Annotated in this window: 103 protein-coding genes (2 of these 103 cut by a window edge); 28 read left to right on the forward strand and 75 right to left on the reverse strand. The window is 68.1% G+C overall.

Going from position 1 to position 115,343, the window contains the following annotated elements; genetic code table 11:
* The 6 genes in view from H7J86_RS21780 to H7J86_RS21805 are tightly spaced (at most 26 nt apart) and all read right to left on the reverse strand, a layout consistent with a single transcriptional unit that may run on beyond the window.
* Window positions 1-89: the start of a non-ribosomal peptide synthetase gene (locus tag H7J86_RS21780; RefSeq protein ID WP_267293900.1), read on the reverse strand. The gene continues 4,213 nt to the left of window position 1, outside the view; the window shows 89 of its 4,302 coding nt (coding positions 1-89); its start codon is at window positions 87-89; the stop codon falls past the left edge of the window.
* A gap of 26 nt (window positions 90-115) precedes the next feature.
* Window positions 116-5,518 (reverse strand): non-ribosomal peptide synthetase, encoded by a 5,403-nt coding sequence (locus tag H7J86_RS21785; RefSeq protein WP_372517316.1) that lies wholly within the window; start codon window positions 5,516-5,518, stop codon window positions 116-118.
* On the reverse strand, window positions 5,515-8,421 hold the full coding sequence (gene mbtD / locus H7J86_RS21790) for a mycobactin polyketide synthase MbtD (protein ID WP_267293430.1): 2,907 nt from the start codon (window positions 8,419-8,421) through the stop codon (window positions 5,515-5,517). Before mbtD ends, H7J86_RS21785 begins: the two co-directional genes overlap by 4 nt.
* Window positions 8,408-9,745, reverse strand: a complete 1,338-nt coding sequence (locus H7J86_RS21795; protein WP_267293432.1) for a beta-ketoacyl [acyl carrier protein] synthase domain-containing protein — start codon at window positions 9,743-9,745, stop codon at window positions 8,408-8,410. The genes mbtD and H7J86_RS21795 overlap by 14 nt, the downstream gene beginning before the upstream one ends.
* The gene (locus H7J86_RS21800; protein ID WP_267293434.1) at window positions 9,735-10,469 is read right to left on the reverse strand and encodes a thioesterase II family protein; all 735 of its coding nucleotides are present in this window, start codon (window positions 10,467-10,469) and stop codon (window positions 9,735-9,737) included. The genes H7J86_RS21795 and H7J86_RS21800 overlap by 11 nt, the downstream gene beginning before the upstream one ends.
* Complete coding sequence (locus H7J86_RS21805) at window positions 10,466-13,942, reverse strand: non-ribosomal peptide synthetase (protein ID WP_308204863.1); 3,477 nt, start codon at window positions 13,940-13,942, stop codon at window positions 10,466-10,468. The genes H7J86_RS21800 and H7J86_RS21805 overlap by 4 nt, the downstream gene beginning before the upstream one ends.
* A gap of 117 nt (window positions 13,943-14,059) precedes the next feature.
* On the opposite strand from H7J86_RS21805, the gene H7J86_RS21810 reads away from it, so the two are divergent.
* Window positions 14,060-15,706 (forward strand): (2,3-dihydroxybenzoyl)adenylate synthase, encoded by a 1,647-nt coding sequence (locus H7J86_RS21810; RefSeq protein ID WP_187096210.1) that lies wholly within the window; start codon window positions 14,060-14,062, stop codon window positions 15,704-15,706.
* On the opposite strand, the gene H7J86_RS21815 is transcribed toward H7J86_RS21810, so the two are convergent.
* The 4 genes from H7J86_RS21815 to hemW form a co-directional block, all read right to left on the reverse strand.
* The gene (locus tag H7J86_RS21815) at window positions 15,703-16,956 is read right to left on the reverse strand and encodes a salicylate synthase (RefSeq protein ID WP_443677661.1); all 1,254 of its coding nucleotides are present in this window, start codon (window positions 16,954-16,956) and stop codon (window positions 15,703-15,705) included. The two genes, H7J86_RS21810 and H7J86_RS21815, sit on opposite strands and share 4 nt — an antisense overlap.
* A gap of 172 nt (window positions 16,957-17,128) precedes the next feature.
* Window positions 17,129-18,886: an ABC transporter ATP-binding protein gene (locus H7J86_RS21820; protein ID WP_267293439.1), complete on the reverse strand. Its 1,758-nt coding sequence runs from the start codon at window positions 18,884-18,886 to the stop codon at window positions 17,129-17,131.
* Complete coding sequence (locus H7J86_RS21825; RefSeq protein ID WP_267293904.1) at window positions 18,883-20,724, reverse strand: ABC transporter ATP-binding protein; 1,842 nt, start codon at window positions 20,722-20,724, stop codon at window positions 18,883-18,885. Before H7J86_RS21825 ends, H7J86_RS21820 begins: the two co-directional genes overlap by 4 nt.
* A 101-nt stretch (window positions 20,725-20,825) precedes the next feature.
* Entirely contained in the window at window positions 20,826-21,956 is a 1,131-nt protein-coding gene (gene hemW / locus H7J86_RS21830) for a radical SAM family heme chaperone HemW (protein ID WP_267293441.1), read from the reverse strand.
* A gap of 83 nt (window positions 21,957-22,039) precedes the next feature.
* Between hemW and H7J86_RS33635 the strand changes: the two genes are divergently transcribed.
* The 6 genes from H7J86_RS33635 (at window position 22,040) to H7J86_RS21855 (ending at window position 26,992) form a co-directional block, all read left to right on the forward strand.
* The gene (locus tag H7J86_RS33635) at window positions 22,040-22,144 is read left to right on the forward strand and encodes an Ms4527A family Cys-rich leader peptide (RefSeq protein WP_372517317.1); all 105 of its coding nucleotides are present in this window, start codon (window positions 22,040-22,042) and stop codon (window positions 22,142-22,144) included.
* A gap of 114 nt (window positions 22,145-22,258) precedes the next feature.
* A complete protein-coding gene (locus tag H7J86_RS21835) occupies window positions 22,259-23,926 on the forward strand; it encodes a nitrite/sulfite reductase (protein WP_267293443.1) in 1,668 nt (555 codons plus the stop codon).
* Window positions 23,927-23,928: 2 nt separating this feature from the next.
* Window positions 23,929-24,639 (forward strand): phosphoadenylyl-sulfate reductase, encoded by a 711-nt coding sequence (locus tag H7J86_RS21840; RefSeq protein WP_235683343.1) that lies wholly within the window; start codon window positions 23,929-23,931, stop codon window positions 24,637-24,639.
* Window positions 24,640-24,650: 11 nt separating this feature from the next.
* Window positions 24,651-25,352, forward strand: coding sequence for a sirohydrochlorin chelatase (locus tag H7J86_RS21845; RefSeq protein WP_187096216.1), 702 nt, complete (start codon window positions 24,651-24,653; stop codon window positions 25,350-25,352).
* Window positions 25,353-25,414: 62 nt separating this feature from the next.
* The gene (locus H7J86_RS21850; RefSeq protein WP_187096217.1) at window positions 25,415-26,059 is read left to right on the forward strand and encodes a TetR/AcrR family transcriptional regulator; all 645 of its coding nucleotides are present in this window, start codon (window positions 25,415-25,417) and stop codon (window positions 26,057-26,059) included.
* Between the two features lie 3 nt (window positions 26,060-26,062).
* Window positions 26,063-26,992, forward strand: coding sequence for a sterol desaturase family protein (locus tag H7J86_RS21855; protein WP_267293445.1), 930 nt, complete (start codon window positions 26,063-26,065; stop codon window positions 26,990-26,992).
* A gap of 48 nt (window positions 26,993-27,040) precedes the next feature.
* Here the strand turns inward: H7J86_RS21855 and H7J86_RS21860 are convergent, their stop codons facing one another.
* The 5 genes from H7J86_RS21860 to H7J86_RS21880 all read right to left on the reverse strand — a co-directional run bounded on the left by H7J86_RS21860 (window position 27,041) and on the right by H7J86_RS21880 (window position 31,367).
* Complete coding sequence (locus H7J86_RS21860; protein WP_090353496.1) at window positions 27,041-28,090, reverse strand: sulfate/molybdate ABC transporter ATP-binding protein; 1,050 nt, start codon at window positions 28,088-28,090, stop codon at window positions 27,041-27,043.
* Between the two features lie 19 nt (window positions 28,091-28,109).
* The gene (gene cysW / locus H7J86_RS21865; RefSeq protein ID WP_090353495.1) at window positions 28,110-28,922 is read right to left on the reverse strand and encodes a sulfate ABC transporter permease subunit CysW; all 813 of its coding nucleotides are present in this window, start codon (window positions 28,920-28,922) and stop codon (window positions 28,110-28,112) included.
* Window positions 28,919-29,782 carry a sulfate ABC transporter permease subunit CysT gene (gene cysT, locus H7J86_RS21870; RefSeq protein WP_090353493.1) on the reverse strand — a complete coding sequence of 288 codons (864 nt, stop codon included), beginning with the start codon at window positions 29,780-29,782 and terminating at the stop codon, window positions 28,919-28,921. The genes cysW and cysT overlap by 4 nt, the downstream gene beginning before the upstream one ends.
* Window positions 29,779-30,813 carry a sulfate ABC transporter substrate-binding protein gene (locus tag H7J86_RS21875; protein ID WP_090353491.1) on the reverse strand — a complete coding sequence of 345 codons (1,035 nt, stop codon included), beginning with the start codon at window positions 30,811-30,813 and terminating at the stop codon, window positions 29,779-29,781. Before H7J86_RS21875 ends, cysT begins: the two co-directional genes overlap by 4 nt.
* 359 nt (window positions 30,814-31,172) lie before the next feature.
* Window positions 31,173-31,367, reverse strand: a complete 195-nt coding sequence (locus tag H7J86_RS21880; RefSeq protein ID WP_267293447.1) for a hypothetical protein — start codon at window positions 31,365-31,367, stop codon at window positions 31,173-31,175.
* A 29-nt stretch (window positions 31,368-31,396) separates the two neighbouring features.
* Here H7J86_RS21880 and H7J86_RS21885 point away from each other — a divergent pair, with 29 nt between their 5' ends.
* Together H7J86_RS21885 and H7J86_RS21890 are read left to right on the forward strand one after the other, a co-directional pair.
* The gene (locus H7J86_RS21885) at window positions 31,397-32,614 is read left to right on the forward strand and encodes an FAD-dependent oxidoreductase (protein ID WP_267293449.1); all 1,218 of its coding nucleotides are present in this window, start codon (window positions 31,397-31,399) and stop codon (window positions 32,612-32,614) included.
* A 67-nt stretch (window positions 32,615-32,681) separates the two neighbouring features.
* Window positions 32,682-34,664 carry a glycoside hydrolase family 15 protein gene (locus tag H7J86_RS21890; RefSeq protein WP_235632650.1) on the forward strand — a complete coding sequence of 661 codons (1,983 nt, stop codon included), beginning with the start codon at window positions 32,682-32,684 and terminating at the stop codon, window positions 34,662-34,664.
* A 4-nt stretch (window positions 34,665-34,668) separates the two neighbouring features.
* Here the strand turns inward: H7J86_RS21890 and H7J86_RS21895 are convergent, their stop codons facing one another.
* Window positions 34,669-35,919: a thioester domain-containing protein gene (locus tag H7J86_RS21895; RefSeq protein WP_267293451.1), complete on the reverse strand. Its 1,251-nt coding sequence runs from the start codon at window positions 35,917-35,919 to the stop codon at window positions 34,669-34,671.
* 310 nt (window positions 35,920-36,229) lie between these two features.
* On the opposite strand from H7J86_RS21895, the gene H7J86_RS21900 reads away from it, so the two are divergent.
* Both H7J86_RS21900 and H7J86_RS21905 read left to right on the forward strand, forming a co-directional pair.
* Window positions 36,230-37,153 (forward strand): family 2A encapsulin nanocompartment shell protein, encoded by a 924-nt coding sequence (locus tag H7J86_RS21900; RefSeq protein ID WP_090353484.1) that lies wholly within the window; start codon window positions 36,230-36,232, stop codon window positions 37,151-37,153.
* The gene (locus H7J86_RS21905) at window positions 37,140-38,981 is read left to right on the forward strand and encodes a family 2A encapsulin nanocompartment cargo protein cysteine desulfurase (protein ID WP_267293454.1); all 1,842 of its coding nucleotides are present in this window, start codon (window positions 37,140-37,142) and stop codon (window positions 38,979-38,981) included. Before H7J86_RS21900 ends, H7J86_RS21905 begins: the two co-directional genes overlap by 14 nt.
* Window positions 38,982-39,009: 28 nt before the next feature.
* Here H7J86_RS21905 and H7J86_RS21910 read toward each other — a convergent pair whose 3' ends face one another.
* Window positions 39,010-39,552 carry a class I SAM-dependent methyltransferase gene (locus H7J86_RS21910; protein ID WP_267293456.1) on the reverse strand — a complete coding sequence of 181 codons (543 nt, stop codon included), beginning with the start codon at window positions 39,550-39,552 and terminating at the stop codon, window positions 39,010-39,012.
* A 60-nt stretch (window positions 39,553-39,612) separates the two neighbouring features.
* Here H7J86_RS21910 and H7J86_RS21915 point away from each other — a divergent pair, with 60 nt between their 5' ends.
* On the forward strand, window positions 39,613-40,554 hold the full coding sequence (locus tag H7J86_RS21915) for a zinc-binding dehydrogenase (RefSeq protein WP_308204865.1): 942 nt from the start codon (window positions 39,613-39,615) through the stop codon (window positions 40,552-40,554).
* Here the strand turns inward: H7J86_RS21915 and H7J86_RS21920 are convergent.
* The 7 genes from H7J86_RS21920 to lepA form a co-directional block, all read right to left on the reverse strand.
* A complete protein-coding gene (locus H7J86_RS21920) occupies window positions 40,551-41,771 on the reverse strand; it encodes an acyl-CoA dehydrogenase family protein (protein ID WP_267293458.1) in 1,221 nt (406 codons plus the stop codon). The genes H7J86_RS21915 and H7J86_RS21920 overlap by 4 nt on opposite strands.
* Window positions 41,768-42,766: a GNAT family N-acetyltransferase gene (locus H7J86_RS21925; RefSeq protein WP_267293460.1), complete on the reverse strand. Its 999-nt coding sequence runs from the start codon at window positions 42,764-42,766 to the stop codon at window positions 41,768-41,770. The genes H7J86_RS21920 and H7J86_RS21925 overlap by 4 nt, the downstream gene beginning before the upstream one ends.
* The gene (locus H7J86_RS21930) at window positions 42,763-44,277 is read right to left on the reverse strand and encodes an APC family permease (protein WP_090353459.1); all 1,515 of its coding nucleotides are present in this window, start codon (window positions 44,275-44,277) and stop codon (window positions 42,763-42,765) included. The genes H7J86_RS21925 and H7J86_RS21930 overlap by 4 nt, the downstream gene beginning before the upstream one ends.
* Window positions 44,278-44,387: 110 nt before the next feature.
* On the reverse strand, window positions 44,388-45,779 hold the full coding sequence (locus H7J86_RS21935; protein WP_267293462.1) for an NtaA/DmoA family FMN-dependent monooxygenase: 1,392 nt from the start codon (window positions 45,777-45,779) through the stop codon (window positions 44,388-44,390).
* Complete coding sequence (locus H7J86_RS21940) at window positions 45,776-47,071, reverse strand: NtaA/DmoA family FMN-dependent monooxygenase (protein ID WP_187096228.1); 1,296 nt, start codon at window positions 47,069-47,071, stop codon at window positions 45,776-45,778. The genes H7J86_RS21935 and H7J86_RS21940 overlap by 4 nt, the downstream gene beginning before the upstream one ends.
* Before the next feature lie 146 nt (window positions 47,072-47,217).
* On the reverse strand, window positions 47,218-47,868 hold the full coding sequence (locus tag H7J86_RS21945) for a sensor domain-containing protein (RefSeq protein WP_187096229.1): 651 nt from the start codon (window positions 47,866-47,868) through the stop codon (window positions 47,218-47,220).
* Window positions 47,869-47,959: 91 nt separating this feature from the next.
* Window positions 47,960-49,867, reverse strand: a complete 1,908-nt coding sequence (gene lepA / locus H7J86_RS21950) for a translation elongation factor 4 (RefSeq protein WP_090353453.1) — start codon at window positions 49,865-49,867, stop codon at window positions 47,960-47,962.
* Between the two features lie 23 nt (window positions 49,868-49,890).
* Between lepA and H7J86_RS21955 the strand changes: the two genes are divergently transcribed.
* Entirely contained in the window at window positions 49,891-50,475 is a 585-nt protein-coding gene (locus tag H7J86_RS21955; protein WP_170847060.1) for a type II toxin-antitoxin system PemK/MazF family toxin, read from the forward strand.
* A gap of 53 nt (window positions 50,476-50,528) precedes the next feature.
* The gene (locus H7J86_RS21960; RefSeq protein ID WP_267293464.1) at window positions 50,529-50,675 is read left to right on the forward strand and encodes a hypothetical protein; all 147 of its coding nucleotides are present in this window, start codon (window positions 50,529-50,531) and stop codon (window positions 50,673-50,675) included.
* Here H7J86_RS21960 and H7J86_RS21965 read toward each other — a convergent pair.
* The 11 genes from H7J86_RS21965 to H7J86_RS22015 form a co-directional block, all read right to left on the reverse strand.
* Window positions 50,648-51,439 (reverse strand): ABC transporter ATP-binding protein, encoded by a 792-nt coding sequence (locus tag H7J86_RS21965; RefSeq protein WP_187096231.1) that lies wholly within the window; start codon window positions 51,437-51,439, stop codon window positions 50,648-50,650. The genes H7J86_RS21960 and H7J86_RS21965 overlap by 28 nt on opposite strands.
* Window positions 51,436-52,425 (reverse strand): FecCD family ABC transporter permease, encoded by a 990-nt coding sequence (locus tag H7J86_RS21970; protein WP_372517327.1) that lies wholly within the window; start codon window positions 52,423-52,425, stop codon window positions 51,436-51,438. The genes H7J86_RS21965 and H7J86_RS21970 overlap by 4 nt, the downstream gene beginning before the upstream one ends.
* Before the next feature lie 32 nt (window positions 52,426-52,457).
* Window positions 52,458-53,465, reverse strand: coding sequence for an ABC transporter substrate-binding protein (locus H7J86_RS21975; RefSeq protein ID WP_267293468.1), 1,008 nt, complete (start codon window positions 53,463-53,465; stop codon window positions 52,458-52,460).
* On the reverse strand, window positions 53,462-54,472 hold the full coding sequence (locus H7J86_RS21980; RefSeq protein WP_276065686.1) for an ABC transporter substrate-binding protein: 1,011 nt from the start codon (window positions 54,470-54,472) through the stop codon (window positions 53,462-53,464). Before H7J86_RS21980 ends, H7J86_RS21975 begins: the two co-directional genes overlap by 4 nt.
* A 209-nt stretch (window positions 54,473-54,681) precedes the next feature.
* Complete coding sequence (locus H7J86_RS21985; RefSeq protein WP_235632646.1) at window positions 54,682-55,287, reverse strand: GNAT family N-acetyltransferase; 606 nt, start codon at window positions 55,285-55,287, stop codon at window positions 54,682-54,684.
* A gap of 13 nt (window positions 55,288-55,300) precedes the next feature.
* On the reverse strand, window positions 55,301-55,729 hold the full coding sequence (locus tag H7J86_RS21990) for a CBS domain-containing protein (protein WP_090353445.1): 429 nt from the start codon (window positions 55,727-55,729) through the stop codon (window positions 55,301-55,303).
* A gap of 79 nt (window positions 55,730-55,808) precedes the next feature.
* Window positions 55,809-56,567 carry a TetR/AcrR family transcriptional regulator gene (locus H7J86_RS21995; protein ID WP_090353443.1) on the reverse strand — a complete coding sequence of 253 codons (759 nt, stop codon included), beginning with the start codon at window positions 56,565-56,567 and terminating at the stop codon, window positions 55,809-55,811.
* A gap of 14 nt (window positions 56,568-56,581) precedes the next feature.
* Entirely contained in the window at window positions 56,582-57,328 is a 747-nt protein-coding gene (locus tag H7J86_RS22000) for a creatininase family protein (RefSeq protein ID WP_267293910.1), read from the reverse strand.
* Window positions 57,329-57,330: 2 nt separating this feature from the next.
* Complete coding sequence (gene glnT, locus H7J86_RS22005; protein WP_090353440.1) at window positions 57,331-58,704, reverse strand: type III glutamate--ammonia ligase; 1,374 nt, start codon at window positions 58,702-58,704, stop codon at window positions 57,331-57,333.
* A gap of 11 nt (window positions 58,705-58,715) precedes the next feature.
* Complete coding sequence (locus H7J86_RS22010) at window positions 58,716-59,879, reverse strand: aromatic ring-hydroxylating oxygenase subunit alpha (RefSeq protein ID WP_090353439.1); 1,164 nt, start codon at window positions 59,877-59,879, stop codon at window positions 58,716-58,718.
* Window positions 59,880-59,898: 19 nt separating this feature from the next.
* A complete protein-coding gene (locus tag H7J86_RS22015) occupies window positions 59,899-61,299 on the reverse strand; it encodes a purine-cytosine permease family protein (protein WP_267293472.1) in 1,401 nt (466 codons plus the stop codon).
* A gap of 257 nt (window positions 61,300-61,556) precedes the next feature.
* Here H7J86_RS22015 and H7J86_RS22020 point away from each other — a divergent pair, with 257 nt between their 5' ends.
* On the forward strand, window positions 61,557-62,411 hold the full coding sequence (locus tag H7J86_RS22020; RefSeq protein WP_267293474.1) for a ribonuclease Z: 855 nt from the start codon (window positions 61,557-61,559) through the stop codon (window positions 62,409-62,411).
* 19 nt (window positions 62,412-62,430) lie between these two features.
* On the opposite strand, the gene H7J86_RS22025 is transcribed toward H7J86_RS22020, so the two are convergent.
* The 3 genes from H7J86_RS22025 to H7J86_RS22035 are packed head-to-tail and all read right to left on the reverse strand — an operon-like array spanning window position 62,431 to window position 65,794.
* Complete coding sequence (locus tag H7J86_RS22025) at window positions 62,431-63,270, reverse strand: transglutaminase family protein (RefSeq protein WP_090353435.1); 840 nt, start codon at window positions 63,268-63,270, stop codon at window positions 62,431-62,433.
* Window positions 63,270-64,247 carry an alpha-E domain-containing protein gene (locus tag H7J86_RS22030; protein ID WP_090353434.1) on the reverse strand — a complete coding sequence of 326 codons (978 nt, stop codon included), beginning with the start codon at window positions 64,245-64,247 and terminating at the stop codon, window positions 63,270-63,272. Before H7J86_RS22030 ends, H7J86_RS22025 begins: the two co-directional genes overlap by 1 nt.
* Entirely contained in the window at window positions 64,247-65,794 is a 1,548-nt protein-coding gene (locus tag H7J86_RS22035) for a circularly permuted type 2 ATP-grasp protein (protein ID WP_170847088.1), read from the reverse strand. The genes H7J86_RS22030 and H7J86_RS22035 overlap by 1 nt, the downstream gene beginning before the upstream one ends.
* A gap of 296 nt (window positions 65,795-66,090) precedes the next feature.
* Here H7J86_RS22035 and rpsT point away from each other — a divergent pair, with 296 nt between their 5' ends.
* Entirely contained in the window at window positions 66,091-66,351 is a 261-nt protein-coding gene (gene rpsT, locus H7J86_RS22040) for a 30S ribosomal protein S20 (RefSeq protein ID WP_090353432.1), read from the forward strand.
* A 71-nt stretch (window positions 66,352-66,422) separates the two neighbouring features.
* On the opposite strand, the gene holA is transcribed toward rpsT, so the two are convergent.
* From holA to H7J86_RS22090, 10 genes are all read right to left on the reverse strand, one after another.
* Complete coding sequence (holA, locus tag H7J86_RS22045) at window positions 66,423-67,388, reverse strand: DNA polymerase III subunit delta (RefSeq protein WP_090353430.1); 966 nt, start codon at window positions 67,386-67,388, stop codon at window positions 66,423-66,425.
* Window positions 67,389-67,400: 12 nt separating this feature from the next.
* Window positions 67,401-68,933 carry a ComEC/Rec2 family competence protein gene (locus tag H7J86_RS22050; protein ID WP_267293477.1) on the reverse strand — a complete coding sequence of 511 codons (1,533 nt, stop codon included), beginning with the start codon at window positions 68,931-68,933 and terminating at the stop codon, window positions 67,401-67,403.
* The gene (locus tag H7J86_RS22055) at window positions 68,930-69,721 is read right to left on the reverse strand and encodes a ComEA family DNA-binding protein (RefSeq protein ID WP_267293479.1); all 792 of its coding nucleotides are present in this window, start codon (window positions 69,719-69,721) and stop codon (window positions 68,930-68,932) included. The genes H7J86_RS22050 and H7J86_RS22055 overlap by 4 nt, the downstream gene beginning before the upstream one ends.
* Window positions 69,722-69,815: 94 nt before the next feature.
* Window positions 69,816-70,217 (reverse strand): DUF6841 family protein, encoded by a 402-nt coding sequence (locus H7J86_RS22060; RefSeq protein WP_139169825.1) that lies wholly within the window; start codon window positions 70,215-70,217, stop codon window positions 69,816-69,818.
* A 9-nt stretch (window positions 70,218-70,226) separates the two neighbouring features.
* A complete protein-coding gene (locus H7J86_RS22065) occupies window positions 70,227-70,670 on the reverse strand; it encodes a RidA family protein (RefSeq protein ID WP_187096249.1) in 444 nt (147 codons plus the stop codon).
* Window positions 70,667-71,698, reverse strand: a complete 1,032-nt coding sequence (locus tag H7J86_RS22070) for an acetamidase/formamidase family protein (RefSeq protein WP_187096250.1) — start codon at window positions 71,696-71,698, stop codon at window positions 70,667-70,669. The genes H7J86_RS22065 and H7J86_RS22070 overlap by 4 nt, the downstream gene beginning before the upstream one ends.
* A gap of 81 nt (window positions 71,699-71,779) precedes the next feature.
* Window positions 71,780-72,607, reverse strand: a complete 828-nt coding sequence (locus H7J86_RS22075) for an SDR family NAD(P)-dependent oxidoreductase (RefSeq protein WP_090353423.1) — start codon at window positions 72,605-72,607, stop codon at window positions 71,780-71,782.
* 5 nt (window positions 72,608-72,612) lie between these two features.
* Window positions 72,613-73,176 (reverse strand): 2,4'-dihydroxyacetophenone dioxygenase family protein, encoded by a 564-nt coding sequence (locus H7J86_RS22080; RefSeq protein ID WP_090353421.1) that lies wholly within the window; start codon window positions 73,174-73,176, stop codon window positions 72,613-72,615.
* Complete coding sequence (locus tag H7J86_RS22085; protein WP_267293481.1) at window positions 73,173-74,033, reverse strand: alpha/beta fold hydrolase; 861 nt, start codon at window positions 74,031-74,033, stop codon at window positions 73,173-73,175. The genes H7J86_RS22080 and H7J86_RS22085 overlap by 4 nt, the downstream gene beginning before the upstream one ends.
* A 13-nt stretch (window positions 74,034-74,046) precedes the next feature.
* Window positions 74,047-74,445 (reverse strand): DUF1330 domain-containing protein, encoded by a 399-nt coding sequence (locus tag H7J86_RS22090; protein WP_267293483.1) that lies wholly within the window; start codon window positions 74,443-74,445, stop codon window positions 74,047-74,049.
* A 180-nt stretch (window positions 74,446-74,625) separates the two neighbouring features.
* Between H7J86_RS22090 and H7J86_RS22095 the strand changes: the two genes are divergently transcribed.
* On the forward strand, window positions 74,626-75,891 hold the full coding sequence (locus H7J86_RS22095; protein WP_267293485.1) for a PucR family transcriptional regulator: 1,266 nt from the start codon (window positions 74,626-74,628) through the stop codon (window positions 75,889-75,891).
* A gap of 151 nt (window positions 75,892-76,042) precedes the next feature.
* The gene (locus H7J86_RS22100; RefSeq protein WP_267293912.1) at window positions 76,043-77,410 is read left to right on the forward strand and encodes a serine hydrolase domain-containing protein; all 1,368 of its coding nucleotides are present in this window, start codon (window positions 76,043-76,045) and stop codon (window positions 77,408-77,410) included.
* Here H7J86_RS22100 and H7J86_RS22105 read toward each other — a convergent pair.
* Window positions 77,407-78,054 carry an NlpC/P60 family protein gene (locus H7J86_RS22105; protein WP_235632645.1) on the reverse strand — a complete coding sequence of 216 codons (648 nt, stop codon included), beginning with the start codon at window positions 78,052-78,054 and terminating at the stop codon, window positions 77,407-77,409. The genes H7J86_RS22100 and H7J86_RS22105 overlap by 4 nt on opposite strands.
* Window positions 78,055-78,362: 308 nt before the next feature.
* On the opposite strand from H7J86_RS22105, the gene H7J86_RS22110 reads away from it, so the two are divergent.
* Window positions 78,363-79,265 carry a tyrosine-protein phosphatase gene (locus H7J86_RS22110; RefSeq protein WP_267293487.1) on the forward strand — a complete coding sequence of 301 codons (903 nt, stop codon included), beginning with the start codon at window positions 78,363-78,365 and terminating at the stop codon, window positions 79,263-79,265.
* A gap of 65 nt (window positions 79,266-79,330) precedes the next feature.
* On the opposite strand, the gene H7J86_RS22115 is transcribed toward H7J86_RS22110, so the two are convergent.
* Both H7J86_RS22115 and H7J86_RS22120 read right to left on the reverse strand, forming a co-directional pair.
* A complete protein-coding gene (locus tag H7J86_RS22115) occupies window positions 79,331-80,023 on the reverse strand; it encodes an SDR family NAD(P)-dependent oxidoreductase (protein ID WP_090353412.1) in 693 nt (230 codons plus the stop codon).
* A gap of 108 nt (window positions 80,024-80,131) precedes the next feature.
* Window positions 80,132-80,350: an aldo/keto reductase gene (locus tag H7J86_RS22120; protein WP_267293489.1), complete on the reverse strand. Its 219-nt coding sequence runs from the start codon at window positions 80,348-80,350 to the stop codon at window positions 80,132-80,134.
* Between H7J86_RS22120 and H7J86_RS22125 the strand changes: the two genes are divergently transcribed.
* The 4 genes from H7J86_RS22125 to H7J86_RS22140 all read left to right on the forward strand — a co-directional run bounded on the left by H7J86_RS22125 (window position 80,337) and on the right by H7J86_RS22140 (window position 84,073).
* Window positions 80,337-80,534, forward strand: coding sequence for a hypothetical protein (locus H7J86_RS22125; RefSeq protein WP_267293491.1), 198 nt, complete (start codon window positions 80,337-80,339; stop codon window positions 80,532-80,534). The genes H7J86_RS22120 and H7J86_RS22125 overlap by 14 nt on opposite strands.
* Before the next feature lie 93 nt (window positions 80,535-80,627).
* Window positions 80,628-81,668: an NAD(P)H-dependent amine dehydrogenase family protein gene (locus H7J86_RS22130; protein WP_267293493.1), complete on the forward strand. Its 1,041-nt coding sequence runs from the start codon at window positions 80,628-80,630 to the stop codon at window positions 81,666-81,668.
* A 10-nt stretch (window positions 81,669-81,678) separates the two neighbouring features.
* The gene (locus H7J86_RS22135; protein ID WP_267293495.1) at window positions 81,679-83,220 is read left to right on the forward strand and encodes an FAD-binding protein; all 1,542 of its coding nucleotides are present in this window, start codon (window positions 81,679-81,681) and stop codon (window positions 83,218-83,220) included.
* Window positions 83,221-83,269: 49 nt separating this feature from the next.
* Window positions 83,270-84,073 carry an SDR family NAD(P)-dependent oxidoreductase gene (locus H7J86_RS22140; RefSeq protein ID WP_267293497.1) on the forward strand — a complete coding sequence of 268 codons (804 nt, stop codon included), beginning with the start codon at window positions 83,270-83,272 and terminating at the stop codon, window positions 84,071-84,073.
* 12 nt (window positions 84,074-84,085) lie between these two features.
* On the opposite strand, the gene H7J86_RS22145 is transcribed toward H7J86_RS22140, so the two are convergent.
* The 8 genes from H7J86_RS22145 to H7J86_RS22180 all read right to left on the reverse strand — a co-directional run bounded on the left by H7J86_RS22145 (window position 84,086) and on the right by H7J86_RS22180 (window position 91,112).
* Window positions 84,086-84,922 carry a DegV family protein gene (locus H7J86_RS22145; RefSeq protein ID WP_090353403.1) on the reverse strand — a complete coding sequence of 279 codons (837 nt, stop codon included), beginning with the start codon at window positions 84,920-84,922 and terminating at the stop codon, window positions 84,086-84,088.
* Complete coding sequence (gene octT / locus H7J86_RS22150) at window positions 84,919-85,731, reverse strand: diglucosylglycerate octanoyltransferase (RefSeq protein WP_090353401.1); 813 nt, start codon at window positions 85,729-85,731, stop codon at window positions 84,919-84,921. Before octT ends, H7J86_RS22145 begins: the two co-directional genes overlap by 4 nt.
* Window positions 85,721-86,377 carry a glucosyl-3-phosphoglycerate phosphatase gene (gene gpgP, locus H7J86_RS22155; RefSeq protein ID WP_267293499.1) on the reverse strand — a complete coding sequence of 219 codons (657 nt, stop codon included), beginning with the start codon at window positions 86,375-86,377 and terminating at the stop codon, window positions 85,721-85,723. The genes octT and gpgP overlap by 11 nt, the downstream gene beginning before the upstream one ends.
* Complete coding sequence (gene rsfS, locus H7J86_RS22160; protein ID WP_090353398.1) at window positions 86,374-86,751, reverse strand: ribosome silencing factor; 378 nt, start codon at window positions 86,749-86,751, stop codon at window positions 86,374-86,376. Before rsfS ends, gpgP begins: the two co-directional genes overlap by 4 nt.
* Entirely contained in the window at window positions 86,748-87,377 is a 630-nt protein-coding gene (gene nadD, locus H7J86_RS22165; RefSeq protein WP_167161834.1) for a nicotinate-nucleotide adenylyltransferase, read from the reverse strand. The genes rsfS and nadD overlap by 4 nt, the downstream gene beginning before the upstream one ends.
* Window positions 87,378-87,487: 110 nt before the next feature.
* Window positions 87,488-88,939 carry a vWA domain-containing protein gene (locus H7J86_RS22170; RefSeq protein ID WP_090353395.1) on the reverse strand — a complete coding sequence of 484 codons (1,452 nt, stop codon included), beginning with the start codon at window positions 88,937-88,939 and terminating at the stop codon, window positions 87,488-87,490.
* 13 nt (window positions 88,940-88,952) lie between these two features.
* Window positions 88,953-89,837: an AAA family ATPase gene (locus H7J86_RS22175; protein ID WP_090353394.1), complete on the reverse strand. Its 885-nt coding sequence runs from the start codon at window positions 89,835-89,837 to the stop codon at window positions 88,953-88,955.
* 18 nt (window positions 89,838-89,855) lie between these two features.
* Window positions 89,856-91,112 carry a glutamate-5-semialdehyde dehydrogenase gene (locus H7J86_RS22180; protein ID WP_187096262.1) on the reverse strand — a complete coding sequence of 419 codons (1,257 nt, stop codon included), beginning with the start codon at window positions 91,110-91,112 and terminating at the stop codon, window positions 89,856-89,858.
* Window positions 91,113-91,257: 145 nt separating this feature from the next.
* Here H7J86_RS22180 and H7J86_RS22185 point away from each other — a divergent pair, with 145 nt between their 5' ends.
* Genes H7J86_RS22185 through H7J86_RS22195 form a run of 3 tightly spaced genes read left to right on the forward strand, consistent with a single transcriptional unit; the run spans window position 91,258 to window position 94,194 of the window.
* Window positions 91,258-92,109: a ribokinase gene (locus H7J86_RS22185; RefSeq protein WP_267293501.1), complete on the forward strand. Its 852-nt coding sequence runs from the start codon at window positions 91,258-91,260 to the stop codon at window positions 92,107-92,109.
* Window positions 92,110-92,157: 48 nt separating this feature from the next.
* Window positions 92,158-92,970 carry an enoyl-CoA hydratase/isomerase family protein gene (locus H7J86_RS22190; RefSeq protein WP_090353391.1) on the forward strand — a complete coding sequence of 271 codons (813 nt, stop codon included), beginning with the start codon at window positions 92,158-92,160 and terminating at the stop codon, window positions 92,968-92,970.
* Window positions 92,971-93,030: 60 nt separating this feature from the next.
* Window positions 93,031-94,194: a DUF2306 domain-containing protein gene (locus tag H7J86_RS22195; protein ID WP_187096264.1), complete on the forward strand. Its 1,164-nt coding sequence runs from the start codon at window positions 93,031-93,033 to the stop codon at window positions 94,192-94,194.
* 20 nt (window positions 94,195-94,214) lie between these two features.
* Here the strand turns inward: H7J86_RS22195 and H7J86_RS22200 are convergent, their stop codons facing one another.
* Window positions 94,215-96,254, reverse strand: a complete 2,040-nt coding sequence (locus H7J86_RS22200) for an NAD(+) synthase (RefSeq protein ID WP_090353388.1) — start codon at window positions 96,252-96,254, stop codon at window positions 94,215-94,217.
* Window positions 96,255-96,281: 27 nt separating this feature from the next.
* On the opposite strand from H7J86_RS22200, the gene H7J86_RS22205 reads away from it, so the two are divergent.
* The gene (locus tag H7J86_RS22205) at window positions 96,282-97,118 is read left to right on the forward strand and encodes an SIR2 family NAD-dependent protein deacylase (RefSeq protein WP_267293503.1); all 837 of its coding nucleotides are present in this window, start codon (window positions 96,282-96,284) and stop codon (window positions 97,116-97,118) included.
* Here H7J86_RS22205 and H7J86_RS22210 read toward each other — a convergent pair.
* Window positions 97,115-98,386 carry a cytochrome P450 gene (locus H7J86_RS22210; protein ID WP_267293504.1) on the reverse strand — a complete coding sequence of 424 codons (1,272 nt, stop codon included), beginning with the start codon at window positions 98,384-98,386 and terminating at the stop codon, window positions 97,115-97,117. The genes H7J86_RS22205 and H7J86_RS22210 overlap by 4 nt on opposite strands.
* 67 nt (window positions 98,387-98,453) lie before the next feature.
* Here H7J86_RS22210 and H7J86_RS22215 point away from each other — a divergent pair, with 67 nt between their 5' ends.
* On the forward strand, window positions 98,454-99,086 hold the full coding sequence (locus tag H7J86_RS22215; RefSeq protein ID WP_267293506.1) for a TetR/AcrR family transcriptional regulator: 633 nt from the start codon (window positions 98,454-98,456) through the stop codon (window positions 99,084-99,086).
* Window position 99,087: 1 nt separating this feature from the next.
* Here H7J86_RS22215 and H7J86_RS22220 read toward each other — a convergent pair whose 3' ends face one another.
* From H7J86_RS22220 to H7J86_RS22285, 14 genes are all read right to left on the reverse strand, one after another.
* Window positions 99,088-100,371: a protoporphyrinogen/coproporphyrinogen oxidase gene (locus H7J86_RS22220; protein ID WP_267293508.1), complete on the reverse strand. Its 1,284-nt coding sequence runs from the start codon at window positions 100,369-100,371 to the stop codon at window positions 99,088-99,090.
* Window positions 100,372-100,420: 49 nt separating this feature from the next.
* Window positions 100,421-101,044 (reverse strand): PIG-L deacetylase family protein, encoded by a 624-nt coding sequence (locus tag H7J86_RS22225; protein ID WP_090353383.1) that lies wholly within the window; start codon window positions 101,042-101,044, stop codon window positions 100,421-100,423.
* A gap of 181 nt (window positions 101,045-101,225) precedes the next feature.
* Window positions 101,226-102,398 carry a glutamate 5-kinase gene (proB, locus tag H7J86_RS22230; RefSeq protein WP_267293510.1) on the reverse strand — a complete coding sequence of 391 codons (1,173 nt, stop codon included), beginning with the start codon at window positions 102,396-102,398 and terminating at the stop codon, window positions 101,226-101,228.
* Window positions 102,395-103,834 (reverse strand): GTPase ObgE, encoded by a 1,440-nt coding sequence (gene obgE / locus H7J86_RS22235; protein ID WP_090353379.1) that lies wholly within the window; start codon window positions 103,832-103,834, stop codon window positions 102,395-102,397. The genes proB and obgE overlap by 4 nt, the downstream gene beginning before the upstream one ends.
* A 99-nt stretch (window positions 103,835-103,933) precedes the next feature.
* Window positions 103,934-104,200, reverse strand: a complete 267-nt coding sequence (gene rpmA, locus H7J86_RS22240; RefSeq protein WP_090353378.1) for a 50S ribosomal protein L27 — start codon at window positions 104,198-104,200, stop codon at window positions 103,934-103,936.
* Between the two features lie 14 nt (window positions 104,201-104,214).
* Window positions 104,215-104,538: a 50S ribosomal protein L21 gene (gene rplU / locus H7J86_RS22245; RefSeq protein ID WP_090353376.1), complete on the reverse strand. Its 324-nt coding sequence runs from the start codon at window positions 104,536-104,538 to the stop codon at window positions 104,215-104,217.
* A gap of 144 nt (window positions 104,539-104,682) precedes the next feature.
* The gene (gene rne / locus H7J86_RS22250) at window positions 104,683-107,688 is read right to left on the reverse strand and encodes a ribonuclease E (protein ID WP_267293512.1); all 3,006 of its coding nucleotides are present in this window, start codon (window positions 107,686-107,688) and stop codon (window positions 104,683-104,685) included.
* 295 nt (window positions 107,689-107,983) lie between these two features.
* Window positions 107,984-108,403 (reverse strand): nucleoside-diphosphate kinase, encoded by a 420-nt coding sequence (gene ndk / locus H7J86_RS22255; RefSeq protein WP_090353372.1) that lies wholly within the window; start codon window positions 108,401-108,403, stop codon window positions 107,984-107,986.
* 45 nt (window positions 108,404-108,448) lie between these two features.
* The gene (locus H7J86_RS22260) at window positions 108,449-109,108 is read right to left on the reverse strand and encodes an SRPBCC family protein (RefSeq protein WP_267293514.1); all 660 of its coding nucleotides are present in this window, start codon (window positions 109,106-109,108) and stop codon (window positions 108,449-108,451) included.
* Entirely contained in the window at window positions 109,105-109,494 is a 390-nt protein-coding gene (locus H7J86_RS22265; RefSeq protein ID WP_267293516.1) for a DUF4233 domain-containing protein, read from the reverse strand. Before H7J86_RS22265 ends, H7J86_RS22260 begins: the two co-directional genes overlap by 4 nt.
* Complete coding sequence (folC, locus tag H7J86_RS22270) at window positions 109,491-110,897, reverse strand: bifunctional tetrahydrofolate synthase/dihydrofolate synthase (RefSeq protein WP_267293518.1); 1,407 nt, start codon at window positions 110,895-110,897, stop codon at window positions 109,491-109,493. The genes H7J86_RS22265 and folC overlap by 4 nt, the downstream gene beginning before the upstream one ends.
* The gene (locus H7J86_RS22275; RefSeq protein ID WP_267293520.1) at window positions 110,894-113,530 is read right to left on the reverse strand and encodes a valine--tRNA ligase; all 2,637 of its coding nucleotides are present in this window, start codon (window positions 113,528-113,530) and stop codon (window positions 110,894-110,896) included. The genes folC and H7J86_RS22275 overlap by 4 nt, the downstream gene beginning before the upstream one ends.
* 123 nt (window positions 113,531-113,653) lie before the next feature.
* Entirely contained in the window at window positions 113,654-114,217 is a 564-nt protein-coding gene (locus H7J86_RS22280; RefSeq protein ID WP_267293522.1) for a DUF937 domain-containing protein, read from the reverse strand.
* A gap of 94 nt (window positions 114,218-114,311) precedes the next feature.
* On the reverse strand, window positions 114,312-115,343 hold the 3' portion of the coding sequence (locus H7J86_RS22285) for a saccharopine dehydrogenase family protein (protein ID WP_267293524.1). 222 nt of this gene lie beyond the right edge of the window; 1,032 of the gene's 1,254 nt are visible here — the last part of the coding sequence; its start codon lies beyond the right edge, outside the window; its stop codon occupies window positions 114,312-114,314.

Below are 115,343 nucleotides of genomic sequence, written 5' to 3' on the forward strand. Positions count from 1 at the left end.
GCGGCCATCGCGATGAAGTACGGATCGGCTCCGCCGTCGGTCAGACCGGCCAGCGAGTACAGCCCCTGCTGCAGCGGGCTGAGGGCCATCACATCCAGGATGGCCGGTGCGTCGGTCACGGTCCCTGCCACCCCGCTGTGAGCTCGGCCAGTTCGTCGGCGGACAGGCCGGACGCGGCCATCGGCGCGTGATGGGTGTCCTGCGCACGAACCTGCCCGGCCTTGGCATCGAGGGCCGCGGCCAGTTCGGCGAGCACCGGATGCTCGAACACCATCCGCGCCGTCAGCGCCATCCCGTTGTCGCGGGCGCGGGCGGCCAGCTGCACGGCGAGGATGCTGTCACCGCCGAGGGTGAAGAAGTCGTCGTGCCTGCCGAACTCCTCGACACCCAGCAGCGCGGTGAGCAGCGCGGCCAGCGTGCGTTCGGTATCGGTGGCGGCCGGCTCGAACGGGCCCGACGCGGTCAGCACGGGACGCGGCAGGGTCGCGCCGTCGAGGGTGTCGAGCACCGTGATCCGCAGTCCCGCCAGCTCTTCGGGCAGTGCGGCGCGGACGGTGTCGGCGAACGCCACGGTGTCGGCCTGCGGGTCTGCCGGCACCACATAGCCGGCCAGCACCGATCCCGCGCGGGTGGTCCAGTTTCGGGTCAGCGCCGCGGCCACCCCGTCGATCGCTTCCAGCGCCGCCTGTACCCGGTGGTCACCTCGCTCGACGTACTCCAGCGTGCCGTCCTCGGTCCAACGCGCCCGGTCTCCGGTGCGGTAGAGCCGGGTGCCCGGTGCGAACGGGTTCACCGGATACCGGAATTGCGCTGCAGGCGCGGCATTTCGCTGCGCCTCGTCGATGGCGCCGCCGGCGTGGTACACGTCGCCGATCACCCCGACGCCGACGGGGGCGAGCCAGTCGTCGAGCACGAACACCTGGTCCGCCCCCGCGGTCTGGGGCAGCCCGACCTCCGGCGTCGCGGCGGCACTCCACTGGGCGACGGCCTCGGAGCCCCCGATCGCGATATCGCGCAGGGTGTGGTCGGGATGGTGGGCGAACGCGTCGATGACCCGCAGCAGCCAGTCGACCAGCCGCTGCGCGGTGACGGGCTGGTACAGCTCGGTACGGTAGATGACGGTGCCCTGGTAGCCGTTGCTCGCGGTGGCGAAGAAGTTCAGCGACAGGTCGGCGTGGGCGACATCGAAGGTGGGCTCCAGTGCGGTGAAACGGGTCTCCCAGTGCTGATCCCCCGAATCGCTTGAGTCGATCACCCGGTCGGCCGGCAGCTCCTCGCGCACGTGCACGACGACACCGAACAGCGGGTTGCGCGACAGCGAACGCACCGGGCTCACCGCGTCGACCACCCGGTCGAACGGTAGGTCCTGGTGGGCGTAGGCGCCCAGGGCCATCTCGCGGGTCTGCCGCAGCACGTCGCGCACCGTCGGGTTGCCCGACAGGTCGTTACGCAGCACGACGATGTTGATGAAGAACCCGATGAGCTGATCCAACTCGGGTTCGGTGCGGCCGGCCACCGGGGTGCCCAGCGGGATGTCGGTGCCCACCCCTGCCTTGTGCAGGGCGACGGCGACGGCGGCCTGCAGCAGCATGAACTCGGTGATGCCGAGTTCGCGGGTCAGCTCGGCCAGCCGAATCCGGGTGTCCTCGTCGATGGTGAAGCTCAACGCCTCACCCTCGCCGGTCGGTACCGGCGGGCGCGGGAAGTCCGGGCGCAGCCCGTTCTCCTCGGGCAGCCCGGCGAGCTGGTCCACCCAGTAATCACGTTGTGCGGCAAGCTCGTCACCGGCCAGCAGCTCGGCCTGCCACGCCGCGTAGTCGGCGTACTGCACCGGCAGGGGCTCGAATTCCGGTGCGGCCCCGCCACGGCGGGCGCGGTAGGCGGTCAGCACATCGGTGAACAGCACCCCGGCCGACCAGTGGTCGGCGGCGATGTGATGCACCACCAGGGACAGCACGTGATATTCGGGCGTGCTCAGCACGGCAGCCCGGATGGGCCAGTCGTGTTCCAGGTCGAAGCAGTAGCGGCGCTCGGAATCGAGTTCGCGCTGCAGCCACTGTTCGTCCTCGCCGCGGGCGCGGCGCACCGGCACCGGCGCACTCGGGTTCACGACCTGGTATGGCGCGCCGTCGATCTCGCGGTAGGTGGTGCGCAGGATCTCGTGCCGGCCGACGACGTCACCGATCGCGGCGACGAACGCTTCGACGTCGCTGGGCCCGGTCAGCCGTGCGGCGAACGGAATGTTGTTGACCGGGTTGGGGCCGTCGATGCGGAACTGGAACCACTGGCGCAGCTGCGCAGCGGACATCTGCAGCGGTCCGTCGCGCTCGATCGGCACCATGGCCGGGCGGTCACTGCCCTCTCCGGTGGCGCGCACGGTGTCGATGTGGGCGGCCAGGCCGGCGACGGTGGCCAGCTCGAAGACCTGCTGCACGCCGATGTCGACACGGCACCGCGACCGTACGGCGGCCACCAGTTTGGTGGCCAACAGCGAATGCCCACCCAGGTCGAAGAACGAGTCATCGGCGCCGACGGACTCGCGGCCCAGCAGTTCGGCGAACAGGCCGGCGATGACGCGTTCGGTATCCGTGCCCGGCTCGCGGTACTGCACGCCCGCCGAGATCTCGGGTTCGGGCAACGCCTTCCGGTCGATCTTGCCGTGCGCGGTGATCGGGATCTCGCCGATCTCGACATAGGCGGCCGGGATCATGTACTCCGGTAGCGCCGCGGCCACCCGCGCGCGGATCCGGTCGATCTGCACCGCCTCGGTCTCTTGCGCCGGTGTCACATACGCGACCAGGCTGCGGCCCAGGGTCGGCAGATCGCTCATCACCACGACGGCCTGACCGACCGACGGATCCACCGAGACGGCAGCGGCCACCTCGCCGAGTTCGATGCGGAAGCCGCGGATCTTGACCTGTTCGTCGGCGCGGCCGACGAATTCGATATCGCCGTCGGCGTTGCGGCGGGCCAGGTCGCCGGACCGGTACATCCGACCGCCGGGGTTGAACGGGTCGGCGACGAAGCGTTCGGCGGTCAGGCCGTGCCTGCGGTGGTAACCGTGTGCGACATGCGTGCCGCCGATGTAGATCTCGCCGATCACGCCGACCGGGACCGGCTGCAGCGCGTCGTCGAGCAGATGGATGGTGGTGTTGATCTTGGGTGTGCCGATCGGCACGATCCGGGCGCCCTGTTTGCCCTCCACCTTGAAACGGGTGCAGTTGAGCACCGTCTCGGTGGGGCCGTAAAAGTTGTGCAGCAGGGCATCGAAGGTGGCGTGGAACTTGTCGGCGACCTCCCCGGGCAGCGCCTCGCCGCCGATGGGCACCCGCTGCAGGCTGCGCCATTCACTGACACCGGGCAGCGACAGGAACAGCCCCAGCAAGGACGGGACGAAGTGCATCGAGGTGATGCCCTCGTCGCGCAGCAGCGCGGTGAGATACCCGATATCGCTGAGGCCACCGGGTTTCGGGATGACCAGGCGCGCCCCGGCGGCGAGCATGCCGAACAGTTCACCGATCGATACGTCGAAACCCTGGGAGGCCACCTGCAGCAGCCGGTCCGCCTCGGAGACCTGGTATTCGGCACCGAACCAGACGAAGTACTCGGCGATGGGCCGGTGCGGCACCGGCACGCCCTTGGGCAGACCGGTCGAGCCCGACGTGTAGATCAGGTAGGCGGTGTTGTCGGGCAGCAGCGGGCGGACCCGGTCGTCGTCGGTCGGGTCGTCGGCGCGATAGGCCTGCAGGTCGGTGACCGGTTCGCGGATCACGACTTTCGGATCCGAATCGGACAGGATGTAGGTCAGCCGGTCCTCGGGGTAGCCGGGGTCGATCGGCAGGTACACCGCACCCGCCTTGACGATGCCCAGCGCGGTCATCACCAGCTCGGGTGATTTCTCCAGCAGCACGGCCACCCGGTCCTCGGTACCGACACCTTGGGCGATCAGCCAGTGCGCGATCCGGTTGGCCTCCGCGTTCAGCTCGCGGTAGCTGTAGTGGCGGCCCTCGTAGACGACGGCGGTGGCATCGGGAGTGCGGGCGACCTGATCGCCGACGAGTGCGGTCAATGTGGTTGCGGCAGTGTCGAACTGCTCGCCGTGGGAGACGGCGTGCAGCCAGGCTTCGTCGTCGGCGGAGAACAACATGAGGCGCTGCAGTGCCACGTCGGGCTGGTCCAGCGCGTTGTCCAGCAGGACGGCGAAGTGGGCGAGCATATTCGCGGCGAGGTCGGCATCGATGATCTCGGTGAGGTACTCGGCCTCGATGGTGACGCCGTCGGCGTTCCACTCGACCATGAAGCCCAAGGGCAGCTGGCTGACGTGGCTGCGCAGCTCGGCACGGGCGCAGGTGATGCCGGCGGCCCGGAAGCCGCCGCCGTCGGGTTCGCGGAAGCCGAAGCTGACCCGTGTCATCCGCTCGGCGCCGTGGCGCCGGTCCGGGTTGAGTTCGGCGACCACCCGATCGAGGTTGATCCGCTGGTGGGCGAACGCCGCCACCGCGGTGTCCCGGGTGGCGGTGACGAGGTCGCGGAAGCCCTGGGTGCCCTTCGGACGCAGCCGCATCGCGACGGTGTTGCCGTAGTAGCCGATCGCATCGTCGGTACCGCGGTTGACGACCGGGCTGGCGACCAGGAAGTCATCGGTGTGCGTGTAGCGGTGGATGAGTGCGCCGAACGCGGCCAGCAGCACCATGTAGGGGGTGGCGCCGGTCTCGCGGGCCAGTGCCGTCACCTTCGCCACGGTGCCGGCGGGCAGAGCCGACGTGATGAGCTGCGAGCGGAATCCGGTCGGCACGGCCGATCCGGACGGGCCCGGCAGTTCCAGGGGCTCGGGCGGGTCCGCCAACACCGCACGCCAATGCGCCAGGTCTTCGGCGGTGGTGTCGGCGGCCGGCACGGGCGTACGCGGCGTGGGGCCGAGGTCGGCGCCTGTGTAGGCGCGGGTCAGGTCGTCGAAGAACACCCGCCACGAACCGTCGTCCCAGGCGATGTGATGGGCCACCAGCAGCATGACGAACTCGTCGGCACCGAGGCGCACCAACGTGATCCGCAGCGGCGAGTCGGCAGCGAGATCGAACGGGGCGCCGAATTCCCGCTGTGCCAGCACCTCCAGCCGCAGCGCGCGGGCCCGTTCGGATTTGTCGGACACGTCGTGGAAGGCCCAGCCGGGCCGCAGGTCGTCGTGCAGCACCGGCTGCGGCGTCCCGGTCTCGTCGGCGGTATAGGTGGTGCGCAGGATCGGGTGCCGGCGGCCCACGGCATCGACGGCGCCGTGCAGGCGCTCGGGATCCAGCGCACCGGTGAGCCGGTAGGAGACGCAGACGTTGAGCAGCACGCCGGTGGGGTCCACGTTGTGCACGAACCACATGCGCAGCTGTCCGTCGGACAACCCGGCCGGCGGTGCGGCGTCGACGGCTTCTGCCGAGGCCAGCCCGCGTTCGGCGAGCTTGCGCCGCATCAGCTCCAGACGGGCGTCCCGGCCGGCGGCGGTGGTGGTGGCATCTGCGATATCAGTCACGCGTGGGTGCTTTCTTTGTCAGTCTTCTCGAGGTGCTCGATCAGCTCGGCTCCGGTGATACCGCCGAGGATCTTGGCCAGCGGCACCTTGTGCCCGGTGGCCGCGGTGAGCTTCTTGCGGAGGTCCAGGGCCAGCAGGGAATCCACGCCCAGGTCCAGGAGGGACTCGGCCAGATCCAGGGATGCGGTGTCGCCCACCTTCAGCACCGCTGCGAGCGCACTGCGAACGGCACCGGCGGGCTCTCCTGGCGCGCCGGCCACGGGGACCTCCGGGATGGCGGCCGTGGCGGCAGGTTCGTCCGCGTCGCCGAGGAAGGTGCGCAACCGGTCCCGGTCGGCGGTGAACACCAGCGGGTCACCTGCCCAGTCCCGGAGACAGACCTCGGCGGCCCGGTCCGGGCACATCGGTTGCAGGCCCGACCGCTGCACCCGGGCGCTCTCGGACTCGTCGATGATCCCGTTGCCGGGCCACAGTCCCCAGCGCACGGCCGTGCACCGGCGGCCCTGTGCCCGGTGCTGGGCGGCCGCCACGTCGAGCAGCCGGTTGGCGGCGGCGTACGCGATGTGCCCGATGCCGCCCCACATCCCGGATACCGAGGAACACAACAGGATTCGAGCATCCGACCGCAGGGGCCAGGTCGCGGCGAGACGGTCGAATCCGTTGACCTTCGCCGACATGGTATCCGCGAACGCCGCCCCGCTGAGCCGGCCGTGTTCGGCGATGGTGGCCGAGCCCGCGGCGTGGATCACCAAGGATGCTGCGGTCGAGCCCGTTTCGACGATCGCGGCGGCCAGGGTGGCCGGGTCGGTGATGTCACAGCGGGGCGCGATCACCTCTGCGTCCAGCTCGGCGAGGTGCGCGGGATCGACCCCGCCGCGGCTCAGCAGCACGATCCGGCGCGCGCCCTGCGCGGCGAGACGGCGGGCCAGGTGCAGCCCGACGACCCCGCTGCCACCGGTGATGACCACTTCGTCCAGCACCCCGGAATCCGCGGTCCACGCCGGTGTGTCGAGCTGCTCGTCGCGGGTGGTGCGCCGGTAGACCGCGCCGTCCCGGATGGCGAATTCGCCTGTCGATCCTGCGAGTACGGCCACCGCGGCCGCATCCAGCGTGCGCGCTTGCAGATCGAGATGCCCGAACCGGTGCTCGGGGAATTCCAGTCCCAGGCTGCGGTGCATGGCGCCGAGCGCGGCCTGTGCGGGCAGGGGTGCCGGGTCGGTGGGCCGCACCTGCTCCCCGCCCACGGTGACCAGCCAGACGTCGCGATCGGTATCGCCGGGCGTATCGGCGTAGCCCAGCAGACCGGACTCGATCTGTGCGGCCAGCGCCTCGGCGGCGGTGACCACGTCCGGGCTGTCCAGGGCGGGGGCGACCACGATGAGCAGGTCGGCGTCTGCGGGGGCCACCACGTCGAACCGGTCCGCCACGGCCGCACCGAGACCGCTGCCGAGGTCGATCACCGCGGCCCGCCGGGTGCCGGCGGAGACGGCAGGGAGGTGCGGCTGCCAGTGTTCGACGGCCACGCTGATCCCCGCCACGGGCGGCAGGGGTGCCGGCGCGGCCCAGAGGTGTTGGGACCGCATCGGGGCGAACGGGAAGTTCCGTAGTGGTGCGGGTGCCGCGTCGATGAGGTCGGCCCAGCGGTAGCCCGGGTCGGTGACGGCCACCGCGGCGATATTGGCGGCCAGCCGATCGGCGATCGGTTCGTCGCGGCACCCGGAGCCGACGGCGAGCACCTCGGCCGGCTCGACAGCTCCGTCCTCGTCATCGAGCGTATCCCCGAGCGCGTACAGCAGCGCCGGATGGGCGGAGAGTTCGACGAAGACGCGGGCGCCGTGCTCGACGGCGGCCGCGACGGCGCGGTCGAAGCGAACGGTGCTGCGCAGGTTGGTGTACCAGTAGTCGGCGAAGTCGGTACCGGCCGCGACCGCCGAGGCGGTGGCCGATCCGATGAACCGCACGGGTGACTCGGTGAACTCGCCTGCGGGTAACAGTGATTCGAGCTCGGTGCGCAGCGGGTCGAGTTTGGTGGTGTGCGCGGGGAACCACATCTCGATCTCGCGGGCGAAGACGCCGCGGTCTGCGGTGGCACGCACCAGCGCGGCGATCGTCTCGGTGTCCCCGGACACCGCGACCGAGGATCTCGAGTTGACGACCGACACCTCGGCCCAACCGTGGACGCCGGCGATGGCCTCGTGCGCCGCGTCCGGGCCGAGCCCGAGGACCGCGACCCGGTACGGCCCGGTCAGTCCGTCCAGCAGGGTGGCGCGGGCCGCGACGATACCGACGGCTTCGGTGAGGGTGATGGTGCCGGCGATGTAGGCCGCGCCGATCTCGCCGAGACTGTGCCCGACGGTGATATCGGGCAGCACTCCGCACGACCGCCACACCCGGGCCAATGCCACCCCGTGCACGAACTGCGCGCCCTGGATCTGCACCTGGGTGAAATCGTTGGTCGGCACACCGGGTTCGGCCATCAGGTAGTCCAGTGGGGATGCGTGCCCGGCGGCAGTGAACACCGCGGCGCAGCGGTCGACCTCGGCGCGGTACTCGGGCAGACGGTCGTAGGCCTCGCTCCCCATCGACGGCCACTGGCTGCCCTGACCGGGGAAGACGAAGGCGATACGGCTCGCCGATCGTGACGAGCCCACCGCCAGCGGGTGCTCCTCCCCCGCGGCGACGGCACGCAGCGCGTCTTTCAGCTCGCCGAGTGCAGCGGCCCGGATCACCACCCGGTGCTTGCGTATCCGGCGGGTGCGCAGTGTCGCCGCGGCCACCGCGGAGACGTCGGTGTGGGTGGGCCGGCGCTCCAGGTAGTGCAGGATCGCGGCGGCGTCCTGCGCGATCAGGTCCTCGGCGTGCGCGGTCAGCAGCACGGGCACGCGTCCGTCAGGCAGGTACATCACGGGTCTCCCCGGCGTCCGGGACGGCCACGATGACGTGGGTGTTGGTCCCGCTCATACCGAACGCCGACACCGCACCGACCCGTTCGCCGCGCTTGGCGGGCCAGTGCGTCAGTTTGGTGGCCAACCGCAGACCTTGGGACTCCCAGTCGATTTCCCGGCTGGGCTCGTCGGCGTGCAGGCTGGCCGGCACCGAGCCGTGCTCGGCCGAGATGATCACCTTGGCCAGTCCGAGCGCCCCGGCGGCCGCCTGGCTGTGACCGAGGTTGGATTTGACCGACCCGAGCAGTGCACCGGCGCCAGGCGCGGTGGCGCCATAGGTCTGCGCCAACGCCTGTAGTTCGGTGCGGTCACCGAGGCGGGTGGCGGTGCCGTGGCCTTCGATCATGCCGACGTCTTCGGGGGTCACCCCGGCCGCGGCGAGGGCGCGTCGGAACAACTTCTGCTGGGCGGTGCCGCTGGGCGCGGTGAGTCCGACGGTGCGGCCGTCGGAGTTGACGGCGGTGGCGCGCACCTCCGCCAGTACCTGCCTGCCGTCGCGGATCGCGGCGGATTTGTTCTGCAAAAGGAATATCGCCGCGCCTTCGGCCCACACCGTGCCGCTCGCGTGGGCACTGTAGGGCCGGCAGTGCCCGTCGTCGGACAGTGCGTGTTGTTTGGAGAATTCGACGAAGTAGCCCGGGGTGCCCATCACGCAGACCCCGCCGGCCAGGGCCATATCGCAATCGCCGGCGCGCAGGGCCGCCACGGCGGTGTGGAAGGCGGCCAGGGCCGACGAGCAGGAGGTGTCGACGGTCAGCGCCGGACCGGCCAGGTCGAGGGTGTAGGCGATCCGCCCGGAGATCACCCCCAGTGACGTTCCGGTGATGAGATGGCCACTGTGCGAGGAGAATTCGGACAGTGCAGGTCCGTACTCGAGCGCCGAAGCGCCGAGGTAACAACCCACGTCGTGGCCGGCGAGATCGTCGGGGTTGATCCCGGCGTCTTCGATCGCACGCCAGGCCAGTCGCAGCGCGACGCGTTGCTGCGGGTCCATCGCCACGGCTTCGCGCGGTGAGATGCCGAAGAAGGCCGGGTCGAAACTGCCTGCGCCGGCGAGAAACCCGCCGAGATCGTGGATGGTTTTGAACCCGTCGCGCCGGGACCCGTCCAGAAGTTCGGAGATCGCCCAGTCGCGGTCGGTGGGAAAGTGCCCCAGCGCTTCCCGCTGCTCGGCCAGCAGATCCCAGAAGCCCTCGGCGGTGTCCACACCACCCGGAGCCTCGACCGCCATTCCGACGATCACCACCGGGTCGGCGGGATCGGGAGGTGAATCAGAGCTCATTGATCAGCTCCGCCACATCCGCGGTGTGCTCGTTGAGGTAGAAATGCCCGCCGTCGAAGATCGAGCAGGTGAAGGCGCCGGTGGTGTGAGACTTCCAGCGGCGCAACATGTTCTCGCTGATCCGATGGTCCCGGTTGCCACCGAGGGTGTGAATGTCCGCACCGATGCGCACCTCGTCGGCGCAGCTGTACCGGTTGAACGCCGCATAGTCGGCGCGTACCGCCATGAGCAGCAGCTCCACGAAATCCTCGTCCTCGAGCAGCTGCGGGTCGGTGCCGCCGAGGTCGACCATCTCGGCGATGATCTCCGCTTGCGCCATCGGCAGCGAAGGAGAGGCCGCGACTGCCGACGGCGCCTCGCTGGCCGAGACCCACAACGCGCTCACCTGCACCCCGCACTGCTGGGCCACCCTGGCGAATTCGAAGGCCACCACCGCACCCATGCAATGCCCGAACAGCCGCAGCGGTGCGAGCCGGTCCCAGCTGCCGCCGTCGAAAAGGTCCGCGGCGAGCTCGGCCACGGTGGCCGGTGCCGGATGGGTGAGCCGGTCACCGCGCTGCGGGTACTGCATGACGTAGGCGTCGGCACCGGCCTCGGCCAGCGCGGTGCCCATGGTGCGGTAGGCCAGCGCGGCACCCCCGGCGTGCGGGAACACCAGAACGGGCGCCCCTGGTGCCGAGTATCGCTTGACCCACGGCGCGAACGTGAGATCCGCGGCGGTCACGAGGTTGCGGCAGCGTCGAGGGCGTTCACCACATCCGCGTCGTCCATGTCCGCCACCTCCAGGTAGAGCTCGGCGACCTGGTCGAGCCGGTCACTGCCGGCCTCCCGGCCGGCCAGCCGTGCTGCCAGCGCTTCGACGGTGCGGGTGGCGAAGATGTCGGGCACCATCACCGTCGGGGTGTCCAGCCAGTCCCTGATCCGCGCGACGGCGGTGGTGGCCAGCACCGAATCCCCACCGAGGGCGAAGAAGTCGTCGTCGACACCGAGGTCAGGGGCGCCGAGCAGGTCCCCGATGATGGCCGCCAGTGCCCGCTGCACGGGCGTGGACGGCATTCGGCGGTCCGCGTCGGGCCCGTCGCCGAACACCTCGGTCAGCGTGCGGGCCACGGCCCGCCGGTCGGTCTTACCGGCGAGGGTGAACGGAATACGGTCGATCAGCTCGATGTGACGCGGGATCATGTGCGGCGGAACGAGTTCGGCGACAGCCTCGGTGATCTGGCGCACGTCGATCCCGGAATCCTCGGTGCTCACCAGCGCGGCCAGCACGTCGTGGTGGCGGGCACCGGCCGCGGGCACGATACCGGCGACCGCGGCGCGCACCCCGGGGATCCGCTGCAGCGCCGCCTCCACATCACCGAGTTCGATGCGGTAGCCGCTGATCTTCACCCGGTGATCGGCGCGGCCGACGAACTCCAGGGTGCCGTCGGGCCAGTAGCGCGCCAGGTCCCCGGTGCGGTACCAGCGCCGGCCGTCATGCTCGACGAAGCGTTCCGCGGTCAGCTCCGGCATGCCGCGGTACCCGGTCGCGATACCGCGCCCGCCGATCCACAGCTCGCCGGGCACCCAGTCCGGGCAGTCGGCGCCGAACGAATTCACCACGCGGGCAGCATTGTTGGTGAACGGCACGCCATAGGGCAACGCCGCCCAGTGCGCGGGCAGGTCCGCCGCGGCCTCGTGGATGGTGGCGTGGATCGCGGTCTCGGTGGCTCCGCCCAGTCCCGCCACCCGGACACCGGGGGCCAGGGCCTGCAACCGGCGCACCATGGCGGTGCGTACCCAGTCCCCGCCGGTCAGGACGACCCTGACCGAGGAAAGCCGGTGCTCGCCCACCTCGACGAGCATCTCCAGGCTGCCGGGCAGGAAGTTCAGCACGGTCACCCGATGCTCGTGGATCAACCGGGCCCAGGTGTCGGGGTTACGGCGATCATCCTCGTCGATGGCGACGATCGCGCCGCCGGTGGCCAGGGTGGCGAACACGTCGAGCACCGACAGATCGCACTCCAGTGTCATCAGCGCCAGACAGCGGTCGTCCGGGCCGATCTCGAAGTGCCCGTAGAGGAATTCGGCGGTATTCATCGCCGCGTCGTGGGTGACCTCGACGCCCTTGGGTTCGCCGGTCGAGCCGGAGGTGAACAGCACGTAGGCCAGCTCATGCGGGTCGGTGAGCACCGGGGTGAAGTCCGGGACACGCCGGCCGACCCGCAATGCCTCGGCGATGGTCAGGGCGGGCAGCCAGCTGGGCTCCTGATCACCGCACACCAAGGCCATCCGCACACCGCCGGCGCGCAGGATGCGTTCGGCCCGTTCGGCCGGCTGGTCCGCGCCGATGGGCAGATAGATCGCGCCGGCGGCCAGGATGCCGAGCAGCGCGGTGATCTGGTCGGCGCCTTTGGGGCCGAGCACGGCGACGGTGTCGCCCGGCGTGATCCCCGCGGTGTGCAGGGCGGCGGCGACGGCGAGCACCTGCTCGCGCAACTCGGAGTAGGTCAGCTCGCCGGCCGAGCCGATGACGGCGGTCGCATCCGGGCGGGCGGCTGCCGAGGCGAAGAAACCGGCGTGCAGCGGCTGCCCACCGGGATCGGCGGTGGTGGCGCCCCGCCGGTCACGCACCGCACGCTGCTCGTCGGTGATCATCGGGGCGCGCCCGGTCTCCCAGGCGGTGTCCTCGGCGGCCAGCCGCAGCAGTTCGGCGATGTGCCGGTCGAACATCGCGTCGATCACCCCGGCCGGGAAGGCGTCCTCCCGGACGTCCCAGTTCACCAGGACACCACCGTCGAATTCGGTGACCTGAGCGTCGAGCAGCACCTGCGGTCCCTGCGAGTTGATCCACACCGGTGTGCCGAACGTGTCGGTGACCTCGGCGGCGAACAGTTCCCCCAGCCCGAGCGCGCTGGTGTACACCACCGGGGCCAGCACCTGGGTGCCGCGGTGCCGGCTGAGGTCGCGCAGAACGGACAGGCCCGGGTAGGCGGCGTGCGCGGCCGCGTGGCGGAACACGTCCTGAACCGCGCGAGCGCGGGCGGTGGCGGTGGCGGCACCGGTCAGGTCGATGTCCAGCAGCAGCGACGAGGTGAAATCGCCGACCAGTGAATCCACGTCGGGGTGGTGCTGTTCGCGGCCGAACATCGGGACGTTGAGCAGGAAGCGCGGTTCGGCCGACCAGCCGGCCAGCGCATCGGAGAACGAGGCGGCCAGGGCCATCGCCGGCGTGACGCCGCGGCGGCGGGCGGCCCCGAAGAGGGCGTCGCGGGTCTGCGGGTCCAGCCAACGATGGCGGCGCGTGGTGTGGCGCGGGTCGGCCTGCTCTGCCGCCGGGACCAGCGGCAGGCGCGGCGGATCGGGCAACTCCGGGATCCGCTCGGCCCACCACTGCCGGTCGGCTTCGGCGACCGGCTGCTGCGCCGCGGCGAGCCGGTACTGCCGGTAGGTGTAGCCGAGCGGGGAGAGATCGGCGCCGTGGTAGAGCCGGGTCAGATCGGCCATCAGGGTGCGGTAGCTCATCGCGTCGGCGGCCTGCATGTCCAGATCCACGTGCAGGCGGCAACGGCCGCCGGGTAGCAGGGTCAGCGCGAGTTCGAAGACCCCGTGCTCGAGCTGCTGGTGCGATTTGGCGCGCCGGATGTCCGCCAGCCGAACCTGCACCTCGGCCTCGTCGGCGGTGCGCAGGTCGACCAGGCCCACCGGAAAGGGCTGCGGCACTTCACCGATGCGCTGGGTGCCATCGGGCAGGAAGTGGACACGCAGCATCGGATGACGCTCCGCGAGCTTGGTGGCCGCACCGCGCAGCTGATCGTAATTCACTGCTGCACCGTCGAATTCGACGTAGAGGTGACCGGCGACGCCGCCGAGTTGCTGATCGTCCTCCCTGCCGATCCACATGGCGTGCTGCATGGAGGCCAGCGGGAACGGTTCACCGGCGTGCGAATCATCCTGGACCTCAGGCTGTTCGGCTTTCGCTGCGATATCGCCGCCGCCCAGCAGTTCCGCCCAGGCCCGCACCGAAGGCTCTGCAGCCAGGGACGCGAAATCGATGTCCAGGCCCTTTTTCCGCCATCTTCCGGCGAGTGACATCATCCGGATCGAGTCCAGGCCCTGGCTGACGAGATCGAGATCGGGGTCGATATCGCCTGCGGTGATACCGAGCAGATCGGCGACCTCTTGCCGGATGGTTTCTGACCTAGCCGAGGCATTCACAGCAACACTCACCACGCCTCCCAACGCCGTCCAATCGCTAAGCACAGGCTGCCCTAATTTTGAGAAGGCTACCCTATATTCGGACTACCGAACACGCCTACCCCGAAGGGCAGACCCGTGACCCTGACCACGCCGCAACCGGCGGAATCCGCAGCACAGACCGCCCTCCAGGCCGGTTTCGTCCCGTTCCCGGCCGACCGCGCGGCGCACTACCGAGAGACCGGTCTGTGGACCGGCCGGACCCTCGGCGAGATCCTGCGCACCGCGGCACAGACCTGGCCCGGAAATATCGCCGTCGCCGACGCGCACTCCTCGCACACCTTCGCCGATCTGGACGCGCGGGCCGACCGGGCGGCCGCCGGCTTCGCCGCGCTGGGTATCGCGCCCGGTGACCGGGTACTTCTGCAACTGCCGAACTCGTCGCATTTCGCCGTCGCCCTCTTCGGGTTGCTGCGAGCAGGTGCCGTCCCGGTGATGTGCCTGCCCGGACACCGGCTGGCCGAACTGACCCACTTCGCGTCCGTCAGCGGCGCCGTCGCGCTCGTCATCGCCGACAGCGCAGCCGGATTCGACTACCGCGCGATGGCCGAAGAACTCGTCGCCGCGCACCCGGCAGTGCGCCACGTCGTCGTGCACGGCGACCCGGGTCCGTTCCTGCCGTGGTCGGTCCTCGATTCGGATGCACCCCCGCCGGTCGTGCGGCCGGCGACCGACTCCCCCGCGCTGCTGCTGGTATCGGGCGGCACCACCGGCGCGCCCAAGCTGATCCCGCGCACCCACGAGGACTACGTCTACAACGTCACCGCGAGCGCGCAGCTGTGCGCGCTGACCCCGTCGGACGTCTATCTGGTGGTATTGCCTGCCGCACACAACTTTCCGCTGGCCTGTCCCGGTCTGCTGGGTGCCCTGAGCTCGGGTGCGACCACGGTGTTCACCACTGACCCGTCCCCGGAGGCCGCGTTCGCCGTGATCGACCGGCACCGGGTCACCGTCACCGCGCTGGTCCCCGCCCTGGCCAAACTGTGGGCGCAGGCCTGCGAGTGGGAGCCGCAGGCCCCCAAGGGGCTGCGGCTGCTGCAGGTCGGTGGCGCGAAACTGGCCTCCGACGACGCCGCCGCCGTGCGCTCGGCGTTGACGCCGGGTCTGCAGCAGGTCTTCGGCATGGCGGAGGGACTACTCAATTACACCCGACTCGGTGACGCTGCGGATCTGCTCGACCACACCCAGGGCCGTCCGCTGTCCGAATACGACGAACTGCGGATCGTCGACGAGGCCGGACATGAGGTGGAGCACGGCGCAGAAGGTGAGCTGCTGGTCCGCGGGCCGTACACCATCAACGGGTATTTCAATGCCCCGCAGGACAATGCGCGGTCGTTCAGCCCGGACGGCTTCTACCGCAGCGGAGATCGGGTCAGGCGGTACGCGAACGGCTATCTGGAGGTCACCGGTCGCGTCAAAGACGTCATCACCAGGGGCGGCGAAACGGTGGCGGCCCTGGACCTGGAGGAGCATCTGATCACCCATCCCGCGATCTGGGCGGCCGCCGCGGTGCCTCTACCCGACGAGTTCCTCGGGGAGAAGATCTGCGCCGTGGTGGTGTTCAGCGGCCCCCCGGTGAGCCTGGCCGACCTCAACGCCCACCTGGACGGCCGCGGGGTGGCCGCGCACTCGCGGCCGGACACCCTGGTCGCGTGGGAGTCGCTGCCGACCACGGCGGTCGGCAAGACCGACAAGAAGGCGATCGTCGCGCGGCTGACCCGTTAGTCGCGGGGCACCAGATACGGCGCCAGCGTGGTGAGCTTCTCGCAGGTCTCCTCGAACTCCCGGTCCGGGTTGGACGCCGCGATGATGCCGGCGCCGGCGCGCAACCAGGTCACGCCGTCCTGTTCGTAGACCGCGCGCAGGGTCAGCGCCGCATCCATCTCGCCACCGGCGGTGAACATCACCACCGCCCCCGAGTACAGACCGCGCGGGGTCTGGTCCAGCCGCAGGATGGCATCGACGCTCTCCGCCTTGGGGATACCCGATGCCGTCACCGCCGGGAACAGCGCCGCTAGCGCGTCCATCCGGTCCAGCGACGAGCTCAGCCGGCCACCGACCGTCGAGCCCAGATGCTGCACACTGCCGCGTTCCCGGATCGTCATGAAGTCGTAGACCATCGCGGTGCCCGGTTCGGCCACCTCGGCGATCTCCTGCATCGAGGTGCGCACCGAGATGGCGTGCTCGACGATCTCCTTGGAATCGGACTCCAGCTCGTCGCGGGCGGCGCGGTCCTCGTCGGCGCCCCGGCCCAGCGCGCGGGTACCGGCCAGCGGCTCGGTCAGCACGGTGCCGTCCTCGTGCACCGCGGCAACCAGTTCGGGACTGTAGCCCAGCGCGCGAATTCCGCCGAACCGCAACAGGAATGACCTGACCGGGGTGTTGTGACGCCGACCCACCCGGTAGGTGGCCGGGAAGTCCAGGGCGAACGGCACATCGAATCGCCGGGACAGGATCACCTTCTGGTAGCGACCGGAGACGATCTCCTCGATCGCCGCGGCGACGCGCCGGCGGTAGTGCGCGGTGTCGGCATCGACGTCGAGCGGTCGCGCGGCCGGCGTCGGCGCCAGGCCACGGGCGAGCAGACGGTCGATCGCGGCCGCATAGCCGGTGTCGCCGTCGACCACGGTGACCTCGGTATCGGTGACGATGACTTGACTGCCGGGCAGGAACAGCCGGGCCAGCGGCGTCCCCGCGGGGAGCCGGTCGGCCAGATCGAAGCGGTACGCCCCGAATTCGAAGGCGACCCAACCGAACAGCCGCTGCCCCTCCAGCAGCAGCCGGTCCACCGCCTCGCCGAGGACCATTTCGGGGCGCCCCGTCCAGGACTGCCGCGTCACCACACCGTCGGTGATGAGCCGGAGTTCATCGGAGTCCAGTTCGATGGACGTCCGTACGTCACTCGCCAGAATCCACTGGCCGCGCTGTTCGTAGACGAGGTACTCGTGGCCGGAGTCTTCGGACATCCGGGCCAACTCGGCCACCACGTCGGCAGGAGTGATGCCCGACGGCAACGTCAGCGGAAGCACCACAACGTTTTCCGCTCTGGTCTCCACGGTCACCTTTGCTTCACCTCGGTCCTCAACGTAAGCACCAGGTAAATTTAGCCTAACCTAGCTTATCGGTGGCGGGGTACGTGAATGTGAGTTAGCCGACCCCCATCGACCACCCGGACGCGGCGACCCGCTGCGCCCAGAAGTCCGCGTATTGGCCGCCGCGCGCCATCAACTCGGCGTGCGACCCGGTGTCTGCCACCTCGCCGGTGCCCGAGAGCACGACGATGTTGTCCGCGGCGGTGACGGTGGACAGTTTGTGCGCGATGACGATCACCGTGCTGCGCTGCGCCAGGGTCCGGATCGATTCGGCCACATGCCGCTCGTTCTCCGGGTCCAGCGCGCTGGTCGCCTCGTCGAACAACACGATCGGGGCGTCTTTGAGCAGCGCACGTGCAATCGAAACCCGTTGCCGTTCACCACCGGACAGCGCCGAACCGCCTTCGCCGACCCGGGTCTGCCAGCCGTCGGGCAGCCGTTGCAGCACCGAGGCCAGCCCGGCGGTCTCCGCCGCAGCCGCGATCTCGGCGTCGGTGGCCCCCGGCCTGCCGATCCGGACGTTCTCCCAGAGCGTGTCGTCGAACAGGTAGACGTCCTGGAACACCAGGGACAACTGCGCCATCAGATCGGTGGTCCGCTGATCACGGACATCGACGCCGCCCACCCGCACGGTGCCGGTGTCGGTGTCGTAGAACCGGGCGATCAGCCGGGTCAGCGTCGTCTTACCGGAACCGGACGGGCCGACCAGCGCCGTCATGGTGCCCGGTTCGGCGACGAAGCTGATATCGGTGGCCACTACCCGGCCAACTCCCCCGGTCGCTTCGCTCCGGCCCGGATAGCTGAATGCGACGCGGTCCAGCTCGACTCGACCCGGGACCGAAACCGACTGAGGGGACTGAGGTTCCGGTAAGGCGGGAGTGTCGAGGATATCGGTGATCCGGTCCAGTTCGGTGCGTGCCATGCGCATCGCCGAGCCGTATTCGGCCAGTGCGGCCAGCGGGGAGGCGAACCGGGCGGCCAGGCCCAGGATCGCCACCGCGGTGAGCGGATCCAGCTCGCCACGAACCGCCAGCCACGCGCCCGCCCCGATGAGCGCCGAGAACACCGCCTGCACGGCCACCCCGTTGAGCATCAGGCCCGCCACCGACCGCCACAGCGCCCGTCGTCCGACCCGGTGCTGCGCGTCCAGCGCCGCACTGAGCGGCGTGAAGTCCGACCCGGTACGACCGAACGCCCGCAGCACCGGCTGGCAGCGGGCGAACTCCACCACCCGGGTGTTCACCTCGACCTCGGCATCGTGGTTGAGCATCTCGGCCCCGGCGATCAGCCGGGCCGCCAGCGCACCGCAGGCCATCAGGATCAGCCCGCCCACCAGGGCCACCGCGGCGATCCGCCAGTCGAACAACGCCAGACCGATCACCACGGTCGCCGCGCTCACCGTGTTGAGCACGATCGGCGTGATCAGATGTGCGCCGCTGGTTCCCACGAATGTCGTTCCCTTGACCGCGATCTGGGAGACCGAACCGACGGTGTCACGGCTGAACCAGCCCAGCGGCAGGGTCACCATGTGGTCGCCGAGCCTGCGGTGCAGCAGCCTCATGGTGGCCAGCGCCATCCGCATCGCCCGGGACGACTGCACGTACTGGGCCACTGCCGCGGCCACCACCACGGCGGCCAGCACCGCAAGCCACCGCTCGGCATCGGCGTAGCGCCCGTCGAACAAGGCCTGCGAGATGGGCACCAACAGCACCATCGCGACACCGTGCAGCACGCCGTAGGCGCCCACCCACGCGAGATAGCTGAACATCAGGCCGCGCCGCGGCCCGAGAATGCGCAGGAAGCCGCGAATCATCGTGCGCCCTCCATGTTCTGCTCGGGCGCGCGAAGCAACGGGACAGGTTCAGGGTTGCCATCGCTGTACACCTGCCACATCGCGGCGTACCGACCGCCGCGGGCGAGCAGCTCGTCATGCCGGCCCTGTTCGACGACGCGGCCGGCATCGAGGACGACGATGTTGTCCGCGCCGACGATCGAGCCCAGCCGGTGGGCGATCACCAGGACCGTGCGGCCGGCGATCAGCCGCGACAGCGCCGCCTGGATCTGCGCCTCGGAGTCCGGATCCGCCGAGGCCGTCGCCTCGTCGAGCACCAGCACCGGGGTGTCGGCCAGCAGGGCACGGGCGATGCTGACCCGCTGCGCCTCCCCGCCGGAGAAGTGTGCGTCCTCGCCCACCACCGAGTCGTAACCCCGGGGCAGCGCCAGGATCCGGTCGTGCACATGGGCGGCCTCGGCCGCCTGATAGACCTCCTCGTTGGTGGCGCCGGGACGGCCCAACCGGATGTTGTCGGCCACGCTGACCCCGAGCAGCTGCACGTCCTGCAGCACGAAGCCGACGTGCCGGTACAGCACGGCGGGATCGATCTCACGCACATCGACACCGCCGACGCGGACGGTGCCCGCGGTCGCGTCGTGGAACCGCGGTACCAGGGTGGCCAGGGTGGACTTGCCGCTGCCCGAGGCGCCGACCAGCGCGGTCATGGTGGCGGGCTCCAGTGTCAGATCCACCTCGTGCAGCACCGTGCTCGTTCCGTCATAGCTGAAGCTGACGCCGTCGAAATCAACCGAGTTACCCTGCGGCAGTTGCGGATTGGAGGAAACCTTCAACTTCGGCTGATCGAGCAGCCGGACCAGCCGGCCGGCGGCGGCCTGGGCCTGTTTGCGGATACCGGCGGAGTAGCCGACGGCCAGCACCGCGGCGGGAATGGTCATCGCCACCAGTGTCGAGCCGAGCACGTCGATCGGCGCGACCCAGCCACTGCGCACCAACCAGTACCCGCCGGCCAGGTTGACCAGCAGCACCGTGGGCGCCTCGATGAAGATCGACGACGCCGCCTTGACCCGGACCATGGGGCCCATCCACTCGGCGAATCCGTCGTTGAATTCCTCGGCCGCATCGGCGAACCGCTGGTGCGCCCGACCCGTCTCCCCGAACGTCTTGACCACGGCGACACCGGCGATGAACTCGACGATGGTGGCGCTGATCCGCGCGACGCCCGCGTTCATCCGCTCCATCTGCACCCGGACATCGCGACCCAGCCACAGGTAGACCAACAGATAGACCGGTGCGGTGCCGATGGCCAGCAGCCCCAGCCGCCAGTCCAGCGAGAAGCAGTAGGCCAGCCCGAATGCCGGGGTGGCCAGCGCCCCGGTGTTCTCCACCGCCGCGTGCGCGACCAGGAAGTGCAGTTCCCCGACGTCCTGCTGGACGGCCTTGCGGACCTCGCCCGAGGAGGTGCCGTTGAACCAGCCCAGCGGCAACCGGCCCAAGGTGTCCACGATGCGCCGGCGCAGGGAGCGCTGCAGGTCACCGTCGGCGAGATGGGTGAGTGTCAGGGCGGTGCCGCTGGCCCAGGTCCGGACGAGCAGGGCGCCGATCACGACGGCGACGATGGTCCAGATCCGCGAGGTGTCCGCCGCGTTGCCGGCCACCAGGGTGCGGCCGATCTCGACGATGCCGATGAACGGCACGACGGTGGCGGCCGAGGCGATCAGGGTCAGCACCTGGGCGACGCGGGTGCGCCCGGTCACCGGCGCGAGCAGCGCCTTGAGCGCCAGCGCGTCGGCGCGGGCCGCCTGCCGCGCGGCGAGTCGGGTGTACGTCGCGGTCACCCGGGGCGGCTGCGGTGGCATCGTTCCGGCGCCGTCGAGCACCGGCTGCAGTGTGGTCATCCACGCTCCATAGGTAAGGGTTGCCTAACACCCTAACCTGACCGCGATCGGTACCCGACCGCTCAGTCCAGCAGCGTGCGCACCACGGCGTCGGCCAGCAGCCGACCCGGGTCGGTGAGGACCAGCCGGTCGGCGGCACGGACCACCAGCCCGTCCCCGATGGCCACCTCGGCGCGGTGGCGTTCGTCCGGGGACAGCACCGCGACCGGCAGACCGCTGCGCAGGCGCAGGCGCAGCATCACGTCCTCGGTGTGCCGCGCCGCCTCGTCGAGATCCTCCGAATCGGCGACGGGCAGCCGGTGTTCAGTCAGCGCCTGCGCATAAGCGTTGGGGTGCTTGATATTCCACCACCGCGTCGAGCCGACGAAACCGTGCGCGCCCGGGCCTGCACCCCACCACTCGCCGCCATCCCAGTAGCCCAGATTGTGCCGGCACTCCCCGCCCGGCGCGCTCCAGTTGGACACCTCGTACCACTGCAGCCCGGCGGCCGACAGCTGCGTGTCGAGCAGCTCGTAGCGCTCGGCCAGGACGTCGTTGTCCGGGGCGGGCAACTCGCCGCGGCGTACCCGCCGGGCCAGCGCGGTGCCCTCCTCCACGACCAGCGCATAGGCCGAGACATGGTCGACCCCGGCGGACAGCGCCACCTCCACCGAGCGGCGCAGGTCGTCGTCGGTCTCCCCCGGCGTGCCGTAGATCAGATCGAGATTCACGTGCTCGAACCCCTCGGCCCGCGCCTCCACGGCCGCGGCGGGCGCCCGGCCGGCCGAGTGCACCCGGTCCAGCACCGCCAGCACGTGCGGGGCTGCCGACTGCATGCCCAGCGAGATCCGGGTGTAGCCGGCGGCCCGCAGCCGGGCGAACAGCGCCGGCGAACTGGATTCCGGGTTGGCCTCGGTGGTCACCTCGGCGCCGGGCGCCAGCGTGAAATGCTCCCGGACGGCGTCGAGCACCGCGGCCAGACCGCCGGCACCGAGCATGGTGGGTGTGCCGCCGCCCACGAACACGGTGTCCACCGGGCGCGGTCCGACCTGCTGCGCCGCCAGTTCGAGCTCGATTCGTACCGCCGCCAGCCAGCCCTGCGGGTTCGACCCGCCCAGCTCGGCGGGGGTGTAGGTGTTGAAATCGCAGTATCCGCAGCGGCTCGCGCAGAACGGCACGTGGATGTAGATGCCGAACGGCCCGGGCTGTGTCACCTCACCAGTGTCCCAGAACGGGTTTTGCGCACCGTGATCGCAAATCTGGCCCGGTTAGGGCTGATGGCGCGGGTCGTGGCAGAATGTCGGGCGTGACCGCCGCCCGCAACAGCACCACCGGAATCGCTCTGGTGGCACGGCGGCATGTCGACTTCAAGCGCACCTGTAGCTGTTGCTGTCTGCCTTGAGGCTGTAGACCTGTCCACCTGTACCCCCAGCTGGCCGACGGATCTGCGCCGCCGGACAGCCACCGGTGGTCACGCGCTATCCCTCCGCCGGCTCCTCCACTAAGGAGCCCGTTCATGACGACTGCGAAGCCGGTGAAGCGACCGCGCGGCGAAGGCCAGTGGGCGCTCGGTTACCGCGAACCGCTGAACGCCAACGAACAAGCCAAGAAGGACGACAACCCGCTCAACGTGCGGGCGCGGATCGAGAACATCTACGCCCCCGGCGGCTTCGAGAGCATCGACAAGGGTGACCTGCGCGGCCGTTTCCGCTGGTGGGGCCTCTACACCCAGCGCAAGCCCGGGTTCGACGGGACCTGGACCGGCGATGAGAACACCGACATGCTCGAGGACTCGTACTTCATGCTGCGGGTCCGCAGCGACGGCGGCGCGCTGACCGCCGCCGCACTGCGCGCCCTCGGTGGCATCTCCACCGAATTCGCCAGGGACACCGCCGACATCTCCGACCGCGAGAACATCCAGTACCACTGGATCGAGGTCGAGAACATGCCGGAGATCTGGCGGCGTCTGGATGCGGTCGGCCTGCAGACCACCGAGGCGTGCGGCGACTGCCCGCGCGTGGTGCTCGGTTCGCCGTTGGCCGGCGAGTCCCTCGACGAGGTCATCGACGGCACCCCGGCCATCCATGAGATCGTCAAGCGCTATATCGGCAAGCCGGAGTACTCCAACCTGCCGCGCAAGTTCAAGACCGCGATCTCCGGCCTGCAGGACGTGGTGCACGAGGTCAACGACGTCGCGTTCATCGGCGTCAACCATCCCGAACACGGCCCCGGCTTCGACCTGTGGGTCGGCGGTGGGCTGTCGACCAATCCGATGTTGGCCCAGCGCCTCGGGGTGTGGGTGCCGTTGGACGAGGTGCCCGATGTCTGGGAGGGCGTGGTCAGCGTCTTCCGCGATTACGGCTACCGCCGCCTGCGGGCCAAGGCCCGGCTGAAGTTCCTGGTCAAGGACTGGGGTGTGGAAAAGTTCAGGGAAGTTCTCGAGCAGGAATACCTCAAGCGCCCGCTGCTCGACGGGCCCGCCCCCGAGCCGGTGACCCGCCCCATCGACCACGTCGGAGTCCAGCGCCTCAAGAACGGCCTCAATGCCGTCGGCGTCGCCCCCGTCGCGGGCCGCGTCTCGGGCACCATCCTGACCAAGGTCGCCGACCTGGCCGAGTCGGTCGGTTCGGACCGGATCCGCTTCACGCCGTACCAGAAGCTGATCATCCTCGACGTCCCCGACGACAAACTCGACGAACTGCGGGCCGGCCTGGACGCCCTCGGGCTGCCCTCGACCCCGTCACACTGGCGGCGGAACCTGATGGCCTGCACCGGCATCGAGTTCTGCAAGCTGTCCTTCGCCGAGACCCGGGTCCGGGCCCAGAGCCTGGTGCCGGATCTGGAGCAGCGCCTCGAGGACATCAACGCCGAGCTGGACGTCCCGATCACGGTCAACATCAACGGCTGCCCCAACTCGTGCGCCCGCATCCAGATCGCCGATATCGGGTTCAAGGGACAGATGGTCGACGACGGGAACGGACCCGAGGAAGGCTTCCAGGTGCATCTGGGCGGCAGCCTGGGTCTGGACAGCGGTTTCGGGCGCAAACTGCGCCAGCACAAGGTGCTGTCCTCCGAACTCGGCGAGTACATCGAACGTGTCGCGCGCAACTTCGTGAAACAACGCGAGCCCGGTGAGCGTTTCGCCCAGTGGGCGGTACGAGCCGACGAAGCGGATTTGAGGTAGGCATGGGCAACGACGCGCAGATGACGGCGGAGAACCTGCGAGGGATCGCCGAACGCGGCGCCCGAGAACTCGAGGGCGCGGGCGCGATGGACCTGCTGCGCTGGACCGATCGGAATTTCCGCGGTGACTACATCGTGGCGTCCAATATGCAGGACGCGGTGCTCATCGCGCTGGCCGCCAAGGTGCGCCCCGGCGTCGACGTGATGTTTCTCGACACGGGTTACCACTTCGTGGAGACCATCGGGACCCGCGACGCCGTCGAGGCGGTCTACGACGTCAAGGTGCACAATGTCACCCCCGAACGCACCGTAGCCGAGCAGGACGCCCTGCTGGGCAAGGACCTGTTCTCCCGCGACCCCGGTGAATGCTGCCGGCTCCGCAAGGTCGAGCCGCTCAGCAAGGCGCTGAAAGGATTCTCGGCATGGGTGACGGGTATCCGCCGCGTCGAGGCGCCGACACGTGCGAACGCGCCACTGATCAGCTTTGACGAGGCCTTTGGCCTCGTGAAGATCAACCCGCTCGCGGCGTGGACCGACGACGAGATGCAGAACTACATCGACGACCAAGGCATCCTGGTCAATCCCCTTGTCTTCGAAGGGTATCCGTCGATCGGGTGCGCGCCGTGCACCAGCAAGCCCGTCGAGGGCGCCGACCCGCGCAGCGGTCGCTGGGCCGGGCAGGCCAAGACCGAATGTGGTCTGCACGCCTCCTGAAGAGGACTTAGGTGAGCATCCTCGTCCTGACCGCCCACGGTAGCGCCGACCCGCGCTCCGCGGCGACGACGCACGCGGTGGCCGACACCATTCGCCGGATCCGGCCCGGTATCGATGTCAGACCTGCGTTCTGCGAACAGAATTCACCCAGTCTGACCGACGTGCTGCGCACGGCCGGCGACGGCGCGGTGGTCACCCCGCTGCTCCTCGCGGACGCCTACCATGCGCGCCAGGACATCCCCGCGATGATCGCCGAGTCCGGGGTCGCCGCCCGCCAGGCCGATGTCCTCGGCGAGGACGACCAGCTGGTGGCGGTGCTCCGGCGACGGATCGCCGAAGTAGGCGTGTCCCGGCTCGACGGCGTCGGGGTCATGGTCACGGCGGTGGGTTCTTCACGCGCTGAAGCGAATTCGCGCACCGAGACGGTTGCCGAACAGTTGGTGGCCCACACCCGGTGGACGGCGGCCACCGCATTCGCAGCCGGACCGCACCCGAACCTGGCCGAGATCGCCGGCCGGCTGCGGGCTCGCGGTGCCACCCGGCTCGTCATCGCACCGTGGTTCTTGGCCCACGGCCGGATCACCGACCGGGTGGCGGCATTCGCCGCCGCACGGGGCATCCCGATGGCGTCGCCGCTCGGGCCGCACCGGCTGGTCGCCGACACGGTGCTGGACCGCTTCGACGCCGCCTGCAGCACCCGCGCCGCGGCCTGACCCGACCGCGCATTCCGCTCTCAGATAGTGGCGCAAATTCGAATAATGGCTACTATCTGAATATGACCTCCGATGCCACACCGCGCCGGCTCACCCGGGCCGAGAGCAGAGAACGTACCCGCAGGCAGCTGCTCGAGGCCGCCGCCGACATCTTCGCGCGGCGCGGATACGCCGCAGCGTCGGTCGAGGAGATCGCCGAGTCGGCGGGGTTCTCCGTCGGTGCGGTCTACTCCAACTTCGCGAACAAGGATGAGCTGTTTGCCGCGCTGATGACCGACCGCGCCGTCAACCATATGGACGAAGTCGCCGATATCTTCGATTCCGCCGAGGCCTTGTCGCAGGATCCCCTGCAGGGCTTGGGCCGCATGCTCATCGCGATTGCCGACAAAGACCTGCACGTGGCGGTGTTGAAGACCGAATTCTGGCTGCACGCGGTGCGCAACCCGGAATTGATGCGCATCGAGGCCGACGCCTCGGCACGCACCCTGACTGCGGTTCGCGAGATCCTCACCGGTGTGCTGGACCGCAATGACGTCGACCAGAGCGTGGTGTCGGTCGACGATTTCGCGACCGTGACGCTGGCGTTGTTCGGTGGATTGATCCGGCAGCGCCGTACCGACCCCAGCCGGGTCTCCGATGACATGTTCGGCCAGGCCATCCGATGGCTGATCGCCGGCATGCCCAAGAACTCCGACCGGAGGCAGTGACTCGTGGAATGGATCGGAAACATCGGGCTCTACGCGATCCCGGCCTTCTTGTTCCTGCTCGGTGTCGAGCTGGCCGGCGACCGACTTGAGCGTCGACGGGAACACGGTGCGGACCCGAAAACCCCACCGCGACAACGGGTCGGGTTCTCACTGCGCGACACACTGACCAGTCTGTCGGTATACGGACTCGGCCGGATCGCGCGGTTGGTCGAGCATTTCATCACCTTGCCGATCGTGGTACTCACCGCGGCGCTGGCGCCGATCAGTCTGTCCGCTTCGCAGTGGTGGGTCTGGGTGCTGGCCATCGTCGGTGCCGACCTCGCCTACTACGCCGAACACCGCATGCACCATCGCATTCGACTGTTCTGGACGGCGCACAGCGTGCACCACTCCAGTCAGCATTTCAACGTCTCCACCGCCGTGCGGCTGCCGTGGCTGATCCCCGGACGATTCATGACATCCGCGGTCTACATCCCGATGGCGCTGGCCGGCATTCCCGTCTGGCTGATTTTCCTGAGTCAGGCGATCGTTCTGCTCTATCAGTACCCGTTGCACACCGAGCTGATCGACAAACTGCCCGCAGCGGTCGAGTACGTGTTCAACACCCCGTCGCACCATCGCGTGCACCACGGCGCCAACAATCCCTACCTGGACAAGAACTACGGGGGCATCCTGATCATCTGGGACCGGCTGTTTCGCAGCTACGCCGAAGAAACCGAGCAGGTCCGTTACGGATTGACCAAGAACATCGACACCTTCAACCCGGTCAAGGTGAACTTCCACGAGTTCACGTCGATGGTGGCCGACATCTGGCGGGCCCGGACGTGGCGAGGGCGCCTCGGTTATCTGCTGGCGCCGCCGGGCTGGACCGAACCGCAGGACGCCCCGTCCAGCCGGGATCGGCTCCGGCCGCAGGAGACGATGGCCCGATAACGCACGACTGCCCGACCCCACCGGGATCGGGCAGTTCGGAGCCGAGGTTCACACCCCCGACAGCGCCACTGACTGTGGGGTGTCGCCCGCCAGATTCGGCACGCGGGTAGCCCGCACGTACACGGTGTCACCCTGCTTGAGACCCAGCGCCTCCGCGTCCCCACGGGTGATCTGCGCGGTGAACGGCGTGTTGTCGGTCGCGCTGGTCAGCTCGACCCGCACCTCGAAGCCCAGCACCACGATCCGGTCGATGACCGCCCGGATCACCCCGGTGGCGGCGACATTCGGGTCATCACTGGCGATGGCCAGCTCCGGATTGCGTCCCACCCGGATGTCATGCGGGCGCACCAATGAACCGTTGACCGAGGACACCGCCCCGAGGAAGGACATCACGAATCCGTTGGCCGGTTCGTCGTAGACCTCGGTGGGCGAGCCGACCTGCTCGATGCGGCCCTTGTTGAGCACGGCGATCCGGTCGGCCACGTCCAGTGCCTCGGCCTGGTCGTGGGTCACCAGCACCGTGGTGACATGGACTTCGTCGTGCAGCCGGCGCAACCAGGCCCGCAGATCCTCGCGCACCTTCGCGTCCAGTGCACCGAAGGGCTCGTCGAGCAACAGCACCTGCGGATCCACCGCGAGCGCGCGGGCCAGGGCCATCCGCTGGCGCTGACCGCCGGAGAGCTGATTCGGGTATCGGGTCTGGAAGCCGGCCAGACCGACCACCTCCAGCAGGTTGTCGACCTTGTCCTTGATCTCGGCCTTCGGCCGCTTGCGGATCTTGAGGCCGAACGCCACGTTGTCCCGCACCGTGAGGTGTTTGAACGCGGCGTAGTGCTGGAACACGAAGCCGATGCCACGCCGCTGCGGCGGCACACCGGTGACATCTTCGCCCTTGATGGTGATGGCGCCGCTGTCCGGAACGTCGAGGCCGGCGATCGCCCTCAGCAGCGTGGACTTACCCGAACCGCTGGGTCCCAACAGGGCGGTCAGCGACCCGTCCGGGACGACGAAATCGATGTTGTCGAGGGCGACGAAGTCGCCATAGCGCTTGTTGGCGCCCTTGACGGTGATGGCGTTTGTTGTCTCTTTGGAAGTCACTGTGCCTCTCCTAGGGGCCCTATTTTGCCGCCCGGGCACGCCGGGCGTCGAGAATCACCTGAACGACGAGCACGATGACTGCGACGGTCATCAAGAGAGTCGAGACCGCATAGGCGCCGTACTCCTGGCCGCGGCTGTATCGATCGGCCACCAGCAGGGTCAGGGTCTGCGAGGTCCCCGGCAGATTGGACGACACCATGATCACGGCGCCGAACTCGCCGAGGGTGCGCGCAATGGTGAGCACGATGCCGTAAGTCAGACCCCACCGGATGGACGGCAGGGTGATCCGCCAGAACGTCTGCCACCACTGCGAGCCCAGGGTCGAGGCCGCCTCTTCCTGGTCGGTGCCCAGTTCGTGCAGCACCGGTTCGACCTCACGGATGACGAACGGAACGGTGACGAAGATGCTGGCGAGCACGATACCGGGCAGACCGAAGATGATCTTGAAGCCGAGGTTGTTCTCGACGAAACCGAGCAGGCCGGCACTGCCCCACAGCAGGATCAGGGCCACGCCGACCACGACCGGTGATACCGCGAAAGGCAGATCGATCACCGCCTGCAACGCGCTCTTGCCCCGGAATCTGTTGCGGGCCAACACCAGTGCGGTGGGCACCCCGAACAGCACGTTGAGCGGTACCACGATCGCCACCACCAACAGCGACAGCTGCAGAGCGGAGATGGCGGCCGGGGTGGTGATCGAGGCGATGAACGTGCCGATCCCCGGCTCGAACGTACGCCACAGAATCAGCCCCACCGGGACGATCACCAGGACGGTGACGTAGGCCAGCGCCAAGAATCGGACGAGGTAGCGCACTGGGGACGACAGCGTCATTTCGCCAGTTCCTCACGCTTGGCCGCCCGGGACCCCACCGCCCGCAGGATGAACAGTACGACGAACGAAACCAGCAGCAGCACAATGGAGATCGCTGCCGCACCGGTGCGGTCGTCATTCTCGATCAGGGTGCGAATCCACTGCGAGGACACCTCGGTCTCCCCGGGCACCGCACCACCGATGAGCACCACCGAGCCGAATTCGCCGATGGCACGGGAGAAGGCCAGTCCCGCCCCGGACAGCAAGGACGGCAGCAGTGCGGGCAGGATGATCCTGGTCAGGATGATGAAGCTGTTGGCGCCCAGCGAGGCCGCCGCCTCCTCGACCTCGCGGTCCAGTTCGAGCAGCACGGGTTGCACCGAGCGCACCACGAAGGGCAGTGTGACGAACAGCAGCGCCACCCCGACACCCCACTTGGTGTGCTGCAGGTGCAAATCCACCGGGCTGTTGGGACCGTAGAGCGCCAGCATCACCAGGCTGGCGACGATGGTCGGCAAGGCGAACGGCAGGTCGATGACGGCATCGACCAGGCGCTTGCCGGGGAAGGTGTCGCGGGTCAGTGTCCAGGCCACCAGCAGGCCGAACACCAGGTTCACCAGCGTGACGCCGATCGAGATCGTCACGGTCACCTTGAACGATTCCAGCGCCGCATTGGACGTCACGGCCTGCCAGAACGCGGTCCATCCGCCTCCGGCGGATTGCCAGAGGATGGCCGCCAACGGGAGCAGCACGATCACGGACAGCCAGATCGAGGCGGCCCCCACCCGCAACGAGGTGGTGCCGAACTGCCGGGCCCTCGGGTCCCGAGGCGCCCCGGGAGCCGAAGCTCCCGGAGCGCCGTCAGTGACAGCAGAGGTCATCCGGTGGCCTGCTTGTAGATCTTGGTGATGCTGCCGTTGTCCTTGTCGAACAGCGCCGGGTCGACGTCCTTCCAACCGCCCAGGTCCGCGATCGTCCACAGCTTCTCCGGGGTCGGGAAGTCCTTGGCGAAGTCGGCGGCCACGGCGGGGTCGACAGGGCGGAAGCCCGCCTCGGCCCACAGCTTCTGGCCGTCGGCGGTGTAGAGGAAGTTCTTCAGTGCGGTGGCCTGCTGCAGATGGGCGCTGGTGCTCACCACGGCGACCGGGTTCTCGATCTTGAAGGTCTGCGGCGGGTTGACGTGCTCGACATCCTTACCCTGCCGCTCGACGTTGATCGCTTCGTTCTCATAGCTGATCAGCACGTCACCGGTGCCCTGCAGGAATACATCGGTGGCTTCGCGACCGGAGCCCGGGCGGGTCTTGACGTGCTCGGTGACCAGCTTGTTGACGAAGTCCAGGCCTGCGGCGGAGTCCTTGCCGCCGTTGCTCTTGGCGGCGTACGGGGCCAGCAGGTTCCATTTGGCCGAACCCGAGCTCAGCGGGCTGGGGGTGACGACCTCGATACCCGGCTTGAGCAGATCGTCCCAATCCTTGATTCCCTTGGGGTTGCCCTTGCGGACGACCAGCGACACCACCGATCCGAACGGGATGCCCTTGGTGGCGTCGGCGTTCCAGTCCTTGGCCACCTTGTCGGCCTTCACCAGACGGGTGACGTCGGGCTCCACGGAGAAGTTCACGATATCGGCCGGCTTACCGTCGACCACACCGCGCGACTGGTCACCGGAGGCCCCGTAGGACGTCGTCACGGCGACGCCCTTGCCCTCGGGGGTGGCAGCGAACGCCGGGATGATCTTGCTCCAGCCGGGCTCCGGCACCGCGTAAGCCACCAGGGTCAGCGTGGTGTCGGCCTTCGCGCCTCCGGTGTCACCGGCCACGTCGCTGGATCCCCCACCGCCGCACGCGGCAAGCAGGGTCGCCGACACGGCCAGCGCTGCAGCCGCACTCCAGCGCGACTTGATTCTCTCGGACATTAACGGCCTTTCCTTCGATTCTGACGGGATGGGGCGGAGATGAGCCCGTCACGACGGAGGAGATGGCCGGGGAACGATGGCTGGATGACAGCCACAACCGACGCCAAACCGCGAGACGGGTTGGGGTCAGCGACAACAGTGCACAGTGATGCCAGCGCAAAGATCAACGGCAGACAGAGCCAGGACATGGCTCGTCATGCTGCCGGACACTGCGTGCATGGCGCGAAGCCTAACAGAATCGACTCAGTCCGCTATACGGGTGTGTCCCACACCGCATTAACGGGTGAAGTACCAGGTCACGAGGACGAGCGCGATCAGAATGAGCAGGATTAGGGTGACGCGTGACCGGGGCATCTGGTTCATCGCGAATCCTCGTCCTCATGGTTGGCCCGGCTCAGCAGTTTGATGCCGTTACCCAGGGCACCGTCGAGCACCACCGCGATGCCATAGGCCAGCGCCAGCACCACGGGCATCACCACCGCGGTCTGCGCGACGAAGCCCAGGCCGGACAGCCACAGTTCGACGCCGTCCCACCAGCTGAGGATCCCACCCATGCGGTTCACAGTAGTGCCACGATGAGGCCATGCCGACAACCCCCGATGCCACCGGATGCCTGATCGCCGGCGGCGGCCCGGCCGGAATGATGCTGGGCCTGCTGCTGGCCCGGGCCGGCGTGGACGTCACCGTCATGGAGAAGCACGCCGACTTCCTCCGCGACTTCCGCGGTGACACGGTGCACGCGAGTACCTTGCGCGACCTGGACGAACTGGGTCTGGGGCCCGCGTTCGCGGACGTGCCGCACCGGCTGATCGACACGATCAGCATGTCCGTGCAGGACACCCCGGTGGACATCGACCTGCGGCATCTTCCGGGCCGGCACCAGCACATCGCGCTGGTGCCGCAGTGGGATTTCCTGGAATTGCTGGCCGCGGCGGCCGAGCGGGAGCCGTCGTTCAGGCTGTTGCGCAGCACCGAAGTGTTGGGTCCGTTGCGGTCCGGTGGTGCGGTGGTCGGGGTGCGCTACCGCGACGCCGACGGCGAGCACGAGATGCGCGCCGATCTGACGGTCGCCTGCGACGGTCGCGGATCGACACTGCGGGACGGAATGGGCTTGGTGCCCAAGAGCTTTGGGGCGCCGATGGATGTCTGGTGGTTCCGGCTGCCCCGCACCGAGGGAGATCCGCACGGTCTGGCCGGGGTGCTCGGTGCCGGGCACGCGATGATCGTCATCGATCGCGGTGACTACTACCAGTGCGCCTACATCATCCCGAAGGGCAGCGATGCCCGGCTGCGCGCCGAGGGCATCGAGGCCCTGCACCGCGGTGTGGTGGACCTGGTGCCCTGGCTCGGCGACCGGATCGGCACCCTCACCGATTTCGATGACGTCAAATTGCTCGACGTCCAGCTCAACCGGCTGCGGCGCTGGTACACCGACGGGCTGCTGCTGATCGGCGATGCGGCCCACGCGATGTCCCCGGTCGGCGGTGTCGGCATCAACTTGGCGGTGGCCGATGCCGTGGCGGCGGGGCGCATTCTGGCCGATCCGTTACGGGCCGGCCGGGTGAGCACGCGGGATCTCGCCAGGGTGCAGGCCAGACGCTGGGTGCCGACCGCGTTGATCCAGGGTGTGCAGCGTGCCATCCATGCCAAGGTGATCGCAGCTTCCGTGCAGGGTGCGGCCACGACGGTACCGGCTCCGGTCCGGATGTTCACCCGGATCCCGTTGCTGCGCAAGATCGCCGGGTACGGCGTGGCCATCGGGCCACTTCCGGAACACATCCCGGCGTTCGCCAGGCGATGACCCGGCAGAACGCCCGGTAGCTGCTACCGGTGGACGGCGGACCGCTCGGCAGTCGATGATGTCGGGCATGGTCCTGGAACACACCGATCACGAGGCGCCGCTCTCCGTCACCGCCCCCGTCCCGTACGCGAGTGCGAGCGGGACGTTACGGAACCCGTTCCCGCCGATCGCGGACTACGCGTTCCTGTCCGATTGCGAGAACACCTGCCTGATCTCCGCCGCCGGTTCGGTGGAATGGCTGTGCGTGCCGCGCCCGGACTCCCCCAGCGTGTTCGGCGCCATCCTGGATCGCAGCGCCGGGCATTTCCGGCTGGCCCCCTACGGCGTCACCGTCCCCTCGGCGCGGCGCTACCTGCCCGGCTCCCTGATCATGGAAACCACCTGGCAGACCCATACCGGCTGGATGATCGTGCGTGATGCCCTGGTGATGGGCCCCTGGCACGACATCGACACCCGCTCCCGGACCCACCGGCGCACCCCGATGGACTGGGATGCCGAACACATCCTGCTGCGCACCGTGCGCTGCGTGTCCGGCGTCGTCGAATTGGTGATGAACTGCGAACCGTCCTTCGACTACGGCCGTCAGTCCGCCACCTGGGAGTACTCGGCGGCCGCCTACGGCGAAGCGATCGCCCGCTCGCACAAGGACCCGGAGGCGCACCCCACCCTGCGGCTGACCACCAACCTGCGGATCGGTCTGGAGGGCCACGAGGCGCGCGCCCGCACCCGGCTGACCGAAGGGGACAACGTCTTCGTCGCGTTGTCGTGGTCCAAGCATCCGGCACCGCAGACCTTCGAAGAGGCCTCGGAGAAGATGTGGAAGACCAGCGAGTCCTGGCGGCAGTGGATCAACATCGGCGACTTCCCCGATCACCCCTGGCGGTCGTACCTGCAGCGCTCGGCGTTGACGCTGAAGGGGTTGACCTATTCGCCCACCGGCGCCCTGCTGGCTGCTCCCACCACCTCGTTACCCGAAACCCCGCAGGGCGAACGCAACTGGGACTACCGCTACTCCTGGATCCGGGACTCCACCTTCGCCCTGTGGGGCCTGTACACCCTGGGTCTGGATCGCGAGGCCGATGACTTCTTCTCCTTCATCGCCGATGTCTCCGGCGCCAACAATGGCGAACACCACCCACTTCAGGTGATGTACGGCGTCGGCGGGGAACGCAGCCTCGTCGAGGACGAGCTGCACCATCTGTCCGGGTACGACAACGCCCGCCCGGTGCGCATCGGCAACGGCGCTTACAACCAGATGCAGCACGACATCTGGGGCACCATGCTCGATTCGGTGTACCTGCACGCAAAGTCCCGCGAGCAGATCCCCGAGGCGCTGTGGCCCGTCCTCAAGCAACAGGTCGAGGAAGCCATCAAGCACTGGAAGGAACCGGACCGCGGAATCTGGGAGGTCCGCGGCGAACCGCAGCACTTCACCTCCAGCAAGATCATGTGCTGGGTGGCCTTGGACCGCGGCTCCAAACTCGCCGAGCTGCAGGGCGAGAAGTCCTATGCGCAGCAGTGGCGCGTCGTCGCCGAGGAGATCAAGGCCGACATCCTGGCCCACGGCGTGGACTCGCGCGGGGTGCTCACGCAGCGCTACGGCGACGATGCGCTGGACGCCTCGCTGCTGCTGGCCGTGCTGACCCGTTTCCTGCCGTCCGACGATCCGCGGATCCGGGCCACCGTGCTGGCCATCGCCGATGAACTCACCGACGAGGGCCTGGTGCTGCGCTACCGCGTCGAGGAGACCGACGACGGGCTGTCCGGTGAGGAGGGCACCTTCACCATCTGTTCGTTCTGGCTGGTGTCGGCCCTGGTGGAGATCGGTGAGGTGAGCCGCGCCAAGCATCTGTGCGAGCGGCTGCTGTCCTTCGCCAGCCCCCTGCACCTCTACGCCGAGGAGATCGAACCCCGCACCGGGCGCCACCTGGGCAACTTCCCGCAGGCGTTCACCCACCTCGCTTTGATCAACGCGGTCGTCCACGTGATCCGTGCCGAGGAGGAAGCCGACAGCACCGGGGTGTTCCAGCCGGCCAACGCACCGGGATGAGCGGCTAGAAGGTGATCTCGAAGTCGATCACCGTCGGCGTCGGCACAGCCAGCGCGACAGGTGTCAGCCGGTGGTCGTCATAGGCGACCCCGGTGATGACCCGGCCGCCGAATCCATTGGATGCTGCGGGCACGCTGGCGGTCACCACGATCTGGCGGCTCTGACCGGCGGGACGTAGGTAGATCTCGCGGCCGGGCGCCACCGGACCTTCGATCGGGGCTCCATCGCGCTCGACCAACGTGCCGCCGATGGCTGACAGGGCCGCCGTATCGGTGGCGTCGAATCGGAACGGACCGAGAATCCGGTCGGCGTCGATGACGGCACGGTCCGCGGTGAGTCGCGGCACCACCGTCAGCCGCCGGGCGGTGTCGGCACCGGCCAACAGGTAGTCGTACAGCGCGACGACGCGGTCGGCGTTGCGGTAGTTGCCGGATCCGTGCAGCGAGAAGGTCACGTCGTCGATGTCGACGGAGACGGTCCGGTCGGCGATCACCTGTAACCGGTAGAAGCGATAGCCGCGGTGCCGGCGTCCCGGGCGGGTTTCCGAGGTCGTCGCACCCACACCGAGGGTGGTCCGATGCCGGCCAGCGCCCGCGGCCACGTTCAATTCCGAGCCGGCGACGTCACGCCACCGATGGCCGTCCACCGATTTCTGCAGCACCAGCGAGGCTGCCCCATCTGCGCCGAGTTCGACTGTGTAGCCGCCCAATTGGGGCTCACCTTCGAATTCGAAGGTCATCGACTCCGGCTCGCTGAGGACATTGACGGGGACGTTGAGTGGTCGATTGTCCAGCTTCAGACCATTGGTGAAATGCCAGATCGCCGCCTGCGTGGCCGCAATCGCCTCGTGCTCGGCCAGGTGCGAACCGCCCAGCAAGTAGCCGGCCGCACGCAACCGACGGCTGAGCTCCACGGTGCCCAGCGTCGGGAACGAGTTGCGGATGATCCAATCCACCTCGGCTTCGACGGCCCGCGCCGACACATTGGGCACGGCGGACCAGTTGGCCGGCCGATAACGCGAAGGGACAGTCGGGGCCACCCCCATGAAGTCCAGCGAGTACGCGTCGATATTGGGGTTGAGCCTGATCAGGTCGGTGCGCGCGGTGGTCCCGTCGGAGAACACGATGGTGTCGACCGTTGGCGAGAAGGTGCCGCCGCGGTAGCGGGTCATCCGGGCGATCTCGGGGTCGCGGCGAACGACACGGCGCACCGCGACGGCGGTACGGGTTACGGCAAGCAGAGGTAGAGCAGACATCGAACGTTGCTTTCTGGTGGCTGTGAGAACGCGTATCCACACACCGCCAGAGATGGGCGGGCAGACACGCAGGGGGCCGGCGTCAGAAAATCAACAACAACAACACTGCACGACGACGGGGCACGCGAAAGCGCGGCGCATCCGGGCGTCGTGAGACATGGGCCCCACGATACGGCATACGCGCGAGAAAACCACCCCTGCCGAGTGCTGGGTACTTTCCCTCTCGTTGCGTCCTAACCATGTGACGGCGTCCGATAGGCCGTATCGTGGCCGCCGCATCACACAACAGAACCCCGTCGGAGGTAGCACCATGACGTCTGCCCAGAACGAGTCGCAGGCTCTCGGCGATCTCGCCGCCCGGCAGCTTGCGAACGCGACCAAGACAGTTCCCCAGCTGTCGACCATCACCCCCCGTTTCCTGCTGCACCTGTTGTCCTGGGTGCCGGTGGAGGCGGGCATCTACCGGGTCAATCGGGTCGTCAATCCCGACCGCGTCGCGATTCACGCCGACGAGGGCACCGGCAGCGACGATCCGCTGCCCGAGACCTATGTCGATTACGAGACGAGCCCGCGCGAGTACACGCTGCGCTCCATCTCGACGCTGCTCGATGTGCACACCCGGGTGTCGGACCTGTATTCCAGCCCGCACGACCAGGTCGCCCAGCAGCTGCGGCTGACGATCGAGACCATCAAGGAACGCCAGGAGTACGAACTGGTCAACAACCCGGAGTACGGCCTGCTGTCGCAGGTCACCCCGGAGCAGACCATCTCCACCCGGCGCGGCACGCCCACTCCTGATGATCTGGATTCGCTGATCACCAAGGTCTGGAAGACGCCCGCGTTCTTCCTCACCAATCCGCTCGGGGTGGCCGCGTTCGGTCGGGAAGCGACCCGCCGCGGAGTGCCGCCACCAGTGGTGAGCCTGTTCGGCGCGCAGTTCATCACGTGGCGCGGTATCCCGATCGTGCCCAGTGACAAGGTGCCGGTCGAGGATTCCAAGACCAAGTTCATCCTGGTCCGCACCGGCGAGGAGCGCCAGGGTGTGGTCGGGCTGTTCCAGCCGGGCCTGGTCGGCGAGCAGGCGCCGGGTCTGTCGGTGCGGTTCACCGGTATCAACCGGTCGGCGATCGCGTCGTATCTGGTCACCCTGTACTCGTCGTTGGCGGTGCTCACCGACGATGCGCTCGCGGTACTGGACGACGTCGCAGTGGACCAGTTCCATGAGTACAAGTGAATACCGATCCCTTGATGCCGAAGGCGAGCTGCCGATAAGCGAAGCCGAGCTGTCGGCACTGGCCACCCAGTTGTTCGCGACGAGCATCCGGCCCGGTCCGGACAGTCCACCCGCGGCCACCCAGGTGGCCCCTCGAGGGGTGGCACCGGATGTCACGACGGCGACGTCGGCGGGCTCTACCGCCGCCGGCGCCGCCCATCCGGGCACCCCGGCCGAGTTCGTCTCGGTGCCCGAGGTGAACGTTCCGGCCCCGACGTCGCCCGGGCCGGAAGGGATTCCGCCAGGCGCCGCGCCGGTGGCGCCACGTGGTGGCGCGGCCAGCCCGGTGGTGCCGTTCAGCGGGCTGGAGGCGTTCGCGGTGCCGGATCTGTCTGCGCTGCTTCGCTCGCCCCTGACGGGTCTGGTGCCGACGGCACCCGGTGTGCCGGCTGCCCCGCCGTCGGCTCCCCCGGCGCCCCGCGGTAACGCGCCGGTCTGGCCAGGTGCGGTGCCGGACGTGCCCGATCTCGGCTGGACCGGATCGGCACCGGCGTCTCGGGATGCGGAAAGCTACTATTTCCTGAAACCGCCAGCGCCCGAACCGGTTCCGTTGATCCGCGACGACCACGAGATCTTCGATGTCAACGCGATCCGCGCCGACTTCCCGATCCTGCGCGAAACCGTCAACGGCAAACCGCTGATCTGGTTCGACAACGCGGCGACCACTCAGAAGCCGCAGTCGGTGATCGACCGGCTGGCCTACTTCTACGCGCACGAGAACTCCAACATCCATCGTGCGGCGCACGAGTTGGCGGCCCGGGCGACCGATGCGTACGAGGATGCCCGCGAAGCGGTGCGCCGGTTCATCGGGGCACCGCGGTCCGAGCAGATCATCTTCGTGCGCGGTACCACCGAGGCGATCAACCTGGTGGCCTATTCGTGGGGCGGCAAACATCTGGGCCCCGGCGACGAGATCGTCATCACCCACCTTGAGCACCACGCCAATATTGTTCCCTGGCAGCTCATTTCGCAGCGGACCGGTGCGGTGCTGAAGGTGGCCCCGGTGGACGACGCGGGCAACCTGCTGCTGGGCGAGTTCGAGAAGCTGCTGGGACCGAAGACCAAGCTGGTCGCGGCCACGCATGTCTCGAACGCACTGGGCACGGTGACCCCGGTGGACAAGATCGTCGAACTCGGGCATCGCTACGGCGCGCGGGTGCTCATCGACGGTGCACAGTCCATCCCGCACGTCCCGATCGACGTGCAGTCCCTCGGCGCGGACTTCTTCGTGTTCTCCGGGCACAAGATCTTCGGCCCCACCGGGATCGGCGTGCTCTACGGCACCGAGGACGCGCTCGCGGAAACCCCACCCTGGCAGGGTGGTGGCAACATGATCGCCGACGTCACGCTGGATCGCGCTATCTACCAAGGCATCCCGAACAAGTTCGAGGCCGGTACCGGCAATATCGCCGACGCGGTGGGTCTCGGCGAGGCGATCCGGTACGTGGAGCGAATCGGCATCGAGCGCATCGCCGCCTATGAGCACGCGCTGCTGGACTACGCCACCCCGCGACTGGCCGACATCCCAGGGGTGCGTCTGGTCGGCACGGCCGAAGAGAAGGCCAGCGTGCTGTCCTTCGTGCTGGCAGGGCACGAGCCATTGGAGGTCGGGAAGGCATTGAACTCCGAAGGCATCGCGGTGCGGGCAGGTCATCACTGCGCACAACCAATCCTGCGCAGGCTCGGCCTGGAAGCCACCGTGCGTCCATCCTTCGCGTTCTACAACACCTTCGACGAGATCGACGTGTTCCTGCGCGCGGTGCGCCGGATCGCGGAAGGCTCCGCTTAGCCTCGCGAGCCGACGCACGCCACCGAGGTCACCGCGCGCGGGCGAGCAACCAAGCCTGCCCGTCGCCCTCCCCCGCCGCGACGGTCTCCAACTCGGCGAAGGCGTCGCTCAGCTCACCGGCGACGGCCCGGAACGGCCCCGGCGACCCACCGACCTCGCTGAGCACACAGATGGCCAGCAGCCCACCGGGTCTGAGCCGTTCGCTCATCGCCGAGTACCTCCGCGGATCCCGAAAGCGGTGACACAGCAGGACATCCACGGGTGGCCCGGGAGGCAGGCCGTCATCGAGGTCGGCGACCTCGAATCGGCAGTTGTCCGCCACGCCTGCGGTATTCGCGAGCGCACGGGCCCGTTCGACCGCAACACCCGAGACGTCGACACCGAGCACGTCGAGTCCGCGGCGCGCGAGCCAGACCGCGGCCGAACCCTGGCCGCACGCAAGGTCCAAGGCTCTGCCCGCGGCGGGGAACGCCGACTCGTGCGCGGCGAACACCACGGGCAGCCCGGCTTCAGATGCAGGCTCCCGGTCGGCGTATGCCGCGTCCCAGCGGCTGCGGTCCTGCGTGCTCACAGCCGCCACCCTAGGAGACTGCCGGGAATAGCGGTGTCCATGTGGTTGTTGCGCGAGAGCATGCGCGCCATCGTCTACGACCCGCAAGCCCCTGCCAAAGTCCGTTTCGGCGAGACCGCCGAACCCGCGCCGGGTGACAGTCAGGCCGTGATCCAGGTGCACGCCATTGCGCTGAACTTCGGGGAACTGCACTTCATCGACCACATGCGTAAGCCTGGCGAGGTACCGGGGTGGGACAGTGCCGGCGAGGTGGTGCGAGCCGCCGCCGACGGCACCGGGCCCCAGCTCGGCGCCCGCGTGGTCGGTTTCGGCGGCGAAGCCGGCTGGGCCGAACGCCGCGCGGTGGACACTTCGAATCTGGCCGAGCTGCCCGAGTTCGTGGAGTTCGAGGAGGCCGCGGCCCTTCCGGTCGCCGGAGTGACGGCCTTGCAGGCGGTGCGGGCGCTCGGTCCGGTGGTCGGACGTCGGGTCCTCATCACCGGGGCATCCGGCGGCGTGGGGCGGTTCGCCGTCCAACTGACGGCGAGAGCCGGCGCCCACGTGGTCGCCGCCGTCGGCAGCCCGGCCCGGGGCGAGGGCCTGACCGAACTGGGTGCCGCCGAGGTGGTCGTCGGCTTGGACGGGGTGACCGAACCGGTGTTCGGCGTGCTCGACAACGTGGGCGGCGGGCTGCTGGCGCAGGCCTTCACGCTGGTCTCCGACGGCGGTTCGGTGCAGTCGATCGGGATGGCGTCCAACGAACCCACCACCATCGACTTCGAAGCGCACCGCCGGCTCGGGAAACGGAAACGGCTGGAGCCCTTCACCGTTCGCGCACCGTTCGATGCGGACCTGCGGTATCTGCTGGAGTTGCTCGCCGACGGCGAACTCGATCCGCAGATCGGGCTACGCGACTCCTGGGACAATATCGCCGACGCGGCGCAAGCCCTGTTGAACCGGCAGGTCCCCGGCAAGGCCGTGCTGCGGGTCGGCCAGTCGGGATCCTCGGCGAACCCGAGCTAGTTGCCCTGTCCCCCGCGCCCGAGCGCGGCGAGATTGGACACCGGGTCCTTCCCGTTGATCAGGTAGTCGCCCAGGATGCGTGCCTTGTAGACCCTCGGGTTGTGCGAGGCCAGGGTGCGGGCATTGCGCCAGTGGCGGTCCAGCCCACGCTGCTCGGACACCCCCGACGCACCGAGAGCGTCGAACACCGTCGTGGTGGCGCGCAGCGCGGCGGCGATGATCACCAGCTGTGCCTGGGTCACCGCGACCTCGGCAGCGATCAGGCGCCGTTTGGCGTCCTCGGCGGTGGCGTCGATGCGGTCCAGCGCCGTCCCTGCCCGGGCCAGGGCGGACTCGGCCGCGAACGCGTCGGCCGACACCTCACCGATGACCGCCAGCAGTTGCGCGTCGTCCGAAGGCACCTCGGTGAGTCCCTGCGGATAGTTGCGCTTGCGGCCGGTGAGCGCCGCCGACCCGTCCCGCAGTGCCGCCCTGGTGATTCCGGTCAGCACCGACAACATCGCCGTCTGATAGAAGTGCCCCTGGTAGGCAAACCGGTCGGCAGCAGGGAACACATCGCCGCGTTCGGCCCGCACCTCCTCGTAGCGAGCCGTGCCGCTGGCCGTGGTGCGCTGACCGAACCCGTCCCAGTCGTCGATCAGGGTGACACCGGGATCCGCGGCCCGCACCAGCGCGGTCAGCAGCTCACCGTCGTCGCCGCGGCCGAGCACATCGAGCCATTCGGCGTAGAGGCTGCCGGTGGCATAGAACTTCGCGCCCGTCACCAGGTAGTGGTCGTCCTCGACGGACACCGTGGTGACCAGGTTGGCCAGCGTGACGTTGTTGGCCTCGGTCCAGCCGCCGCCGACGAACTGACCGTCCCGCAACCGTTGGATCCAGACGTCATTGGTATCCGACACCGGGGCGTTCAGCCGGTCTTCGACGAATGCCAGGTGGTTACGCCAGATGTGCGCGACATTGGCATCGGCCTCGCCGAGGTCGGCCAACAGCAGGAACACCTGCTGCAGCGACGCCCCGAAACCGCCACGGGCCACCGGAATCCGCAACGTGCCGAAGCCTGCCTCGTTGAGCAGCCGTACCTGTTCGTGTGGGAAGGTGCGCGTGCGTTCACGTTCCAGATTCGCCTCGGCGATCTTCTGGAAGGCCGGGGCGAACTGAGCTTGCAGTTCGTCGAGATCTGCCGTGGGTGTCTGCAGATATGTTGCGGCGGAGCTCATCTGGTAGGCCCTTCGGAATCGATGCGGTAAGCGGATTGGCGCTCGACGGCGACATAACCCAGCCGTTGGTAGAGCAGATGCGCCCTGCTCGCGTTGTTGATATCGGTGCCCAGTGACGCGATGGTGAACCCGCGCCGCAGCGCCGCCAGCCAGACTTTGCGCAGCAGGAATTCGCCGATCCCCGCCTTGCGTTGGTCTCGGCGCACGCCGATGTAGTCGGTGTGCGCACTCCGCTCCTCCACCGCGCTCGGGGTCAGATAGCTGTACGTGGAGCCGAGCACATAGCCCACCACCGCGCCCTCGGCGTCGATCACCGCATTGCTGAAATCCGGTGTGAAAGAACGGCTCTGGATATGGTGTGCGAAGATCTCCGGCGTCTTGGACATATTGCCGAAATGTTCCAGGAAAGTGTCGTATTGGAGCCGGCGCACCTGTTCCTCCAGGCCGCGGTCGATGACCTCCGACCAGCTCAAGTAGGTGAATCCGGGGAGCGTCAGTGCCTGCAACGTCTCGATCTTCTCCTGGTCGAGCGGCTTGCGCGTTCGGATGAACCGGCCTTCCTCCGTGGCACCGTGGCGGATCAGGGCATCGACTGCGACCTGCTGCTCCGCGCCGATGAAGCTGCGCAGAAAGGCGCCCGGGATGGTCGCCGACTCACGAGTGAACCGCGCGATGGTGGCGTCCACGGCGTCGTCGATCACGGATGCGGGCGTGGCGGGGTCGAAGACGAACTCGGCCAGGATCTCTGGTTGCAGCCCGTGCGGTTGGTGCAGCACGGCGTAGCCGCGGACCCGTTGCGATTCGTCACGCACCGCGATCGCCCCGCCGGGGAAGGCGCCCCCGAGTTGTTCGGCGATATCACGCGAGTCCGCCGCGAACTTCCGCCCCGCGATACCCGCGGTGGTGGCCAGGAAGTCGGCGATCGGTGGGTGGTCGAGTGCCGTCACGGGTGCGGCGGTCCAGCTGCCGACGGCGCGTTCGTGCACGAGCGTCACGGCGTCACCGTTTCCTTGTTCCCGGACGAAGGGTGATCCAGGACGTCGAGAATGCCCTCGTCGACCAACCGCTGCTGCTCTGCCTCGGACAGGGTCTGGATGGTGCCGACGCGACGCGCCACGTCGGGGTTGGTGCGCTTGAGGTACCAGTACCAGATCAGGCCGGCCAGCAGGATGCCCGCGAAGATCAGCGGCAGGATGTTGAACGGGAACTCCGGCACCGGGTAGAAGTTGCTGAAGAAGACGTAGCCGAGCGCCAGCGTCGCAGCAGCGGACACGGTGAATCGCAGCGGGGTCAGTGCCTTGATCTTGTACAGCCAGATCGGCGTGGCGATCACGACCAGCAGATAGCTGGTCAGGAAGCCCCAGTTGGCGACGTACCCGCCGTACACCTCGAACACCACGCGACCGGCCGAGCTGACGGTGGCCACCGTCGAGAAGATGAGGCCCAACACCCCGATGAACGCGATACCCACCCACGGTGTCTTGTACTTGGCGTGCACCTTCGTCAGCGCTGACGGCAGCGCACCTTCGTGAGCGAAGGTGAACAACGATCGCGCGGCGGCGGTGGTGACCGCGGTGACGAACACGATGAAGGCGACTGCCACCGCGCCGCTGACCACGTAATTGGCCCAGGACACCCCGGTCGAATCAGCGAGCTGCGGCAGGATCGCCTTGTCCCCGTCGATGGAGCCGAAGAACAGGATCTGCGGGTACGTGGCGACGATGTAGAGCACGCCGAGCAGCAGCACCACCCGCAGCAGCGAGCGCGCGATGCTGCGGTGCGCATCTTTTGCTTCCGCCCCGAGCGAGGCGACACTCTCGAACCCGGCGTAGGAGCCGACCGCGGACACTGCGGCGATGAACGTGGCGCTGTTGCCCAGGTGCGACGGGTTCCACTGCTCCCAGTCGATGCGGAAACCGTAGGCGACATAGGCCGCGACGATGATCACCAGGATCGACGCGATGGCGATGAGTTCAAAGACCAGTTCGTACTTGGCGGCAATGGAGACCCCGCGGAACGGCAGGTAGGTGGCCACGCCGACGATGACGACGACCAGCAGCAGTCGGAACCACGTTGCCTGCGAACCCAATCCGATGGACTCCAGGAACGAGTCCAGGTAGACCACACCACCCAGGGTGCCGGTGGTGGCGAAACCGATGTAGCCGACCAGCAAGCTGAAACCGGCCGCGTAGGCGAAGCCGGGACCCAGCCCGTTGCCGGTGTAGGTGCCCAGCGAGCCGGATGACACGGTGCGCTTGGCCTGGAAGCTGATGGTGGCTGCAATCAGGGCGGTGATCACCAACCCCACGATCACCGCCCAGGCCGCTCCGGTGCCGGCGGCGAGGAAGAGCGAAAACGGCACCGAGGCGACCGCGACACTGGGGGCGGCCGCGGCCAACCCTTGCGCGAAGACGCCCCAGAATCCCAGCGCGTCCCGTTCCAGCCCATGCCCTTCCGCGGAGGACAGGGCGCGACCGCCCAGCTCCACACGAGTCGGTGTCGACATGATGCCCGCCTTCCTACCCTGAGCGTCACGTAATCTGTTGACGCACAGTCATTTAACGAAGTGTTGATGTGGATGTCACGATGCCGCAGGATTCGCTGCGGCATCAGTGATCAAATCGACGGGATTTTTTGCCGCCGGAACGCGGTACCCGGATGATCGGTCGGCAACAGTGCGGATTCTGTGCCGAAAATGCGCTGCCGCAACGTGACTGCCTCGCCCGCACCACCGGCCTCACGCGCACGTCCACGCCGGCGCAGCTCGGGGATCAGGTACTCCACGACGTCGGCGAAGCTACCCGGAGTGACGTGGTAGACGATGTTGAAACCGTCGACCCCGGTGCGTTCGGCGTACCGTTCGAGCGCGTCGGCCACGGTCGGCCCCGATCCGACGAACAGCTCGCCACCGAAACCTCCCAGCCCGCCGACGTAATCCCGCAGCGTGATGCGCTGGCGGGCATCGGGATCGGCCACCGCGGCGAGAATGGACCGGCTGGCGTCGGTATCGAACTGTTCGATCGGCCGGTCCACGCCGTACTCGGACCAGTCGACACCGGACAGCGCCGACAGCAGTACCAGGCCCGCCTCCAGGTCGTGAAAGCGGGACAGGTCGGTGACCTTCGCCTGGGCCGCCGCGTCCGTGCTGTCCACCACGATCTCGACCGAGGTGAGGAACTTGATGGCATCGGGCCGCCGACCGTAGCCCGCCGCGCGACGACGGATATCGTCGATGTTGGCCCGCAACACGTCGGGCCGGGGATCGCTGGCAAACACCAGTTCGGCGTTACGGGCGGCGAATTCCCTTCCGGCGGGCGAAGTCCCGGCCTGGAACAGCACCGGGGTGCGCTGCGGGGACGGCTCGACCAGATGGGCACCCGGCACACTGAAGTAGGGGCCCTCGTGCCGGATCGGGTGCACCTTGGTGGCATCGGTGTAGACGCCGCGTGCGCGGTCCCGGAGCACCGCCCCGGGTTCCCACGAGCCCTCCCACAGTTTGTAGGTGACCTCCAGGAATTCACCGGCGATGGCGTAGCGCTCGTCGTGCGGGATCTGACGGTCCCGGCCGATGATGTTGCGGGCGGCGCTGTCCAGCAGCGAGGTGACGATGTTCCAGCCGATCCGGCCACCGGTGAGGTGGTCGAGCGTGCTGAACTTGCGGGCGAGCAGATACGGACTCTCGTAGGTGGTGGACACCGTGATACCGAACCCAAGATGTTCGGTGGCCGCGGCCATGGCCGATACCGCCAGGAGTGGATCGGTCACGGGGGTCTGCACCGCGCGGGTCAGCGCGGTATTCGCGTTGCCGCCGAATACATCCAGTTGGCCGACGGCATCGGCGATGAACAACGCGTCGAATCCGCCGCTGTCGAGCAGTTGCGCCAGTTCTACCCAGTACCGCAGGTCGGTATAGCGGGAGGTCTGGTCCTCGGGGTGACGCCACAGACCGAAATTGCCGTGCGACACCGTCGACATGGTGAAGCCGGCCAGGACGAACGGTTCTGTCATGACCGAACCGGTGCTTCCAGCCCGAGATGCGCGCGCAGGGTGGTACCCGCGTACTCGTGCCGGAACAACCCGCGCTTACGCAGCACGGGCACCACCTGTTCGACGAAAAGCTCGGCCTGCCCGGGCAGTCCGGAGTCACGCAGCACGAAGCCGTCGGCCGCGCCTTCGGTGAACCACTCCTCGATCTCGTCGGCGATCCGCTCCGGTGTGCCGACCACTCCCGCGCCCCAACCGTTGACCGTGCGGTACAGGAACTCCCGCACCGTCGGACTCTCGGCCGCCAGCGCACGGTAGCCCGCGAGCGCGGTCTGATGTGTCTCGGTGGAGTCCGGGAAAGCCGACGCGGGAACGGGTCCGTCCAGGTCCGCCCCGGTGACGTCGACTTCGACCTCCAACAACCAGCCGGCCTGGTACTCGGGGCTGAAGTACTCGTATTCGTCCTGCTGCGCCCGGCGCGCCTCGTCCTCGGTGGATCCGATGACATAGCGGAAGGACGGGGTGATCAGCGGCGGCCGGGTACGCCCGAAAGTGGCTGACTCCTGGTGGATCTGCCGGTAGAACTCCTGCGCGCGGGCCCTGTTGCCGTGGCTGGTGAAGATGACCTCGGCATGCTTCGACGCGAAAGACCTTCCGGTGGGCGAGGAGCCGGCCTGGAACAGGACCGGTTGTCCCTGCGCCGAGCGCGAGGCACCCAGCGGACCTTTGACGTCGAAGTACCTGCCGTGATGCTCGGTAGGGCGGATCTTGCTGACATCGTGGAAGACTCCCGCCGCGCGGTCTTCGACGACGGTGTCCTCACCCCAACCGTCCCAGAGCTTGCGCACGACTTCGAGGGCTTCCTCGGCGATCGCGTAACGCTCGTCGTGACCGACCACCCCGTGCGCGCTGAAATTGTCCGCGGCGGCCTGGGCGAAGCTGGTGACCAGGTTCCAGCCGGCCCGGCCCCCACTGAGGTGATCGAGTGAGAGTAGTTGGCGGGCAAGGTGATAAGGCTGCTGCAGGGTGGCCGATCCGGTGACGACCAGGCCGATGCGCTCGGTGACCGAGGACAGTGCGGCAGTCGCCGTCAGCGGCTCGAAGTCCTCCGGAGTCTTGTACGCCCAGGTGGCCGGTGGCCCGTAGTTCAGTCCGTCGGCGAAGAACAATGCGTCGAAGGTGCCCGCTTCGGCGGTCTGTGCGTGCTGGATGAGGCGCCGCCGCACCCCGGCGGTGCTGTTGTCGGCGGCCGGATGACGCCACGGTCCTGCGGATCGCGTGTTTCCGAAGGCAAGGAGGTGCAGTTCTTTCGCCACGGCCGACAGGCTACGACCGGCCCGGCGAAATCCTCAGGGTTGCACTCAGCAGGATGGAATCGGAATAACAGGTGGATGCACCACACCGTCGCAGTCCTCGCGAGTCCGCAGTGCTCTCGGAAAGCCTTGCCGCCCTTGCCGACCCACTACTTCTTCTTGCTGGCGTTGTCCACCATCTTGGCCACGATGGTCGCCGCCTCGTCGTTGATGCCGTACGAGCACGCCCACGCTTCGAGGGTGACATTGGAGACGTAGGACATGGCGTGCTCACACTCCCAGCCGCCGGCATCTTCTTGCGTGGTGCGCTGGCTGATCACCTGGTCCTTGGCGTCCAGATCCTCCAGTTGCCAAGTGTAGGACGACTGACCGTCGTCGACCGTCACCGCCGACCCACCGCATTTCTTCCACGTCGACTTGGATTTCTCCCAGAAGCGCTGGGCTTTGTCCGCGTTGGGATACAGCACCACCGTCTGCTCGACCCAGTGCTGATTGTCGTCTTCGGGTTCCCGCGCCACCTGGTCGCGCACCGACGTCCAGCCACTGCCGTCATAGACCGGTTGCTCGGCGCCGTAGATGGCACCCAGGCAGTCCGGGTCGGAGATCGAGCGGGAATGGTCGGTCATCTGGTCCAGCTCGCTGGTGATCTCCATATCGGTCGACCCCATGACCGCATTGATGTCGTGGACCGTCAACAGCACCTTGGCGAGCTGGGCGTCCTTGAGCGGCGGCACGTCGGCGGGAGCCGCGCTGCGGTCGCGTACCGCCACGCCCGAGACTGTGCTGACGCAGCCGGTCATCAGCATGCACCCCGCTAGGACTGCCAGCAGAGCACGAGCAGATTTTGCGGCACTGTTCACCGCGCCATTGTGACCGATGGCGCGGCCTGAGTCACTTCTTCGGCTTGTCCGCCGCGGCATCGGAGGACAGCGCCGCCACGAAGGCTTCCTGCGGGACCTCGACCCGGCCGATGGTCTTCATCCGCTTCTTGCCTTCCTTCTGCTTTTCCAGCAGTTTGCGCTTACGCGTGATGTCACCGCCGTAGCACTTGCTCAGCACGTCCTTGCGGATGGCGCGGATGTTCTCGCGAGCGATGATTCGCGACCCGATCGCCGCCTGCACCGGCACCTCGAACTGCTGGCGCGGGATCAGCTCCTTGAGCTTGGTGGTCATCTTGTTGCCGTACGCCGCCGCGCCGTCCTTGTGCACGATGGCGCTGAACGCGTCGACGGCCTCCCCCTGCAGCAGGATGTCGACCTTCACCAGGTCGGCCTCCTGCTCGCCGGCCTCCTCGTAGTCGAGGCTGGCGTACCCGCGGGTGCGCGATTTCAACGAGTCGAAGAAATCGAAGATGATCTCGCCGAGCGGCATCGTGTAGCGGAGTTCGACGCGCTCCGGGGACAGGTAGTCCATCCCACCCAGCTCACCGCGCCGCTGTTGGCACAACTCCATGATGGTGCCGATGAACTCGCTGGGTGCGATCACCGTGGTCTTGACCACCGGTTCGTACACGGCGCGCACCTTGCCCTCGGGCCAGATGGACGGGTTGGTCACGATGAGCTCGCTGTTGTCCTCTTTCACCACGCGGTACACCACGTTGGGCGCGGTCGAGATGAGGTCGAGATTGAACTCCCGCTCGAGGCGCTCACGGGTGATCTCCATGTGCAGCAGACCCAGGAATCCGCATCGGAAGCCGAAGCCCAGCGCCACCGACGTCTCCGGCTCGTAGGTCAGCGCGGCATCGTTGAGCTGCAGCTTGTCCAGGGCCTCGCGCAGCACCGGATAATCCGAGCCGTCCACCGGGTACAGGCCGGAATACACCATCGGCCGGGGTTCGCGGTATCCGGTCAGCGCCTCGGTGGCGCCGTGCCGGGCCGAGGTGACGGTGTCACCCACCTTCGACTGGCGGACGTCCTTCACCCCGGTGATCAGATAACCGACCTCACCGACGCCCAGTCCGTCGGAGGCCTTCGGTTCCGGCGAGACGATGCCGACCTCGAGCAACTCGTGCGTCGCCCCGGTCGACATCATCTTGATCTTCTCGCGCGGGTAGAGCTTGCCGTCGACCACACGCACGTAGGTGACCACGCCGCGGTAGATGTCGTAGACCGAGTCGAAGATCATGGCCCGCGCCGGTGCGTCGGCGTCACCGACGGGCGCCGGGACCAATCGCACCACCTCGTCGAGAAGTTCGCGGACCCCCTCACCCGTCTTGCCGGAGACGCGCAGCACATCGCTCGGTTCGCAGCCGATGATGTGGGCGATCTCACCGGCGTAGCGGTCCGGGTCGGCGGCGGGCAGGTCGATCTTGTTGAGTACCGGGATGATCGTCAGATCCCGGTCCAGCGCCAGGTACAGGTTCGCCAGCGTCTGCGCCTCGATGCCCTGAGCGGCATCCACCAGCAGCACCGCGCCCTCGCAGGCCTCCAGCGCCCGGGACACCTCATAGGTGAAGTCGACGTGCCCGGGGGTGTCGATGAGGTGCAGCACGAAGTCCTCGCCGTTCACCGACCAGGGCAGCCGGACGTTCTGCGCCTTGATGGTGATACCGCGTTCCCGCTCGATATCCATCCGGTCCAGATACTGGGCGCGCATATCTCGGTCGGCGACGACGCCGGTGATCCCCAGCATCCGGTCGGCCAGCGTCGACTTGCCGTGGTCGATGTGGGCGATGATGCAGAAGTTCCGGATCTGCGCCGGCGCAGTGAACGTCTTGTCGGCGAAACTGCTGATGGGAATCTCCTGGTCCAAGCTCGATAGGTTGCTCCAGCGTATCGAGCATGGACCGTCGCGACACAATCGGAGGACCTATCCTCGTCGGTATGGCGTCGCAGTGGAAGAACTTCCAACGCTTCGCGGAGCATCTTGTCTTCAACGAAGCGCCCAAGCTGATCCGGCAGTTGCCGACTCCCGAGCGGGTCCTGCAGCAAGGGATCAAGATCGGCTTGGACGTACTCGCCGGCACCCCGGCACAGCAGCAGCCTCCGGCCATCACCGCCGGACGGCCGGTGACCAGCGAGAGCGTGCCCACCGCCCACCGGGCCCGCCGGGTCAGCTACGCCCCGGACCTGGACGGGCAGGCGGATCCCGGAGAGATCGTGTGGACCTGGGTGGTCTACGAGGACGACCCGACCCGGGGCAAGGACCGGCCCGTGCTGGTGGTGGGACGTGACCGCAGTGTGCTGCTCGGGTTGATGCTGTCCAGCCAGGAGCACCACGCCGGCGACCGCGAGTGGGTCTCGATCGGGGCCGGCAGCTGGGACTACGAGGGACGCCCCAGCTGGGTGCGGCTGGACCGGGTGCTCGACGTCCCCGAGGACGGCATCCGCCGGGAGGGCGCCGTGCTCGATCGCGAGAAGTTCGAGATCGTCGCCACCCGGTTGCGCGCCGAGTACTCATGGTCCTGAATACCGCGGCGTCCTGAATCCGCCGAACTGATCAAACGGGCGGGATTGTGCGAGTGGATTCCGCAATTTCGTCGATCTCGGCGCGCGTCCAGTGCGCTCAGGCCGGAACCCGCACGCCCAACCGAGAGGCCGCCACGTACCGCGGTGCGTTCGCGAACAACTCGCTGGCCGATCAGGTGGAGCAGGTCGCCACCGCCTGACCGGGCTTGCAGGGTGCGGTGTAGCGGACGCTGGGCCTGCCGTCCTCGACGGTGATGCGGCAGTCGACCCGGTAGACATCGGCCACCAGGCGTTCGGTCAGTACCTGCGCCGGCGTGCCCGCGGCCACCACTCGTCCCGACGACAGCACCACCAGGCGATCACAGAACATCGCCGCCAGGTTGAGGTCGTGCAGTGCGACCACCGCCGTGATGTCGAGATCGCGGATCAAGGTCAGTATTTCGAGTTGATGCGCGATATCGAGATGGTTGGTCGGCTCGTCGAGAAGCAGTTCACCGGGCTGCTGCGCCAGAGCGCGGGCAATCTGCACCCGTTGACGCTCCCCTCCGGACAGCGTGTGCCAATGACGGGTTGCCATATCCGTCAGTCCGGTCGCCACCAGCGCATCGGCCACCGCGCGATCGGTGTCACCGTCCCCACCGATCAGGCCGGCATGGGGGATGCGGCCCAGCCGCACCACCTCTCGCACCGTGATGTGCAGATCGGTATCAGCGTGCTGGCTGACCATCGCCACCCGGCGCGCCACGGCCCGGCGCGACAACCGGGCAAGCACCGTGCCGTCGAGTTCGACCACCCCGGAATCCGGGCGGTCCACCCCGGCCAACAGGCGCAACAGCGACGACTTTCCCGATCCGTTCGGCCCCAGCAGACCGAGAGTGCTCCCAGGTTCCGGATCCACGGTGACACCATCGAGTATCAGCCGACCCGACCTGGACCAGGCCACGTCCAACGCGCGCAGGCTCATCGGGTGACACCCCTGCGGCGCAACAGGATCACCGCGAATGCCGGCACCCCCAGCAACGCCGTGACCACCCCGGTGGGCAGTTCCTGCGGCGCGAATGCGGTGCGGGCCAGGGTGTCCACCCACACCATGAAGATCGCGCCGAGCAGTGTCACCGTCGGTAGCAGCCGGAGGTGACTCGGTCCAACGAAGAAGCGCGCGGCATGCGGTAACACCAGGCCGACGAAACCGATTGCGCCGGTGGCACTGACCAGCGCCGCGGTGATCAACGCCGTCACCACCAGCAGGATCATCCGCGCTCGGCGGACCGGGACGCCGAGTGTGGCGGCGGCGTCGTCACCGAAGGCGAAGGCGTCGAGCGTGCGACCGAATCCCACACAGCACGCCAGCCCGACGGCCACCACCAGGCCACAGGTCAACACGTCAGACCAGTTCACGCCGGCCAACGAACCGAGCAGCCAGAACAACACGCCGCGCGTCTGCTCGGCGTCGGCGGAGGACAGCACGATGAAAGAGGTGAGCGCCGAGAACAATTGGGTCGCCGCGACCCCGGCCAGCACCACCCGGTCCGTTCCCCCACCGGCCGCATACGCCAGCATCAGCACCACCGCGAAGGCCAGCAGGGCACCGGCGAATGCGCCCCCGGACAAGGACACCACGCCGGCCCCGGCGCCCAACACCACGATCAGCACCGCCCCCGTCGAGGCTCCCGAGGAGACGCCGAGCACGAACGGATCAGCCAGCGGGTTGCGCAGCAGCGACTGCATGATCGCACCGCACAGGGCCAGACCGGCACCGCAGATCGCCGCCAACGCCACCCGGGGCAGTCGCAACTGCCACACGATACCGTCCTGCAGGCGCGTCGCCCCCGACGGACCTGCGCCCAGATGTTCGGCGACGATCCGGTACACGTCGGTGACCGACAGCGCGGCGGGACCGATCGTGATGGCCACCGCGGCCGAGGCCAGCAACAGTAGGAGGCCGCACATCCACAGCGTGACCAATGCCGGCGTGCGCACGGTCAATTGCCTGCCACGAGACCCAGTTCACGCAACCGGTGCGCCACCTTCTCGGTCCCGTCGACGGTGCGGATGGACGGGTTGAGATCGGCGCCGTTGACCACGATGTAGCGCTTCTCCCGAACGGCGGTCAATTGTGCGGTCACCGGATTCGATTCCAGGAACCTGATTTTGGTATCGAGCGCATCACCGTCGATGGTGCGCCGGCTCAGATCGGCCAGCACCAGCGCGTCGGGGTCGAGGTCGGCGATCGCCTCCCAGCTGACCTGCGGCCACTCATCAGCGGTGTCGGCCAGAACATTGCGGGCACCGACCGTGCTCGCGATGATTCCGGGTGCGCCGCAGCAACCGGCCAGGTACGGCGCGCGGATGTCGGAGAACCAGAAGGCCAGATCGACATCGGCGGTGACAGCGGTATCCGTCATGCGTCGCTGCAGCTCGCCGATCAGCTTCTCGCCACGGTCGGTGACATCGAAGATCTTGGCCAGGTCCCGGATTTCGTCATAGACCAGGGCCATCGTCAGCGGCGCGGTACGGGCGCCGTCCTCGCTGCCCGCCACCTTGCCCACACAGTCGCTGGGCGCGAGATAGGTCGGCACACCCAGCCTGTCGAACTCAGCGCGATCGGCAACGCCGCCGGGGCCGAGGGTTCCTGCGAAAGATGCGGACACGAAATCGGGTTCGGCATCCAGCACCGCTTCCATCGAGGGTTTGTTCGCCGACAGTTGCGGGACGCGCGCGTTGGCGGATGCGAGGTCGGGGCGGATCGGGTCGGTCCACGTGGCGGTGCCCACCATCCGGTCGGCAAGGCCGAGCGACAGCAGAATCTCCGTCGAGCTCTGGTTCACCGAGACCGCCCGCGCCGGCGGCGCATCGATCACCACATCGTGACCGCAGTTGCGCACCGTCAGCGGAAATCCACTGACTGCACCGGGTTTGCTCGTCTGCGCCACCTCGCCACACCCGGCGAGGACGAACGCCGCACAGACGACGACCAGCCTGCCGATCATTTCGCCGGCCCGATCGAGGCGAACCCGGCGGCGAGCCGTTCGACCGCCTGGACCTGCCGGATGCCGGGATCCAGTTCGGATCCGGTCAGCACCACATAGCGCTTGTGACGCACCGCCGTCAGGTTCCTGGTGACCGGATTGGATTCCAGGAACGCGATTTTGGTGTCCAGCGCGTCACCGTCCACCCGCCGGCGACTGAGATCGGCCAAAACCAGGACATCCGGATCTCGGTCGGCCAGCGCCTCCCAGCTGACCTCGGGCCAGTCCTCCCGTGCGTCGGCGAACACGTTGGCGGCACCCAGTTCGCGCGCATAGAGCCCGGGCGCCGAGCAGCATCCCGCGAAGTACGGTGCCCGCAGACCGGAGAACCAGAACGCGACGGTCGGGTGGGGCATGGACGGCACGGGGGCGACGGACAGTCGCCGCTTGAGCTGGGCGACCAGTTCCCGGCCGCGGTCCTGCACATCGAAAATTGCCGCCAATTCTGCTATCTCGCGAAACAGAGTGTCCATCTGCAACGGAGCTGAGCGGGTGACGTCGGCACCGTGGACGTCGGCACCTGTGCACACCGACGGCGATTGATAAGTGGGAATGCCCAATTGAGCGAACCGGGTCCGGTCGGCCACCACCGCCGGGGTGAAGGTATGTGCGCTGGCCGAGGTCACCAGATCCGGCTCGACACTCAGCACCGTCTCCAGGGAAGGGTCATTGTCGGCGAGCCGGGGCACCTTGGCACTGTCGGGGGCCAGCTCAGGAAGCACCGGATCGAACCATGTCGACGTTCCCACCATCCGGTCGGCCAATCCGAGCGACAGCAGGATCTCCGTCGAGGCCTGGTACAGCGAGACCGCGCGTTGCGGCGGCCTGTCGAACGTGACTCGGACACCACAGTTGTCCAACGTCAACGGATAGCTCGTACGGCCGGCGGTGAGAGCCGCCGTCGGGGCGCGTTCGGCGGATGTCGCGGGACTGCATGCGGTGACGACAGTGAGGACGGATACGAGCATGGCGAAAGCGCGCACGGCAGGGGCTTCCTTCGATACGGGGCCCGGTCGCGGGGCCGTCGACGTTCGGTACCGGCGGCAGGCAGTCGGACTCGAGGCGTTCGCCTCACACCGTTGCGCGTCAGCTCCGGATTCTCACCGGATTCCCCTGCTGGTCGGCATCCGCACTCTACCGGAGCAGCTGTCTCACCGTGGCTGCCGCCACATCCGTCTCACCGTGGCTGCCGCCACATCGGCCACAGCGACGGGCCGTCCGGAAGCGCGATCTCCCCGGTCACCTCGAAGCCGAACCGTTGGTAATAGCCGATATTCGCGGGATTGCTCGACTCCAGATATGCCGGGGCGTGCTCGGCATCGCAGCGGTCCAGCCGGGACCGCATCAACGCCTGGCCCTGACCGCTGCCCCGCACGGACGGATCGCTGCCGATCACCGCGAGGTACCAGTGCGGCTCCTCCGGGTGATGGCGCTGCATCAGTTCCTCGGCCTGCTGCCCGCGGCGCAGGGCTGCGCCGAATGCCAGCAGCAACCCCGGAGCGGCGCGCACCTGCTCGCCGACGGTGTGCCGCCACTGACCCGGCGGGTCCCACAGCGCTGCTGCGCCGAGCACCGAACCCGCGGCCGCCACCTCGACCCCACCGCGCGAGAGGTGGTGGTGACGGGTCAGGGCCGCGAACACCCGATGCAGTTTGCGTCGCCGGGCCACCGGATCGGGCAACATCCAGGCCATCACCGGGTCGTCGTAGAAGGCGCGGCCGAGCACCTGCGACAGTGCGGCGATATCGGCGCGGACAGCGGGACGGACGTCGACGGTGGTCACAACCCCAGGGTATTCAGCCCTGGGTGATGTAGGCCTGCAATTGTTCCTGCTGGGATTCCAGTTCCTGCATCCGGGTCTTCACGACATCACCGATGCTGACGATCCCGGCCAGCCGTCCGTCGTCGAGCACCGGAATATGCCGCACCCGGTTGTGGGTCATCGCCGCGCTCAGGCTGTCCACCGAATCACTGGATGAGCAGTAGACGAGGTGCTTGGTCATGATGTCCGCGACGGGGCGCTCCAGCAGATCCGCACCCAGCTCGTGGAGTTTGCGGACCACGTCCCGCTCGGACACGATGCCCACCGGACCATCCGGTCCGACCACCACCATCGCGCCGATGTTGCGCCTGACGAGGCCCGCCAGCAGCACGGCGACCGTGGTCTCCGGGGCGATCGTGGCGACCGCCGATCCCTTGTTCTTCAGCACGTCGGAGATGCGCACCGGACCTCCCTGGTGATGTGGGTCACACCAGAGTAGGTCGGTTCGGCGCCGGACGAAAGCCCCGGCGGCCGGGCCCCGCTCAGTCGAAAGCGTGCAGGCTGACCCGAAGTGCGATGGCGGCGTCGTCGAACTGCGCGGCCTGTGCGGTGATGCGGCCGATCTCGCTGGGGCGTTTGAGCAGTCCACGCACGGCGATGGTGGCGACCTGCTCGCCGACCCGGATCGCCTCCTCGGCGCGGTCACCATGGTCGGGATGCAGCCGGGTTCGCTTCTGAGCGCCCTCGTCGAAGTTCAGCAGCAGACCCGCGGTCTCGTCGCGGTCGCAATCGATGAACTTGCCCTCCCCCACCGCGGCGCCGATCAGATCGACCACCCACTGGCGCAGCCGCTCGTAATCGGCCCAGAACTGGTGGAACTCGGCGCGCTGTTCATGGGCGATCCGCTGGATCTCGTTGAAGTCGATAGGCGACATCGCCAGCTGCATGGTGTCGAAGCGCAGCAGCCGGTACAGCTTGACCGCGGGCGAGCCCGATCCCGCGCCCACCTCGGCGATGAATTTCAGCGGTGCGCGGTTGACGAGCAGCGTCTCCTGCAGGAGCTGCTCCTTGTTGCGGAACCAGTAGTACAGCGAGGACTGCTGCAGACCGGCGGCGCGCGCGATATCGCTCATCGTGGTCTGGGCGTAGCCCCGTTCCGAGAACAGCTTGGTGGCGGCATTGACGATCCCGGTGCGTGGCGACTCGGGCGGCCCGCCGCCGGTTTCCGGTCCCGCCTCAAGGCGCGGGCGTCCGATGGCACGGACCTGCGCCTTGCGCTCGGGTGGTGGCACGAGGCGCATTCTAGAACGGATCGCTACGCCAGCGGCGGTTGCTCGTCCCGGGCCGCCGCGACGACACCTCGGGCCGCGGTGACGATATCGCGCCACAGCGCGAGCCCGAGTTCCTTGGAGGCGCGTGACGGATATCCGGTCACCCCGTTGGCCGACACCTGGGCCACCGAGTACCGGAAGACCAGCCCGGCCGTCCGGTCGGGGTCGTCGGCCTCCGCGAAGCGGTCGGTGTGCACCAGTTCGGGCCGCAAGGCCAGCATGATCGACGTCTCCGCGGCATTGGCGTGCCAGTCGACCGCGTCGGCGGTGGCCCGGGCGGCGATCTCGGGGGTCAGATCCCACCACTGCAGGACACCGATCCGGCCCGCGGGATGCTCGCGGCGGAAGCGGTCGCAGGCCAGCCACAGCGGTGCCGCGTTGCCGACATGCCCGTTGACGAACAAGATGCGCCGCACTCCGGAGTCCAGGCAGGCCCGCGCCACCTGGTAGGCCCGGGCAGCGGTGTCCTCGCCGGAAAACGCCACCGTGCCCGCCAGCTCCGTGCCGTGAAACTGACTGGCACCGTAGGCGATCGCGGGCAGCACCACCGCCGGCGCGCCGTCACCACCGGCGGCCGCTTCGGCGACCGCGGTGGCGATGACGGTGTCGGTACCGACCGGCAGGTGCGGCCCGTGCTGTTCGGTGGCGCCGACCGGGACGAGGGCCACCAGGGCCGGGTCGGCCGCCACGGCCGCCGCCAGTTGCGTCGAGGACAGTTCCTCCCAGCGCATGGTCACCAGAACCGCAGGTAGCGCTCGGTCTCCCAGGACGAGACATGGGCGGTGAAGGAGTCCCACTCGGCACGCTTCTCGGCCACGAACGACTCGAACATCGCCTCGCCGAAGACCTTGCGCACCAGTGGATCCGCTTCGAGCGCATCGATGGCTTCACCGAGGGATCTCGGCAGCCAGCCGATTCCGCGGGCGGCCAGGTCCAGTTCGGAGACGTTGTAGAGGTTGTCGCGGTTGGGCTCGCCGGGATCCAGGCCCTCGCGGATACCCTCCAGTCCCGCCGCCAGCATCAGAGCGGCACCGAGATACGGGTTGTTGGCGCTGTCGGCCGCCCGGCACTCCACCCGTCCCCCACCCTTGGGGATACGCATCATGTTGGTCCGGTTGTTATCGCCGTAGCAGGCGAAGATCGGCGCCCACGTGAGCCCGGACATGCTGCCCTGCTTGACCAGTCGCTTGTAGCTGTTGACGGTCGGGGCGATCACCGCGCAGATCGCCGACGCGTGACGCAGCACCCCGGCGGTGAACTGGTAGCCCAGCGTCGACAGTCCACAGCCACGCGGGTCGTCGGCCTCTTCGAACAGGTTCACCCCGTCGACATCGGCCAGCGACATGTTGTAGTGCGCACCACTGCCGGTGCGATCGGCGAACGGTTTGGGCATCCAGGACGCGAACAGGCCGTGCTTGCGGGCGATCTCACCGACCATCATCCGGAAGAACACCAGCCGGTCGGACATGGTCACCGCATCGGTGTAGGTGAAGTCGGTCTCGAACTGGCCGTTGCCGTCCTCGTGGTCGAACGAGTAGACGTCCCAGCCGAGATCGTTCATCGCCGTGACGATCTCGTCGACGACGGGATAGTTGTGCAACAGGCCCCGCAGGTCGTAGCAGGGCTTGTCCAGAGTGTCGTCGAGGCTGGCCGGCGCCGGCGTCCCGACCCGGTCGTCGGTGAGGAGGAAGAACTCGGTCTCGATGCCGAGGTTGAACGTGTAGCCCAGTGTCGCCGCGTCCGCGGTGACGCGCTTGAGGATCTGTCTGCTGCAGGCCTCGAAGGGGACGTCACCGATCCAGAGGTCGCCGGGGAACCACGCCACTTCCGTGTTGAAGGGCGCGATGATCGCCCCACCCAGGTCCGGATGTGGCGCGACCTCGTCGTCGTTGACGTCCTGTGGGACGCCGTCCAGCGCCGCCCCGGTGAACATCTCCGACCCGCGCGCAGCCTGCCCGAGGTGGTTGAGCGGCACCATCTTGGCTTTCGGTTTGCCGTGCATGTCGACGAAGCTGATCGCGGCGTACTTGACCCCGGCGGCACCGAGTCGCTCGGCGACCTCCGTTGCGGCAGTGCGTTGTACGTGTCCGTTCAGGGTGCTGGTCATATCTTGTCCTTTCAGCCGGCGGAGGCGAGGTCGGCGGTGTGGGAGACGATTCCGAGTTCACGTCCGAGGTAGCGGTAGAACTCCCACAGCGGTTGTTCCAGGTGTGACAGCCGCCCGGTCGAGGTCACGCCGGCCCGGACCGACTTCTGCACGGCGGCGCAGACGTCGAGGTCTTCGCGGTGGATATCGCAGATGGACTTCACGAGCTGGCTGCGCCGAGCGTCGAGGTCGGGCGCCGCGAGCGCGGCGGGCGACATCGCGATGTCGAGGTGGATCTCCACCTTCCCCGCGCCGACGGGCAAGGTCTTGAGCCAGTACATGAAACCCGGGCCCAGCGAGATCTGCAGCAGCGGATAGGCGATGAAGATCAGCAGCTTGTGGCTGTGCTCGGGGGTCAGCGTGTCGGCGCCGGGCGCCAGAAAGGGCTCTTCGGCCGGGTAGCCGTCCGCTTGGCGGGACCACATGGTGGTGAAGTAGGGGCCGCCCTCACCTGCGCCGCTGAGTTTGGCGGGGAACTCGTCCTCGAGGGTGCCGCGATGGGGGCCCATATGGTGGTAGCACTCCATGAAGTTGTCCACCATGATCTTCCAGTCCCAGTCGCAGACCCCCCAGTCGGTGTGTTCGACGATCTGGTAGTTCTCGAAGTCGTACGGATCGACCATCGGGGCGAGTCCGGCGAGCTGTTCGGCGACGGGTGCCGCCTGTCCGTCGAAGTTGACGAAGACGAAACCTTTCCACACCTCGTGCCGGAACTGTTTGAGGCCCCAGTCTTTTCGGTCGAATCCTGCGGACTGCTTCATCTCGGGGGCGCCTGCCAGGTGACCGTCCAGGCCGAAGGACCACAGGTGGTACGGGCATTGCAACACGCCGGCCTCACCGGCACCGCTGCACACCTCCATCCAACGATGGGTGCAGTTGCGCGACATCACCCGGATGTCGTCCTTGCGGTCGCGCGTCACCACCAGCGGGGTGCCGAGGATGTCGATGCTGTAGTAGCTGCCCGGTGACGGTAGTTGTTCGATGCGACACAACGGTATCCAGCCACGTTTGAAGATCCGATCCACCTCGGCGGCATACAGTTCGTCGCTGCCGTAGGCCTCCGGGGGCAGAGTGATGGCGTTCTCCGGTGAGTCCACCGCACAGGTGGCGGTGAGCCGGGAGTAGTCGAATGCCATGGGTGACTCCTTTGCGGGATCAGGCGGTCACCGCGGCGGCCGCGGTGATCGGGGCGACGGGGAGGTCGGCGTCTTGCGCAGCCGCGGACCTGTTCAGGACGTAGTGCAGACCACCGGCGACGACCAGCCCGACGATCCAGGCGATGTCGACGCCGCCGAGTGCGCTGGCGGCGGGCCCGACGAACAGGGCACAACTCATGAAGGGGATCTGGACGATGACGGCCACGGCGTAGGTGGCGATGGCTTTCCAGTTCACCAGGCCGTAGCGACCACGCATGGAGACGATCTCCGCCACGTCGTACCGGCCCCGGTGGATGAGGTAGAAGTCGACCAGGTTGATGGCCGTCCACGGCACCAGCATGTAGAGCAGCAACATGATCAGGTTCTGCAGATTGGTCAGGAAGTCGCCGGACAGGAAGATGCCGATGGCGGTGCCCAGCAAAGCGAATCCACCTGTGACGGCGGCCCGCACCAGTCGGGACACGTGTGGCGGCCCACCGGCTTGGGTGACCGTGGACAGCCCTGCCATATACGGGCCGTACAGGTTGTCGCAGTTCGCCCCGATCATGCCCAATACCAGGATGATCGCGATGACAGGTGCCGCCACCGGCGACAGGCTCGACAGGTAGACGATGGCGTCGCCGCTGAGGCTGTCCAGCGCGTAGACACCGACGATGGCGCCCAGCGCCATGAAGGTGATGGCCCCGGCGCAGCTGCCGATCAGGGTGTACCAGAACGTTTTTGCCCCGCCCTGACTGGTGGGCAGGTACCGCGAATAGTCCGAGACATAGGGCGCGAAGGTGATCTGCCAGCTCGCGGCGATCGACAGGATGAGGAAGAAGTTGGCGAAGTTCGGGTGACTCTCGACCGGCGGCGCCGAGCCGAAGTGCGCGATGGCAGCGACGAAGAGCAACACCAGAACGATGACCGACACGGCGGCCATGGCGCGGTCGAAGGCGTGGATGACGCGGTACCCCGCAAAGGCGATGAACCAGGTGATCGCGTTGCAGATGATGATGCCGGTGGCGGTCGGAATGCCGAAGATGCTGGCGATCGCCTGGCCGCCGATCACGCCGGCTCCGGAGAAGTAGCCGACATACATGATGATGGCCAGGAGATTGGGAAGTATCGCTCCGAAGAATCCGAATTGCGCTCGGCTCTGGATCATTTGGGGCAGGCCGAGCTGCGGTCCTTGCGCCGAGTGGTAGGCCATGAAGACCGAACCGATGAGATTGCCGACGACGATCGCGATCAGGGTCGGCACCAGACCGGCGCCGACGGAGATGCCGATGGCGCCGGTGGTCGCCGCCATGACCGTCGCGTTCAGGGAGAACCACAGCGGGAGTAGATGCCAGGCACGCCCGTGCCGCTCGTCCTCCGGTATTGCGCCGATCGTCCGCTGTTCGATGAAAGTTGCCATGTGAATTCCTGTGACTCGGAAGGCAGTTGGGCCGCCACAGACGTCGTGACCACTTCAAGGTAGGCAGGCTCTGTTGCCGCACTGTTTCCGAGTAGTAAATGACTCATGGAAATATTCCCCGCCTACCCAGTCATGAACAGCCACTTCAGCACCATCTGTGTCGTGGATTATTCGATACTGTATTGAAACTGTGGGGTCGGCGTCCTATCTCACGATTCCGGTTCCCCTGCCGGCCGATATGGGGTTAGGTGTTCTCCATGATCGAGGTCACCCTGCTCGGAACCGGCAGCCCGATTCCCGACGCCGACCGTGCCGGACCGTCGACCCTGGTACGGGCGGGCTCCCAGACGTTCCTGGTGGACTGCGGGCGCGGCGTCCTGCAGCGCTTGGCCGCCGCGGGGTCGGGTGCCGGCGCACTCAGTGCCCTGCTGCTCACCCACCTACACAGCGATCACATCGCCGATCTGGGCGACGTCATCATCACCCGGTGGATCAGCACCTTCACTCCGGATCCCGCGCCGCTGCAGATCATCGGACCACCCGGTACCGCCGCGGTGGTGCAGGCCACGCTGGCCGCGTTCGGGGATGACATCGGGTACCGGATCGCCCACCATGCCGATATCACCGGCCCACCCGGCGTGCAGGTGCACCAGCACACCGAGGGCGTGGTCTGGGAGCAGGACGGGGTGCGAATCCTGGTGGGGCCGACCGACCACCGACCGGTGACCCCGACCATCGGGTTCAGGATCGAGCACGACGGCGCCTCGGTGGTATTGGCCGGCGACACCGTGCCGTGCGCCGGGCTGGATGCGCTGGCGCACGGGGCCGGGGCGCTGGTGCACACCGTGATCCGCAGGGACCTGGTGGAGCAGATGCCGATGCAGCGCATCCGCGATATCTGCGACTACCACTCCTCGGTCGAGCAGGCCGCCGACACCGCGGCCCGCGCGGGGGTCGGCATCCTGATCCTCACCCACTACGTGCCTGCCCTCGTCCGCGGGCAGGAAGACGACTGGAGGGCAAGGGCCGCAGCCCACTTCAGCCGCCAGATCGAGCTGGGCGACGACTTGCACCGGGTCGAGGTACATCCGGGCGTGTGCGCAGAGAGCTAGCCCCGCGCCGGCAACTCGGCTACGCCAGCCGGGTGATCTCCACGACGACGTCGAGGTCGGTCGAGCCTTCGCCGGAATAGATGCCCTTCAGTGGCGTCACGTCCGCGTAGTCCCGGCCCACACCGACCGTGACGTACTGCTCGTTGATCTCGTTGTCATTGGTCGGGTCGTAGTTCCACCAGCCGCCGGTCCACGCCTGGATCCACGCATGGCTCTGCCCGTCGATGGTGTCCCCGATGGCGGCCTTACGCTTGGGATGCAGGTAGCCCGAGACGTAGCGTGAGGGAATTCCCATGCTGCGCAACAGGATCAAGGTCAAGTGGGCGAAGTCCTGGCACACCCCTTTGCCTTCGCGCAGGGCATCCAGCCCGGAGGAGTGCACCCCGGTGGTACCCGGAACGTATTCCAGTTCGCTGTGCGCCCAGTTCGCCGCAGCGATCACCGCGTCCTGCGGTTCGTACTCCTTGGCAATGCGCTGCCCCACTCGTTGGACCCGCTTGCTGGCCGGCGTGTACCTGGTGGGGCTGAGCACCTCGTCGAACCGGTCGATCACCGCCTCGGAACGCAGTTCCTCCCAGGTGACCTTCTCCTCGGGCAGCTGGTCGGGCTCGGTCTCGACCACCGAGGAGGAGACGACCTCGAGCTCGGTGTGCGGGGCGTGCAGGTCGAATGACGTGACCGCGGTACCCCAGTAGTCGACATACCGGTAGGACCGGGTGGCCGGGGTGGTCTCAACCCGGTTGAGGATGACGTTCTGACGGGAATCCGATCGTGGCGTCAACCGGGCCTCGTTGAACGAGGCGGTGACCGGCGACTTGTAGGCGTAGCCCGTCGCATGGACCACCCGCATACGCCACATCAGATTTCTCCCTCTTCGATCGCCATCGCACCGTTACGCCCCGCATCGGTCCACGCCACCCATGGTGCCGAGTGGAAGAACTGCAAGGCCAACGCCTCCCCCACCTCGACGCAGGTCTTCTGCAGGCCGGCGAGGTGTTCCTCCAGCGATTCCAGGACCACCCCGGGTCGCAGGAATTCCAGTTCGCTGCGGGCCCGGCCGAGCAGGCGTTGCGCCTCGATGGTGGAACCCACCCGATTGTGCGGACGGTTGAGCAGCTCGTCGAGGCTGTGCTCGGCCAGCCGCAGCGAATAGAACACCGACCGCGGGAAAAGCCGGTCCAGCAACATGAATTCGACCACCCGCCCGGCGTCGAGGACGCCGCGGTAGGTGCGCAGATACGTGTCGTGGGCACCCGCCGAACGCAGCACCGTGACCCAGGCCGGTGACGACGCACTGTCGCCGACTCGGGACAGCAGCAGCCGCACCGTCATATCGACGCGTTCGATGGCCCGGCCCAGCAGCAGGAACCGGTAGCCGTCATCGCGGGACAGGGTGGAGTCGGCCAACCCGGCGAACATGGCGGCGCGCGCCTCGACGTAGGCGAGAAACTCGTGCGGGCCAAGGCGTTTGGCGGCGCGTTCGCGTTCGGCCAGTGCGTTGTAGGTGGTGTTCAGACACTCCCACATCTCGGTCGAGGTGACCTCGCGGGCGCCGCGGGCGTTCTCCCGGGCCCCCGAGATGGAGTCGACGATCGAGCAGCCGCCCTGGGTGTCGCGACTGAACGCCACCAGGTCGGTCAACGACCAGACATCCAGGGCGTGCTTGGGGGACTCGATTCCCAACACCCGCAACAGGGTTCGCGATTCCTGGTCGGGGTCCACACTGGAATCCTCCAGCAGCTGGTGCACCGTGACGTCGAGAATCCGTGCGGTGTCGTCGGCACGCTCGACGTAGCGGCCGATCCAGTAGAGGGACTCGGCGTTGCGGGCCAACATTATTCGCTCACCCCCTGTTGCTGTTGCTGAGCCTGTTGCTGCTGCTGGGTGGTCGGCGACTCCTCGGTCCGTTCGGGTTTAGCGGTTTTGCCGGCCCGCGCCGTCTTCGCCGGCGGCGCCTTCACCAGCACCTCGGCGGCCAGCTCGCGGTCGGCGGCCGAAGTGCGCGAGGCCAGCACCCAGGTGTCCTTGGAACCACCGCCCTGGCTGGAGTTCACCACCAGTGAACCCTCCGGCAGCGCCACCCGCGTCAGTCCGCCGGGCAGGACCCACACATCGTCACCGTCGTTGACCGCGAACGGTCTCAGGTCGACGTGCCGGGGCACCAGTTTGTCGCCGATGCGAGTCGGGACGGTCGACAGCTGTACGACCGGCTGAGCGATCCAGCCACGCGGGTCGGCGCGGATCTTCTTGGAGATCGTGGCGAGTTCCTTGGCCGAGGCGTCCGGGCCGAACACGATGCCGTACCCACCGGAACCCTCGACGGGTTTGATCACCAACTCGTCCACCCGGTCGAGCACCTCTTCGCGCTCGTCGTCGAGCCAGCACCGGAAGGTGTCCACGTTGGCGACCAACGGCTTCTCGCCGAGGTAGTACTCGATGATGGTCGGCACATAGGTGTAGACGAGTTTGTCGTCACCGACGCCGTTGCCGACCGCGCTGGAGATGACGACGTTCCCGGCCCGCGCGGCATTCAGGACGCCCGCGACACCGAGCATGGAGTCCGGCTTGAACACCATGGGGTCCAGAAAGTCGTCATCGATGCGGCGGTAGATGACATCGACCTGCCGCTCGCCCTCGGTGGTGCGCATGTAGACGGTGTTGTCCCGGCAGAACAGGTCGCGGCCCTCGACCAGCTCGACACCCATCTGGCGGGCCAGCAGCGAGTGCTCGAAGTACGCGGAGTTGTACACACCGGGGGTGAGCACCACGACGGTCGGGTCGGCCTCGTTGGAGGCCGCCGCCTTGCGCAGCGCCCGCAGCAGGTGCGAGGCGTAGTCGCCGACCGCACGCACCCGGTGGGTGGCGAACAGGTTCGGGAACACCCGTGCCATGGTGCGGCGGTTCTCCATGACGTAGGACACCCCGGACGGGGACCGGAGGTTGTCCTCCAGCACCCGGAAGGTGCCCTGGGCGTCGCGGACCAGGTCGATGCCGGCGACGTGGATGCGCACGCCGTTGGGCGGGTTGATACCCACCGCCTCCCGGTGGAAGTGCTCGCAGGAGGTGATGAGCCGGCGCGGGATCACCCCGTCGCGCAGGATCTCCTGGTCGCCGTAGATGTCGTCGAGGTACATCTCCAGGGCCTTCACCCGCTGGGTGATGCCCTTCTCCAACCGCGACCACTCGGCAGCCGAGATCACCCGCGGCACCAGATCCAGCGGGAACGGCCGCTCCTGCCCCGACAGCGAGAAGGTGATGCCCTGATCGACGAACGCCCGGCCGAGGGCCTCGGTGCGTGCCTCCAACTCGGAGGCGTCCGAAGGTGACAACTCGGCAAAGATGCCCTTGTACGGCCCGCGCACGTTGCCCTGCGCGTCGAACATCTCGTCGAACGCCTCGGAGTAACTACCCCGGCCGTTATAGCCACCGAAGATCCCCACCTGGCGTTTCGCGCCGCCGGAGGAGGTGCGCGACGTCCGCGCCGATTCGTTGGGCAGTGTTCGTAGGGTCACGGTTGTCAATGCTGCACCAGATGTGCAGTTTCGGCAGGCCAGTCGGTCTCGCTTTGGGAGATCGGGGCATGCGCTGGTAACCTGAACAACCGCTGCCCAGCTTGGTTCGCTCGGCTCGGGCAATCAGACTTCGTATTCCAACCGACGTTCAAGAAGGAACTACACGCGTGGCCAACATCAAGTCGCAGGAAAAGCGCATCAAGACCAACGAGCGCCGCCGTCTGCGCAACCAGTCCGTCAAGTCGTCGCTGCGCACGGCTGTCCGCGGACTGCGTGAGGCCATCGACACCGGTGACAAGGACAAGGCCGGTGCCCTCCTCGTCGAGACCAGCCGCAAGCTCGACCAGGCCGCCAGCAAGGGCGTGATCCACAAGAACCAGGCCGCGAACAAGAAGTCCGCCCTGGCGCTCGCCGTCAACAAGATCTGACGGCTCTTCTCCAACTCGACTGACGCGCGCGTGCGGCCCACCGGCCGGCGCGCGTTTCGTCGTCTCCGGAGTCAGCGGTCGGTGGCGAGTTCGGCGACCTTGCGCACCGCTCGCTCCAGCGCGTAGTCCGCGTCCGCGGCGACGCCCTTCACATCGGCGTTGAGCGCCGCCACCACCTGCATGGCCTGCGCGACCCGATCCCTCGACCAGCGCCGCGACTGCTTCTGCGCCTTCTGCACCCGCCACGGCGGCATCCCCAACTCGCCCGCGAGCCGGTACGGATCACCCGACAACGGGCCGACCCGGGCGATGGTGTGCACCGCCTCGGCGAGCGCGTCGGCCAGGACCACATGTGGTTCCCCGCTGAGCATGGCCCAGCGCAGCGCCTCGGCAGCACCTGCCACATCGCCGACCACCGCCTTGTCGGCGATGTCGAAGCCTTTCACCTCGGCCTTGCCGCTGTGGTAGCGGCGCACCGCCGCAACGTTGATCTGGCCGTCGGTGTCGGCGACCAGCTGCGAGCAGGCGGCAGCCAGCTCGCGCAGATCGGATCCGACGGCGTCGATCATCGCGGTGACCGTGTCGTCGTCGACCTTCACCTTCAGCGTGCGGAACTCGTGCCGCACGAAATCGGCACGCTCGCCCGCCTTGGTGATCTTGGCGCACAGATGTACTTCGGCGCCGATCTTCTTCAGCTGATCGGCCATCGCCTTGGCCCGCCCGCCGCCCGAATGCACGACGACGAGCATGGTGCCCGGCGGCAGATCCCCGGCCGCCGACACGATCAGCGCGACCGCGTCCTTACCGGCCTCGGCGGCCGCCTCCAGCACCACCACCCGTTCGTCGGCGAACAGCGACGGGCTGAGCAGCTCGGCCAGCTCACTGGTGCTGACCTCGCCGGCGCGCAACCGGTCCACCGGGACGTCGGCGGTGCCCGCGCGGGCCCGGGCACCGCGTAACACGTCCGCGATGGCGCGCTCCACGAGCAGCTCCTCCTCGCCAAGCACCAGGTGCAGTCCCGCGGTCTCATTGCTCACGCGACGATGGTGTCACGACGACCCGACAACGCCCGACACGGTCCACGCCAACAGAGCCACACCGCACGCCGCCACCGCCAGCCGGACCCACCGCCAGCGCCAACCGAGCACCAGGGCCAGGCTCGCCACCGCGACCACCGCCACACCGGCAACCCCGGAAGGCACCGGGACCGAGGCGCCCGGCACCGCCGCGACCCGGTGCGCCACCTGCAGCAGCCACCACAGTTCGGGTCCGGTGAACCGGATGAGCAGCCCGGCACCGGTCGGCCACCAGGACGCCAGCACGGCCGCCGCGGTACCAATCACCGTGATCGGCGGGATCACCGCAGCCACCATCAGGTTCGCCGCGACCGACAGCACGCTGAAGCGCCCGGAGATCCCGGCGACCAGTGGTGCGGTCACCAACTGGGCGGCCACCGCCACACTGACGGCGGCCGCCAGCGGCCGGGGCCAGCCCCGCTCGGTCAGCCTGGCTGACCACACCGGGGCGACGAGCACCAGCGCGGCAGTCGCCACCACCGACAACGCAAATCCGACGTCGACCGCAAGTTGTGGCGCACCGACCATCAGCGCGATGACGGTGCAGGACAGCACCGGGATGGCCTGCCTGCGCCGGTGGGACAGCATCGCGAGAAGTCCGATCCCGCCCATCACCGCGGCGCGCAGCACACTGGCCGACGGTTCGACCACGAGGACGAAGGCGATCAGCACGAGGAAGGCGAACACCGCGGCGATCCTGGGGCCGACGAGCATCGCCGACAACAGCGCCACTCCGCACACGATCGTCACATTGGCGCCGGACACCGCGGTGAGATGGGTCAGGCCGGCCGTCCGGAAATCCGAGGCGGCCGGGGCCGTCACCGCCGAGGTGTCACCCAGTACCAACGCCGGCAGCATCGCGGCTTGATCCGGGGGCAGGGTCAGACGGGCCGCGTCGGCGAAAGCCGACCGGATGTGGCCGGCCAACCGCTGCGCGGCCGGCGCCCTGCCGACCGTCGGGTCGCCGACCGCGGTCAGCACCGCGACGGTCAGATCTGACCGGGTGGGCCGCCCGACCCGGGCCCGGAACGTCGTGGGGCGGCCCGCGGTCACCTCGCCGGAGCGCCAGCCGGGCGCGAACACCGTCACCGCACCATCGGCCGGGGCCCCGGCCACCTGCCGGAGCGCGGCACGGAACAGCAACCGGCCGCCGCCCAGCACACGCGGGCTCTCCGTGGGTGTCACGGTGGCCGTGACGGTCGTGCCCACCCGTGCGGTGATCGGGTGGTGGCGCACATCGTGTGCCCGCAGTCCGATCGCCAGGGCGAAGCACCCACCGACCAACGCCACCGCGAGCACAGCGGCCGCACCGAACACCGGGCCGCCCCCGTCTCCGGCCGGTGCCCGCACGCTGTACCACCTCAGCAGTGCCGACGCCGCGATCGCCGCCACGACCACGGCGACGAGCGCACCCGCGGGCCACAGGATCCCTGCCGCGGTGACCGCCCAACTGGTCACGGCGGCAGGCACCAATCGGACGTCGAGCACAGGGCGGTCGGTGTTCACACATGGACCAGGTCGCGCAGCTTCTCCAGGCGGGCCGGCCCGATCCCGTCGACCTCGCCCAACTGGTCGACACTGCTGAAGCGGCCGTGCGCCGCACGCCACGCGAGGATGGCGGCGGCCGTCACCGGCCCCACACCGGGCAGTGCGTCGAGGTCCTCGGCGGTGGCGGTGTTGAGATCCACGGCGGCACCGGCCGGTCCGGCACCCGACGGGCCCGGGGCGGCAGTGGAACTGGAGCTGGAGCTGGAACTCACCGAGCTACCCATCGGCGACGGCGCGCCCGGCGGTGCGGTGATACCGACGATGATCTGCTCACCGTCGGTGATACGCCGCGCCATGTTCAGCCCGACCAGATCGGCTCCGTCCAGCGGGCCGCCGGCGGCCGCCAAGGCATCGGCGGTTCTGGCGCCCATGGTCAGCGTGACCAGTCCGGGCTTGTGCACCAGACCCACGACGCTGACCACCACCGGGCCTTCGACCGGGCCCGGTGGCGGTGCCGCCGACGAAATCATCTGCACCTCGGGCAGATTCGCCGAGGCCACCGGTGGCGTGCGATCACGCACCAGAGTGAAGACCGTGACCAGCACCGCCAGCAGGCCCACCACGATCAGTGCGATCACGCCGGCCCGACCCGGGTCCGCCCGTAGCGCGCCGATCCAGTCACCCGAGCGTCGCGTGGAATCGGGTAACCACCGTGACAGCGAGGTATCGCTCTCCTCGTCGGGATCGGCGTCCGGGGTGGTACCGATACGGCGGGTCAGCCGTTGCGCCGGTGATTCGGTGTCCATGATCCGACGGTAGGCAACCGCACCAACAGCATTGGGCCGCCAGGAACCGCAGGAGGGTGAGCTGTGGATGAATCCGGCACTGTGGATAACCGGTTCAGCCGCCGTGGGATGCGAGCACCGCGATCTGCAATCCGTCGGTGCCGTCTGCTATCAGGTAGGTGACCGCCAGGCGGCTGATCTCGCCGCCGTGGCGGTCGTGCCGGACGAACGCGCCCCGGTACAGCGCCGAACTGGCGTTGAGCACCGTCACGTCGGCACTGAGCAGCGAGGTGTGGCCATAGGCCTGGGCGCGCAATCCGTCGACCTGCCCTTGGATCACCGACGCCACCTGATCCGTAGTGGTGAGCGGCACCACCCCGTCGTCGGTGGTGACGAGCAGCGGCACCGCGTACCGGCTCAGCAGCGCCGAGAGCTCATGTTCACCGCGGACCGTCGAGGCGAAAACCTCAAGGTACTCCTCGAACCAGCGGCGCACCGCAGCGGAATCGATTGCCATACCGCGATATTAGGGCGAGCCCCATCCCCCGCTGCGCCATGCCACCCAGTCGATCTCGACGCGTGCGCCCACCGCCAGTCCGGTCACGCCCACGCAGGTACGCGACGGCAGACGGTCGGGAAACCATGCGGCGTATGCGGCGTTGAATGCCGGGTACTCGGACCAGTCCGTCAGGTACGCCCGCACGGACACCACGTCAGCCAGTCCCCCGCCGCACAATTCGGTGACCTTCAACAGATTGGCCAACACCTGGTCGGTCTGGGCTGCGATGTCCTGGCTCACCACCGCGCCGCTGGTATCGGTGGGCATCTGACCGGTGACATGCAAGGTCTGGCCGGCCGCGGTCGCGTGCGCGAACGGGGCCACCGACGGCGGAACCCCGTCGGCCGGGGTGAAGGTGAATGCGCGGATCGCGCCCCCTCCATCCCCCGTCGCTTCGCTCGCCCCGGTCATGCCAGGGCTCCCCACTCGCCCGCGAAGCATCTCTTGTCGATCCTGGCGTGCACGCCCTGGCGCTGATCGACGACCTGGGTCACGGTGAAGTCGACCGCCACCGACATGAACGAATAAGCGTCCGCAGCGGACAGCCCGAACAAGCGCTGCAACAGGTCCAGGGCCCGCACCGCTGCGGCGCGCATCGCGGCATCCAGATCGTCGCCGAATCCGTGGACGAGCAGTTCGGTCGCCGTCTCCAGCACGGGAACGGTGAACGGCAGATCCCGGCGCACCGTCAGGCGCAACAGGCCGTTCAACGAGGCCTCCAGTGCGGTACCACTGATCTCACCATCGCCTTGCGACACGTGCGGGTCACCGATCGACAGTAGAGCACCCGCGGTGTGCACCGGGTAGTACATCCGTCCGCCCGCACCGATCCGCCAGTTGTCGATATTGCCGCCGTGATCCCCAGGTGGCACCGACGACAGCCGCCCGTCGGCGGCGGGCGCCACGCCCATGGTGCCGAAGTGCGGCCGCAGCGGGACGGTGACGCCGGGTAACGCGGGCTCTCGCCGGGCGCTTCCGGGTTCGACGACGGTGCCGGGCTGATCGGCCAGTGGCGTGGTGTTCCAGTCGTAGCCGAACACGGCACGACCGCGCAGTGCGGAGGAGTCCAGTTCGTAGATCGTGACACGTTCGACGGCGGTGAGGTCGTACAGGTATCCCCAATGCGCGGCCAGGTTCGATCCATAAGGCAATCGCGGTGTCGCCTCCAGGATGTCGACCTGCAGCACGTCTCCGGGCTGGGCACCCTGCACCGCGATCGGCCCGGTCAACAGGTGCGGGCCCGGGCCGCGATCGGTTACCTGCTCGAACACGGCGCGGATCCCGCTGTCCATCAACAGATCCGGCGCATCGCCGGCGTGGTGCGTGAGGGCCTCGATTGCCACCAGATCGCCCGACGCCACGGTGAGTACCGGGGCCAGCGCACGATCGAAATAGCCCCAGTGAACGGTCGACGGGGTGGCCGGCAGGGCGTGGTACATCCGGCGATCATGCCAGCGCGGCCGGGAATCGGCGCGCCGAGCTTTCCTGCCGGACGTCACCAGGTGGTGCCGATCACGCTGTCATTCGGCGACTTTCGCCATGAGCGCGGACAACCGTCGGGCCAGCGGCGGGGCGATGCGCGAGAGCACGTACATGACGTGGGCCTCGGGTGCGATCGGTGCCACCGCCCGGTTGCGGTCGACCGCCTTCAGGATGTTGGCGGCCGCGCGTGCGGGGGTGTAGCCGCGCCTGGCGTAGGTCTTGGCCGTCTTCGCCTTGCGTGCGGCCGCATCTCCCCCGCGATAGGCGCTGTTGCGGGTGATCGCGGTGTCGATGATGCCGGGACAGACTGCCGTGACCCCGACACCGTGTGGTGCAAGCTCGATGCGCAGCGCTTCGGACAGCCCGACGACGGCGTGCTTGGTGGCGCTGTAGCCGCCCAACTGTGGGTTGGCCAGCAGTCCCGCCGCCGAGGCGACGTTGACCACGTGTCCGCCACCGCGTTCGGCCATGGCCGGCACGAACGCGTTGATCCCGTGCACCACGCCCATCACGTTGACCCCCAGTAGGCGTCCCCAGTCGGCGAGGGTGGTGTCCAGGATTCCGCCGATCACGGCGATCCCGGCGTTGTTGATCAGCAGGTCCGGTGCCCCGAACTGCTCGATGGTGGTCTTGCCGAACACCGCCATCTGTTCGGCGTCGGAGACGTCGACGACCTGGCCCTCGGCGTTGGCGCCGGAGCTGCGAACGAGGTCGAGGGTCTGCTCCAGTCCGGCTTCGTCGCGGTCGCACAACGACAATGTCGCGCCGCGACGGGCGGCATGGACGGCCAGTTCGCGACCGATTCCACTACCGGCGCCGGTGACGACGACGACCCGGCCGGTCAGATCCTTGGTCTTGAGGGTCATATCGCTCAGGTCCCGCTGCGAGACGTCACGCCGGCGGCGCCGCCGCCGATGTAGGTGATCGGGCCCAGTTGTTGGGCCTCGCCCAGCACCTCGACGAGGTGCGTACCGCTGACCGCGTCGAGGATCGAGTGGAAGCTGCCGTCCTCGTTGAAGTTGATATTGGCTCCCTCGACCCACGTGAGCAGAACCGTGTCCTCGGTGTTGGATTCCGGGCAGACGAAGGTGTGCACGGAGCCGCCCGGCTCGAACAGGTACGAGCCCGCCGTCTGGAGTTGGTCCGGGTACTCGAGGTAGTGCCAGGAGCCGGACAGCGTGTATCCCTCGGCGATACCGGTGTGATAGTGCAGGGGCACCCGGGAACCCGGCTCGAAGATCGCCAGGACGACCCAGCGGCCGGCCTCGAGGTCGAAGCGCAGCGGTTTGAAGTGGATGCCGGGACCCAGCGCGTTCTTGATCAGCGGGATGTCGTTGCTGTTGACCGTGAGCAGTTCGGCCTGCGGCAGCGCGACCAGCGGGAGTGGCGCGCCGGTGCTGGTCGTGGCCGGGCCGGGCGCAATGGTGAGGGTCATGATGGTGTCCTTTCCAGACGGTGTGGTGTGTCGAGGTGTTGTCGTAGGAACGGGAGGAGGATTTCGGTGACCCGCTCGGGCCGCTCGAGCCAGACCCAATGGCCGGCACCGTCGACGAGGTGGACATCGGCCGAGGGAAACGGTTCGAGTTGGCGGTGGGCCTGCGCGGTCGGGATGTAGACGTCGCCGGTACCCCAAATGACCTGACTGGGAATGTCTTTCGCGGCCAGGGGTGCGACCAGGCGGTCCATCATCTGCTGCGTGGTCGAGCGGTACAGGTCAAGGATCGCGCGCTTGGTTGCCCACGGGCGGGTCAGGCGGGCCAGATGCTCGACCCATCGCCGGTCCAGCCCCGGGTTGTCGTGCGCCAGTAGCTTTCGCACCGCCGCGGGTGCCGCGGCGGCCTGGAACACCTCGCCGATCACCGGCGTACGCCAGACGCGCGCCAGTCGGTGCCAGTCATAGTCGAGGAGAACTCCGGTGTTGAGCAGGCTGACGCTGGCGACGCGCTCGACGTTGGCGGCGGCCCATGTCAGCGACCAGGGTCCGCCGAAGTCATGGGCGACCAGGTGAACTCGCCGCACCCCCAGCGCGTCGACGATTCCGCCCAGGTGGCGGGCGTAACCCGCGACGGTGTAGTCCATATCGCGGCGCTTCTCCGCACCGCCGAAACCGGGCATGTCCGGGGCGATGACGGCCACATACGGGCGAACGGCCTCCAGCAGTGGCAGCCAGTCCGCTCCGGAGCCCGGGTTGCCGTGGACGAACACCACCGCTTCCCCGGTACCCGCGTCGGCGAGGCCGCCGACCAGAACCGGTGCGCGGACGTCACCGACTACGATCTGGTGTTGAATCATCTTGGCTACCATGTCAGTTCGTGTTCATCCACTGCTCGGTCGCGATCAAACCCGAGGTGTGCAGAGCCGCGGAGCGGTAGGTGGCGATCTTCTGGTATCCCGGATCGAGCACCATGTCCAGGAACTTCGCCCGGGACGGATACTGCACCAGCAGGATGGTGTCCCACCAGGGTGCGTCCTCGCCGCCGATGACGGTGTGGGTGGCATCGCCGACGTAGACGATGGACGCGCCAACCCGATCCAAATGCGGTTGCACCGCCTCGGCGTAGCGCAGATATGAGTCACGCCCACCCTCGTCGTTGAACGCCAGCAGGTTCACCATGACAATCGGAGCGTCATTGTGCTGAGCCGCCGTGACGAGGGTGCGCACCTGGGACTCGGTGGGGTCGATGTGGCGGTCTGCGCTTGACATTCAAATCTCCTTCGGACGAGGTGTCATACCTGTTGGGGGCATACTTGAACACTAGGTACCGGCCATCGATCCGCTCTTGGACAGCCACGACAGCATCTGCACCGGCTTTGTACTGTCAGTACAGAGCTGGTCGCCGAAACGGCCCCTCGACCCGCGAGGTTGGCGCTAGTGTCCGGATTCATGGGACAGGAGTGGGACCAGCTGGGCGACACCGGCAATCGGCGGTCCTGGCAGCAGGTCGTATGTCCGGTGGCTCGTGAGTTGCGGGCCGAAGCGCCGCAGTTGACCCGATCGATGGTCACGCGGATGCAAGCCGCCCTGCCTGCGGTGATGCCCGACGCTGCGACCGTGGCCGAGAACGCCGTCAGCACCGAGCAGACGATCGAGGCGCTGGCCGACGGGCTGAGCGAAGGCGCGGATCCCCGTCGGCTCGAACTTCCCGCAGCCACAGTGGCTTTCGCACAGGCCGGCGTCCATCGACAAGTGCCGCCGTCCCAATTGATCCGGGCCTACCGAATAGGCCATGAGTACATCTGGCAGTGGTGTTTCGAGCGGATCGCGTTGCGGTGCGACGACACCGCCGCCCTGCGCACCGCCACCGAACTGTTCACCAGCTGGACCTTCGCCTACGCCGATGCGGCGATCACGAGAGTCGAGGAGGCGGTCGAGGCCGAACGCGAACGGTGGTTACGCAGTGCGTTGGCCGCCCGAGGCGCGGCGATCACGGCCATCATCTCCGGCGAGGAACGAAACCAGGACCGGGCGAGCAGCCGGCTGCGCTACGCGCTGGGGCACAGCCACCTCGGCCTGGCCGCGGCCGTACTGAATCCTGTCGGCGATGACGACCCCCAGGAAGCGTTGTCGCAGGCCGTCTCCCGGCTTGCCGTCATCGTCGACGCCGCGACGCACCTGGCCCATCCGACCGGTGTGACGACATGCGCCGCGTGGATCAGCCGAGCACGAGCGTTCACCGAAGAGGACACCGTCGCGCTCGCCGACTGCCGGCTGCCCGGGCTGCGGATCGGGGTGGGCGAGCCCGGCCGGGGGCTCGAGGGCTTCCGTCGCTCCGCTGTGGAGGCCGGCCATGCCCGCCGCGTCGCGGCCGACGCGAAGCTCACCGGAGTGATGCTCTACCGGAACCTCGCGGTCCCCGCTCTGGCCAGCGTCGACTCCGAACTTGCCGCCACCTTCGTGCACCGCGCCCTCGGCGCACTCGCGGGTACCGACGACGTGGCCCGGCGCGCGGCCGAGGCGTTGACGCTCTATCTCGACGAAAACCGAAGCCGCACCAAGGCGGCGGCGCGCCTGCACGTTCATCCGAACACCATCACCTACCGCGTCCAGCAAGCCGAACAGATCCTCGGCCGACGGATCGACGCCGCCTCACTGGACCTGCGGGTCGCCCTCGCGCTCCTGCCGTCATTCCGCCCGTCGTGCGCCGAGTGACACACCCAAGGCGCCGGCCTGTGGGTCGCCGATATCCGCTAGCGTCGAACCGGTGAGAAGGTGCGTCGGCCGGATCTGCGCCACCCTGTTGCTCGTCGTCGCCGCGGCGCCTGCGTGCGCCCGGGTGACACCACCACCGCAGAGCATCGATATGGCGCCCAGCGTGGTTCCCGACGGTCCATTCGCACCCGTCATCCGCGTGGTGAACGACGCCATCGCGGCGCACCGAATGCCGGGCGCGGTGGTCCAGATCGGGCACGCGGGCACCGTCGTCTTCCAGCAGGCCTTCGGCTGGCGCAAGCTCCCCGGCGAGCCGGGACTGGATGGATCGCCCTCACCCGGCGAGCCGATGACCACGGACACGATCTTCGACCTGGCATCACTGACCAAGCCGCTGTCGACGACCGTGGCGTTTCTCCAGCTCTACGACCGGGGTCTGGTGAAGGTCGACGAACCGGTCGAGGAATACCTACCGGAGTTCAACCCGACCCACGATCCGCGACGCGCCCAGGTGACACTGCGCATGCTGCTCACCCACACCTCGGGTACGGGTGGCGACCTGAGCCGGCAGGGCCCCTGGGGCCTGACCGCCGCGGACAAAGCCGACGGCCTTCATCGCGCGTTGACCTCGCCGTTGGAGTTCGGCCCCGGTGAAGGTTTTCACTACTCCGATATCAATTTCCTGATCCTCGGCGCGCTCATCGAGAAGATCACCCGCGCACCGTTGGACACCTATGTGCAAGACCATGTCTTTGCCCCCCTTGAGTTGGCGGACACCCGTTACCTGCCCGCCACCAAGGCCTGCGGTCCGCACGAAATCCGCGGTACCGCAGTCGCTTTCGACCCGAAGGCGGCCAAACCCAGCGCCTGCCCGCCGGGCACGTGGAGCACCGATGTTCTGGCGCGAGTCGCGCCGACCGCCCACGACGACGACACGCCGGGGGTCAATCCCGACTTCGGCCACCTGCTCCGCGGCACGGTGCATGACCCGACGGCGCGGCGGATGGGCGGGGTGGCCGGCAGCGCAGGTGTGTTCACGACAGCGCACGACGTCGGCCGGTACGCCCAAGCCCTGATCGATCGCCTCGCCGGACGACCCAGCGATTTCCCGCTGAGCCGGCCGGCGGCGGAACTGATGACCACTCCTCAGCAGCCCGGCCACACCGACACCCAACTCGACGCGGCGCGCGAGGCCAGCCGGAAGGCCATCGAGGAGTCGCCCAACACCACCGATCCCCTACTCGCACCGCGCTACCCGGCGATCGCCGGACAGGATCTGCGCGGGTTCGGCTGGGATATCGACACGGAACTGTCCAAGCCGCGCGGCATGGTGTTCCCCATCGGTAGCTTCGGCCACGGTGGCTTCACCGGCGTGACATTGTGGATCGATCCGGGCTCGGACACCTACGTGGCGATCCTGGCGAATGTGATCCATCAGCCGGGCGGGCCGCCGATCGTGCGGCTCAGCGGTGACGTGGCCACACTGGCAGCGCGGGTTCTGCGCCTCTATGGCAGTTAAGTCTCGACCACGCGCGTGACGTACGGCGTCATCCCCGGCAGGCGCACGGCCGACACCTTCACCGGGACTCCGGTCTGCTGCGCCTCGATCATCTGCCCGTTGCCCAGATAGAGCGCGGTGTGCTGACTGCCGCCCGGTCCCCAGAACAGCAGGTCGCCGCGCCGCGCCTCGGACTTGGCCACATGCCGCCCGGCGTTGTACTGATCACCCGACCATCTCGGCAGCAGCACACCGACACCCGCGTAGGCAAACCGGGTCAGGCCTGAACAGTCGAAACCCACAGTGCCGGAACCGGAGTCGATTCCCTTGCTCGGACCCGTGAGGCTTCCCCCACCCCACGAGTACGGCACACCGATCTGCGAACCCGCGCGCCTGATCGTGTACTCGATCGCCTGCGGCCCCCGCACGCGGCCACCGACCGGCCCGTCGCTGGCCAGGCCGAGTGCGGCGAGGAACTTGTGCCCCAGATCGGCCGTGGTCTGCGCAGCGATGCGGGTGGCCCCCAGCGAGGCATTGGCCAACGCCAGCGGATCGCCCGGGGCACCGGCACTGACCCGTTGCGGCAGTGACGGATCGAAGAGACCGTCATCGGCGCGGGCGACCGGCGGCGTCACCGCAGCCAGAAACGCGGAAGCCAGAAGCAAACCGGTGACCTCAATTGCTTCTCGGCGGCGCACAAACCACCTCCACCACTCACATATTCACGTAGTACCCACGTATGTACTGACAAAGACCAACGTAAGGGCACGACCTTGGGGATGCCAGTGTCTGGGGGTCTCGCTTCGATAACCGATGGCTATCGATATCGACACTTCGCGTGATTCACCGAAAAAGACTCGCACTTGCGACTTCTCGTGAACATCGAGCTCTGTCGCGGTGATAGCGTGCAGGCAGATCCGGCTCCCGCGGAATCCGCGCAGACCCACGCCTATCGGGTAGAGGGCCCAGATTCATGCCGACCTCCGTCCGGGTTCGATACATCTTGGTCGCAGCGATCGCCACCGCGGGACCCCTTTGGGGATCGATCGCGCAACCCACCGCCACTCTCGGCGCGGTGGCTGTGGCGGTGGCAGAACCCTCCCGGCCTTCGGACATGCCGGCACCCACCCCGAGGCTCGCAAGCGTCGACAACTTCCGGGACGTCGCAGGTCCCGATGCCGGGTACCCGACGGCTTCGGGAACACACATGCGCAGAGGTGTGATCTACCGGTCCAGTGCGCTGCGGCCGGACGTCACCGACGCGCAGGTGCTGGACGGCTTGCATCTGACCCATGATTACGACCTTCGCACCACGGCCGAGATCGCCGACAGTCCGGACATCGTGCCGCCGGGTACGACATACGTCCACCTCAACATCATCGGCGACCAGAATCCGATCCCGACGATGGCCGACCTGTCCCCGGACAGCGCCCGCCAGTTGCTCATCGACCAGAACAAGGTCTTCGTCGACGACGCCGGCGAGCGTGAGCGGTTCGGTGAGCTGTTGCGATCCCTCGCCACCAACCCCGACCCGCAGGTGTTCCACTGCACCTCCGGAAAAGACCGCACCGGCTGGACCGCCGCCGTGCTCCAGACCCTGGCCGGCGTGTCCCCCGATGACGTGATGAACGACTACCTGCTGACCAATGAGTACTCACGGCAATCCATCGATGCCGGCGCCGAGGCCGCAACCCAGGCGTACGGAGCCGAAGCCGGCGCCGGAACCCGGGTGATACTCGGCGTCTTCCCGGAAGCGTTGCAGGCCGGGCTGGACCAGGTGCGCGCGCGGTACGGCACGATGGAACGCTATGTGGCAGAAGGCCTGGGCTTGGATCCCGCCACCATCGCAGCACTCAAGAATAAGCTGACCGTCTGACGAGACTGCGTGTCGTGGCGCGGCACGACACGCAGCCGAGCGCGTTGGCACACCTGGTCATGTGGTCACGGGGCGGTGAAGATGAACTCGGCCTCTTGGCGTTTGACGTGGAGATCCCAGTAGGCGGCGGCGATGTCTTGAGCCGGTGCGACTGGGAAGCCGGGTATGACCGACTCATTGTTTTCCGAGCCACCGATGACCACGTCGATGCCGACGTGGGCTGCGTAGACGCCGGTACCGGCGAGTTCCTTGTGGAGGTTGATCGCCCAGTTGCGCAGCGCAGCCGCGGCGGCGTTGACATTGCCCACCATGGGAACGGGATCGACCGAGCCCGCGCCGGTGGTGAACAACAGTGTGCCCGTGCCGGCGTCACGAAGTGCGGGTAGCACCGCCGCGGTGGCGGTGATGGCGCCGTAAAGCTGGAACTCGATCTGGGACTGGACGTCGTCGGGGCTCGACTGGGAGGGCATCACGAGTTTCGTGGTGGCCGCAGTGCCGCCCGGTGAGTATTCGAGGACGTCGATCCCGCCGAAGTGAAGGGCGGCATCGGTGAGCGCTTGGGTCAGCCGGGGTCGGTCATGGACGTCGGCGGTGAATGCCGCGGCAGTGATCCCTTCGGAGGCGAGTTGTTCGACCAGTGCGTCGAGTTTCTCCCGGTTGCGGGCGATCAGTGCGACCGTGAATCCACGGGAGCCGAAGGTGCGCGCAAGGGCGAGCCCGAGGCCCGATCCGGCTCCGACGATGGCAATGGTGGGCATGGGGGTGTGACCTTTCATGAGATGAGGGCAGCCGGTTTGCTGCCGCTTCGCGATAAGCGTTGAACTCCAACGCGTTCCGATCTTGGGTGGTGTCCGAATGTCGTCCGGTCAGCGGCCGGCGATCCGGTCAGACAAGGCGGCCAAGCGCTCGGCTTCCTCGGCGGACAAGTGCACGTTGAGGGCACCGGCGGAGTCTTTGGCATGGTGCGGTTTGGATGCTCCGGCGATGGGAATCACTGTGCCACCGTAGAAGTCGACCAACCATGCCAGTGCGATCTGGCCCACGGTGGCCCACGACCGCGCGATCGAACCCGTGCGCAAAGTCATCGCCCGCGGGATCGCCAACGGAGAGTTGCGCGGCGACCTGCCCGATACGGCACTGTTCGAGATGTACGACGCACTGATCGGCCGCGCTCTGGTGCTGGCCGTCACCGCCAAGCTGACGCCCGAACAAGCCGCCGACGCCGTCGTGGAAGTGTTCCTGCGCGGCGCGACGGCTATCGCGCGGTGACAGTCCCGACCACGACCGCTTCTTGGATCAGACCACCGACGCATCGTGTGACCCGGGTTACACCGGTGAACAACTAGCCAATAGTGTGCACTCATGAGCCCGTTACGAGTCATCCAGTGGACCACCGGCAACATCGGTAAACGCTCCCTGCACGCGATCATCGGTCGCTCCGATATGGAACTGGTCGGGGTCTACGCCCACGGCGCCGACAAGATCGGCGTCGACGCCGCCGAACTGGCCGGCTGGCCCGAGCCGACCGGGGTCACGGCCACCAATGACATCGACGCGCTGATCGCGCTGCAGCCCGACGCGTGTTGTTACAACCCGCTGTGGCCCGATATCGACGAACTCGTCCGACTGCTGGAAGCCGGGATCAACGTGTGCTCCAGCGCTGCCTGGATCACCGGCGGCAAGCAATCTCCGCACGATCTCGATCGCATTCGGAAGGCCTGCGCGACAGGACGATCCACCATCTTCGGCAGCGGCGCGCACCCGGGCATGACCAATATGGTCGGCATGGTGCTCTCGGGTTCCTGCGAGCGGGTCGACGAGATCCGGATCACCGAATCGGTGGACTGCTCCACCTACGAATCGGCGGGCACCCAATCGGCGATGGGCTTCGGCCAGGATCCGCAGACCCCGGGCCTGGCCGAGAGCGTGCGCGTGGAGAGCGAGGTGTTCGCCGAATCGGCCGCGATGATGGCCGACGCGATCGGCGCGCAGCTCGACCGGATGACCTTCGACGTCACCTTCACCGCGGCCACCGACGACACCGACCTCGGCTTCATGCAGATCCCGAAAGACACCGTCGGCAGCGTGTACGGCTATCACCGTGGCTGGGTCGGTGACCGCAATGTCGTCAGCGTCGGCTTCAACTGGACCATGGGCAACCATGTGACCCCGCCGAAACCCCTCGAGCACGGCCACGTCATCCAGGTGTTCGGGCTGCCCAACATGCGCACGGTGTTGCACTGCCTGCCGCCACGGGACTGGACCGAGCCCGGGTTCATGGGGCTGGGCATGATCTACACCGCGATGCCGGTGACCAATGCGGTGCCCGCCGTGGTCGCCGCCCCGCCGGGCATCGTCACGCTCAAAGACCTGCCGCCGATCACCGGCCGGTTCGCGCAGTAGGGCGCCCGGCGTGACGTCAGCGCACTGGGACGACACCGTCGACGTGGTCGTCGTCGGCTCCGGCGGCGGGATCGCGGGCGCCTACACGGCAGCGCGTGAGGGCCTCTCCGTCGCGCTGGTGGAGGCGACCGAGAAGTTCGGCGGCACAACGGCATATTCGGGTGGCGGCGGCATGTGGTTCCCGGCCAACCCCGTCCTGCGCCGGGCAGGCGCCGACGACACGATCGAGGACGCCCTCACCTACTTTCACGCCGTCGTCGGCGACCGCACCCTACGGGCACTGCAGGACACTTTCGTGCGCGGCGGTGCACCACTGATCGCCTACCTCGAAGAGGACGAGGCCTTCGCGTTCAAGGTGCTGCCCTGGCCCGACTACTTCGGCAGCGCCCCGGGTGCCCGGCTGGACGGTATGCGGCACATCGTCGCCAGAGCACTGCCCGACGACGCGCTGGGACCGTTCGCCGGGACGGTGCGCGGTCCGCTCGACCACGAACGCCTCGGCACGCCCGCACCCGAATTGCTCACCGGCGGAAGAGCATTGATCGGCAGATTCCTCGCCGCACTGCGCCGGTTCCCGCAGGCGTCGGCCCACCTCGACTCCCCACTGACCGAGATCGTCACCGAGAACGGCGCGGTGACCGGAGTGGTCGTGCAGCGCCACGGGGCACCGGTACGCATCGGTGCCCGTCGCGGCGTCCTGCTGGCCGCAGGCGGATTCGAGCAGAACGCCGCGATGCGCGCGGCCTACGGTGTGCCCGGACGACCCGCCGACACGATGGGCGCACCGGGTAACACCGGGTCCGCGCATAAGGCGGCCATCCGCATCGGCGCGGCCACCGACCTGATGGACCAGGCCTGGTGGTCGCCCGGCCTGACCCATCCCGACGGCCGGTCGACGTTCTCCCTCGGTATCACCCGCGGCATCCTCGTCGACTCCGCCGGCCGCCGGTTCGTCAACGAGAGCGCCCCCTACGACCGGCAGGGCCGGGTCATCATCGACCGGATGCGCTGTGGGGCAATGACCTTGCCGTTCTGGTTGGTGTACGACGATCGTGACCGGGACGCCCCGCCGGTGCTGTCGACCAGCGTGTCGCTGGTCGATACCGCGCGCTACCGCGACGCCGGGCTGTGGCACACCGCCGACACCCTGGACCAGCTCGCCGACGCCATCGGTGTGCCGGCCGCCGAGCTGAGCGCCACGGTGGCGCGCTTCAACGAGCTCGTCGCCGCCGGCGCGGATCCCGACTTCGGCCGTGGCGACGAGACCTATGACCGCACCTTCACCGGCGGTGCACTGCCCATGGCCCCGCTCGACCGGCCGCCCTACCACGCCGCCGCCTTCGGCCTCTCCGACCTGGGCACCAAGGGCGGGCTCGTCACCGATACCCAGGCCAGGGTGCTGGATACCGGCGGGCGCCCGATCCCCGGTCTCTACGCTGCGGGCAACACCATGGCAGCCGTCAGCGGCACCACCTACCCCGGCGGGGGCAACCCGATCGGCGCGTCGATGTTGTTCAGCCATCTCGCCGCACTACACATGGCCGCCGGATGATCCGGCGAACGCCGGACACCGGCACCCGGTAGCGGGCATCATCCGTCCCATGGGTACCCCTCGCTATACCGACCGTCGCGTCCTGATCACCGGAGGTGGCTCCGGAATCGGTCAGGCCACCGTGCTGCGCATCCTCGACGAGGGCGGTCGCGTGGTCGCCGCCGACATCAGTGACTCGGGCCTGGCGGACACCGTGGCCAAGGCAGCCGGGCACCTCGACCGGCTGGACACCGTGCGGATCGATGTCGCCGATGAGGAGTCCGTCCGCAGCGGGGTGGCTGCCGCCGTCGAGCGACTCGGTGGACTGGACAGCCTGATCAACGCGGCAGGCATCCTGCGGTCAGCGCACTTCACCGAAACGTCGCTGGCCGACTTCGAACAGGTGCTGCGGGTCAACCTGATCGGCACGTTCCTGGTCACCCGTGAGGCGATTCCGGCTCTGCGAGAAGGAAATGCGGCGGCCGTGGTGAATTTCAGCTCCACCTCCGCGAGCTTCGCCCACCCGTACATGGCCGCCTACGCCGCCTCCAAGGGCGGCGTCCAGGCGATGACACACGCGCTGGCGCTGGAGTTCAGCAAGGCCCGCATCCGATTCAACTGCGTGCAGCCGGGTTCGGTCTCGTCCGGGATGACCGATGGTGTCGGCGAGTCCCGACAGAGCGTCGGACCGGGACTGCCGGCCGACATGGACTTCGGGCTCCTCGGCAAGATCCGCTCCGTGCTGCCCACCGACGACGGCGCCATGTTCGCCAGGCCGGACGCGGTCGCCGCCGTGGTCGCGATGCTCGGTTCCCCCGAAGCCTGCTGGGTCACCGGCACCGAGGTGCGCGTCGACGGCGGCACCCACATGTAGCCGGGACAGCCCTCACTCGGTGAGGCTGACGCACGCCCCCACCGCACCGCCACCGACATGCACACCCAGCACGGGACCCATATCGGTCACGGTCAGCGACTCGATCTGCGGCAGCCGCGCGGTCAGCGCCGCACCGAGCTTGGCCGCGTCATCGTGATTGTCCACGTGGTGTACGGCGACCGACGCGCCGCGCTCCCCCACGATCTCGGCGATCGAATCCACCATCGCCGCATGCGCTTTCGACACGGTGCGGATCCGCTGGGCCAGCACCAGCCGACCGTCGACGTCCAGGCGCAGCAGCGGCTTCAGCGACAGGGCGGTGCCCAGCCACGACACCGCGGTACCGATCCGGCCCGAACGACGCAGGTTGTCCAGCCGGTGCACGACGATGAACACGTGCCCGCGTGGAACCGCGGCCCGAGCCGCCGCTTCCACCTCGTCCAGCTCCGCTCCGGCGGCCGCGGCCCGCGCGGCGGCCAGCGCGACGAACCCGATGCCCATCGCCGCCGATCGCGAATTCACCACGCGCACCGCGGAACCGAACTCACGTGCCACCCCGGCGGCGGTGCTGAAGGTGCCCGACAGCGCAGCCGAGATGTGCACGGCGACGACACCATCGCCGTCGCTGTCCACCAGCGCCTTGCGGTAGGCATCGGAGAGATCCGCCGGCGACGCGCCGGAGGTACTCACCTGGCTGCGGTCGTGGATGTCGTTGGGCATCGGGTCGACACCGTCGAGCAGATCGGTTCCGCCGACCAGCACATGCAAGGGCACCTGACGGATCGACCAGCGCTCCCGGTCCTCAGCGCTCAGCCGTGCCGACGAATCGGTCACCACCTGGACGGTCATGAGTCGGTGCGTGGATCCGACGATTTCCCCGTCGCTTCGCTCGCCCCGGGTCGGTAGGCACCGGCGTCGGCGAGCCCCTTGAGCATCAGGTCGGCGACCGCAGCATGAGCCTCGAAGTTCCAATGGATCCCGTCGGGGTTGCCCTGGCCGCTGAGCACGTACTCGCCCACGGCGGCCTTGAGGTCGACGATCGGGACCCCCTTTGTCTCGCCCCATCCGGTGATCGCGGCCGCGGTGGCGTCGCGCCAGCGGTGCGAGCGGCCGTAGGTGTCGGCGATGTGCACCGACGGCACGGTCGCCACGACCGGAATGCCGGGCCGATTGAAATCGATGGCGGCCCTGGTCTGTTCGAGGTACTCCACGCTCAAGTGCGGCGGCAGCGCCGGACGGGCCACCGGCGACAGCCGTGGCTGCAACCAGCCGTAGCCGTCGCGGGCCCAGCGCCGTAGCCAGGCCGGGCGCACATAGCGGATGAGCTCGCGCAGCGCGGTCGGCAGCGGTGACGGCAGTGAGTCCATCCCGGAGGTCGCGAAGATCACGGCACCCGCGTGTGGCAGCGCCGCCCATGAGCGCGGGTCCTGGGTCGCCGCCCACCACACGTCGCGACACGTCCAGCCGATCCGGCCGATCAGCTCCACATCCCAATCAAGTTGTTCGGCAACGATATTGGGCCAGATGCGCGGATCGTCGGCGGGCAGGCCACCGGTCGGTCCGTAGTAGGACAGGGAGTCGCAGAAAACCAGCAGCGTCTTTCGGCGGGCAGCAGCGGAGCGACCCGGGGAATTGTCCCGAAGACCCTCAGAGGACATCGTTGGCCACCTGCGCCGAGGCGTTCCACACGTCCAGACGCCACTTGATCGCGTCTTCGACGATATGCCCGGACAACTGCACCCAACTGGCGTTGCCCATTCCGCCCAGCACCGGCCAGTTGTCGACGGGCAGTCCGAGCAGGGCTGCGGCCAGCGCGGCGATCAACCCGCCGTGGGCGACCAGCACGACCGGGCGGTCGGAACCATCGGCACCCCACTCCGGTTGGGAGTCAAGCAGTTCGGTGACCACCGGCACGCTGCGCTCGGCGACGTCCACCCGGCTCTCCCCGCCGTGCGGGGCCCACCGGGCGTCGTCGCGCCACGCCACGCGGGCACCGGGCGCGACGGCGTCGACCTCAAGGTGCGTGAGCCCCTGCCAGTCACCGAGGTGCGTTTCGCGCAGCCGCTCGTCGATGTGCACCGGCAGCCCGGAACGGTCGCCCAGTGCGGTCGCGGTGTCCAGCGCGCGGCGCAGATCCGAGGACACGATCAGGAACGGTTGCCGCTTGGCCAGTACCTCTGCCGCGGCGACCGCCTGCTGCCGGCCCAGCTCGGTCAGGTCGGTGTCGAGCTGCCCCTGCATGCGGCTGCCGGCATTCCACTCCGTCTGCCCGTGCCGCAGCAGGACCAGCCGGCGAATGGTCATTCGCTGCGCTCCACACCCTCGAGGTCGACCGGCACCAGGGGGCAGTCCCGCCACAACCGGTCCAGCGCATAGAACTCGCGCTCCTCGACGTGCTGGATGTGCACCACGATGTCGATGTAGTCCAGCAGGGTCCAGCGTCCCTCGCGGGTGCCCTCCCGGCGGGCCGGCTTGTACCCGGCCTGGCGCATCTTCTCCTCGACCTCGTCCACGATCGCGTTGACCTGGCGCTCGTTGGAGGCGGAGGCGATCACGAAGAGATCGGTGATGACCAGCTGACCGGATACGTCGATGACGACGACGTTCTCGGCGAGCTTGGATGAGGCGGCCTGGGCCGCGACGGTGGCCGCGGTCACGGCTTCTTGGGTGGCGCTCACGGGCGGCCCTCCTGTTTCGGGGCACTGTAGAGCCCTCGTTTGGACACGTACTGCACTACTCCGTCGGGCACCAGGTACCAGATCGGGCGGGACTGTTGGGCGCGCAACCGGCAATCACTCGACGAGATCGCCAGCGCAGGCACCTCCACCAGGGTCAGGGCGTCTTCGGGCAGTTCCTTCATGGCCTCGGCGATGTGCTCGCCGTCGAGTTCGTAGCCGGGCCGACTGACCCCGACGAACCGGGCCAGGGAGAACAGCTCCTCCCAGTTCTGCCAGGACAGGATGGAGGCCAGCGCATCGGCACCGGTGATGAAGTACAGATCGCTATCGGGGTTCAACCCGGCCAGATCACGCAGGGTATCGGTGGTGTACGTGGCCCCGCCGCGGTCGATGTCCACCCGGCTCACCGAGAACCGCGGGTTCGCGGCGGTGGCGATGACCGTCATGAGGTAGCGGTCCTCCGCCGCGGTGACGCGCCGATCGCGTTTCTGCCAGGGCTGCCCGGTGGGGACGAACACCACCTCGTCGAGCTCGAACTGGTCGGCGACCTCGCTCGCCGCGACCAGGTGCCCGTGGTGGATGGGATCGAACGTCCCGCCCATCACCCCGAGCCTGCGTCTGGTCACGAAGAGCCAGCTTACTGGGCGTGCCGCAGGGCGCTCTCCCGCCGCCGAGATCGACGTTTGGGCCGGGCTCTGCTGGCACAAATCCGCCCGATTGATCAGATGGGCGGAAATCAGACGGGGAGGAGCCCGTCGATCACGGTGGCGAGCTGCTTGGCCGAGCGGCACTCGTGCATCGCGATGACGTCCTTGTAGCGCGGCACCGCGGAGTCGCCGCTGCCCCACAGGTGCTTGGGCTCCGGGTTGAGCCAGTACGCATGCCGGCTCGCGTTCACCATGCGGCTCAGCAGGTCGGCCTGCGGGTTGCGGTAGTTGTTGCGCCCGTCGCCGAGGATCAGCAGCGAGGACCGCGGGGACAGCACGTTGGGGAAATTGTCCATGAACGACACGAACGCGTGGCCGTAGTCGGAGTGCCCGTCGCGGGTGTAGACCCCGGCCTCGCGGGTGATGCGCTGCACCGCCACCGCCAGGTCGGCTTCCGGCCCGAACATCTCGGTGACCTCGTCGGTGGTGTCGATGAAAGCGAAGACCCGGACCCGGGAGAACTGCTGGCGCAGCGCGGCCACCAGCATCAGCGTGAAATGACTGAACCCGGCCACCGAACCCGACACATCGCAGAGCACCACCAGTTCGGGGCGCGCCGGGTGCGGTTTCTTGAGCACCACATCGATCGGTACCCCGCCGGTGGACATGGACTTGCGCAGGGTCTTGCGCATATCGATCTCACCGGCGCGGGCGCGCCGCCGCCGCGCGGCCAGCCTGGTGGCCAGCGTGCGGGCCAGCGGTTGCACCGTCTTGCGCATCTGGCGAAGCTGTTCGCCCGAGGCGCGCAGGAATTCGACGTTCTCGGCCAGCTGCGGCACGCCGTACATCTGGACGTGTTCGCGACCAAGCTGTTCGGCGGTGCGCCGCTTCGTCTCGGATTCGACCATCTTACGTAACTGAGAGATGCGCTGCGCAGCAACGGCTTTGGCGATCTCCTCCTGCGTCGGTGTGGGTTCTTCGCCGTACGGGGCCAACAGGCCCGCCAGGAGGCGGCCCTCCAGCTCATCCAGGGCCATCGCCTTGAGCGCTTGATACGACGAGTAGGACGGGCCGCGGCTGGAGTTGTACCGGCCGTAGGCCTCGACGATGCGGGCGATCATCGCCGCCAGCCGGTCATCGAGGCTCTCCAGATCCGCGTCCGGACCCAACATGTCCAGCAACGCCGTGCGCATCGCCTCGATATCCTCGGGCGGCAGGCCGTCAGGCTGACCGTCGCTCTCCTCGTCCGCCTCATCCTCGATGACGGTGCGGTCGCCCAGCGCGGCGGGCCACCACAGGTCGAACATCGCGTCATAGGTCTCGCGGTGATCGGCGCGCCGCAGCACCGCGCACGCCAGGCCTTCGCGCAGCGCGCCCCGGTCCCCCAGACCCAACTCGGCCAGCACCCGGCCCGCATCCACGGTCTCCGACGGACCCACCGAAATCCCGGCGCTGCGCAGCGCTTCCACAAACTCCACCAGGTGCCCGGGAATACCGTAGGGCGCCAACGGTTGTGGCGGGCGGGTGCGTCGGGATGTCATGGATGCGAACCTCTCAGTTCAGTTTCAGCTCTCCGGACGCCTTGATCTGGTCGGACTGATGCTTGAGCACCACACCGAGCGTGGCGGCGATGAGCTCGTCGTCGATCGTGTCCATGCCCAGCGCGAGCACGGTGCGGCCCCAGTCGATGGTCTCGGCGACCGAGGGCACCTTCTTGAGCTGCATGGCGCGCAACACCCCGATGATGCGCACCAGCTCTGCGGCGATCTTCTCCGGCAGTTCCGGAACCCGCGACAGCAGGATGCGCCGTTCCAGATCGGGATCCGGGAAGTCGATGTGCAGGAACAGACACCGCCGTTTGAGCGCCTCGGACAGCTCCCGGGTGGCATTGGAGGTCAGCAGCACGAACGGTGCGCGCTCGGCCTTGATGGTGCCGAGCTCGGGCACCGTCACCGCGAAATCGGACAGCACCTCCAGCAGCAGACCCTCGATCTCGATATCGGCCTTGTCGGTCTCATCGATGAGCAGGACCGTCGGGTCGGTACGCCGGATCGCGGTCAGCAGCGGGCGGCTGAGCAGGAACTCCTCGCTGAACACATCGGTCTTGGTCTGGTCCCAGTCACCGGTGCCCGCGGTCCCGGCCTGGATCCGCAGGATCTGCTTGGCGTGGTTCCACTCGTAGAGGGCACGGGCCTCGTCGACACCCTCGTAGCACTGCAGGCGCACCAGTTCGCTGCCGGTGGTCTGTGCCACGGCGCGGGCCAGCTCGGTCTTACCGACACCGGCGGGGCCTTCCACCAGCAGCGGCTTGCCGAGTCGGTCGGCGAGGAAAACCGCAGTGGCCGTGGCCTTGTCGGGCAGGTAGCCGGTTTCGGCGAGCCGCTTGGCGACATCGTCGATGTCGGTGAACAGCGGGGCCGGGCGGGCGGGCAGGCTCATGGGTGGGTGCTCTCCTAATCAGGCGGGGCGGACGTGGCCTTCAAGAGGCGAGCCCCACACGATCCATTTGGTCGAGGTCAGTTCGGGTAGTCCCATCGGGCCACGGGCATGCAGTTTCTGGGTGGAGATCCCGATCTCGGCACCGAACCCGAACTGCTCACCGTCGGTGAACGCCGTCGATGCGTTCACCATCACCGCGGCAGCATCGACCCCCTCGGTGAACCGTTGGGCCGCAGCCAGATCGGTGGTGACGATGGCCTCGGTATGCCCGGTGCCGTACTCGTTGATATGCGCGATGGCGCCGTCCACACCGTCGACGACCGCGACCGCCATGTCCAGCGACAGGAACTCGGCGCGCAGCTGCTCTTCGGTGGGATCCAGATGCACGGTCACCCCGGCGTCCTGCAGGGCGGTCACCAGGCGGGGCAGCACGGTGTCGGCCACGGTGCGATCCACCAGCAGCGACTCGGCCGAGTTGCACACGCTGGGCCGGCGGGTCTTGGAGTTCAGCAGGATCCGCTCGGCCACGTCGAGATCGGCGGCCCCGTCCACATAGACATGACAGTTGCCGACGCCGGTTTCGATGGTCGGCACGGTGGCGTCGCGGACCACGGCGTCGATCAGTCCGGCACCGCCGCGCGGGATGACGACGTCGACCAGACCGCGGGCCTGGATGAGGTGGGTGACGCTGGCGCGGTCCGCACTCGGCAACAGCTGCACCGCATCCATGGGCAGCCCGGCCTCGTACAGGGCTTCGCGTAGCGCGGTGACCAGGGCGGCGTTCGACCTGGCCGCCGAGGAGCTACCCCGCAGCAGCACGGCGTTGCCCGACTTGAGAGTCAGCCCGAACGCGTCCACGGTGACGTTGGGCCGGCCCTCGTAGACGATGCCGACCACACCGAGCGGCACCCGCTGCTGACGCAGCTGCAGACCGTTGGGCAGGGTCGAGCCGCGCAGTACCTCGCCGATCGGGTCGGGCAGGCCGGCGACCTGGCGCAACCCGGCGGCGATACCGTCGATGCGCTGGGGGTTGAGGGCGAGCCGGTCGAGCATGGCTTCGGGCGTGCCGGCATCGCGAGCGGCCTGCAGGTCCTCGGCGTTGGCGGCGAGGATGTCGTGGGTGTGCTCCAACACCGTGTCGGCGGCCAGATGCAGGGCGCGGTTCTTGGTCTCGGTGCTCAGTGCCGCCAGGGTGCGCGACGCGGTACGCGCGGCGGCGGCCGCGTCGTGAACCTGTTGACGCAGATCCGTGGTGGCTGGTGCTTGCACGCTCATCAAGCCAGGGTATCGGGCATCCCCAGGTCAGGCCCGGTGGGGCCACCGAAAGGCGGCGCACGCTCCCGAGCGTCACCTCACCGGTCGAACCACGACCCTGAGGTCGACCTCGCTGGAGCACTCACGCGATGACTACGGTGAAGCCGTGGCGCGGGTATGTGTGGTGGGCAGCGTGAACATGGACCTCGTCTTCGCCGTGGACACACTGCCGGTCCCCGGCGCGACGGTGCTGGCATCCTCGGTCACCCAGTCCCCCGGCGGTAAGGGCGGCAACCAGGCGATCGCCGCGGCCCGGGCCGGCGCCGACGTCACGCTGGTGGCGGCGGTCGGTGACGACGCGGCAGGGCTCGCGCTCAAAACCCATCTGAGCGACAACGGCGTGGACGTGGCGGGCGTGGTGATGTTGCCGGTACCGAGCGGGATGGCCAGCATCGTGGTCGACACGCATGCCGAAAACGTCATCGTGGTCGCCCCCGGCGCCAATGCCCATCTCACCCTGACGCCCGCCGAGCTGCGCGATATCGTCGCCGACTGCGAGGTGCTGTTGATGCAGCTGGAGATCCCGGTGGACACGGCGGTGACGGCAGCCAGAATTGCGCGCGCGGCCGGCGCGACGGTGATCCTCAACGCGTCGCCCACCGGTGCCGATCCGGCGGCGCTCGCCCAGCTGGCCGACGTCACCGATGTGGTGATCGTCAACGAATCCGAGGCAGCACAATGGGATCGGCCGGTACCGCATCTGGTCACCACCCTGGGTGCGCGCGGTGCCGACCATCGCACCGCCCACGGGCACACCCGGGTTCCGGCGTACCCGGTCGAGGCATTGGACACCACCGGCGCCGGCGATGTGTTCGCCGGCGTGCTCGCCGCGGGCTGGGCCACCGACCCCGGCTACGCACTGCGCCGGGCGTGCGCGGCCGGTGCGCTGGCCACCCTGGTGCCGGGCGCGGGCGACTGCGCCCCCTACGACGAGGCCATCGAGGACGCACTCGGCTGAAACGGTCCTCAACTGAACAGCCAACAGTTGTGGTTATAGTCGGCAGCCATGACAGCGCGACCGCCCGACGGTGACTGGCTCGGTACCCCGTTCCTGAAATTCGAGCGGCACGGCCCCTTCGGCGTGGTGCGTCTGGACCGGCCCGCGGCCCGTAACGCCATGACCCCGGCGATGTACTTCGGCATCCGCTACGCCGTCAGCCGTGTGGAGGCCGATCCGGAGCTGGCCGGCCTGCTCATCACCGGTACCGGAGACGTCTTCGCCCCGGGCGGGGACCTCGGCGGTGGCGACGGCAGTGACGACTGGATGACGTGGGGCTCGGCGCTGTCGATGGATGTCACCCCGTTCGAGACACTGCGCCAGTCGGTGAAGCCGGTGGTGTCCGCGGTGAACGGGCTGGCCCAGGGCGGCGGCCTCCAGATCGCCCTGTGCAGCGATATGGCGGTGGTCAGCGAACGCGCCACGTTCCGGGTCCCGGAGTTGTTCCGCGGGATCGCCGACACCTATTACAGCCAGATGCTGGCCCGCCTGATCGGCGCGGTCCGCACCCGCGACCTGATGTTCACCGGCCGCGTGCTCACCGCGCAGGAGGCGCTGGACTGGGGCATGGTGTCTCGGGTGGTGCCGCACGACACCCTGCTCGACGAGGCGCGTGAGGTGTTGGCGCAGGTCTGCCGGACCGCACCCCACGCCCGCTCGGTGGTGAAATCGAGCCTGGACAACTATCTCGGGCTGTTCGACCGGATCGGGATGAAGGCCAGCTACAGCGGAGACGAGGCCAGAGCGGGTTTCGTCGCGTTCAAGGAGCGCCGGTCCCCGGACTGGGTGCATCCGGATCTGCGCACCGAAGGCCGCCTCTGATTGACGGTCGAGCAAAATCCCGTGCGCCGGGCATATCGCCACTTAGAATCTGACATTCAAATGGACAACGACAAACGGGTGACGCTCTCACGCGGCCTTTTCCTCTTCACTGCGGTGGTGGGCGCCCTCTATCTGCCGCTCGCGCTGAACTACACCTGGCCGCTGTTCGGCACCGGAGTCCCGCGCTGGCAGGACGACGTGAACAGCGCGATCAACGGTCGCGGCTACGCGCTGGGCGACGGATCGGTCGACGCGGTCCGGCAGCAGGCCTACGCCGAGCACCGGGTGGTGCTGTTGGTGCACACCACGTTGGGCGCATTGGCGTTGACCCTGGCCATGTTCCAGTTCTCGGCGCGAATCCGGGAACGGTGGCCCGCGGTGCACCGGTGGAACGGTCGCAGCTACCTCGCCCTGATGACGGTCAGCATGCTGACCGCCCTGATCTTCCTCTACGTCACCCCGCCAGCCCGACACTTCATCGGACCCGCGTTCGAGACCCAACTACGCGGTCTGGCGGTGGGCACGCTCGCCAGCGCCTGGTACGCGCTCTACGCGATCCGCAAGCGCGATATGGTCTCCCACCGCGCCTGGATGACCTACAGCATCGCCTTCATGTTGACCGCACCGCTGCTGCGGTTCATCTGGATCGGAATCCAGCCGGTGATCCCGCAACACGACCTGCTCACCAATATCGGTGTGGGCTCCTTGATTCTGGGTGTCGTCGCACCCGGCGGCGCCGCGGTGGCCTTCATTGCCAGCCGGCAAGCCCCGTCCGATGAGGTGAACACCGCGGCGCCGGTCTGGAGATACGGCGCGGCGGTGGCCCTGGCGGTGCTCGGCTCGCTCACCTACACGGGTCTCACGTCGCGGTTGCCCGAGCCGATCCCGCACTCACTGGTCGCGTTCCACCTGGTGCCGGTCTGGATCAGCATCGCGATGGCGCTCATCGGTGTCGCCCGCGCCCGCGCGCGGGACAACTTCGCGCGGGAACGGCAATGGCGTTGGCTGCTGTGGGGTTTCGCGGCGGCCCCGCTGTCGGCCAGCTTGTACTCGCTGATCGTGCCACCCGACTTCACCGCCGCCGATGCGATCATCGCCGGCGGAATGGACGGCGCGGCCATCCCGATCACCATCTGCTTCGCCGTCATCGTCCGCGCCGCGGCCCGGGCGCGCGCCCAGGGTCGAAGCCCGCTCGCCGCAGCCGAAACCGCCTCGGCTGCCTGATCTTTGGGCTCCTGCGGAGGTTACTCGGCGGGGATCCCGCATTCGATCTCATCGAGCCAGATCCGCGCGGACATATCCGACGGGGCACGCCAGTCGCCGCGCGGTGACAGCGAACCGCCCGCGGACACCTTCGGGCCGTTGGGCAGCGCGGACCGCTTGAACTGGCTGAAAGAGTAGAACCGCTGCGCGAACACCGTCAGCCAGTGCCGGATCTCGGTCAGTGAATACTCCGGCCGCTTGTCCAGTGGGATCCCCGTCGGCCAGTCACCTCGGTGCGCATCACTCCACGCATGCCAGGCCAGGAAGGCGATCTTGGCCGGCCCGAATCCGTGACGAAGCGCCTGGAACAGTGAGAAGTCCTGCAGCGCATAGGGACCCACTTTGGCTTCGCTGCTCTGCACCTTGCCGTCCTCACCCACGGGCACCAATTCCGGGGTGATCTCGGTGTCCAGCACCGACGCCAGCACCTCGTTGACGTCATCGCCGAACTGACCCGACGAGATCACCCAACGGATCAGGTGCTGGATGAGAGTCTTCGGGACACCGCCGTTGACGTTGTAGTGCGACATCTGGTCACCGACGCCGTAGGTGGACCAGCCCAACCCGAGTTCGGACAGATCCCCGGTACCCAAGACGATGCCGCCGCGCTGATTGGCCAGCCGGAACAGGTAGTCGGTGCGCAACCCAGCCTGGACGTTTTCGAACGTGATGTCGTAGACCTTCTCGCCCTGGACCACCGGATGTCCCATCTCGGTGAGCATCAGGGTGGCCGTATCGCGGATGTCGATCTCCTCGAAGGTCACCCCCAACGCCTTGGACAACGCGATGGCATTGCCCTTGGTGTGATCGCCGGTAGCAAAGCCGGGCAGGGTGAACGCCAAGATGTCGCTGCGTGGGCGGCTTTCGCGGTCCATGGCCTTGGCCGCGACGATGAGGGCGTGGGTGGAGTCCAGGCCGCCGGAGACCCCGATGACCACCTTCGGATAGTTCAGCGCGCGCAACCGCTGCTCCAGCCCCGACACCTGGATGTTGTAGGCCTCGTAGCAATCCTGCTGCAGCCGTTGCGGATCCGACGGCACGAAGGGGAACCGCTCCACCGCTCGGCGCAGGCCGATGTCACCGTCCGGTGGGTCGAGGGTGAATTCGATCCGGCGCACGTGCTCGGCGGCGCCGTGATGGCGCGCATTGTCGTCGAAGGTGCCCTGGCGCAGTCGCTCCGCGCGCAGCAGTGCGGTGTCGACGTCGGCGACGCTGCGCCGCTCCCCTTTCGGGAAGCGATCGGATTCGGCCAGCAGCACCCCGTTCTCGTAGATCATGGTCTGCCCGTCCCAGGCCAGGTCGGTGGTCGACTCCCCTTCACCGGCGGCGGCGTAGACGTAGGCGGCCAGGCAGCGTGACGATGCCGAGCGGGCCAGCAGCTTGCGGTCCTCGGCACGGCCGATGGTGATGGGGCTGCCCGACAGGTTCGCCAGCACCGTGGCCCCCGCGAGCGCGGCCTGGGCGCTCGGTGGGATGGGTACCCACATGTCCTCGCAAATCTCCACGTGCAGGACGAAATCGGGCAGGTCGGCGGCCGTGAACAGCAGATCCGGCCCGAACGGCACGTCCGCGCCGTTGATCCGGATGGTGCCGCGGGCGTCGTCACCCGCAGCGATCTGACGGCGCTCGTAGAACTCCCGGTAGGTGGGCAGATACGACTTGGGCACCACCCCGAGGAGGGTGCCGCGGTGAATCACCAGCGCGGTGTTGTACACCCGGTTGCCGTGCCGCAGCGGGGCGCCGACCACCAGCACCGGCAGCAGGTCGGCCGACCCGGCCACCAGGGTGGCCACCGCCTCTTGCACGGCATTGAGCAGCGTGTCCTGCAACACGATGTCCTCGAGCGAGTACCCGGACAAGGTGAGCTCCGGGAACACCGCCAGCCCGACGGCGTCGTCATGACATTCGCGGGCCGAGCGCAGCACCGAATCCGCGTTGGCCGCGGGGTCGGCCAGCGTGGTGTGGTGCGTGCACGCGGCGACCCGCACGTATCCGTGCCGGTAGGCGGAATAGAAGTCCACGTCGCCATTATCCCTATCCTGGATGGGGTGGAAGCCCCCGAACTCGTATCTGCCCTGTCCGGACTGCGGCTGGCGGTCCTGACGGGGGCGGGGATGTCGACCGATTCGGGGATTCCGGACTACCGCGGTCCGGACTCTCCGCCGAGCAATCCGATGACGATCGCCCAGTTCACCTCCGATCCGGTGTTCCGTCAGCGCTACTGGGCCCGCAATCATGTCGGCTGGCGGCATATGGACGACACCCGACCCAATGCCGGGCATCGCGCGCTGGCCGCGATGGAGGAGGCCGGGGTGGTGACGGGCCTGATCACCCAGAACGTCGATCTGCTGCACACCAAGGCCGGTAGCCGCCAGGTGGTGAATCTGCACGGCACGTACGCCCAGGTGGTCTGCCTGGGATGTGGGTACACCATGAGCCGGGCCGCACTGGCCGGCGAATTGGAGGCGCTCAACCCCGGTTTCATCGAGCGTGCCGAGCAGGTCGGCGGTATTGCCGTGGCCCCCGATGCCGACGCGGTCGTCACCGACACCTCGACGTTCCGTTATCTGGACTGTCCGCGCTGCGGCGGGATGCTGAAACCGGATATCGTCTACTTCGGCGAAAGCGTGCCGAAAGAGCGCGTAGCACAGGCATTTTCATTGGTCGAAGCGGCCGAGGCCTTGCTGGTCGCCGGGTCGTCGCTGACCGTGTTCTCCGGTTACCGCTTCGTCCGGTACGCCGCCGCGGCGGGCATGCCGATCGCGATCATCAATCGCGGGCCGACCCGCGGTGATGCGCAGGCCACGGTCAAGGTCGAGGGCGGCTGTTCGGAGCTGCTGACCCTGCTGGCCGGCGAACTACCGGTGGCCGCCCCCTTGCCCTAGAACGTGCAGGGCATGGCCCGAACGGCGTGCACGAAGTTGCCTTCCAGATAGGCCGGTTCACCCGCCGCGAAATCGGGCAACTGGGTGAGCAGTTCGAAGAACAGCGCCCGCAGCTGCGTACGGGCCACGTGCGCACCGAGGCAGAAGTGCCGGCCGCCACCGCCGAAGCCCAGATGCGGGTTGGGTTTGCGGCTCAGATCGAAACGCTCCGGCCGGTCGAACACCTCGGTGTCCCAGTTGCCGGACGCGTAGAACATCACCACCTTCTCCCCCGCCGCGATCTGCTGACCGCCGAGTTCGACGTCGACGGCGGCGGTGCGCCGGAATGTCATCACCGGGCTTGCCCAGCGCACGAATTCCTCGACGGCGGAACCGATCCGGTCGTCGAAATCGTCGAGCAGCCAGGCCCGCTGGTCCGGGAAATCGGTGAGCGCCTTGACCGCATGGCTGGCCGTCTGGCGGGTGGTGTCATTACCGGCCACCGCGAGCAGGACGAAGAACGCGGACACTTCGAAGTCGGTGAGCCGATCCCCGTCGATCTCGGCGTGCACCAGGGCGCTGATCAGGTCGTTGCCCGGGTTCTCCCGGCGCTCGGCGGCCAACGCACCGGCCACCTGATGCAGGTACATCTGGTTCTCCAGCAGCACCTCGAGAGGATTACGGCCGGCCAGGAAGACCGGGTCCGCCCACGACACCAACGCATCCGCGGCGTGCGCCACCCGGCTGCGCTCGGACTCCGGGATGCCGACCATATCCGAGAGCGTGCGCACGGGCAGTTCCTTGGCACAGTGCTCGACAAAGTCCGCACCGCTGCCCGCCGCAGCCAGTTCTTCGACGATGCCTTTGGCGTTGTTCTTGATCGAGGATTCGATGCGCGCGACCTGGCGCGGCGTGAAGGCCGAATGAACGAGCTTGCGGATCAACGTGTGTCGCGGCGCGTCCATGGCCAGGAAGGACTGCGACGCCTCCAGCAGTTCCTCGGGCACGGTCTCGAACAGCACCCCCTTGCCGGACAGGAAGGTCTCGCTGTCACGGCTGACGGTGACGATATCGGCGTGCCGGGTGACCGCCCAGAAGCCTTTGTCGTTCGGATCCTCCATCAAGGCGTCCTCGACGGGCTTGTGCCAGCTGACCGGGCGCTGGGCGCGCAACTGCGCGAACGCGACCTCACGATCGGCCGCGGTGGTGGCCCAGAACGCGCGCGAGGAGAGGTCGATCGAGTCGTACGGACGGTCCGGCGCTGTCGATGTGATGGCTGACACAGTCATGTTCGTGACGATAGGTCTAGACACTGCGTCTAGTCAAGGCGTGCACTGGGCCGATATCCTGACGGGCATGCCATCGGTGACCCGTAGACCGCAGGCCAAACGCCAGGAACGCCGCCAGCAGATCGAACGCGACCTGCTGGACGCCACCGACCGGCTGATGGCCGACGGCGCCAGCTTCACCGAGCTCAGCGTCGACCGGCTGGCCACCGAGGCAGGTATCTCGCGAGCCAGCTTCTACATCTATTTCGAGGACAAGGGCCATCTGCTGCGCCGGCTGGCCACCCAGGTGTTCAGCGACCTGGCGGTGGCCGCCGATCAGTGGTGGAGTGTGTCCGGGCGCCGGGATCCGGCCGACGTACACGCCGCGATGTCGGGCATCATCGCCGGTTACCGCCGTCACCAACCCGTACTCGTCGCACTCAACGAGATGGCCGGCTACGACGCGGGCGTCCGCGACACCTACCGCGACCTGCTGACCGGAATCACCGACCAGGTCGCCGGCGTCATCGAGCGCGGCCAAGCCGCCGGTTCGATCCGGCGCTCACTGCCCGTCACGGCCACCGCGAGCTCGCTCACCTGGATGGTGGAACGCACCTGCCACCAGAACCTGCCGTTCCGGCCGATGTCCTTCGATACCGAGCTGGCCGCTTCACTCACCGAAATCGTCTGGGGCGCACTATATCTGGAGTCCGTCGACTAGCTCAGGAAAACCACTCCGGGTGCCAATAGACATCCTCGGCCGCACCGGTCAACGCGTGGTCGACGGCTTGCCTGCCCTGCATGTAGCCATAGTCCTGATTCGACGACTCGTACCGCCAGCCCCCGAACCTCCCCCTGCTGTAGATGCCATACCCCGTCAGCGTCTTGTCGGCGGCGCGCAGCACGTCATCGCGCCCCAGCGTGGGCACCGGATACCCGAACGGAATGGTCTGGGCGAACCGGCTCTGCACCAGGGCCGGGTCGGCACCCAGAACCGCCAGCGACGCCTGCACCGCGCCGATCGAATCCGCGGCAGAGGATGCCTGGCCGGGGAAGGACGGCACCTCGCAAAGGATGTTCCAGCGGCCCGGCCCCGCATTGCCGGGGTCGTAGTTGCTCAGCATCGTGGCGCGGTACCACGGCACACTCTCGTCGGGGCAGTACAGCCAGGTCTTGTCGGCCAGCCCCGGCGGCGGCTCACCGCGGTACCCGAGTCCGACGGCGTGCACCCGGCTCGCCCGCAGACCGGTCGCCTGGTGCCCCTGCCCGATCCAGCCCAGTGCCGTGGTGATCGGCGCCGTGCTGACGCAGTAGTCGTACGACACCGAGGACCCGTCATCGAGGGTGGCCACCCGCTTGTCCGGGTCCAGGCCGAGCACCCGGGTACCCAGCCGGGTCGAACCGGGTGTCATCAGCGTGTCCTGCACGGCCTGCCACAGGGCGCCCGTGCCACCGATCGGGTACGGAAACGCCCCGGCCGGGGCAGGTGCGGTGCTGCCCGCCAACCCCAACTGGGGAACATTGCGGGTGTGGCTGCCGCTGCGCAGCGACGTCCAGCCGTGGTCGACCTCGTGCAGCGGCGCCGTCCACATCTTGCGGTTGTAGGGCTCGAAGAACTGGTCGTAGAGCCGGCGGCCGAAGTGGTTGAGGTAGTAATCGGCGAGGTGGTGCGCGGGTGCATCGGGGCGCAGATCGGTGGGCAACTCGGTGAGCTGCTGCTGGATCGGAGTCGGGACCAGGCTCTGCGGGCCGTCACCGGTGAGCCACACCCAGCCGTTTCGGGTGACCTGGTTGATCCCGACCCCGCTGGCGCGCACCGCGTGGTCGAACTCGGGAAAGTGACTGTGCAGCACGTGCCCGCCGAGGTCCCAGGTGAATCCCTGCTCATCGGTGACCGAGGCGGACATCCCGCCGATTCGGTCACCCGCATCGACCACCAGGTGATCGATTCCGAGCTCGGTGAGTCGCGTCGCCGCGCCGATACCGGTAGTGCCTGCGCCTACCACCAGGAAGGTCGGTTGCCTATCCCGTCGCTGTGCTCGCCCCACCACTCCTCTAGAAGTCGAGGACCTGGCGAACGGGCTCGAACCCTTCGGCGAACGGACGGCGGCACAGGAATCCGTAGTGCTCGGCGGTGCTGCGCACCCAGGAGGCGCTGACCTTTTCACTGGCTTCGGCCTGCGAAACGTGGCACATCAACGCCTGAACCTTCTTGTCCAGCGCGTCCGAGATGTCGATGAACACCGTGGGGTTGAACCCCACGGCCGAGGGGCCGCCGTAGGCCATGATGGTCGACACCCAGCGCGCCGCGCCCATGGTGCAGCGCGACACGACGCGGTGGTCCTGATGACTGTCGTTGGCCGCGTGGGTGTAAACCACTGTCGCCGAGACCTTTTCGATGGCGTCCTCGATGAGGTGGACGAGCTCGAATTCCTGTAGCGAGACCCGGCAGTCGGCGAATCCCTCACCCCAGATCAGCGTGTCCACACCCAGGACCTGGACGGCACGATGCTGTTCGTGCACGCGCTGAGCCGTGTCACCGGGGCCTACCTCACCCCGGGTGACGACCAGCATGGCAACCTGGTCGCCGGCTGCCACATGCTTTGCCAGCGCACCGCCACACCCGAGCTCGATGTCATCGGGATGAGCCCCCACCGCAAGTACAGATCGCCCCGTCATGCCCCCTGGCCTTCGCTTTGCTGTCCCCTAGTTTTGAGCAGCATAACCTTATTTTTGGCATAGCGAGTGCTTACGTCGATCGATATGGCGCCACGCGTCGTCCCGCCCTGCGCTGCCGGCTCGATCGCACCGACACCAGCAGAAACGTCAATTTTGCGACAATCGCCCACCGCCGACGCGGTCAGGTGGCCACCAGATCGTCGGCGTGCACCGCCGGCCGGCGCAGATCAGCAGGCAGGTCAGGGGTCGATCGGCCGATCATCGTGGCCAGTTCACCCGCGTCATAGGCCACCACCCCGCGCGCGACCACCTGCCCGTCGGGTCCGTGCAACTCGACGACGTCACCGCCGTGAAATTTGCCCGTCACCGCCGTGATCCCGGCGGGCAGCAGCGACCGGCGCTGGGTGACCACCGCACGCACCGCGCCGTCGTCCAGAGTCAGCGCACCCGCGGCCTCGGCGGCATAGCGGACCCAGAACCTGCGCGCCGACATCCGTTCGGGACGAGGGGCGAACACCGTACCCACCGAGGCGTCGCCGAGTGCGGCCGCCGCGTCGGCTGCCGCAGCCAACAGCACCGGCACGCCGGCATCGGCGGCCAGCAGCGCCGAGGACAACTTGGAGGCCATCCCTCCGGTCCCCAGATTGCTCCCGCCGCCCGCGACCACCCCGTCAAGGTCTCCCGCAGCGGCGACCTCGGGGATGAACCGCGCGGGATTGTCACCGGACGCCTTGCGCGGATCACCGTCGTACAGGCCGTCGATATCGGAGAGCAGGATCAGCGCGTCCGCTCCGACCAGATGCGCCACCAGAGCCGAGAGCCGGTCGTTGTCCCCGAACCGGATCTCATTGGTGGCGACCGTGTCGTTCTCGTTGACGATGGCCACCGCGTGCAACGCCCGCAGCCGGTCCAGCGTGCGCTGGGCGTTGGTGTGCTGGACACGCATCGAGATGTCATGTGCGGTCAGCAGGACCTGGCCCACCGTGCGCTGATAGCGGCCGAACGCCGAACTCCAGGAATTGACCAGGGCGACCTGACCGACGCTCGCGGCGGCCTGTTTGGTGGCCAGGTCCTTCGGGCGTTTGGTCAGGCCGAGCGGTTCGATGCCGGCGGCGATGGCACCGGAGGACACGATCACCACATCGGAGCCGGCCTTCATCCGGCCTTCGATGGCATCGGCGAGGGTGGCCAGCCGGCCGGCGTCGAAGACACCGGCCGGGGTGGTCAGCGCTGTGGTGCCGATCTTGACGACGACGCTGCGTGCGGTACGGACGGCATCCCTATGCACGCTCCGATCATGATTCGCTCCGCAAGCGTCGCTCGAGTCATGATTCGCTCCGCAAGCGTCGCTCATGCGTCGTTCTCCCGGCGTGCCTTCCGTGCTGCCTTGCGCTCGTCGGCGCCCACCCGCTCGGTCTGCTCGAGGCGGATGTCGGTGCCTCGCCCGGACAGGTGGGTGTCGATACCGGCCGGGGTCTGCGGCTCCCAGTCGAAGGTCATATCGCCGATCGTCACCGCGCAGCCCGGCGTGGCGCCCTGCTTGAGCAGTTCGTCCTCGACGCCGAGACGGGCCAGGCGGTCGCCCAGATAGCCCACGGCTTCGTCGTTTTCGAAGTTGGTCTGCGCAATCCAGCGTTCCGGCCGGGTACCCCGCACGAGGAAACCGCCCTGCCCGTCCGGCGATACCGTGAAACCGGTCTCGTCGACGGCGATCGGGCGAATGACCGCGCGGCGCGGCGCCACCTCGGGCTGCGCCGCCCGGTACGCCGACACCAATTCCCACAGCGCGAAAATCAAGGGCCGCAGCCCTTCTCGGCTCACGGTGGAGATCTCGTAGACGGGCCAACCGTATTTCTCGGCGATCTCGTCACGCACGAAGTCGGCCAGCTCGCGCGCCTCGGGCACGTCGATCTTGTTGAGCACCACGGCACGGGGACGGTCCGCGAGATCGCCGAGAGTCGTATCGCCTTGCAGGGTCGGCTGATACGCGGCCAGTTCGGCTTCAAGGGCGTCGATATCGGAGATCGGGTCGCGGCCCGGCTCCAGCGTGGCGCAGTCCACGACATGCACCAGCACCGCACAACGCTCGATATGACGCAGGAAGTCCAGTCCCAGGCCCCGGCCTTCCGAGGCGCCGGGGATCAGGCCGGGCACGTCGGCGACCGTGTAGGAGTGGTCCCCTGCGGACACCACGCCGAGATTCGGCACCAGCGTCGTGAACGGATAGTCGGCGATCTTGGGTTTGGCCGCCGAAATCGTGGAAACCAGCGAGGATTTGCCGGCCGAGGGAAATCCGACGAGACCGACATCGGCCACCGTCTTGAGCTCCAGGGTCAGATCTCGGGTCTGCCCCTTCTCCCCCAGCAGCGCGAAGCCGGGCGCCTTGCGGGCCCGGGATGCCAGTGCCGCGTTGCCGAGTCCACCCCGGCCGCCGGCGGCCGCCTCGAAACGCGTGCCGGCGCCGACCAGATCGGCGAGCAGACGGCCCTGATCATCGAGCACCACGGTGCCGTCGGGCACCCGCACCTCGAGATCGGCTCCCGCCGCACCGTCGCGGTTACTGCCCGCGCCCTGCTTGCCCGAGGGCGCGTTGACGTGTGGATGGAAGTGGAAATCCAGCAGGGTGTGCACCTGCGGATCGACGACCAGGACGATGCTGCCGCCCTTACCGCCGTTCCCGCCGTCGGGACCACCCAACGGTTTGAACTTCTCCCGGTGCACCGAGGCGCAACCATGGCCGCCGTTACCGGCCTGCGCGTGTATGACCACGCGGTCGACGAACCGGGGCATATCAGGTCCTTCCACGGATCAATGAAAAAGGTGAAGCCGCTACAAGTTCTGACTGGAGAACTCGCAGCAGCTTCACCTTCGCGGAAAGTCCTCGGAAAACTAGGCCTCCTGGACCGACGGTCGCACGATGTTGACCGTCCGGCGGCCACGCTTGGCACCGAACTCGACAACGCCCGGGGCGGTGGCGAACAGCGTGTCGTCGCCGCCACGGCCGACGTTCACGCCCGGGTGGAAGTGGGTACCGCGCTGGCGGACGAGGATCTCGCCGGCCTTGACCAACTGGCCGCCGAATCGCTTGACACCGAGCCGCTGGGCGGCGGAGTCGCGACCGTTGCGTGAGCTGGATGCGCCCTTCTTATGTGCCATGTCTGGTATGCCCCTTACTTGATTCCGGTGACCTTGAGCACGGTCAGCTGCTGACGGTGACCCTGCCGCTTGTGGTAGCCGGTCTTGTTCTTGAACTTGTGAATGCGGATCTTGGGGCCCTTGGTGTGCTCGAGCACCTCACCGGTGACCGCGACCTTGGCCAGCTCGTCGGCCGCGGTGGTGACCTTCGCGCCATCGACGACGAGGGCGACGGGCAGCGAGACGGAGGAACCCGGTTCGGATTCGATCTTCTCGACCTTGACCACGTCACCGACGGCGACCTTGTACTGCTTGCCGCCGGTCTTGACGATTGCGTACGTGGCGTTATCGGCTGCCATCGTTAGTCTTCCTCTACTTCGTTCTTCTGGGCGCGCGCAAAGGGTGAGGATGCACGTGCAGGTCTTGTTTGCGAACTGAGCCAGCTTTCGCGGCTACGAGCCTCGCGACAACTGGTCAAGGGTACGTGAGCAGCGGGGACAGGGTCAAACCGCGTCCCTCGGGGGGCCTGCCGGCCGCGCCGCGGCGCGGCGCCGCGGACGTCGTCCACCTGCACCGTTCGCCTCGACCATCGGTTCGGGTGTCACGATCGCCTGGTCAGAGCCGTTGTCGTCGTCCTCGTCAGCGTCGTCGAAGTCCTCGTCGGCGTCCTCGTCATCGTCGGAGTCCTCCGAGTCCTCGTCTTCGTCGGAGTCCTCAGAATCCTCGAACTCGTCGTCCTCGTCATCGTCGGAGTCGTCATCGGAGTCCTCGTCGAACTCGTCCTCGTCATCATCTTCGGAGTCGTCGTCAGCGTCGTCGTCATCGATGACATCGACGTCGTCCTCGATCTCGTCCTCGACGTCGGCATCGACACCGTTGGTCTCCTCGGCGGCGTCGTCGTCGATATCGCCGACGGCGATCAGCTCCTCGTCGCCTTCGGCGAGCGTCTCGTCTTCGTCGTCGAGGGGCCGGCCGTCCTCATCCTCATGCTTGCCGTTGGCCGCAGCCATCGCCTTGAACATCGGATGCTCGCCCGCCGCGTGTGCGGGTACCTTCGCGACCTGCACCTCTTCGGGCTCGGCCTTGGCGCCCTTCTTACCGCGTTTGCCTCGGCGTCCACCGCCACCACCGGCTGCGCCAACGGCAGCACCGGCCGACTCGGCCTTACGCGCGACCGCCTGCGCGGTGTCCACGGGATCGACGTGCAGGACGATTCCCCTGCCGGCGCAGTGCGTGCAGGTGGTGGAGAACGCCTCGACCAGCCCGGTGCCCAGGCGCTTGCGGGTCAGCTGCACCAACCCGAGCGAGGTCACCTCCGACACCTGGTGCCGGGTGCGGTCGCGGGCCAGTGCCTCGGTGAGGCGCCGCAGCACCAGATCGCGGTTGGACTCCAGCACCATGTCGATGAAGTCGATCACTACGATGCCGCCGATATCGCGCAGCCTCAGCTGCCGCACCGTCTCCTCGGCGGCTTCCAGGTTGTTGCGGGTCACGGTCTGTTCGAGGTTGCCGCCCGAACCGGTGAACTTTCCGGTGTTGACGTCGATGACCGTCATCGCCTCGGTGCGGTCGATGACCAGGGTGCCGCCCGAGGGCAGCCACACCTTGCGGTCCAGAGCCTTGGCGAGCTGCTCGTCGATCCGGTGCACAGCGAACACGTCGGGGGCGTCGGGATTTGCCGGCTCGTACTTGGTCATGCGCGGAACAAGTTCGGGCGCAACCGAGTTCACGTAGTCGTTGATGGTCTTCCAGGCCTCGTCGCCGGAGACGATCAGACCGGAGAAGTCCTCGTTGAACAGGTCGCGGATCACCTTGACCAGTACATCGGGTTCTTCGTAGAGCGCGATCGCGGCACCGGCCTTCTTGCCGGTGGTCTCCGCGGCGGCGGCCTCGATCTGGGCCCAGCGTTCCTGCAACCGGTTCACGTCGGTGCGGATGTCGTCTTCCTTGACGCCCTCGGACGCGGTGCGAATGATCACACCGGCACCTGCGGGCACCACCTCTTTCAGGATCTCCTTGAGGCGCTGCCGCTCGGTGTCGGGCAGCTTCCGGCTGATCCCCGTGGACGAGGCCCCGGGCACATACACCAGGTAGCGGCCGGCCAGCGAGATCTGCGTGGTGAGCCGGGCGCCCTTGTGGCCGACGGGATCCTTGCTGACCTGCACGACGACGTAGTCGCCGGGCTTGAGTGCCTGCTCGATCTTGCGGTTGTTACCGCCCAGGCCGGCGGCCTCCCAGTTGACCTCACCGGCGTAGAGCACGCCGTTGCGGCCACGCCCGATATCGACGAACGCGGCCTCCATCGAGGGCAGCACGTTCTGCACGATGCCCAGGTAGATGTTGCCGACCAGGCTCGCCGACGCTGCTGAGGTCACGAAGTGTTCGACCACGACGCCGTCTTCGAGCACCGCGATCTGGGTGTACCGGGCGCCCTCATGCGGCGGCTCGGTGCGGACCTTGTCCCGCACGATCATCGTGCGTTCGACAGCCTCACGCCGGGCCAGGAACTCGGCCTCGCTCAGGATGGGCGGCCGGCGCCGGCCGGCGTCGCGACCGTCCCGGCGGCGCTGGCGCTTGGCCTCCAGCCGCGTCGACCCGCTGATGCCCTGGATCTCGTTATCGGGTTTGGCGCTCTTCTCCCGCGGCGCGCGCTCGTGCACGACGGTGTTCGGCGGATCGTCCGGCGATACCGACTCGTCGTCCCCGCCGTTGCCCGACTTACGCCGGCGCCGGCGGCGGCGGCGACGCGTGCCGCCCTCGGCGCCACCCGCTTCGTCACCGGAATCCTCGTCGGTGTCCTCGGCGTCCTCGGCGTCCTCGTCGGACTGCTCGCCCTCGGCCGTGCCGTCTTCGGCACCCTCGCCGACGTCGTCACCGGCTTCGTCGGCACTCTGCTCGCCGCGACCGCGGCCGCGGCCCCGACGGCCCCGGCGACGGCGGCGCGCGGCGGGACGATCCGACTGACCGTCCTCGGCGTCGGAATCGGTGTCGTCTGCGGTGTCGTCGGCGTCCTCGGCGGAGTCGTCGATGGCGTCGTCGTCCTCGGCCTCGTCACCCTGATCGGCCGCAGCCACCCGCGGTGCGAATTCGACCGGTTGCGGCGCGACGAACAGCGGGAGATACGGAGCAGGTTCGACCTCGCCGCGCGGGCTGAGCTCGCTCGCCACCTCCAGTTCGAAGGCGTGCGGGGTTTCCAGCAGCAACCGCGATTCGGGTTCGGCGTTGACCACCTCGACGGCTGCGGCCACCTCCGCCGGTTCGACGGACCCGGTCGCGTGGGGCGGCTCGGCTTCGGCCGCGTTGAGCAGGTCGCGGACGCGCTCGGCCTCGGCCTTGTCGACCGTGGAGTGCGGGCTGCGGGCCCTGCCGTCGAGCTCGGCGAGCACATCGACGATGCGCTTGCTGGTGGTGCCCAACAGGCGCGCCAGCGAGTGAACTCTCAGCTTCGCCGGCAGTTCCTCACTCTGCGCCGTTTGGGAAAGGTCTTGGGTATGGGCATCTTCGGCCACGTATTCTCCTCAAGCCCCCGGGCGCGTCAGATCGACGCGGCCACGCGAGGGCTTCCGCTATGGGTCCGGGACACTTACCCCGGACTTGTTATGGTCTCGCCCCGAGCAGTTCGGATGAACCCACTCGGTGCCTGGCTGAATGATGGCTGGACGGTCGGCGCCTCACCGCAAGATCGCGGTGGTCGCGCTCGTCGAAGTCTTCATCCGGGAGTCCGGACCCATTGTGGCGCCGATCTCCCAGGGCCAGTATCCCACACCGCGAGCCGGAATCTGACGAAGCGGGCCCAACCGCGAGCTAAGCGCCCGTCAGGCCGGGGAACCAGAGAGCGATTTCACGGGCCGCCGACTCGGGTGAATCGGAGCCGTGCACCAGGTTGTCCTGGGTGACCAGAGCCAGATCGCCACGGATGGTGCCCGGTGTGGCCTTCTCCACCGGGTCGGTGCCGCCCGCGATCTGACGGAACGCGGCGATCGCGCGCGGTCCCTCGACCACGGCCGCCACCACGGGACCGGAGGTGATGAACTCCAGCAACGACCCGAAGAACGGCTTGCCGTCGTGCTCGGCGTAATGCTGGCGGGCCAGGTCGTCGCTGACGACCTTGAGCTCAAGTGCCGCGAAGGTCAGGCCCTTGCGCTCGATCCGGCTGACGATCTCGCCGATCAGGTGGCGTGCGACGCCGTCGGGCTTGATCAAAACAAGGGTGCGCTCAGTCACGGCGGACAGCGTACCGGTCGGTAACCGGAGCCTGCGACACCAGGTTCAGCTCGGTCCCGGCGCACCCCGTCTGGCCAGCGATTCGGCCCGCTGTTTGATACCGCGCAGCATCCGCCGCTGCATGGCGAAGTCACCGAACTCCATCAGCAGCGCACCGAAGACGGTGAGCGAGGGGCGCCGCCAGTCGTAGCGGACGTGCACACGGGTCACCAGCCGGGTACCCGCCGGGGTCGCGGTCAGCTGCCAGACCCACGCGCTGTCCGGCTTCGTCCACACCATCAGTTCCGGTGGGCGCATCGACTCGACCCGGAAGGCGGTCTTCTCCGACGGAGTGCCGAACGGCGACATCGGCACCCAGTCTCCGGGTGCGAGGTGCTGCAGCGGCGCGATGATCTCGGTGGCGCTGGGCTCGCCGAGGTTGTCCAGCAGATCGTGGCTGTACCACCCGGCCCGGCCGGCACCCACTTGCACCAGCCACGGCCAGACGTCGGCGGGCGGGACGGCGATGTCGATGGCGCGGGTGGCCACGAACTGGGCGCCGGGCACCTGGTCATCCCCAGGCAGGCGCGCGGCCACTTCTGCGTGGGTGGCTCCCCACCGCAGATGGCGACCACGGATCGCGGGCGCGAACGCGAACAGCGGCAGATCCCGCAGCAGCGCCGCAAGTTGATGCGGCAGCTGCCGAAGGCCCCGACGCAGACTCAATCCGGCACATCCTGCTGGCCGGGCAGAAGTCCACGCTCCTGCCGGCGCTTGACCTCACCCCGCAGGACGATCAACAACGCCCAGACCAAGGCGAAGACCACCCCGATGAAGCCGATGCCCCAGTGGATGAAGGCGCCTGCGACGAGCACCAACTGCACCCCGAAGTTGATCCAGATGGCGCCCGGGCGGCCCTGCACTCCGGACAGCAGCACCAGCAGCACCGTCATCCCGATCAGGAAGCCGCCGGACACCCAGGTCAGACCCCCCTTGCCGAAGGACACCACCGGCAGGGCCAGCAGCACGACGATGGCCTCCAGAATCAGGGTTCCGGCCATCACCCCGCGGAAGCTCTTCCACGGATCGGGCGGTGTCGCCGGTGTCGTCATGCCGGGTCCCGTCCGAACAAGGTGCGGGCGGCGCCCGCCGTCACCACCGAGCCGGTGATGACGATGCCACTGCCCGACACCCCCTCCGCACCGGCGGACTCCTCCACCTGCGCGATGGCGGTCTCGATCGCGTCGGGCAGCGTGGCCGCGGTGAGCACCCGCTCCGCACCGAACCGCTGCTCGGCCAGTGTCGCCAATTCTTCGACGTCCAGGGCGCGCGGCGACCCGTTGTGGGTGACGACGATCTGATCGAACGCAGGCTCCAGCGCCGCGAGGATGCCGTCGACGTCCTTGTCGGCCATCACCGACACGACCCCGACCAGGAAGCGGAAATCGAACTCCTCGGCGAGCGCTTCGGCCAGCGCGGTGGCACCGGCCGGGTTGTGCGCGGCATCCACGAACACCGTCGGCGCGCTGCGCACCCGCTCCAGCCGCCCGGGACTGGCCGCGGCGGCGAAACCGGCCCGCACCGCGTCGATGTCGAGCTGGCGGTCTGCGCCGGCGCCGAAGAAGGCCTCGACCGCGGCCAGGGCGAGCACCGCGTTGTGCGCCTGGTGGGCCCCGTGCAGCGGCAGGAAGATGTCCTCGTACACCCCGCCGAGCCCCTGCAGCGACAACACCTGACCGCCGACGGCCACCTGACGGCTGCGGACCGCGAACTCCGAATCCTCGCGCGCCACCGCGGCATCGGCTGTCACCGCCTGCGCCAGCAGCACCTCCATGGCCTCCGGCGACTGGCGACCGATCACCGCGACGGTATCGGTGGGCACCAGGTCATCGTCCTGTTTGGTGATGATCCCGGCCTTCTCCCCCGCGATCTGCGCGATGGTGTCACCGAGATAGTCGGTGTGGTCCAGCCCGATCGGTGTGATGACGGTGACGGGCGCGTTGACCACGTTGGTGGCATCCCAGCGGCCCCCGAGGCCCGTCTCCACCACTGCGATATCGACGGGGGCATCGGCGAAGGCGGCGAAGGCCATCGCGGTGAGCACCTCGAACTTGCTCATCTTCGGTCCACCGGCCGCTTCGGATTGCGCGTCGACGAGTTCGATGAACGGTTCGATCTCACGGTAGACGGCGACGTATTGCGCTGGGGTGAGCGGCTTTCCGTCGATCGAGATGCGCTCGACGGCCGACTGGAGGTGCGGGCTGGTGGTCCGCCCGGTGCGGCGGTGCAGCGCGATCAGCAGGGCGTCGATGATGCGCGCCACCGACGTCTTGCCGTTGGTTCCGGCGATGTGGATGGACGGATAGCTGCGCTGCGGTGAGCCCAGCAGTTCCAGCAGCGCCTCGATACGCGCCGTGCTCGGTTCGATCTTCGTCTCCGGCCACCGCTGGTCGAGCAGATGCTCGACCTGCAGCAGCGCCGCGATCTCGTCCGGGGTGGGCTCCGGATTGGTCATGCGAGTGCGGCCAGGCGAGCCGTGATCCGCTCGACCTCTTCCTGGGCCAGCTGCTGGCGGCCCTTGATCTTGTCGACGACGGCTTCGGGAGCCTTGGCCAGGAATTCGGCGTTGCCGAGTTTGCCTGCGGTCTGGACCAATTCCTTCTGCGCGGCGGCCAGATCCTTCTCCAGACGGCGTCGTTCGGCGGCGACGTCGACGGTGCCGGAGGTGTCCAGCTCCACCACGACGGTGCCCTCGGACAGTCGCACCTCGACCGAGGCCGAGGCGGTGAAACCGTCGGCCGGTTCGGTGAGCCAGGCCAGCGCGGTCACCGCCGGCAGCTGGGACTGCACGTCGGCGACGTCGAGACCGCTCAGCCGGGCCGGGACCCGCTGCCGGTCGGCCAGACCCTGATCGCTGCGGAACCTGCGCACCTCGGTCACCAGCTTCTGCATATCCGCGACGCGCCGGGCGGCAACGGAATCCAGCGCGAAGCCCGACGCTGCCGGCCAGTCCGCGATCACCAGCGACTCACCGCCGGTGAGCGTCGTCCACAGCGTCTCGGTGACGAACGGCATCACCGGGTGCAGCAGCTTCAGCAGCGCGTCGAGCACCGCCGCCAGCACCGCGGTGGTGTGCATAACACCTTGCGAGAGCTGCACTTTGGCCAGCTCGACATACCAGTCGCAGAACTCGTCCCAGGCGAAGTGGTACAGCGCCTCACAGGCTCGGCTGAACTCGTAGGCCTCCAGCGCGGCATCGGCCTCGGCGCGCACCTCCTCGAGCCGGCCCAGGATCCACCGGTCGGCGTCGGTGAGTTCGCCCGCGTCGGGCAGCGGCGCGGGGGCCGCACCGTTCATCAGCGCGAACTTGGTGGCGTTGAACAACTTGGTGGCGAAGTTGCGCGAGGCGCGCGCAGCATCCTCACCGATCGACAGGTCGCCACCGGGGCTCGCACCGCGGGCCAGGGTGAAGCGCAGGGCGTCGGCGCCGAACTTCTCCACCCAATCGAGCGGGTCGATACCGTTGCCCTTGGACTTGCTCATCTTCCGGCCGAACTCATCGCGGATCAGGCCGTGCAGGAAGACGTTCCGGAACGGGACGGTGCCGGCAGCCACCACATCGTCACCGGCGACGAAGGTGCCGAACATCATCATCCGGGCCACCCAGAAGAACAGGATGTCGTAGCCGGTGACCAGCACGCTGGTCGGATAGAACTTCTCCAACTCGGGGGTCTTCTCCGGCCAGCCCATCGTGGAGAACGGCCACAGCGCCGACGAGAACCAGGTGTCGAGCACATCCGGGTCCTGCACCCAGCCCTCGGGCGCGGTCTCGTCGGGACCCAGACACACCTGCTGACCGTCGGGACCGTGCCAGATCGGGATGCGGTGGCCCCACCAGAGCTGGCGCGAGATGCACCAGTCGTGCATGTTGTCCACCCACGCGAACCAGCGCGGTTCCAGGCTGGCCGGGTGAATCACGGTGTCGCCGTTGCGCACCGCGTCCCCCGCCGCCTTGGCCAGCGACTCGACCTTGACCCACCACTGCAGGCTCAGCCGCGGCTCGATGGGCTCGCCGCTGCGCTCGGAGTGGCCGACACTGTGCAGATACGGACGCTTCTCGGCGACGATCCGGCCTTCAGCGGCCAGCGCCTCACGCACCGCGACCCGCGCCTCGAACCGGTCCATGCCGTCGAATTGTGTTCCGGTGCCGGTGATCGCGCCGGCCTTGTCCAGGATGGACGGCATGGCGAGGTTGTGCCGGACACCGATCTCGAAGTCGTTCGGGTCGTGTGCGGGGGTGACTTTGACTGCGCCGGTGCCGAATTCGGGATCGACGTGGGCGTCGGCGACGATGATGACGTCGCGGTCCAGGAACGGGTGCGGCAGCGTCGTGCCGACCAGCGCGCGATAGCGCTCGTCATCGGGATGCACCGCGATGGCGGTGTCGCCGAGCATGGTCTCCAGCCGGGTGGTGGCCACCACGATATGCGGTTGCGCGTCGTCGAGAGATCCGTACCGGAACGACACCAGCTCGCCCTCGACGTCCTCGTACTTCACCTCGAGGTCGCTGATCGCGGTCTGCAGCACCGGCGACCAGTTCACCAGGCGCTCGGCCTGGTAGATCAGCCCGGCGTCATAGAGCCGCTTGAAGATGGTGCGCACCGCACGGGACAGACCCTCGTCCATGGTGAACCGGTCGCGACTCCAGTCCACACCGTCGCCGAGCCGGCGCATCTGCCCGCCGATGGTGCCGCCGGATTCGCGCTTCCAGTCCCACACCTTGTCGACGAACAGTTCGCGGCCGAAGTCCTCTTTGGTCTTGCCGTCGACGGCAAGCTGCTTCTCCACCACCGACTGGGTGGCGATGCCGGCGTGATCCATGCCGGGCAGCCACAGCACCTCGAAACCCTGCATGCGCTTGCGCCGGGTCAGGGCGTCCATCAGCGTGTGGTCCAGCGCATGGCCCATGTGCAGGCTGCCGGTCACGTTCGGCGGCGGCAGGACGATCGAGTACGGCGGCTTGGTGCTCGACGGGTCGGCCGTGAAGTAGCCCGCGTCGACCCAACCCTGATAGAGCTCGCTCTCTACCGCACCCGGCTCCCATGACTTGGGAAGGGCATCGGCGCGCGAGGAAGGGCTGGCAGTCACCTGGTCATTCTAGAAAGGCCGCGCGGACCGACCGGGCGTCGCCCCGCCCTGATCGCCGAACGTCGACTTGATGGCGGCCGATCGCCCCTTCGCCGACGAGAAGTCGACGCTCGGCGGCGAAGGCTACTTCTTGCCGCCGAGGAGTCCACCGAGCACGCCGCCCAGGATGTTGCCCAGCGGGTTGTTACCCGCGCTGCCTCCACCGCCGGCGCCGGCGAGGACGCTGCCCAGGATGTCGCCCAAACCACCACCTCCGCCCGAAGCGGCCGGCGTCGCGTTGTTCTGCGCGAACTGCTTGCCGATATAGGCCAGCACGATGGGGGCCAGGATCGGCAGCAGCTGCTTGATCAGACTGCTTCCCCCGGCTCCGCTGTCTGCGAGGGCCGAGGCCACCTGGTTGGTGTCGTTACCGCCGAAGATGTGGGCGACGATGTTCTCGCCCTCGGCCTGATCCACCTGGTCGACGCTCACGCCGCCGTCGAGCAGACCGCTGGCCCCCTGTGCGGTGACCGCCGACTCCAGCGTGCTGGAGTCGATATCGCCGGACGTGACGTTGTGCTGCAGGCCGCCCACCAACGCCGGGACCAGGGTCCGGATGGCGTTGTTCACCTCGCCTTCGTCGGCCCCCAGCTTCGTCGCAATATCGTGTACCGGAATCTGTGCGAAGAGATCATCCAGACCGGCCATTTCATCCCCACCTTCATCGCTGGTTGACGTCCTACCCGCACTCGACCCTAGCCGGATCGGGCCCCCGCCCACAGGGGTTCGGCGCTCCCCGGTTTCAATCCAGCCGAGTGGTCTCCAATGTCACCCCGGCGGCCGGAAGCCGGGTGAGCAGTGCATCGCCCATCGCCGCGGCGGGCGTCAGTACGCCGCGCAGATCGGAGAGCCGGTCCCGGTCCAGTGCCAGCGCCAGCCCGCTCTCGCCGAGCAGCACCGCAGTCGCCTTGTAGCCGGGGTCGCCCTGCTGGGCGATGACGGCCCGGTAGCGCGCACCCGTGCTGGTCGTGGTGTACGTCTCGATGCGGTAGTGCCCGTTTTCCCTGGTTCGTTCGCTCGGCCCGGTGCCGGGTTTCGGCACGATCCGCTCCAGTAGGGCCGAGGGCACCTTGTTGAGGTATTTCATGCCGAGGCCGAAGGCCGCGGCGTTCACGGCGGTGTCCACCGCGGCGACGACCGGTGCCAGCACCGAGGAGCCCGTGCTCATGTGCTCGGCATAGCGGAACGTTCGGCCATATGCCCAGTCCAGAAGGGCGTTACTGCGCCGCACGATTCGCGAGTTCGGCGCCGCCATCGCAAACGCACCGGTCCACACGCCGGCCAGTTCGGGCGCGATCTGGACGCCGCGAATCCAGGGCGTATCCGATTGGTGTCCCAGATCGGGTTCGGCCGCACGGTCGGTGCTCAGCGTGTACGGGTCGAGCATCTCGCGCCGGATATCCGGATCACCGGCGGCCGTGCGGAAGAACTCCATCATCGATGCGACGGTGCCACCGGATACCCCGCCGGCAAAGGTGCGCAGCACCAGGTCGGTGTCGGTGAGGTCACCGGTCCCGTCGGTGCGGACCTTGTCGTAGAGGGCATAGACGGTGAGATCGGAAGGGACCGAGTCGAATCCGCAGGAATGCACGATCCGGACGCCGGTGTCGGCGGCCTGCTTGTGGAACTGGTCGACACTGTCGCGGATGAACGGTGTCTCACCGGTGAGATCGGCGTAGTCGGTGCCGGCTTCCACGCAGGCGGCCACCAGCGGCAGGCCGTAGCGGGTGTAGGGCCCGACGGTGGTGACGACCACCTGGGTGCGCGCGGCCAT

This window comes from Mycobacterium hackensackense (genome assembly GCF_025822555.1).
Classification (GTDB): Bacteria; Actinomycetota; Actinomycetes; order Mycobacteriales; family Mycobacteriaceae; genus Mycobacterium; species Mycobacterium fluoranthenivorans.

Bases quoted from the DNA above. Each gene is read 5' to 3' on its own strand.
- mbtD (WP_267293430.1), bottom strand. From the start codon at position 8,421: ATGTACCTGCCTGACGGACGCGTGCCCGTGCTGCTGACCGCGCACGCC.
- H7J86_RS21795 (WP_267293432.1), bottom strand. From the start codon at position 9,745: ATGAGCTCTGATTCACCTCCCGATCCCGCCGACCCGGTGGTGATCGTC.
- H7J86_RS21820 (WP_267293439.1), bottom strand. From the start codon at position 18,886: ATGATTCGCGGCTTCCTGCGCATTCTCGGGCCGCGGCGCGGCCTGATG.
- H7J86_RS21825 (WP_267293904.1), bottom strand. From the start codon at position 20,724: ATGCCACCGCAGCCGCCCCGGGTGACCGCGACGTACACCCGACTCGCC.
- H7J86_RS33635 (WP_372517317.1), top strand. From the start codon at position 22,040: ATGTCGGGCGTGACCGCCGCCCGCAACAGCACCACCGGAATCGCTCTG.
- H7J86_RS21835 (WP_267293443.1), top strand. From the start codon at position 22,259: ATGACGACTGCGAAGCCGGTGAAGCGACCGCGCGGCGAAGGCCAGTGG.
- H7J86_RS21840 (WP_235683343.1), top strand. From the start codon at position 23,929: ATGGGCAACGACGCGCAGATGACGGCGGAGAACCTGCGAGGGATCGCC.
- H7J86_RS21850 (WP_187096217.1), top strand. From the start codon at position 25,415: ATGACCTCCGATGCCACACCGCGCCGGCTCACCCGGGCCGAGAGCAGA.
- cysW (WP_090353495.1), bottom strand. From the start codon at position 28,922: ATGACGCTGTCGTCCCCAGTGCGCTACCTCGTCCGATTCTTGGCGCTG.
- cysT (WP_090353493.1), bottom strand. From the start codon at position 29,782: ATGACCTCTGCTGTCACTGACGGCGCTCCGGGAGCTTCGGCTCCCGGG.
- H7J86_RS21875 (WP_090353491.1), bottom strand. From the start codon at position 30,813: ATGTCCGAGAGAATCAAGTCGCGCTGGAGTGCGGCTGCAGCGCTGGCC.
- H7J86_RS21880 (WP_267293447.1), bottom strand. From the start codon at position 31,367: ATGGGTGGGATCCTCAGCTGGTGGGACGGCGTCGAACTGTGGCTGTCC.
- H7J86_RS21885 (WP_267293449.1), top strand. From the start codon at position 31,397: ATGCCGACAACCCCCGATGCCACCGGATGCCTGATCGCCGGCGGCGGC.
- H7J86_RS21890 (WP_235632650.1), top strand. From the start codon at position 32,682: ATGGTCCTGGAACACACCGATCACGAGGCGCCGCTCTCCGTCACCGCC.
- H7J86_RS21895 (WP_267293451.1), bottom strand. From the start codon at position 35,919: ATGTCTGCTCTACCTCTGCTTGCCGTAACCCGTACCGCCGTCGCGGTG.
- H7J86_RS21900 (WP_090353484.1), top strand. From the start codon at position 36,230: ATGACGTCTGCCCAGAACGAGTCGCAGGCTCTCGGCGATCTCGCCGCC.
- H7J86_RS21905 (WP_267293454.1), top strand. From the start codon at position 37,140: ATGAGTACAAGTGAATACCGATCCCTTGATGCCGAAGGCGAGCTGCCG.
- H7J86_RS21915 (WP_308204865.1), top strand. From the start codon at position 39,613: ATGCGCGCCATCGTCTACGACCCGCAAGCCCCTGCCAAAGTCCGTTTC.
- H7J86_RS21920 (WP_267293458.1), bottom strand. From the start codon at position 41,771: ATGAGCTCCGCCGCAACATATCTGCAGACACCCACGGCAGATCTCGAC.
- H7J86_RS21930 (WP_090353459.1), bottom strand. From the start codon at position 44,277: ATGTCGACACCGACTCGTGTGGAGCTGGGCGGTCGCGCCCTGTCCTCC.
- H7J86_RS21935 (WP_267293462.1), bottom strand. From the start codon at position 45,779: ATGACAGAACCGTTCGTCCTGGCCGGCTTCACCATGTCGACGGTGTCG.
- H7J86_RS21945 (WP_187096229.1), bottom strand. From the start codon at position 47,868: ATGACCGGCTGCGTCAGCACAGTCTCGGGCGTGGCGGTACGCGACCGC.
- H7J86_RS21955 (WP_170847060.1), top strand. From the start codon at position 49,891: ATGGCGTCGCAGTGGAAGAACTTCCAACGCTTCGCGGAGCATCTTGTC.
- H7J86_RS21965 (WP_187096231.1), bottom strand. From the start codon at position 51,439: ATGAGCCTGCGCGCGTTGGACGTGGCCTGGTCCAGGTCGGGTCGGCTG.
- H7J86_RS21970 (WP_372517327.1), bottom strand. From the start codon at position 52,425: ATGTGCGGCCTCCTACTGTTGCTGGCCTCGGCCGCGGTGGCCATCACG.
- H7J86_RS21975 (WP_267293468.1), bottom strand. From the start codon at position 53,465: ATGATCGGCAGGCTGGTCGTCGTCTGTGCGGCGTTCGTCCTCGCCGGG.
- H7J86_RS21980 (WP_276065686.1), bottom strand. From the start codon at position 54,472: ATGCTCGTATCCGTCCTCACTGTCGTCACCGCATGCAGTCCCGCGACA.
- H7J86_RS21995 (WP_090353443.1), bottom strand. From the start codon at position 56,567: ATGCGCCTCGTGCCACCACCCGAGCGCAAGGCGCAGGTCCGTGCCATC.
- H7J86_RS22000 (WP_267293910.1), bottom strand. From the start codon at position 57,328: ATGCGCTGGGAGGAACTGTCCTCGACGCAACTGGCGGCGGCCGTGGCG.
- glnT (WP_090353440.1), bottom strand. From the start codon at position 58,704: ATGACCAGCACCCTGAACGGACACGTACAACGCACTGCCGCAACGGAG.
- H7J86_RS22010 (WP_090353439.1), bottom strand. From the start codon at position 59,879: ATGGCATTCGACTACTCCCGGCTCACCGCCACCTGTGCGGTGGACTCA.
- H7J86_RS22015 (WP_267293472.1), bottom strand. From the start codon at position 61,299: ATGGCAACTTTCATCGAACAGCGGACGATCGGCGCAATACCGGAGGAC.
- H7J86_RS22020 (WP_267293474.1), top strand. From the start codon at position 61,557: ATGATCGAGGTCACCCTGCTCGGAACCGGCAGCCCGATTCCCGACGCC.
- H7J86_RS22025 (WP_090353435.1), bottom strand. From the start codon at position 63,270: ATGTGGCGTATGCGGGTGGTCCATGCGACGGGCTACGCCTACAAGTCG.
- H7J86_RS22030 (WP_090353434.1), bottom strand. From the start codon at position 64,247: ATGTTGGCCCGCAACGCCGAGTCCCTCTACTGGATCGGCCGCTACGTC.
- H7J86_RS22035 (WP_170847088.1), bottom strand. From the start codon at position 65,794: ATGTTCGACGCGCAGGGCAACGTGCGCGGGCCGTACAAGGGCATCTTT.
- H7J86_RS22055 (WP_267293479.1), bottom strand. From the start codon at position 69,721: ATGGACACCGAATCACCGGCGCAACGGCTGACCCGCCGTATCGGTACC.
- H7J86_RS22060 (WP_139169825.1), bottom strand. From the start codon at position 70,217: ATGGCAATCGATTCCGCTGCGGTGCGCCGCTGGTTCGAGGAGTACCTT.
- H7J86_RS22065 (WP_187096249.1), bottom strand. From the start codon at position 70,670: ATGACCGGGGCGAGCGAAGCGACGGGGGATGGAGGGGGCGCGATCCGC.
- H7J86_RS22070 (WP_187096250.1), bottom strand. From the start codon at position 71,698: ATGTACCACGCCCTGCCGGCCACCCCGTCGACCGTTCACTGGGGCTAT.
- H7J86_RS22075 (WP_090353423.1), bottom strand. From the start codon at position 72,607: ATGACCCTCAAGACCAAGGATCTGACCGGCCGGGTCGTCGTCGTCACC.
- H7J86_RS22080 (WP_090353421.1), bottom strand. From the start codon at position 73,176: ATGACCCTCACCATTGCGCCCGGCCCGGCCACGACCAGCACCGGCGCG.
- H7J86_RS22085 (WP_267293481.1), bottom strand. From the start codon at position 74,033: ATGATTCAACACCAGATCGTAGTCGGTGACGTCCGCGCACCGGTTCTG.
- H7J86_RS22090 (WP_267293483.1), bottom strand. From the start codon at position 74,445: ATGTCAAGCGCAGACCGCCACATCGACCCCACCGAGTCCCAGGTGCGC.
- H7J86_RS22095 (WP_267293485.1), top strand. From the start codon at position 74,626: ATGGGACAGGAGTGGGACCAGCTGGGCGACACCGGCAATCGGCGGTCC.
- H7J86_RS22100 (WP_267293912.1), top strand. From the start codon at position 76,043: ATGGCGCCCAGCGTGGTTCCCGACGGTCCATTCGCACCCGTCATCCGC.
- H7J86_RS22110 (WP_267293487.1), top strand. From the start codon at position 78,363: ATGCCGACCTCCGTCCGGGTTCGATACATCTTGGTCGCAGCGATCGCC.
- H7J86_RS22115 (WP_090353412.1), bottom strand. From the start codon at position 80,023: ATGCCCACCATTGCCATCGTCGGAGCCGGATCGGGCCTCGGGCTCGCC.
- H7J86_RS22120 (WP_267293489.1), bottom strand. From the start codon at position 80,350: ATGACTTTGCGCACGGGTTCGATCGCGCGGTCGTGGGCCACCGTGGGC.
- H7J86_RS22130 (WP_267293493.1), top strand. From the start codon at position 80,628: ATGAGCCCGTTACGAGTCATCCAGTGGACCACCGGCAACATCGGTAAA.
- H7J86_RS22140 (WP_267293497.1), top strand. From the start codon at position 83,270: ATGGGTACCCCTCGCTATACCGACCGTCGCGTCCTGATCACCGGAGGT.
- H7J86_RS22145 (WP_090353403.1), bottom strand. From the start codon at position 84,922: ATGACCGTCCAGGTGGTGACCGATTCGTCGGCACGGCTGAGCGCTGAG.
- octT (WP_090353401.1), bottom strand. From the start codon at position 85,731: ATGTCCTCTGAGGGTCTTCGGGACAATTCCCCGGGTCGCTCCGCTGCT.
- gpgP (WP_267293499.1), bottom strand. From the start codon at position 86,377: ATGACCATTCGCCGGCTGGTCCTGCTGCGGCACGGGCAGACGGAGTGG.
- H7J86_RS22170 (WP_090353395.1), bottom strand. From the start codon at position 88,939: ATGACATCCCGACGCACCCGCCCGCCACAACCGTTGGCGCCCTACGGT.
- H7J86_RS22175 (WP_090353394.1), bottom strand. From the start codon at position 89,837: ATGAGCCTGCCCGCCCGCCCGGCCCCGCTGTTCACCGACATCGACGAT.
- H7J86_RS22180 (WP_187096262.1), bottom strand. From the start codon at position 91,112: ATGAGCGTGCAAGCACCAGCCACCACGGATCTGCGTCAACAGGTTCAC.
- H7J86_RS22190 (WP_090353391.1), top strand. From the start codon at position 92,158: ATGACAGCGCGACCGCCCGACGGTGACTGGCTCGGTACCCCGTTCCTG.
- H7J86_RS22195 (WP_187096264.1), top strand. From the start codon at position 93,031: ATGGACAACGACAAACGGGTGACGCTCTCACGCGGCCTTTTCCTCTTC.
- H7J86_RS22210 (WP_267293504.1), bottom strand. From the start codon at position 98,386: ATGACTGTGTCAGCCATCACATCGACAGCGCCGGACCGTCCGTACGAC.
- H7J86_RS22215 (WP_267293506.1), top strand. From the start codon at position 98,454: ATGCCATCGGTGACCCGTAGACCGCAGGCCAAACGCCAGGAACGCCGC.
- H7J86_RS22225 (WP_090353383.1), bottom strand. From the start codon at position 101,044: ATGACGGGGCGATCTGTACTTGCGGTGGGGGCTCATCCCGATGACATC.
- proB (WP_267293510.1), bottom strand. From the start codon at position 102,398: ATGAGCGACGCTTGCGGAGCGAATCATGACTCGAGCGACGCTTGCGGA.
- obgE (WP_090353379.1), bottom strand. From the start codon at position 103,834: ATGCCCCGGTTCGTCGACCGCGTGGTCATACACGCGCAGGCCGGTAAC.
- rpmA (WP_090353378.1), bottom strand. From the start codon at position 104,200: ATGGCACATAAGAAGGGCGCATCCAGCTCACGCAACGGTCGCGACTCC.
- rplU (WP_090353376.1), bottom strand. From the start codon at position 104,538: ATGGCAGCCGATAACGCCACGTACGCAATCGTCAAGACCGGCGGCAAG.
- H7J86_RS22265 (WP_267293516.1), bottom strand. From the start codon at position 109,494: ATGACGACACCGGCGACACCGCCCGATCCGTGGAAGAGCTTCCGCGGG.
- folC (WP_267293518.1), bottom strand. From the start codon at position 110,897: ATGACCAATCCGGAGCCCACCCCGGACGAGATCGCGGCGCTGCTGCAG.
- H7J86_RS22280 (WP_267293522.1), bottom strand. From the start codon at position 114,217: ATGGCCGGTCTGGATGATCTCTTCGCACAGATTCCGGTACACGATATT.